The organism is Pseudomonas sp. NPDC087336 (assembly GCF_044744285.1).
In the GTDB taxonomy this organism is placed as follows: Bacteria; Pseudomonadota; Gammaproteobacteria; order Pseudomonadales; family Pseudomonadaceae; genus Aquipseudomonas.
Map to the genome: position 1 here is coordinate 1 of NZ_JBIUYA010000006.1, position 114161 is coordinate 114161.

General features: G+C 58.6%; 102 protein-coding genes and 2 pseudogenes. 51 read left to right on the top strand and 53 right to left on the bottom strand.

From position 1 onward, the window contains the following. The first annotated feature begins 337 nt into the window (after positions 1-337). Entirely contained in the window at positions 338-526 is a 189-nt protein-coding gene (locus tag ACIO0C_RS07520) for a BPSL0761 family protein (protein ID WP_401310311.1), read from the top strand. 257 nt (positions 527-783) lie between these two features. Here the strand turns inward: ACIO0C_RS07520 and ACIO0C_RS07525 are convergent, their stop codons facing one another. From ACIO0C_RS07525 to ACIO0C_RS07555, 7 genes are read right to left on the bottom strand one after another with little or no spacing between them, the layout of a single operon-like run. Next, a complete protein-coding gene (locus ACIO0C_RS07525; protein ID WP_401309787.1) occupies positions 784-2961 on the bottom strand; it encodes a malate synthase G in 2178 nt (725 codons plus the stop codon). An 11-nt stretch (positions 2962-2972) separates the two neighbouring features. Further along, on the bottom strand, positions 2973-3374 hold the full coding sequence (locus tag ACIO0C_RS07530) for a heme-binding protein (protein WP_401309790.1): 402 nt from the start codon (positions 3372-3374) through the stop codon (positions 2973-2975). After that, positions 3371-4603 carry a glycolate oxidase subunit GlcF gene (gene glcF, locus ACIO0C_RS07535; protein WP_401309792.1) on the bottom strand — a complete coding sequence of 411 codons (1233 nt, stop codon included), beginning with the start codon at positions 4601-4603 and terminating at the stop codon, positions 3371-3373. The genes ACIO0C_RS07530 and glcF overlap by 4 nt, the downstream gene beginning before the upstream one ends. A gap of 2 nt (positions 4604-4605) precedes the next feature. Further along, a complete protein-coding gene (gene glcE / locus ACIO0C_RS07540) occupies positions 4606-5664 on the bottom strand; it encodes a glycolate oxidase subunit GlcE (RefSeq protein WP_401309795.1) in 1059 nt (352 codons plus the stop codon). Next, positions 5664-7163 (bottom strand): glycolate oxidase subunit GlcD, encoded by a 1500-nt coding sequence (gene glcD, locus ACIO0C_RS07545; protein ID WP_401309798.1) that lies wholly within the window; start codon positions 7161-7163, stop codon positions 5664-5666. The genes glcE and glcD overlap by 1 nt, the downstream gene beginning before the upstream one ends. Further along, on the bottom strand, positions 7160-7612 hold the full coding sequence (locus ACIO0C_RS07550) for a MaoC/PaaZ C-terminal domain-containing protein (protein WP_401309801.1): 453 nt from the start codon (positions 7610-7612) through the stop codon (positions 7160-7162). The genes glcD and ACIO0C_RS07550 overlap by 4 nt, the downstream gene beginning before the upstream one ends. Positions 7613-7623: 11 nt before the next feature. Beyond that, complete coding sequence (locus ACIO0C_RS07555) at positions 7624-7923, bottom strand: hypothetical protein (RefSeq protein WP_096511950.1); 300 nt, start codon at positions 7921-7923, stop codon at positions 7624-7626. A 184-nt stretch (positions 7924-8107) separates the two neighbouring features. Between ACIO0C_RS07555 and ACIO0C_RS07560 the strand changes: the two genes are divergently transcribed. Genes ACIO0C_RS07560 through ACIO0C_RS07570 form a run of 3 tightly spaced genes read left to right on the top strand, consistent with a single transcriptional unit; the run spans position 8108 to position 10872 of the window. Beyond that, positions 8108-8857, top strand: coding sequence for an electron transfer flavoprotein subunit beta/FixA family protein (locus ACIO0C_RS07560; protein ID WP_401309804.1), 750 nt, complete (start codon positions 8108-8110; stop codon positions 8855-8857). Further along, complete coding sequence (locus ACIO0C_RS07565; RefSeq protein ID WP_401309807.1) at positions 8858-9787, top strand: electron transfer flavoprotein subunit alpha/FixB family protein; 930 nt, start codon at positions 8858-8860, stop codon at positions 9785-9787. It begins immediately after the preceding gene. A gap of 56 nt (positions 9788-9843) precedes the next feature. Continuing rightward, on the top strand, positions 9844-10872 hold the full coding sequence (locus tag ACIO0C_RS07570) for an aldo/keto reductase (protein WP_401309809.1): 1029 nt from the start codon (positions 9844-9846) through the stop codon (positions 10870-10872). Between the two features lie 41 nt (positions 10873-10913). Here ACIO0C_RS07570 and ACIO0C_RS07575 read toward each other — a convergent pair whose 3' ends face one another. Beyond that, positions 10914-12239 (bottom strand): amidohydrolase family protein, encoded by a 1326-nt coding sequence (locus ACIO0C_RS07575; protein WP_401309812.1) that lies wholly within the window; start codon positions 12237-12239, stop codon positions 10914-10916. Positions 12240-12499: 260 nt separating this feature from the next. On the opposite strand from ACIO0C_RS07575, the gene ACIO0C_RS07580 reads away from it, so the two are divergent. Beyond that, positions 12500-13354, top strand: a complete 855-nt coding sequence (locus tag ACIO0C_RS07580; RefSeq protein WP_401309814.1) for a cache domain-containing protein — start codon at positions 12500-12502, stop codon at positions 13352-13354. 50 nt (positions 13355-13404) lie between these two features. On the opposite strand, the gene ACIO0C_RS07585 is transcribed toward ACIO0C_RS07580, so the two are convergent. From ACIO0C_RS07585 to ACIO0C_RS07605, 5 genes are read right to left on the bottom strand one after another with little or no spacing between them, the layout of a single operon-like run. Continuing rightward, a complete protein-coding gene (locus tag ACIO0C_RS07585; RefSeq protein WP_401309817.1) occupies positions 13405-14667 on the bottom strand; it encodes an NAD(P)/FAD-dependent oxidoreductase in 1263 nt (420 codons plus the stop codon). 26 nt (positions 14668-14693) lie between these two features. Beyond that, the gene (locus ACIO0C_RS07590) at positions 14694-14861 is read right to left on the bottom strand and encodes a rubredoxin (RefSeq protein ID WP_401309820.1); all 168 of its coding nucleotides are present in this window, start codon (positions 14859-14861) and stop codon (positions 14694-14696) included. 52 nt (positions 14862-14913) lie between these two features. Then, positions 14914-15933, bottom strand: coding sequence for a zinc-binding dehydrogenase (locus ACIO0C_RS07595; RefSeq protein ID WP_401309822.1), 1020 nt, complete (start codon positions 15931-15933; stop codon positions 14914-14916). A 22-nt stretch (positions 15934-15955) separates the two neighbouring features. Then, complete coding sequence (locus ACIO0C_RS07600) at positions 15956-16432, bottom strand: MaoC family dehydratase (protein WP_401309825.1); 477 nt, start codon at positions 16430-16432, stop codon at positions 15956-15958. A gap of 41 nt (positions 16433-16473) precedes the next feature. After that, positions 16474-17376, bottom strand: a complete 903-nt coding sequence (locus tag ACIO0C_RS07605; protein WP_401309827.1) for an SDR family NAD(P)-dependent oxidoreductase — start codon at positions 17374-17376, stop codon at positions 16474-16476. A 318-nt stretch (positions 17377-17694) separates the two neighbouring features. Between ACIO0C_RS07605 and ACIO0C_RS07610 the strand changes: the two genes are divergently transcribed. Beyond that, on the top strand, positions 17695-18441 hold the full coding sequence (locus tag ACIO0C_RS07610) for a TetR/AcrR family transcriptional regulator (protein ID WP_401309830.1): 747 nt from the start codon (positions 17695-17697) through the stop codon (positions 18439-18441). Between the two features lie 2 nt (positions 18442-18443). Here ACIO0C_RS07610 and ACIO0C_RS07615 read toward each other — a convergent pair whose 3' ends face one another. The 3 genes from ACIO0C_RS07615 to ACIO0C_RS07625 are packed head-to-tail and all read right to left on the bottom strand — an operon-like array spanning position 18444 to position 21044. Beyond that, positions 18444-19295, bottom strand: coding sequence for a hypothetical protein (locus ACIO0C_RS07615; RefSeq protein ID WP_401309833.1), 852 nt, complete (start codon positions 19293-19295; stop codon positions 18444-18446). A 58-nt stretch (positions 19296-19353) separates the two neighbouring features. Further along, on the bottom strand, positions 19354-20154 hold the full coding sequence (locus tag ACIO0C_RS07620) for an enoyl-CoA hydratase (RefSeq protein ID WP_096511940.1): 801 nt from the start codon (positions 20152-20154) through the stop codon (positions 19354-19356). A gap of 20 nt (positions 20155-20174) precedes the next feature. Beyond that, on the bottom strand, positions 20175-21044 hold the full coding sequence (locus tag ACIO0C_RS07625; protein ID WP_401309836.1) for a MaoC/PaaZ C-terminal domain-containing protein: 870 nt from the start codon (positions 21042-21044) through the stop codon (positions 20175-20177). 193 nt (positions 21045-21237) lie between these two features. Between ACIO0C_RS07625 and ACIO0C_RS07630 the strand changes: the two genes are divergently transcribed. From ACIO0C_RS07630 to folE, 3 genes are all read left to right on the top strand, one after another. Next, positions 21238-22101: an SDR family NAD(P)-dependent oxidoreductase gene (locus ACIO0C_RS07630; RefSeq protein ID WP_401309838.1), complete on the top strand. Its 864-nt coding sequence runs from the start codon at positions 21238-21240 to the stop codon at positions 22099-22101. A gap of 51 nt (positions 22102-22152) precedes the next feature. Then, the gene (locus ACIO0C_RS07635) at positions 22153-23340 is read left to right on the top strand and encodes a thiolase C-terminal domain-containing protein (protein ID WP_401309841.1); all 1188 of its coding nucleotides are present in this window, start codon (positions 22153-22155) and stop codon (positions 23338-23340) included. A 113-nt stretch (positions 23341-23453) separates the two neighbouring features. Next, positions 23454-24014 (top strand): GTP cyclohydrolase I FolE, encoded by a 561-nt coding sequence (gene folE / locus ACIO0C_RS07640; protein ID WP_110963854.1) that lies wholly within the window; start codon positions 23454-23456, stop codon positions 24012-24014. A 56-nt stretch (positions 24015-24070) separates the two neighbouring features. On the opposite strand, the gene ACIO0C_RS07645 is transcribed toward folE, so the two are convergent. Genes ACIO0C_RS07645 through ACIO0C_RS07665 form a run of 5 tightly spaced genes read right to left on the bottom strand, consistent with a single transcriptional unit; the run spans position 24071 to position 28693 of the window. Further along, positions 24071-25120, bottom strand: a complete 1050-nt coding sequence (locus ACIO0C_RS07645; protein WP_401309845.1) for an acyl-CoA dehydrogenase family protein — start codon at positions 25118-25120, stop codon at positions 24071-24073. An 8-nt stretch (positions 25121-25128) separates the two neighbouring features. Next, positions 25129-26289 carry an acyl-CoA dehydrogenase family protein gene (locus ACIO0C_RS07650; protein WP_401309848.1) on the bottom strand — a complete coding sequence of 387 codons (1161 nt, stop codon included), beginning with the start codon at positions 26287-26289 and terminating at the stop codon, positions 25129-25131. Between the two features lie 10 nt (positions 26290-26299). Beyond that, positions 26300-27541, bottom strand: coding sequence for a CaiB/BaiF CoA-transferase family protein (locus ACIO0C_RS07655; RefSeq protein WP_090468958.1), 1242 nt, complete (start codon positions 27539-27541; stop codon positions 26300-26302). Beyond that, a complete protein-coding gene (locus tag ACIO0C_RS07660) occupies positions 27538-28311 on the bottom strand; it encodes an SDR family NAD(P)-dependent oxidoreductase (protein WP_401309852.1) in 774 nt (257 codons plus the stop codon). The genes ACIO0C_RS07655 and ACIO0C_RS07660 overlap by 4 nt, the downstream gene beginning before the upstream one ends. A 10-nt stretch (positions 28312-28321) precedes the next feature. After that, a complete protein-coding gene (locus ACIO0C_RS07665; protein WP_090468964.1) occupies positions 28322-28693 on the bottom strand; it encodes a Zn-ribbon domain-containing OB-fold protein in 372 nt (123 codons plus the stop codon). Between the two features lie 181 nt (positions 28694-28874). On the opposite strand from ACIO0C_RS07665, the gene ACIO0C_RS07670 reads away from it, so the two are divergent. The 3 genes and pseudogenes from ACIO0C_RS07670 to ACIO0C_RS07680 all read left to right on the top strand — a co-directional run bounded on the left by ACIO0C_RS07670 (position 28875) and on the right by ACIO0C_RS07680 (position 32503). After that, positions 28875-30458, top strand: coding sequence for an MFS transporter (locus ACIO0C_RS07670; protein WP_401309856.1), 1584 nt, complete (start codon positions 28875-28877; stop codon positions 30456-30458). 983 nt (positions 30459-31441) lie between these two features. Then, a pseudogene (locus ACIO0C_RS07675) lies at positions 31442-31645 on the top strand (HAMP domain-containing protein); the annotation flags it as partial. Positions 31646-31789: 144 nt separating this feature from the next. Further along, positions 31790-32503: a methyl-accepting chemotaxis protein gene (locus ACIO0C_RS07680; protein ID WP_401310314.1), complete on the top strand. Its 714-nt coding sequence runs from the start codon at positions 31790-31792 to the stop codon at positions 32501-32503. A gap of 350 nt (positions 32504-32853) precedes the next feature. Here ACIO0C_RS07680 and ACIO0C_RS07685 read toward each other — a convergent pair whose 3' ends face one another. The 3 genes from ACIO0C_RS07685 to ACIO0C_RS07695 form a co-directional block, all read right to left on the bottom strand. Then, positions 32854-34161, bottom strand: a complete 1308-nt coding sequence (locus tag ACIO0C_RS07685; RefSeq protein ID WP_401309859.1) for an MFS transporter — start codon at positions 34159-34161, stop codon at positions 32854-32856. A 75-nt stretch (positions 34162-34236) separates the two neighbouring features. Next, a complete protein-coding gene (locus tag ACIO0C_RS07690; protein ID WP_401309862.1) occupies positions 34237-35490 on the bottom strand; it encodes an enolase C-terminal domain-like protein in 1254 nt (417 codons plus the stop codon). Between the two features lie 34 nt (positions 35491-35524). After that, a complete protein-coding gene (locus tag ACIO0C_RS07695; RefSeq protein WP_401309865.1) occupies positions 35525-36226 on the bottom strand; it encodes a FadR/GntR family transcriptional regulator in 702 nt (233 codons plus the stop codon). Positions 36227-36484: 258 nt separating this feature from the next. Here ACIO0C_RS07695 and ACIO0C_RS07700 point away from each other — a divergent pair, with 258 nt between their 5' ends. The 4 genes from ACIO0C_RS07700 to ACIO0C_RS07715 are packed head-to-tail and all read left to right on the top strand — an operon-like array spanning position 36485 to position 40742. After that, on the top strand, positions 36485-37252 hold the full coding sequence (locus tag ACIO0C_RS07700) for an SDR family oxidoreductase (RefSeq protein WP_401309868.1): 768 nt from the start codon (positions 36485-36487) through the stop codon (positions 37250-37252). Between the two features lie 48 nt (positions 37253-37300). Next, complete coding sequence (locus ACIO0C_RS07705; protein ID WP_401309870.1) at positions 37301-38665, top strand: MFS transporter; 1365 nt, start codon at positions 37301-37303, stop codon at positions 38663-38665. 11 nt (positions 38666-38676) lie between these two features. Then, positions 38677-39729 carry an L-idonate 5-dehydrogenase gene (idnD, locus tag ACIO0C_RS07710; RefSeq protein ID WP_401309872.1) on the top strand — a complete coding sequence of 351 codons (1053 nt, stop codon included), beginning with the start codon at positions 38677-38679 and terminating at the stop codon, positions 39727-39729. Beyond that, complete coding sequence (locus tag ACIO0C_RS07715; RefSeq protein ID WP_401309875.1) at positions 39729-40742, top strand: sugar kinase; 1014 nt, start codon at positions 39729-39731, stop codon at positions 40740-40742. The genes idnD and ACIO0C_RS07715 overlap by 1 nt, the downstream gene beginning before the upstream one ends. Before the next feature lie 492 nt (positions 40743-41234). On the opposite strand, the gene ACIO0C_RS07720 is transcribed toward ACIO0C_RS07715, so the two are convergent. The 4 genes from ACIO0C_RS07720 to ACIO0C_RS07735 form a co-directional block, all read right to left on the bottom strand. Continuing rightward, positions 41235-42620 carry an IS1182 family transposase gene (locus ACIO0C_RS07720; protein WP_401309878.1) on the bottom strand — a complete coding sequence of 462 codons (1386 nt, stop codon included), beginning with the start codon at positions 42618-42620 and terminating at the stop codon, positions 41235-41237. 134 nt (positions 42621-42754) lie between these two features. Further along, entirely contained in the window at positions 42755-43087 is a 333-nt protein-coding gene (locus ACIO0C_RS07725) for a sensor histidine kinase (RefSeq protein WP_401309880.1), read from the bottom strand. A gap of 23 nt (positions 43088-43110) precedes the next feature. After that, positions 43111-43737 carry a histidine kinase dimerization/phospho-acceptor domain-containing protein gene (locus ACIO0C_RS07730; RefSeq protein WP_401309883.1) on the bottom strand — a complete coding sequence of 209 codons (627 nt, stop codon included), beginning with the start codon at positions 43735-43737 and terminating at the stop codon, positions 43111-43113. Positions 43738-44295: 558 nt separating this feature from the next. Next, positions 44296-45486 carry an amidohydrolase family protein gene (locus ACIO0C_RS07735; protein ID WP_110967892.1) on the bottom strand — a complete coding sequence of 397 codons (1191 nt, stop codon included), beginning with the start codon at positions 45484-45486 and terminating at the stop codon, positions 44296-44298. Between the two features lie 233 nt (positions 45487-45719). Here ACIO0C_RS07735 and ACIO0C_RS07740 point away from each other — a divergent pair, with 233 nt between their 5' ends. From ACIO0C_RS07740 to ACIO0C_RS07795, 12 genes are all read left to right on the top strand, one after another. After that, positions 45720-46454, top strand: a complete 735-nt coding sequence (locus ACIO0C_RS07740) for an SDR family NAD(P)-dependent oxidoreductase (RefSeq protein WP_401309886.1) — start codon at positions 45720-45722, stop codon at positions 46452-46454. A 155-nt stretch (positions 46455-46609) separates the two neighbouring features. Then, positions 46610-47131, top strand: coding sequence for a MarR family winged helix-turn-helix transcriptional regulator (locus ACIO0C_RS07745; RefSeq protein ID WP_401309889.1), 522 nt, complete (start codon positions 46610-46612; stop codon positions 47129-47131). 104 nt (positions 47132-47235) lie between these two features. Further along, positions 47236-48303 carry a phosphotransferase family protein gene (locus tag ACIO0C_RS07750; protein ID WP_401309891.1) on the top strand — a complete coding sequence of 356 codons (1068 nt, stop codon included), beginning with the start codon at positions 47236-47238 and terminating at the stop codon, positions 48301-48303. 33 nt (positions 48304-48336) lie between these two features. Next, entirely contained in the window at positions 48337-49635 is a 1299-nt protein-coding gene (locus ACIO0C_RS07755) for an acyl-CoA dehydrogenase family protein (RefSeq protein ID WP_096511925.1), read from the top strand. Between the two features lie 15 nt (positions 49636-49650). After that, a complete protein-coding gene (locus ACIO0C_RS07760) occupies positions 49651-50409 on the top strand; it encodes an SDR family NAD(P)-dependent oxidoreductase (RefSeq protein WP_401309895.1) in 759 nt (252 codons plus the stop codon). Between the two features lie 53 nt (positions 50410-50462). After that, the gene (locus ACIO0C_RS07765; RefSeq protein ID WP_401309898.1) at positions 50463-51236 is read left to right on the top strand and encodes an SDR family NAD(P)-dependent oxidoreductase; all 774 of its coding nucleotides are present in this window, start codon (positions 50463-50465) and stop codon (positions 51234-51236) included. Between the two features lie 28 nt (positions 51237-51264). Next, on the top strand, positions 51265-52104 hold the full coding sequence (locus ACIO0C_RS07770) for an SDR family NAD(P)-dependent oxidoreductase (protein WP_401309901.1): 840 nt from the start codon (positions 51265-51267) through the stop codon (positions 52102-52104). Then, a complete protein-coding gene (locus tag ACIO0C_RS07775) occupies positions 52101-53753 on the top strand; it encodes an AMP-binding protein (RefSeq protein WP_401309904.1) in 1653 nt (550 codons plus the stop codon). Before ACIO0C_RS07770 ends, ACIO0C_RS07775 begins: the two co-directional genes overlap by 4 nt. A 146-nt stretch (positions 53754-53899) precedes the next feature. Next, positions 53900-55237, top strand: a complete 1338-nt coding sequence (locus tag ACIO0C_RS07780) for an MFS transporter (protein WP_401309907.1) — start codon at positions 53900-53902, stop codon at positions 55235-55237. 16 nt (positions 55238-55253) lie between these two features. Beyond that, positions 55254-55691 (top strand): PaaI family thioesterase, encoded by a 438-nt coding sequence (locus ACIO0C_RS07785; RefSeq protein ID WP_096511919.1) that lies wholly within the window; start codon positions 55254-55256, stop codon positions 55689-55691. A 19-nt stretch (positions 55692-55710) separates the two neighbouring features. Beyond that, the gene (locus tag ACIO0C_RS07790) at positions 55711-56583 is read left to right on the top strand and encodes an acyl-CoA thioesterase (RefSeq protein WP_401309910.1); all 873 of its coding nucleotides are present in this window, start codon (positions 55711-55713) and stop codon (positions 56581-56583) included. Positions 56584-56643: 60 nt separating this feature from the next. Then, positions 56644-57693, top strand: coding sequence for a dihydrodipicolinate reductase (locus ACIO0C_RS07795; RefSeq protein ID WP_401309913.1), 1050 nt, complete (start codon positions 56644-56646; stop codon positions 57691-57693). A gap of 51 nt (positions 57694-57744) precedes the next feature. Here ACIO0C_RS07795 and ACIO0C_RS07800 read toward each other — a convergent pair whose 3' ends face one another. Continuing rightward, positions 57745-58596: an alpha/beta fold hydrolase gene (locus ACIO0C_RS07800; RefSeq protein WP_401309916.1), complete on the bottom strand. Its 852-nt coding sequence runs from the start codon at positions 58594-58596 to the stop codon at positions 57745-57747. A 24-nt stretch (positions 58597-58620) separates the two neighbouring features. Then, complete coding sequence (locus tag ACIO0C_RS07805; RefSeq protein ID WP_401309919.1) at positions 58621-60246, bottom strand: AMP-binding protein; 1626 nt, start codon at positions 60244-60246, stop codon at positions 58621-58623. Positions 60247-60500: 254 nt separating this feature from the next. On the opposite strand from ACIO0C_RS07805, the gene ACIO0C_RS07810 reads away from it, so the two are divergent. Beyond that, positions 60501-61682, top strand: coding sequence for a thiolase family protein (locus ACIO0C_RS07810; protein WP_401309922.1), 1182 nt, complete (start codon positions 60501-60503; stop codon positions 61680-61682). A 50-nt stretch (positions 61683-61732) separates the two neighbouring features. Here the strand turns inward: ACIO0C_RS07810 and ACIO0C_RS07815 are convergent, their stop codons facing one another. The 3 genes from ACIO0C_RS07815 to ACIO0C_RS07825 are packed head-to-tail and all read right to left on the bottom strand — an operon-like array spanning position 61733 to position 64365. Beyond that, the gene (locus tag ACIO0C_RS07815) at positions 61733-62557 is read right to left on the bottom strand and encodes an SDR family NAD(P)-dependent oxidoreductase (RefSeq protein ID WP_401309924.1); all 825 of its coding nucleotides are present in this window, start codon (positions 62555-62557) and stop codon (positions 61733-61735) included. A gap of 26 nt (positions 62558-62583) precedes the next feature. Beyond that, on the bottom strand, positions 62584-63444 hold the full coding sequence (locus ACIO0C_RS07820; RefSeq protein ID WP_401309927.1) for a MaoC/PaaZ C-terminal domain-containing protein: 861 nt from the start codon (positions 63442-63444) through the stop codon (positions 62584-62586). 33 nt (positions 63445-63477) lie between these two features. Further along, positions 63478-64365, bottom strand: coding sequence for an alpha/beta fold hydrolase (locus ACIO0C_RS07825; protein WP_401309930.1), 888 nt, complete (start codon positions 64363-64365; stop codon positions 63478-63480). A 162-nt stretch (positions 64366-64527) separates the two neighbouring features. Here ACIO0C_RS07825 and ACIO0C_RS07830 point away from each other — a divergent pair, with 162 nt between their 5' ends. From ACIO0C_RS07830 to ACIO0C_RS07845, 4 genes are all read left to right on the top strand, one after another. Continuing rightward, positions 64528-65679 (top strand): thiolase, encoded by a 1152-nt coding sequence (locus ACIO0C_RS07830; RefSeq protein WP_401309933.1) that lies wholly within the window; start codon positions 64528-64530, stop codon positions 65677-65679. Between the two features lie 20 nt (positions 65680-65699). Further along, positions 65700-66518: an enoyl-CoA hydratase-related protein gene (locus ACIO0C_RS07835; protein WP_401309935.1), complete on the top strand. Its 819-nt coding sequence runs from the start codon at positions 65700-65702 to the stop codon at positions 66516-66518. Between the two features lies 1 nt (position 66519). Then, on the top strand, positions 66520-67668 hold the full coding sequence (locus ACIO0C_RS07840) for an epoxide hydrolase family protein (protein ID WP_401309938.1): 1149 nt from the start codon (positions 66520-66522) through the stop codon (positions 67666-67668). Positions 67669-67803: 135 nt separating this feature from the next. Continuing rightward, entirely contained in the window at positions 67804-68610 is an 807-nt protein-coding gene (locus tag ACIO0C_RS07845; protein WP_401309941.1) for a metal-dependent hydrolase, read from the top strand. Positions 68611-68687: 77 nt separating this feature from the next. On the opposite strand, the gene ACIO0C_RS07850 is transcribed toward ACIO0C_RS07845, so the two are convergent. Beyond that, the gene (locus ACIO0C_RS07850) at positions 68688-69764 is read right to left on the bottom strand and encodes a glycerol dehydrogenase (RefSeq protein WP_401309943.1); all 1077 of its coding nucleotides are present in this window, start codon (positions 69762-69764) and stop codon (positions 68688-68690) included. A gap of 155 nt (positions 69765-69919) precedes the next feature. Here ACIO0C_RS07850 and ACIO0C_RS07855 point away from each other — a divergent pair, with 155 nt between their 5' ends. Genes ACIO0C_RS07855 through ACIO0C_RS07865 form a run of 3 tightly spaced genes read left to right on the top strand, consistent with a single transcriptional unit; the run spans position 69920 to position 72407 of the window. Next, the gene (locus ACIO0C_RS07855) at positions 69920-70714 is read left to right on the top strand and encodes an enoyl-CoA hydratase/isomerase family protein (RefSeq protein WP_090469057.1); all 795 of its coding nucleotides are present in this window, start codon (positions 69920-69922) and stop codon (positions 70712-70714) included. 6 nt (positions 70715-70720) lie between these two features. Then, the gene (locus tag ACIO0C_RS07860; protein ID WP_401309945.1) at positions 70721-71635 is read left to right on the top strand and encodes an alpha/beta fold hydrolase; all 915 of its coding nucleotides are present in this window, start codon (positions 70721-70723) and stop codon (positions 71633-71635) included. Beyond that, positions 71628-72407, top strand: coding sequence for an enoyl-CoA hydratase/isomerase family protein (locus tag ACIO0C_RS07865; RefSeq protein ID WP_401309948.1), 780 nt, complete (start codon positions 71628-71630; stop codon positions 72405-72407). Before ACIO0C_RS07860 ends, ACIO0C_RS07865 begins: the two co-directional genes overlap by 8 nt. 51 nt (positions 72408-72458) lie before the next feature. On the opposite strand, the gene ACIO0C_RS07870 is transcribed toward ACIO0C_RS07865, so the two are convergent. Genes ACIO0C_RS07870 through ACIO0C_RS07895 form a run of 6 tightly spaced genes read right to left on the bottom strand, consistent with a single transcriptional unit; the run spans position 72459 to position 81117 of the window. Continuing rightward, on the bottom strand, positions 72459-72905 hold the full coding sequence (locus tag ACIO0C_RS07870; RefSeq protein WP_090469064.1) for a thioesterase family protein: 447 nt from the start codon (positions 72903-72905) through the stop codon (positions 72459-72461). Between the two features lie 10 nt (positions 72906-72915). Continuing rightward, the gene (locus ACIO0C_RS07875) at positions 72916-75135 is read right to left on the bottom strand and encodes an acyl-CoA dehydrogenase (RefSeq protein WP_401309951.1); all 2220 of its coding nucleotides are present in this window, start codon (positions 75133-75135) and stop codon (positions 72916-72918) included. Positions 75136-75152: 17 nt separating this feature from the next. Then, on the bottom strand, positions 75153-76709 hold the full coding sequence (locus ACIO0C_RS07880) for a class I adenylate-forming enzyme family protein (protein ID WP_401309954.1): 1557 nt from the start codon (positions 76707-76709) through the stop codon (positions 75153-75155). Then, entirely contained in the window at positions 76702-77856 is a 1155-nt protein-coding gene (locus tag ACIO0C_RS07885; RefSeq protein ID WP_401309957.1) for an acyl-CoA dehydrogenase family protein, read from the bottom strand. The genes ACIO0C_RS07880 and ACIO0C_RS07885 overlap by 8 nt, the downstream gene beginning before the upstream one ends. A 2-nt stretch (positions 77857-77858) precedes the next feature. Next, on the bottom strand, positions 77859-79061 hold the full coding sequence (locus ACIO0C_RS07890; protein ID WP_401309959.1) for an acyl-CoA dehydrogenase family protein: 1203 nt from the start codon (positions 79059-79061) through the stop codon (positions 77859-77861). Between the two features lie 37 nt (positions 79062-79098). Continuing rightward, positions 79099-81117: an FAD-dependent oxidoreductase gene (locus tag ACIO0C_RS07895; RefSeq protein ID WP_401309962.1), complete on the bottom strand. Its 2019-nt coding sequence runs from the start codon at positions 81115-81117 to the stop codon at positions 79099-79101. A 561-nt stretch (positions 81118-81678) separates the two neighbouring features. Here ACIO0C_RS07895 and ACIO0C_RS07900 point away from each other — a divergent pair. The 6 genes from ACIO0C_RS07900 to ACIO0C_RS07925 all read left to right on the top strand — a co-directional run bounded on the left by ACIO0C_RS07900 (position 81679) and on the right by ACIO0C_RS07925 (position 90929). After that, on the top strand, positions 81679-83397 hold the full coding sequence (locus tag ACIO0C_RS07900; RefSeq protein WP_401309965.1) for a DUF1302 domain-containing protein: 1719 nt from the start codon (positions 81679-81681) through the stop codon (positions 83395-83397). Positions 83398-83435: 38 nt separating this feature from the next. Further along, a complete protein-coding gene (locus tag ACIO0C_RS07905; protein ID WP_401309967.1) occupies positions 83436-84815 on the top strand; it encodes a DUF1329 domain-containing protein in 1380 nt (459 codons plus the stop codon). A 73-nt stretch (positions 84816-84888) separates the two neighbouring features. Next, the gene (locus ACIO0C_RS07910; RefSeq protein ID WP_401309969.1) at positions 84889-85956 is read left to right on the top strand and encodes a WD40/YVTN/BNR-like repeat-containing protein; all 1068 of its coding nucleotides are present in this window, start codon (positions 84889-84891) and stop codon (positions 85954-85956) included. 33 nt (positions 85957-85989) lie between these two features. Then, entirely contained in the window at positions 85990-88494 is a 2505-nt protein-coding gene (locus ACIO0C_RS07915) for an RND family transporter (RefSeq protein ID WP_401309972.1), read from the top strand. An 84-nt stretch (positions 88495-88578) separates the two neighbouring features. After that, positions 88579-89373, top strand: a complete 795-nt coding sequence (locus ACIO0C_RS07920; protein ID WP_401309974.1) for an SDR family oxidoreductase — start codon at positions 88579-88581, stop codon at positions 89371-89373. Positions 89374-89393: 20 nt separating this feature from the next. Next, a complete protein-coding gene (locus tag ACIO0C_RS07925) occupies positions 89394-90929 on the top strand; it encodes a class I adenylate-forming enzyme family protein (RefSeq protein WP_401309977.1) in 1536 nt (511 codons plus the stop codon). Here ACIO0C_RS07925 and ACIO0C_RS07930 read toward each other — a convergent pair. Continuing rightward, positions 90895-91533: a cysteine hydrolase family protein gene (locus ACIO0C_RS07930; RefSeq protein ID WP_401309979.1), complete on the bottom strand. Its 639-nt coding sequence runs from the start codon at positions 91531-91533 to the stop codon at positions 90895-90897. The two genes, ACIO0C_RS07925 and ACIO0C_RS07930, sit on opposite strands and share 35 nt — an antisense overlap. A 121-nt stretch (positions 91534-91654) precedes the next feature. Here ACIO0C_RS07930 and ACIO0C_RS07935 point away from each other — a divergent pair, with 121 nt between their 5' ends. The 3 genes from ACIO0C_RS07935 to ACIO0C_RS07945 all read left to right on the top strand — a co-directional run bounded on the left by ACIO0C_RS07935 (position 91655) and on the right by ACIO0C_RS07945 (position 95782). After that, the gene (locus ACIO0C_RS07935) at positions 91655-93982 is read left to right on the top strand and encodes an acyl-CoA dehydrogenase (protein WP_401309981.1); all 2328 of its coding nucleotides are present in this window, start codon (positions 91655-91657) and stop codon (positions 93980-93982) included. Between the two features lie 33 nt (positions 93983-94015). Next, positions 94016-95203, top strand: a complete 1188-nt coding sequence (locus ACIO0C_RS07940; RefSeq protein WP_401309984.1) for an acetyl-CoA C-acyltransferase — start codon at positions 94016-94018, stop codon at positions 95201-95203. Between the two features lie 123 nt (positions 95204-95326). Then, positions 95327-95782, top strand: a complete 456-nt coding sequence (locus ACIO0C_RS07945; protein ID WP_401309986.1) for a hypothetical protein — start codon at positions 95327-95329, stop codon at positions 95780-95782. 35 nt (positions 95783-95817) lie between these two features. Here ACIO0C_RS07945 and ACIO0C_RS07950 read toward each other — a convergent pair whose 3' ends face one another. The 6 genes from ACIO0C_RS07950 to ACIO0C_RS07975 all read right to left on the bottom strand — a co-directional run bounded on the left by ACIO0C_RS07950 (position 95818) and on the right by ACIO0C_RS07975 (position 102101). Next, the gene (locus ACIO0C_RS07950) at positions 95818-96852 is read right to left on the bottom strand and encodes a Rieske 2Fe-2S domain-containing protein (protein ID WP_401309989.1); all 1035 of its coding nucleotides are present in this window, start codon (positions 96850-96852) and stop codon (positions 95818-95820) included. 136 nt (positions 96853-96988) lie between these two features. Continuing rightward, a complete protein-coding gene (locus tag ACIO0C_RS07955; RefSeq protein WP_401309992.1) occupies positions 96989-98125 on the bottom strand; it encodes an acyl-CoA dehydrogenase family protein in 1137 nt (378 codons plus the stop codon). A gap of 2 nt (positions 98126-98127) precedes the next feature. Next, a complete protein-coding gene (locus ACIO0C_RS07960) occupies positions 98128-99327 on the bottom strand; it encodes an acyl-CoA dehydrogenase family protein (RefSeq protein WP_401309995.1) in 1200 nt (399 codons plus the stop codon). Between the two features lie 45 nt (positions 99328-99372). Beyond that, entirely contained in the window at positions 99373-100572 is a 1200-nt protein-coding gene (locus tag ACIO0C_RS07965) for an acyl-CoA dehydrogenase family protein (protein ID WP_401309998.1), read from the bottom strand. 13 nt (positions 100573-100585) lie between these two features. Next, positions 100586-101683: an acyl-CoA dehydrogenase family protein gene (locus tag ACIO0C_RS07970; RefSeq protein WP_401310001.1), complete on the bottom strand. Its 1098-nt coding sequence runs from the start codon at positions 101681-101683 to the stop codon at positions 100586-100588. 10 nt (positions 101684-101693) lie between these two features. Continuing rightward, positions 101694-102101: a Zn-ribbon domain-containing OB-fold protein gene (locus ACIO0C_RS07975; RefSeq protein WP_401310004.1), complete on the bottom strand. Its 408-nt coding sequence runs from the start codon at positions 102099-102101 to the stop codon at positions 101694-101696. 253 nt (positions 102102-102354) lie between these two features. Here ACIO0C_RS07975 and ACIO0C_RS07980 point away from each other — a divergent pair, with 253 nt between their 5' ends. The 3 genes from ACIO0C_RS07980 to ACIO0C_RS07990 all read left to right on the top strand — a co-directional run bounded on the left by ACIO0C_RS07980 (position 102355) and on the right by ACIO0C_RS07990 (position 105033). Next, entirely contained in the window at positions 102355-103053 is a 699-nt protein-coding gene (locus tag ACIO0C_RS07980; RefSeq protein WP_401310007.1) for an SDR family oxidoreductase, read from the top strand. A 95-nt stretch (positions 103054-103148) separates the two neighbouring features. Next, positions 103149-103760 (top strand): TetR/AcrR family transcriptional regulator, encoded by a 612-nt coding sequence (locus tag ACIO0C_RS07985; protein ID WP_401310009.1) that lies wholly within the window; start codon positions 103149-103151, stop codon positions 103758-103760. 73 nt (positions 103761-103833) lie between these two features. After that, positions 103834-105033 (top strand): CaiB/BaiF CoA transferase family protein, encoded by a 1200-nt coding sequence (locus tag ACIO0C_RS07990; RefSeq protein ID WP_401310011.1) that lies wholly within the window; start codon positions 103834-103836, stop codon positions 105031-105033. A 63-nt stretch (positions 105034-105096) separates the two neighbouring features. Here the strand turns inward: ACIO0C_RS07990 and ACIO0C_RS07995 are convergent, their stop codons facing one another. The 4 genes from ACIO0C_RS07995 to ACIO0C_RS08010 form a co-directional block, all read right to left on the bottom strand. Next, positions 105097-106587, bottom strand: a complete 1491-nt coding sequence (locus ACIO0C_RS07995; protein WP_401310014.1) for an aldehyde dehydrogenase family protein — start codon at positions 106585-106587, stop codon at positions 105097-105099. A 45-nt stretch (positions 106588-106632) separates the two neighbouring features. Beyond that, the gene (locus tag ACIO0C_RS08000; protein WP_401310016.1) at positions 106633-108282 is read right to left on the bottom strand and encodes a GMC family oxidoreductase; all 1650 of its coding nucleotides are present in this window, start codon (positions 108280-108282) and stop codon (positions 106633-106635) included. Between the two features lie 112 nt (positions 108283-108394). Next, positions 108395-108568, bottom strand: coding sequence for a rubredoxin (locus ACIO0C_RS08005; protein ID WP_401310019.1), 174 nt, complete (start codon positions 108566-108568; stop codon positions 108395-108397). A 252-nt stretch (positions 108569-108820) separates the two neighbouring features. Beyond that, a complete protein-coding gene (locus ACIO0C_RS08010; protein WP_401310022.1) occupies positions 108821-109597 on the bottom strand; it encodes an enoyl-CoA hydratase-related protein in 777 nt (258 codons plus the stop codon). 85 nt (positions 109598-109682) lie between these two features. On the opposite strand from ACIO0C_RS08010, the gene ACIO0C_RS08015 reads away from it, so the two are divergent. Next, entirely contained in the window at positions 109683-110672 is a 990-nt protein-coding gene (locus ACIO0C_RS08015) for an NADPH:quinone oxidoreductase family protein (RefSeq protein ID WP_401310025.1), read from the top strand. Next, positions 110672-111529: a pantoate--beta-alanine ligase gene (panC, locus tag ACIO0C_RS08020; RefSeq protein ID WP_401310026.1), complete on the top strand. Its 858-nt coding sequence runs from the start codon at positions 110672-110674 to the stop codon at positions 111527-111529. Before ACIO0C_RS08015 ends, panC begins: the two co-directional genes overlap by 1 nt. A gap of 385 nt (positions 111530-111914) precedes the next feature. Here the strand turns inward: panC and ACIO0C_RS08025 are convergent. Next, positions 111915-112076: pseudogene (locus ACIO0C_RS08025) on the bottom strand (IS5/IS1182 family transposase); the annotation flags it as partial. Between ACIO0C_RS08025 and ACIO0C_RS08030 the strand changes: the two are divergent. After that, the gene (locus ACIO0C_RS08030; protein WP_401310325.1) at positions 112017-112436 is read left to right on the top strand and encodes a hypothetical protein; all 420 of its coding nucleotides are present in this window, start codon (positions 112017-112019) and stop codon (positions 112434-112436) included. The pseudogene ACIO0C_RS08025 and the gene ACIO0C_RS08030 overlap by 60 nt on opposite strands. A 156-nt stretch (positions 112437-112592) precedes the next feature. On the opposite strand, the gene ACIO0C_RS08035 is transcribed toward ACIO0C_RS08030, so the two are convergent. Beyond that, complete coding sequence (locus ACIO0C_RS08035; RefSeq protein WP_401310028.1) at positions 112593-113678, bottom strand: NAD(P)/FAD-dependent oxidoreductase; 1086 nt, start codon at positions 113676-113678, stop codon at positions 112593-112595. Between the last annotated feature and the right edge of the window lie 483 nt (positions 113679-114161).

Here is a 114161-nt window from a genome sequence, read left to right on the forward strand (position 1 = left end):
TACGGCCTACGTGATTACAGCTGTACAGCAGGCTTATTGACAGGTGGACAACTGCAAATCAACAGGTTTGAGAATATAAGATTCTCAAACCTCATAGCGTTTTTGGCGTGCGGAGGCGCAATTGGCGGTACGCCGGGGAGGAGAGTGGTGGTGATTCACGAAATAGCACTTGCCGATCCGGGCGATTGCGTCGATGTGCAATCTGGTTTTCGGTGTAGGCTTGAAGTGTCTTACAGGGCAGAAAACTTTCGAAAGCCCTCAAGTTCAGGGCGGCTGGACCGTGCACGGTTCGTGCGAGGAGCAGAATATGACCATGCCGAGCTAGCACACACGAGCGCTGATTCAGACGCGAGATCTCTTGGTCGAGCTGGCGCAAGATTCCGCGCTGTCTGAGTCCATTCGCCGTCAGGCCCGTCAGCTGTTACGCCATTATCCCCATGCAGACGAGATACTAAGGGCAGGGCAGCTCGAAGAGCGACGGGTCGACCGGCTGACCGAGCCCTTCCTGAGCTCCAGTATCGATTAACCGTCTTGGCTAACCATGATCGGCCAAAAGTCGCTGATCCCGAACCACTGATTGGTAAGGGTTAAGCAGTTCTCTCCGATGCTTCCTGCCAAACACGTTTAACCTAAGTCGTAGTGAAATATTAAAACGACGCTGGTAATGTTTTGGTTACGTTCGTCAAACCATTAAGGGATGGAGACGAAAATAGAAGTCCTGGAGCCGCGAACCTCCAGGGCTTTGTTTTTCTCTTAAACTAGGTAAGGGAATTCGATCAGCATTTATTTCTGTTGTTTAAATACGGCACGGAAGCGATGCAGTAGGGGCTCAGTGTAACCACTTGGTTGGTGCCCCCCTTCAAACACAAGAGCACAAGCCGCCTGGAATGCTACCGAGCCTTCGAAGTCGGAAGCCATCGGTCGATACAGAGGGTCACCAGCATTTTGCTGATCCACCACATGCGCCATACGCTGCAGAATTTTCAGCGTCTGCTGTTGGTCGATCACACCATGGCGAAGCCAGTTGGCGATGTGCTGACTGGAGATCCGCAATGTGGCGCGGTCTTCCATCAGGCCGACATCATGGATATCCGGCACTTTTGAGCAACCCACGCCTTGCTCGACCCAGCGTACGACGTAGCCAAGCAGTCCCTGAACGTTGTTTTCCACCTCTTCGCGGATTTGCTCTGCCGTCCATTTGGCGTCGACAGCAACTGGCACGGTCAGCAAGCCATCGAGCAGGTCGTCGCGAACTGCTGCCAGGTCAATTCCCTCGAGCTGTTGTTGAATCGCCGCTACGTCGACCTTGTGGTAATGCAAGGCGTGCAAAGTCGCAGCGGTAGGGGATGGCACCCAAGCGGTGTTGGCGCCTGCCTTCGGGTGCGCGATTTTCTGCTCAACCATGGCAGCCATCAAGTCGGGCATGGCCCACATGCCTTTGCCGATCTGTGCTCGGCCGCGTAATCCGCAGTTCAAGCCGACCAGTACATTGTTGCGCTCATAGGCTTGTATCCAGGCGGTGCTTTTCATGTCGCCTTTGCGAAGCATTGCGCCAGCTTCCATGGCTGTATGTATTTCGTCGCCAGTGCGATCTAGAAAGCCCGTATTGATAAAGGCGACACGTGACGCAGCTGCAGCAATGCAGGCCTTGAGGTTGACGCTGGTACGGCGCTCCTCGTCCATGATGCCCATCTTCAGTGTGTGGCGCTCAAGCTGCAGCACGTCTTCGATACAGCTGAACAAGCGCTCGGCGAAGGCGACTTCGGCTGGCCCGTGCATTTTCGGTTTGACGATGTAGACGCTGCCGGTGCGCGAGTTGCCTTGGCGCTTTAGATCGTGCAAGGCGATCAGGCTGGTGACCATGCCGTCGAGAATGCCTTCGGGAATTTCCCGGTTATTGCCATAGAGCACGGCCGGGTTGGTCATCAAGTGTCCGACGTTGCGAATGAGCAGCAGGGCGCGGCCGTGCAGTTTGAAGGCCGCGCCATCGATGCCGGTGTATTCGCGGTCCGTGTTGAGCCGACGGGTCACGGTTTTGCCGTTCTTCTCCAGCGTCTCCGACAGATCGCCCTTCATCAGCCCCAGCCAGTTGCGATATACCCGTACCTTGTCGTCCGCATCGACTGCAGCGACGGAGTCTTCGCAGTCGATGATGGTCGACAATGCAGATTCGATCAGCAGGTCTTTCACCGAAGCGGCGTCGCTGCGACCGATCTGACTGCCCGGATCGATCTGGATCTCGATATGCAAGCCATTGTTGCGCAGAACGATGGCCGTCGGTGCGGTGGCCGTACCTTGGTAACCCACCAATTTTTCGGGCTGACGTAGCGTGGTGTGCTGATCGCCTTTGAGTATGACAGCCAAAGCACCACCTAAGATGCGGTACGAAGTGGCGTCGGCGTGTGAACCTGATTGCAATGGCAAGGCTTCATCTAGGAAGGCTTTAGCAAAGGCCACCACTTTGGCGCCACGCACCGGGTTGTATTCCATGCCGGATTCGGCACCTTTGTCGCTGCTGATCACGTCACTGCCGTACAGGGCGTCATACAAGGAGCCCCAACGCGCATTGGCTGCGTTCAAGGCGTACCGTGCGTTGATGGCGGGCACGACCAGCTGCGGCCCTGCCTGTTGGCTGATTTCGCGATCAACTTTGGTGGTGCTGGCCTGTACTTGCGCAGGTTGTGGTTGCAGGTAGCCGATTGAGGACAGGAACGCGCGATACGCCGGCATATCGGTGATGGGGCCTGGATTGGCTTTATGCCAGATGTCCAATTCCAGCTGCAAACGTTCGCGGTCGGCCAACAAAGCCCGGTTGGTCGGCGCCAATTCCTGGACCAGATCGGAGAACCCGCTCCAGAAGGTTTGGACGTCAATGCCTGTGCCGGGCAGGACTTCTTCATCGATAAATGCCTGCAGGACAGGTGCGACTTGCAGGCCATGAAGTTTTGCGTAATCAGTCATCTATTCTTCTCTCAATTCAAGGCGCGGGCGCCGGCCGCGGCAATCTGTGCGTCCTGAACGGCCTTGACGCCGGAAACACCCACTGCGCCCACTACTTGACCTTCGATAACAATGGGTACGCCACCTTCGAGAGACGTCACCAAGGGCGCCGAGAGGAATGCACTGCGCCCCCCGTTGACCATCTCCTCGTAGCCTTTGGAATCGCGTCGGCCGAGGGCCGAAGTCCGGGCCTTTTCCGTGGCGATGTAGGCACCGATAGGCGCGCAACCGTCCAGGCGCTCAAGGGCCAACGGATGACCGCCATCATCCACTACGGCAATGCAGACATTCCATTGGTTGAGCTGGGCTTCGCTGCGCGCGGCAGCGAGGATCAGGCCGACTTCGTTCTGGCTCAATACGGCTTTGCTGTTCATGGGTTTTCCTGTGAGTGAATGGCATCTTCCACCACTTCGATCCAGTGCCGTACCGGGGTGCGGCCGGCACTGTCGAGGTGGGTTTGGCAACCGATGTTGGCGGTGGCAATGACGGCGGGTGAATCGCTTTCCAGCGCCTTGATCTTGTTGTCGCGCAGCTGACGCGAAAGCGCTGGTTGGGTGATTGAATAGGTGCCGGCAGAGCCACAGCAAAGATGGCTGTCAGGCACAGCGGTGAGATGAAATCCCAGGCGAGTCAGCACACTCTCGACCGCGCCGCCGAGCTTGAGGGCATGTTGCAGTGTGCACGGGCAATGGAAGGCCAGGCGTTGCTCGCTGCGAGCGCCAAGTTGTTCCAAAGGCTCCGCTTGCAGGACCTCGACCAGATCCTTGCTCATGGCACTGATCCGGGCAGCCTTCTGGGCATACGCCGGGTCATGTCTGAGCAGATGGCCATACTCCTTGACGAAAGCACCGCAGCCGCTGGCGGTTTGCACGATTGCTTCGGCCCCGCTCTCGATGGCCGGCCACCAGGCGTCGATATTGCGCCGGGCTCGCTCCAGCCCCGCTTGCTGGGCGTCGAGGTGGTAGTCAACCGCGCCGCAGCATCCAGCCTGGCTGATTGGCGTGATGCTGATGCCCACGCGATCCAGCACCCGCGCGGTGGCAGCATTGGTGTTCGGGGACAAGCTTGGCTGCACGCAGCCTTCGAGCATCAGCATTTTTCTTGCAAGCTTTCGCGTCGGCCTGGGCTTCGCTTGGGTAATGTGCCGCGGCAGTTTCAGTCTTACGGTTTGCGGCAGTATGGGGCGCAAGCTTTTGCCGATTTTCAGTAAGGGCTTGAACAGCAGTGGGTTGGGCAACAAAGCCCGCAAGCCCTGGCGCAACATGCGCTGACCCGTGCTGCGCGGAACTGCCTGATCGACCACGGCACGACCAATGTCCAGCAAGTTGTGATAGTTCACGCCGGATGGGCAGGTGGTTTCGCAGTTTCTGCATGACAGGCAACGGTCCAGATGTTGTTGCGTCTTGGCCGTGACTTCGTTACCTTCCAGCACTTGCTTGATCAGGTAGATGCGCCCGCGCGGGCCATCCAGTTCATCACCCAACAGTTGGTAGGTCGGGCAGGTGGCATTGCAGAAACCGCAATGTACGCAACTGCGCAAGATGCTTTCGGCTTCTTCGGCGCGCTCCAGGCGCTGGGCTTTTTCGCTCAAGGTGGTTTGCATGATCAGATCTCTGCGTACATTCGGCCTGGATTGAAAATCCCTTGTGGGTCCAGTTGTGACTTGAGCGATTGCTGGTAGCGCAGCAGCGGTGCCGCCAGTGGCTGGAAGGGCTGCTCGGCATTTGTATGGCAGGTGGCATGTCCTCCAGCTTGCCTGGCAATGGCGCGGATGGTCTCGGCTGCGGCGCTGGATTTCAGCCAGCGCTGGGCACCGCCCCAATCGATCAATTGCTCGCCTGGCATGCACAATGGGCCGATGTGGGTCGGCAGTGACAGGCGCCAAAGCGGGCGGTCATCGGCAAAAAATGCCAGGCGCTGGGCATTCAGTTCGCTCCAGTAACCGGCGTCGAGCAGTTCGCCGCCCAAACGATCATGCGCTGCCGTTACCGAGCCTTCGCCGCCCTCCAGACGCAGATTCAAACGTTGTCCGTCATGACTGGCCGCGCTGATGGGGATGGGTTGTTGCCCCCACTCCGCCAGTTTCAGCAGGGCCTGCTCGGTGCTCATTTCCAGGGTGATGCTGAGGCTATGTCGCGGCTTTGGCAGGACCTTGAGGGACACTTCGGTCAGCAGCCCCAGGCAGCCAAAACTGCCTGCCATCAAGCGGGACAAGTCGTAGCCCGCCACGTTCTTCATCACTTCGCCACCAAAGCGCAGATGCTTGCCATGACCGGTAATGACGCGGGTTCCCAGCACGTAGTCGCGAACCGAGCCGGCCCACGGTCTGCGCGGCCCCGACAGGCCGGCGGCAACCAGGCCACCCAGGGTGGCACCGTCATCGCTGTGGGGTGGTTCGCACGGCAGCATTTGCCCGGCGGCGTCCAGCGTTGCGTTCAATTCGGCCAACGGCGTGCCGGCGCGTGCCGTGATCACCAATTCCGTAGGGTCGTAGGTCACAATGCCGCGATGCGCACGGGTATCGAGCAGTTGACCGCGCACCTCGCGACCCAGATGAGCCTTGCTGTTACCGCCCTGAATGCGCAATGAAACATGGCTGCGCAGGGCATGCTCAACCTGTTGCAAGAGCTCTGCGCTAGCGTCGTTGGAATGTTGGCCAGGCATTAGAAGCGCTCCAGTTCAGGAAAGGGCAACCGCCCCATGTGCACATGCATGGCGCCGAACTCGGCGCATCGATGCAGGGTGGGAATGTTCTTGCCGGGGTTGAGCAGGCCGCTGGGGTCGAAGGCCGCCTTGACCGCGTGGAACAAAGTCAATTCGTCACTGCTGAACTGGGCGCACATCTGGTTGATTTTCTCCCGGCCCACACCGTGTTCGCCGGTGATGCTGCCACCGACCTTCACGCACAACTCGAGGATCTTGCCGCCCAGGGCTTCGGCGCGATCCAGTTCTCCAGGGGTATTGGCATCGAACAGAATCAGCGGATGCATGTTGCCGTCGCCGGCGTGGAACACGTTGGCGACGCGCAGGTTGTATTCGGCGGACAACTCGGCGATTGCTCGTAAAACACCGGGCAGTTCGCGGCGCGGGATGGTGCCATCCATGCAGTAGTAATCCGGCGAGAGGCGCCCGACAGCGGGAAAGGCATTCTTGCGTCCGGCCCAAAAGCGCACGCGTTCGGCTTCGTCTTTGGCCTGGCGCACTTCGGTGGCACCGGCTCGCTCCAGCACCTGTCGGACACGCTCGCAGTCGTCGTCGACATCGGCTTCGACGCCGTCAAGTTCGCACAGCAGGATGGCTTCGGCGTCGACTGGATAACCCGCGTGGATGAAGTCCTCGGCGGCGCGGATCGCCAGGTTATCCATCATCTCAAGGCCACCGGGGATGATGCCGGCGGCAATGATATCGCCGACGGCACGTCCGGCTTTTTCAACGGAGTCGAATGCCGCCAGCAGCACCTTGGCTGATTGTGGTTTGGGTAGCAGCTTGACGGTCACCTCGGTGATCACCCCGAGCATGCCTTCGGAGCCGGTGAACAGTGCCAGCAGATCAAAACCTGGCGAGTCGAGGGCATCGCAGCCCAGGGTCAGGCGTTCGCCGTCCACCGTGACCATTTCCACTTTCAGCAGGTTGTGCACGGTCAGGCCATATTTCAGGCAGTGCACACCGCCAGCGTTTTCCGCGACGTTGCCGCCAATGGAACAGGCAATTTGCGAGGAAGGGTCTGGGGCGTAATACAAACCATGCGGGGCGGCAGCTTGAGAGATCGCCAGGTTGCGCACTCCCGGTTGTACGCGGGCAAACCGCCCGGCAGGATCGATGTCGAGAATTTTGTTGAAGCGCGCCATCACTAAAAGCACGCCTTTTTCCAGTGGCAGTGCACCGCCCGACAGGCCTGTGCCGGCTCCGCGAGGTACCACCGGAACACGCTGCTGATGGCAGATCTTCAGCAGTTTTTCGACCTGCTCGATTTCGCGAGGCAACACCACTAGCATGGGTGTGGTGCGGTAGGCGGATAAACCGTCGCACTCGTATGGTTTGAGTTCTTCAAGGCTGTGAAGGATTTCCAGGTCGGGTATTTGCTCACGCAATGCCTGCAAAAGCGCGTGTTTATCGGTGGCGGGGAGAACCCCATCAACGCGTTCGTCGTAAAGGATATTCATATTGGGGCAGACAACCCTTTCTTATTGTTGTGACCGGCCAACGACGAAACAACCCCGCAGGCTTCGGCGTCCATTACTGTCATTCCCGCTTCGTTGGTCATCGTGATTTTGGCGATTGCACGGCCTTGATTGCCCAAAGTCTTGATGACCCAGTGGCAGGTGATCATGTCCCCGGTATAGGCCGGCTGCGTGAAGTGGAAGGTGATGCGGTCACCTACCCAGCCAATTTTCCTGCCGATTTCGGTGACCAGGCTGGCCGTCAACAACTCATGGGAAACACGTGCTTTAAAAACAGCGGCCTCGACACAACACGCATCGAAAAATGCAGGTTGATAGTCCCGAGAAATTCTCGTGAAAAGCTGGATGTCTTCAAGGTTAAAGCGGCGGGAAGCTGTGAAGCTGTCCCCAGCCTGAAGCTCCTCCGAGGCACGCTGTCTGAAGCGAGGCATTGGAAAATCCCTTACATGAGTTCGGCATCGTCCGGCGATTGCTCCAGCATCTCGCTGGCCCGTTGCTTTCCAATGATTGGGCAGTAGATTTCGCCAGAGATAATTGCCTGGAGATAACTCTTTTTCAGCTTCATGGCTTTCGTTTCACTCGAAACCTTATTGGCAAACAGGTCGACCAGCACAGCCTCTTCAAATGCTGGTGGGTTCTGAAGCAGCTCAATCAGGCCATTTGTTTGCTCTGCATTCAGGAATCTCGGTGCCATGCCTGCTTTTTCACAGGCCATCAAATATTGTTGATAGGCGTAAAGCATGGGGTGTACCTCCAGGATTCAGTCGAAGGGTGACGTTCATACTATAGCTGGCTTTTTATCAAAAAAATAACAAAAAGTCAGTTATTGGCGCCTTGGATGTTGACATTTTTTCAGGCGGGAACAAGAGTGGAGTGGCAGGTCATTTCGGCCTTTTTTTCCTGTTATCGCCAAATAGAGAATGCACATGAAAATCCTGGTCCCTCTCAAACGGGTGGTCGATTACAACGTCAAGGTTCGAGTCAAGGCGGACAATTCCGGCGTCGACCTCGCCAACGTCAAGATGTCGATGAACCCGTTCTGCGAAATCGCAGTGGAAGAAGCCGTACGCCTGAAAGAGAAGGGCGTCGCGACTGAAGTCGTCGTCGTTTCCGTAGGCCCGTCCACCGCTCAGGAGCAGCTGCGCACCGCGCTGGCTCTGGGTGCCGACCGCGCAATCCTCGTTGAATCCGCCGAAGACCTGACGTCCCTGGCCGTTGCGAAACTGTTGAAAGCCGTTGTCGACAAGGAACAGCCCCGGCTGGTGATCCTTGGCAAGCAGGCCATCGACAGCGACAACAATCAGACTGGCCAGATGCTTGCTGCATTGAGCGGCTACGGTCAGGGCACGTTCGCCTCGAAAGTCGAAATCAGCGGCGACAGCGTTGCCGTGACTCGCGAAATCGACGGCGGCGCGCAGACGGTTTCCCTGAAACTGCCGGCCATTGTCACCACCGACCTGCGTTTGAACGAGCCGCGTTATGCGTCCCTGCCAAACATCATGAAAGCCAAGAAGAAGCCTCTCGAGACGCTGACTCCGGACGCTTTGGGCGTTTCCACCGCCTCCACCAACAAGACCGTGAAAGTCGAAGCGCCTGCTGCACGCAGCGCGGGTATCAAGGTCAAGTCGGTGGCTGAACTGGTCGAGAAACTGAAAAACGAAGCGAAGGTAATCTAAATGACTATCTTGGTTATTGCTGAACACGACAACAAAGTGCTGGCCCCGGCCACGCTGAACACTGTGGCTGCTGCTGCCAAAATCGGCGGCGATATCCACGTTCTGGTTGCAGGCCAGGGCGCTGGCGCCGTGGCTGAAGCCGCGGCGAAAATCGCTGGCGTGAGCAAAGTCCTGAACGCTGATAACGCCGCTTACGCGCATCAGCTGCCGGAAAACGTTGCTCCACTGGTCGCCGAGCTTGGCAAGGGTTACAGCCACATCCTGGCTGCCGCCACTTCCAACGGCAAAAACATCCTGCCGCGCGTTGCCGCTGCACTGGACGTTGACCAGATCTCCGAGATCATCTCGGTAGAAAGCGCCGACACCTTCAAGCGTCCGATCTACGCCGGTAACGCCATCGCTACCGTTCAATCGAACGCTGCAGTGAAAGTGATCACCGTGCGTGCCACCGGTTTCGACCCGGTTGCCGCTGAAGGCGGTTCGGCTTCGGTTGAATCCGTTGCTGCTGCTCACGATGCTGCAATCTCCAGCTTCGTTGGCGAAGAACTGGCCAAGTCCGATCGTCCGGAACTGACCGCTGCCAAAATCGTCGTTTCCGGCGGCCGCGGCATGCAGAACGGCGACAACTTCAAACACCTGTACGCCCTGGCCGACAAGCTGGGCGCTGCCGTCGGTGCTTCCCGCGCCGCGGTCGACGCAGGTTTCGTACCCAACGACATGCAGGTCGGCCAGACCGGCAAGATCGTTGCGCCTCAGCTGTACATCGCCGTCGGTATCTCCGGCGCGATCCAGCACCTGGCCGGCATGAAAGACTCCAAAGTGATCGTTGCGATCAACAAGGACGAAGAAGCGCCGATCTTCCAGGTGGCCGATTACGGTCTGGTGGCGGATCTGTTCGAAGCTGTACCGGAATTTGAACAGCTGGTCTGATCCACTTGCAGCGAGGCGGGCGTCAGCTCGCCCTGCTGACCGTTGAAGGAGGCATCATGCGTTACAAGCTTTTGGGAAGATCCGGCCTGCGGGTATCGGAGCTGTGCCTGGGTACCATGACATTCGGCAACCAAGGATGGGGCACGGAGGAAGCCGAAGCGGCGAGGCTTTATTCGCACTATCGCGATCAAGGCGGCAACTTCCTTGATACCGCCAATGAAATCTATGCAGGCGGTGCCAGCGAAGAGATGCTGGGGCGATTGTTGCAGGGCCATCGCGATCAAATGGTGGTAACCACCAAATATTCCCTGGCACTTCCGGGTGGCCAGGACATCAACGCCGGCGGCAATCATCGTAAAAGCCTGAACCGCTCGGTCGAAGCAAGCTTGCGACGCCTGGGTACCGACTATATCGATTTGCTCTGGGTTCACGCTTGGGACGCATTGACGCCGATCGAGGAAATGCTGCGAGCTCTGGATGACCTGGTCAGACAGGGCAAGGTGCTTTACCTCGGCATTTCCAACACCCCCGCCTGGGTTGTGGCTAAATGCAATACATTGGCGCGTGCCAACGGCTGGACACCCTTTATCGCCATGCAGGCCGAGTACAACTTGCTCGAGCGTTCGATCGAACATGAAGTGTTGCCGATGTGCCGCAGCGAAGGGCTGAGTCTGGCTGCCTGGTCTCCACTGGCGAGCGGGATCCTGAGCGGCAAGTACAGCACCGAAGTAGCAGGGGGTGAGAGAAAGCGCCTGGATGTCGCGGCAATGAAATCACTGGACGAGCGGGGGCTGGTCATGGCTGACGCAGTAGGCAAAGTCGCCAAGCAAATTGGCAGGACTCCTGCGCAAGTTGCTTTGAACTGGTTGCGTGCGCAGGCAGGAGTCATACCGCTGCTGGGCGTGAGGACCCATGCTCAGTTAGTGGACAATATGGGGTGTCTTGAGTTTGATCTGGACTCGGCGTATCTGGCCGAACTGGGTGCGTCAGGCAAGCCGGCTGCCCATTACCCTTACGATTATTTGAACAAGTATCAGAACCTGATCAACGCAGGTTTTCATTCGCGGATCGATGTCGATCGTTAAGTTGGATGCCCCCTCACGGCTAAGCCGTGAGGGGGGTTGTTTTACGCTTCGATCTTGCCGTCTTCCTTGGATACCTGGGTGAACATCTTGATGATGTCGCCCGAGGTCACGCAGCGACGGGTTTCGCCTTCAGCCAGCGGCGCCGGGCCACCGAACGATTGCGGGCGGGTATCAATGTGGGTGGCCTGAGCGCGCAGCGCGCCTGCCGTGCAGTTTTTGCGGCCTCCCATCAGGCTGAACGCATCGAAGTTGTAGAGACGCATGGCGTTGCCATGGGTGATCTTGTCGATGGTGCTGGCCGGCAGGTGGGAGACTGTTTCGATCAGGCGATCGGGGCACTCCGGCCATACGGTATCGGAGTGCGGGTAATCGCACTCGTAGGCAACGTTGTCTTCGCCGATGTCTTCGAGGTTTTTCAGGCCGAACTTGTCATCGATAAAGCACGTGAGGAAATGCTCGCGGAACACATCGCTTGGCTTCTTGCCACCGAAATCGGCATAGGTCCAGGCGCGGTGGTGGTCGTGCACGAAGTCTGCGCGCTCCAGGAAATACGGAATCCAGCCAATGCCGCCTTCGGACAAGGCTATCTTCAGGTCTGGATAATGCTGCAAGGCCTTGAGGTGGAGCCAGTCGGCCGCCGAATTGACGATGGAAATCGGCATGGTGATGATCCATGCGTCGATCGGAGTGTTCATCGAGGCATGCGGTGCCTGGGCGCCGGAACCGATATGAATGTTGATGACGACCTTGTTTTCCGCACAGACCTTCCACAGCGGCTCCCAGTGGGCGTCGTGCAGGCTCGGCTGGCCTTTGAGGGACGGGTTGTCGGTGAAGCTGATGGCGTGGCAGCCCTTGGCAACCACACGCTTGATTTCCTCGACGGTAGCGTTGATGTCCCAGTACGGAACAATGGCATTGGGAATGTTGCGTCCCGGGAAGCTGCCGCACCATTCGTCGATATGCCAGTCGTTGTAGGCCTTGAGCAGGGTCAATGCGTTTTTCTTGTTATCGAACTGGTGGAACAGACTGCCATCGAAGGTCACGACGCTAGGGAAGTTCAACGAAGCCAGCAGGCCGTTGGCGTTCATGTCATCGATGCGCGCCTTGATATCCCATGCGCCTCTGCGCATTTGCTCGAATGAAATGGGCTCGCAGCCATATTCTTCGCGGTTGCGCCCGACCACGGCATTCAATCCGATATTGCCAGCGCGACGCCCTTCGAAGAGCCAGTAGTCCGCACCATTCTTGTCTTTGAGCACTTTGGGAGCGAAGGCTTTTTGCTCCACGGTCAGGTGCTGATCGAACATGGTGGGAGGCTCTACGATGTGGTCGTCAACGCTAATCAGGATCAAGTCATCGACTTTCATTGGCTGCTGTCTCCATTTCGTACGCTGCCGCTGGCTAGGCAGGGCCAGCATCACGGGCTGCTTCAGGTTTTTGTTTTTAGCTGGGAGAACATTAAGGCTTTTACCGTGTCTCGGCAAGTAATAACCGACACATTGTCAGTTAATGGGCTGATTGGTGACAGGCTGTACCACCTTGCGCCATGTAAATTGCATGGTAATTCAGAGCAAATGATACTATGTCAGTTAATTTGTAGCTTTATCTAACGGCGTAGGTGCAGTGCATGAAACGGTTTCAAGGGGCGGGCAGGCGGGTGGCGTGCTGGATATTTTTGCTGATCTCCGTTCAGGCCGGGGCCGCAGCGCCTCAGGACGATGGTCAGGGGGCAAGGGCTCTGCTTGAGCGTGCCGTTCTTTATTATCAGGAGCACCACGAAAGTGCCATGGCGGCTTTCAGTCGTCAGGGGGATTTTGTGGATAACAACTGTTATGTGTTGGTGCTCAATACCAGTGGCGTAATGCTGGCAAGTGGCGGTCCCTCCAGTTACCTGATCGGGAAGAACGTCGGTGAGGTCTTGCCAAAAGAATTGAAGACGGCTTTCTCCGAGGCCCTGAGGACCGAGTCAGACCAGGGCGTGCGCAAGGCCCAATACCACTGGAAAAGCTGGAGTGGCGATCGCGACGAGAACAAGGTCGTCTACTACCGTCGCGTCGATGACAAAATCTTCGCCGTGGGCTACTTCATTTCACGGGAGTCTGCGGAAAATGCCCGGTTGATGCTCGACAAGGTTGCCGATGCCATCGCATCCAACCCTGCTTCGACGCTGGATGCCATCAATCAAGCGAACCCGGCGTTTCGTCAGGATGATCTGTACCCTTACGTGATTGATCTGAACAGTCGGCGCTTTGTGGCTCATGGCCTCAACAAGCGGATGCTGGGCGTGGATTTCAGTACCCTCAAGGACTACCATGGCCAGCCACTAGGGGCGCCGATTCTGCGTATTTCCCAACGCAAGGGCACCGGAGAGTATCAATACCTCTGGATGAATCCGTTGACCAACCGGATCGAGATCAAGCATGCGTTTTTCCGCCGGGTAGGTGCTTACCTGGTCGCTGTCGGTTATTACCAGGACCAGTAGCAACACGTAGAAGGGCGGCGCCGGATACCCGGCGCTGCGGCCTGCATCAGTCAGGCGGGGGTAGTGGTTTGAGCGAGGATGTCCTTGAGTGACATTGAATCATCGACAAGGCTTTGGATGTCGGGTTTGTGTTGTCCTTGAACGAGCTTCTTGATCAAGGCAAATTCCAATTGGCGATTGATGCAGTCTGCAGCAATCACCATGCCCTCGCGCAGGTAGAACACGACAAACGAACGCAAAGCCGGCGAGCCGCGCAGGCAGGTCTGGTCGTGACCCTGTGACAAGCCGACAGTTTGCAGTTTCAGGTCGTACTGATCGGACCAGAACCAAGGTACGGAACGATAGGGCGAGGGCTTGGCGCAGATCGCCAGTGCCGCCGTCCGCGCCTGTTCTATGGCGTTGGGAATAGACTCCAGGCGCAGCCGGCGACCGTAGAGCTCGCTTGGATGACTGCAGCAATCACCAATGGCGTGAATGAATGGGTCGCTGGTGTGAGTGTTTTCATCGACCACAATGCCATTGTCGATTTCAAGTCCTGCTTGCTCGGCCAGCTCGGTATTGGCAATGGCACCGATACCGACCAATACCAGGTCGGCCGGGAACACACTGCCATCGCTGAGTTGAACCGATTCAACCCGTTCACCCGTAATATCGAGATTCAAACGATCGAGCTTGGCAATGAGATGCAGTTTTGCCCCTTCAGCCTGATGAACGTGCTGATAGAAGCTGGAGACATCCGGAGCTGTTACACGTGCCAGAAGCCGGTTCATGCTTTCTATCAAACTGACCTTGAGCCCTCGCTTGAGGGCCACGGCGGCGACTTCCAGGCCAATGTAACCTCCACCAATGATGACCAGGCGTTTACCTTCGAGCATTTGTTCGCGCATCTGCTGCGCATGAGCGAGGGTGCGCAAATAATGCAGGTTCGCCAGAGGGCGCTCCGGGGCCAGGTCGGCAAGATGTCTTGGCCGGCTACCGGTGGCGAGAATCAAATGGCTGTAGCCCAGGCTGCTGCCATCGGACAATTGAATGGTCTTTTGCGCAGCGTTCAGGCCCACCACCTGAACGCCGAGACGCGTCTCGATGTTGGCCTTTTCATACGCATCGGCGGGACGAATGAGCAAAGCCTGATCATCGACCGTACCCGCCAGGAAGCCTTTGGACAGGGGAGGGCGCTGATAAGGCAGGCTGACTTCATTGCCAATCAGTACGACGCGTCCGGTGTAACCGTTCTGGCGCAGCGAAAAGGCAGCTTCGCAGCCGGCATGGCCGCTGCCGACAATCAGTGTGCAGCTGGATTGAGGTTGGCTCATTTACAGTCTCCCGGCGACTGGCTGTTTCAGGCGATTTCCAGCATGGTGAAGTCTTCTTTAGTGGCGCCGCATTCCGGGCAAATCCACTCGTCGGAGACATCTTCCCAGCGCGTGCCGGCGGGAATGCCCTCGGCCGGCGAGCCGAGTGCTTCGTCGTAGATGTAACTGCAAAAAAAACACTGCCACTTTTTCATGATCGTCGTGCACCTTCTGAACGCGTGGAAATGGAGAGTCGTCGTTTAAGTGTCACGCCACCCTGACGACGACTTTGGCGGACAGTTCGGGGACCTGGGCCATGGCAAAGGCTTCGGCGAACTGAGCGAAATCGAACGAGTGGCTGAGCATTGGGGTGATATCGAGTTGTGAATCGCTGAGCATCTCGATGACTTCCGGAAATTCATCGGGATAGGAGAGGGAGCCGATCAGTACGAGCTCCTTGATCATCACCTGGATCATGTTCAGTTGAACCGGCTTCTTGTGCGTCGCCAGTACCACGATCCGTGATTTTTCCCCGGCCATGTCCACCATTTGCTCCAGCAGCGGGCCATGCCCGGCACAGTCGATGTACAACGAGGCGTCGACCACAGGTAGCCCGGTGAGCTTGGCGGTTCGCATACCCAGATATTCTTGGAGTGTTGACTGCAAATCCGCACGACCGGGGTTGATGACATGGTCCGCTCCCAGTTGACGGGCGCGCTCCAGTCGCTCGTCGGTCAAGTCCACGGCAACCACTTTGGACACTCCGCGGTACTTCAATGCGGCTATCACACCCAGGCCGATCGGGCCCGCACCAAAGACAACGGCACGGTCTTGAGTGTTAACGCCAGCCTGGTTCAGGCCATGCATACCCACGGCAATCGGCTCGGTCAGTACGGCGCGCTGGAAGTCCAGCGAGTCGGTCAAGGGAAACAGCGTTTCGCCCAGTCGTGCATTGCGCACCAGCAAGTACTCGGCAAAGCCGCCGTGGTCAGGGTCCCCGGTACCAATGCGGCTCGAGCCCTTCATGGGGTCTACCACCACTCGCAGGCCTGGCTGGATATCTTGTACATCACGGCCGACGGCGTGAATGGTGCCGACCAACTCATGCCCCAACGGTAGTGGCTGACCACCCGGTCGACCAATGTATCCGTCGCGGGCAAAGCCAAGGTCGCTGCCGCAGATGCCAAACATAGCGACCTTTACAATCACATCGAGCGGGCCGGCCTCAGGCATCGGCACGTCGACGATTCGCAGATCTTGAATGCCATACAAGCGTACTTGTTTCATCGGGTGGCCTCGTTGAGTGGGTTCAGCCGGCCAGATTGGCGCGACCCTTTACCAGGCGCAGCGGCGTATAGACCATCACTACAGTGCCGTCCTGTTTGACCACTTGATTGCGGGTGCGCACCAGCCCCATGCCAGGCTTGCCTTTGCTTGCCCTGGACTCAATGACTTCGACTTCAACGTGCAGAGTGTCGCCGGCAAAAGTCGGCCCTTTGATATCCAGCTCCGTGTGCAGAAAAGCCACGCCAACGCCTTGCAGGGCGGTCTGGAAGAGAAGCCCCTCCGCGAAGCAGAACACTTGCCCACCCGGTACCAGGCGGCCATTGAAGCCGGCCTCTTTGAGGAACTCGACGTTGGTGAACAACACTTCGAGCATCCCGGTCGCGGAAATAAAGTTGACAATGTCGGCCTCGGTCACGGTACGCCCGAGTGTTTTGAAAGTGCGCCCTACCGGGAGGTCTTCCCAGGGAAAGCCAATGCCAATGGTTTCGAGTTCGCTCATCTTGTTATCTCGTGTCTGATTGCAAAGTCGGGAACTAGGGATCAGATCGGATCCCAGGTCGTCAGCTCTGGTGATGGCGTGTTCGCATAAAAGGAGGTCTGCATGGCCGGTATCGCGTGTTCAGCGATGGTTTCTGCGGTCCAGCCCTCGCTGCGATGCACCGAGCGGATGACCCGCGATTGCGAGAACAGATAAATTTCGTTAGCGCGCACACCGAAGATCTGCCCGGAAACACCGGCCCCCGCGTCGCTCGCCAGGTACACGGCCAACGGGGCGATCTTGCGCGGCTCCATGAGTTTGAGTTTTTCCATGCGCGCAGCCGCTTCGGGGGTATCGGTCGGCACTGAAGCGGTCATGGCGGTCCAGGCCCAGGGGGCGATGCAGTTCGAGCGCACGTTGTAGCGCTTCATGTCCAGTGCGATGCTTTTGGAGAGCCCGACCACGGCCATTTTCGCTGCGGCGTAGTTGGCTTGTCCGGGGTTGCCGATCAGGCCACTGGTGGAGGTCATATGGATGTAGCTGCCGCTGGCCTGCTCCTTGAAATAGGGGGCGGCGGCACGGGCGACGTAGAACGAGCCATTGAGGTGCACGTCGACCACCGCTTGCCATTCCTCAAGGCTCATCTTGAAGAAGAAGCGGTCACGCACAATGCCGGCGTTGTTGATGACCGTATCGATTCGGCCGAACTGATCCAGCGCACATTCGACGATGCGGTGTGCGGAGTCCCACTCGGCTACGCTCTCAATGCTGGCCACGGCTTCACCACCCGCCTGGCGTATTTCATGGACGACGGCCTCGGCAGCGCTGCCGCCATCCGGGGTGCGACCCAGATCATTGACGACCACCCGCGCGCCCTCGGCGGCAAAAGCGAGGGCATATTCGCGGCCAATACCGCTACCGGCCCCGGTGATAACGACGACTTTGTCTTGAACCATGGATGACATGCCCGTCTCCTGCGTATTGAGTGCTGTTTCCGATAAGGTTTGCGTGTCTGTGTGGCATAGATATGTTATCACCAATAACTGGCATTATGTCAGTTATTGATTTCGCGCGGCAAGCGGTTGCTTCGCCCTTTATGCAGTGAATCGTTAGGGAAACAACTGTTGCGTGTGCGAGGTAGTTTCTATAGGTTTCACTAATAGCTGTTCGATTGTTGTTTTTTGAGTGCCAATTGGCGCTGACGAACCGGTTGATGCAGTATTTTTTGTTTCCGGGTTAGCGATACCCGCATTTTTTCGATTTGATGGAGCGAGACTCAACCCATGGCAAACGACGTCACGATGAACAAGCAAGGCCAGACGCTCGGACGCAAAGGCTTGGAAACCCGGCAGCGGCTGATGTCCGCCACCCGCCGATTGCTCTATACGCACCCGCTGCCGGATATCACCGCAGTGGCGATTGCCAAGGCGGCGAGTACGTCATCGGCAAGCTTTTATATGTATTTCGATGATGTGCAGGATGTGCTGTATGCGCTGAGTCTTGATGCAGGCGAGGAGATGGCTGAAGTCGCGCGCTTGCTTGAAAAGCCTTGGGACCCTGCGCGTTACGAGGAGGAAGCGCTGCGTATTATCGAATCATTGAACATGGTCTGGAGCCGTCACCGCGAAGTACTGCGTTATCGGAACCTGGAAGCCGACCGTGGCGACCCTCGTTTCGAAGAGCTGCGTATGAACACCTATATCCCGTTCATCGAACGCTTTGCCAAGCTGATCCTGGCGGTCAACCCACCTTTGGGCGGGCGCAAAAAAGGCGACGCGTATGCCGAGGCCACGGTATTGCATGCGGCAATGGAGCGCCTGGCAGCGCTGGATCCGGTGGTCATGGAACGAGGGCTTGGTGCCAAGCGTGTCAATGCGGCCATTGCTCGAATCGTCGTGCAGACCCTGATCGGCCAGCCTTCCGACAGCGCCAGCATGAAAGCGACAGCGCTGGCCAAGCCCAAGCGTGGTGCTTCCAAAGCCACAGCTGAAGACGCTGTAGCTCCGGAGGAGACTGAAGCCCAGCCTTGATTTCAGGTTGGGTGGAACTCGATGAAGCCGTGGCTCAGCACCGGCGCATCGCGTTCGCAGGCGTGCATCTTGAACAGCGCAAAACCCGGGCGCACATGCCACAAGTCGATGCGCATGGTTTCACTTGTCAGCATCGGCCCGGCATAGCGCACGCCAATGGCGCGCAGGCGATCGGGTTCATTGTCGCAGGCCATTAGCAAAGCACCTCGCCCGGCCAAACCAAAACAGCCCAATCCGCGCAGCATGTATTGCTGCGTGTCCGCTTGCGCCTGCGCGGCGACCGCAATGTCGGCCGATAACCGGAACAAGGTGTCGGCGCCCTCGGGGGTACGGATTTCCAGCGTGCAATCAGGACGGCGATCAGGAATCGCTTCCGGGCGCTGTGAGGGTTGCGGCTGGCCGCCAAAACCGCCGTTACCACGCAATACCGTGGTCACTTCGATGCTCACCAGCGGATGACCCTGCTCATCGCTGAGCAGTTGCTCCTGCACCATCAAGGCACCTTTGTCCCCTCGATCGAACACGTCTTTGATCTTCTGGGTCAGCACCACACTTCCTTCTACCGGCAGAGGGCGATGCACACGCAGGCTCTCCTGGGCATGCACCATCTGCTGCCAGACGATCCCGCTGCGCGGATCTTGCTGCCAGAACTCACCATCAGCCAAGGCTACTGCGCTCATTGGCAGGCCGGTCAATGCCGGGTTGTCATCGATAAAGCGGCTATCGATTTCCCGCCAGCTGGGGTCGACGCCTGCACCGAAACCTTTGGCGAAGCGAATGCTGTCCGCTCTGCTGTAGGTGCGAGTGGAGGCCGCAAACTGCCAGTTCATTAGCGTTTGATAATCAAGGGACACTACGGTTACTCCAGACGATGACGCGGTTGGGCAGGCCCGCAGGCCTGCCCGTCGGGGCTCAGGATTGGGCTTTCTTGGCGGCTTCCAGCGAGGCGCGCATGCCGGCGGCGGCTACGGCGTAGTGCTCGTTGGTCGAGGTGCTGAGGATATGGGTGTCGAAGTGCGCCATGATCGAATTTCGGAAACCCATGATGTCAGCCGAACGATTGATCGAACGCTTGAGCATGCGCAAGCCAATGGGCGGTGCCTTGGCGATGTGCTCGGCCATGTTCATGGTGTATTGCTCAAGTTCCGCGCGTGGCACCACATGGTTGACCATGCCCCATTCCTTGGCTTCGGTTGCGCTGATTCTCTGCCCGGTGAACAGAAACTCCTTGGCTTTGCGAATGCCCATCACCCAAGGATGGACCAGTGTTTCCACCGAGGCCGCAGCCAGGCTATGGGCGACCGGGTCGCTGAAGAAGGCGTCGTCGGCAGCGATCATGATGTCGCACATGTTGGCGACCATGAAACCACCGGCGATGCAGGCACCTTGCACCTGAGCGATCGTTGGTTTTGGAAAGTCCCAGATGCGCAGGGCGTTGCCCAGGTAGTGTTCGCTTTCCCACAGCCAGTGCTGCTCGGGCGAGAATTCGCCGCGTTTTTCCATGCCATCCATCAAGTCGTGCCCGGCCGAAAAGTGCTTGCCTATGGCGCCAATGATAAGCACGCGGACATTGTCGTCCTTTTTCGCCAAATCCAGTGCGTGGTCGAGTTCGGCGAGCAAGTTTTCCGATTCGGCGTTGGCGTTGCCGGGCCGGTTATGACTGATGCGGGCCACGTGGCCGATGATTTCGTAGCTGATGTCTTGGTATTCCATGATGGTTTTCCTGTTGTCAGTCATGCGTCGAACTCAACGTAACCGTTGTTGAGGATGGTGATGTCGCGTTGTGTAGCAATCACTCTGAAAGAGGCCTGGCCAGGGCCTTCGCGCCAGGCTTCGATACGCAACGTTTCACCGGGATACATAGGTGCGGCGAAGCGCAGGTTCAGCACCCGCAGTCGAGCGGGGTCGTTGCCGCAAAGCAGCTTGATCAGTGCCCTGCCAGCCATTCCATAGCTGCTCATGCCGTGCAGGATCGGCTTGTCGAAACCGGCGAGGGCGGAAAAGGCCGGGTCGATGTGCAAGGGATTCAAATCTCCTGACAGGCGATAAATCACGGCCTGCTCAGGACGGCTTTCCAGCTCGATGCTCAAATCGCAAGGCCGGTCCGTAGGGATTGGATGTGGTTTGGGCTGGCCTTCGGCCGAGCCACCGAAGCCGCCGTTGCCACGCATGAAGGTCGACCACTTCGAAGTCGCCAGCAGTGTTTCGGTGCGCGCGCAGTAGATGCGCCGCGACATGTACATCACCGCACCCTTGTCAGCACCCTTGTCGAAAATTTCGTCGACCTGGTCGCGGCCGATCACTTCACCGTGAGCGGGAAGGGGCTGATGCAGGGTCAGGAACTGTTCGCCATGCAGGACCTTGCTCAGGTCAATTCCGGTTTCCGGATCGGCCAGCCAGGATGCGCCTCCGGCCAGGATGCTGGCCATGGTCGGCAACGCCTTCAAGCCAGGCTCGTAGACGTACTGCAGGTCTTCGGCGGCGAGAGGGTTGCAGGTAGCGGCACCGACACCCAATGCATAAAGGATGGTGTCGCGTTCGCTGTAGGTTTGTCTGGCCTCTGGAATGGGCCAGTTTTTTATACGTTGGTAATCGAGAGACACGTTTTATTCCTCGGCCAGGGTGGTTGCTGAGCTATAGCATTGCCTCTAAGATTAAAACTGTCAAATAGTCAGTTATGCGGTGTAGTATTCATGTGAGGCCGCTAAAAACAGGCCATTCGGCATAAATTAGTGACTGAGGTTCAGTTGGATGTCCGAGGCCTCGCTCATAACAAGAACGTTTTGGAGACAGACAATGGCTTTATTGAGTGGGAAAGTCGCAATCATCACCGGTGCCGGGCGCGGGTTGGGTGCTGCCTATGCAACGTTGCTGGCCGCCGAGGGCGCGGCCATTGTGGTCAATGACCTGGGACGCGACGAAAACGGTGCCTATATTGCCGAGGCGGTGGCTCAGGGGATTCGCGACAGCGGTGGCCAGGCAGTCGCCCACACCCAGGACATCTCCACCGTCGAAGGTGGCCAGACCTTGTGCGCAACCGCGCTGGAGCATTTTGGACGCGCCGATATCCTGATCAACAACGCCGGGATCCTTCGCGACAAATCGTTCCTCAAGTTGAGCGAAGCGGATTGGGATGCAGTCATCGCGGTCAACCTCAAGAGCATGTACGCCGTCACTCAACCGGTATTTGGCTGGATGAAGGAGAACGGTGGCGGGGTCATCGTCAACACCTCTTCCACGTCCGGGCTGGTTGGCAATTTTGGCCAGGCCAACTACGCAGCGTCCAAATGTGGTGCCTGGGGTTTCTCCAATGTGCTGGCGATCGAGGCTGCCAAATTCGGCGTGCGGGTCTGGACGCTCGCACCGGCCGCGGTTTCCGCGCTGACCGCGCCATTGATGGACGAAATCAGCAAGGCTCAGTTGGCGCCCGAGCATGTGGCCCAGGTGGTGCTTTACATGGTCAGTGAGCTATCCGGCCAGCGCACCGGGCATTGCCTGTTTGCTTCTGGCCAGAGCGTGCGAGAACTGAAGCTGGTGTCGGCTGAAGGCATTCGTGGTGGTGGCGTCGATCCGCAGTTCAGTGCCCAGCGTCTGGCCGCTGAAGAGGGCAAGGTTTTCCGTACGGAAACTGCTCTGACAATCATGGATTTCGCTCGTTAAGTAAGCACCGATCAACTCATCTCGGACGCGCATCGTCCTGTGGAGAGCAGCATGAGCAATAAAGTTCTGGTCGCCGGTGTTGGCATGGTCAAGTTCACCAAGCCCGGCAAGAGTGAAATGTATGACATCATGGGCGCGCAGGCGATTGCCAGTGCCCTCAAGGATGCCGGTATTGAATATGGTCAGGTACAGCAGGCGTATGCCGGTTTCGTTTCCGGTGACACCTGTTCCGGTCAGACGGCGCTTTACCACGCAGGCTTGACACAGATTCCGGTGATCAACGTCAACAACGCCTGTGCGAGTGGGTCTTCGGCCTTGTTTCTGGCGCGTCAGGCGGTCATGAGTGGCGTTGTCGATGTAGCCTTGGCCGTTGGCTTCGAACAAATGAATCCCGGTGCCCTGGCGGGCAGTGATGCCGCTGCCCGCACGCCGATCACCGTGCGTATCGATGAGGCCACTCGACGCATCCGTGGCTGGGACGAGCTGGCGCCCACTGGGCCTCAGTACTTCGGTGGGGCGGGTGCCGAGTACATGGAAAAATACAACGTGAGTGCCGAGCTGTTCGGTCGCGTCTCGGTCAAGGCTCGCAGCCATGCCGGGCGCAACCCTTACGCACTGTTCACTGACCCGTTGACCTTGGAACAGGTCATGGGTTCGCCGGCCATTTTTGGTCCATTGACGCGCCTGATGTGCTGTCCGCCGACCTGCGGCGCCGCCGCGACAGTGGTGGTGTCCGAAGCCTATGCACGCAAACATGGCCTGGCCAATTGCGTAGAAATCGCAGGCATGAGCCTGACCACCGACGGACCGCAAAGCTACGAGTCCGGCAGCATGATTCAAGTGGTCGGTGCCGGCATGACCTCGCGGGCTGCTCAGCAAGCCTATGCGCAAGCGGGTGTCGGGCCGCAGGATCTGGATCTGGTCGAGCTGCATGACTGCTTCTCATCAAATGAGATCATCAGTTACGAGGCGCTGGGCTTGTGCGCCGAAGGTGGCAGCGAACGCTTCGTTCTCGATGGCGACAACACCTATGGCGGCAAGGTGGTCACCAATCCATCCGGTGGATTGTTGTCCAAGGGGCATCCATTGGGGGCGACGGGCCTGGCGCAGATCGCTGAAGTGTCCTGGCATTTGCGCGGGTTGGCGGGTGATCGCCAAGTACCTGACGCACGACTGGGGCTGCAGCATAACGTCGGGTTGGGCGGCGCCTGCGTCGTCACCATTCTGAAAAAGATCTGATCTGCAGCGCTCCAGGCCCAAGGGCTCGTTTGTTTTGCTAAACGAGCCCGCTTTCTTCCAGTCGATTGATTTGTCTGCGCAGGTGTTAGCCGGCGCGGTTTCGTGAGGGCGATATGAGCGAGCAGTTGTCGCAGCACTATCAGGCCATCCTTCAGGGGCTTGGTGAAAATGTCGAACGTGAAGGGTTGCTGGACACCCCCAAACGTGCGGCCAAGGCCATGCAGTATTTGTGTAATGGTTACCAGAAAACCGTCGAAGAACTCGTCAACGGTGCGCTGTTCGAGTCGGACAACGATGAAATGGTGATCGTCAAGGATATCGAGCTGTACTCGTTGTGCGAGCACCATTTACTGCCGTTCATTGGCAAGGCGCATGTGGCCTACATTCCGTCAGGCAAGGTACTGGGCTTGTCGAAGATTGCCCGCATCGTCGATATGTTTGCCCGCCGCCTGCAGATTCAGGAAAACCTGACTCGACAAATCGCCGAAGCAGTCCAGCAAGTCACCAATGCCGTCGGTGTCGCCGTGGTGATTGAAGCGAAGCACCTGTGCATGATGATGCGCGGTGTGGAGAAGCAGAATTCGATGATGACGACCTCGGTCATGCTCGGACAATTACGCGAATGCGCCAACACTCGCCAAGAGTTTTTGCAGTTGATCAGAAGCCAGAAGTGATTCGAAGAAACTGAGAGCGTGTCGGCCCTGCAAGCAAGGCCGACAGCATCTTGATGCTAGGCAGACTGTTCCATCGGTTGGGTCAGCCTGCTCCACAAGGCCGCGCCGTCGCGGGCCAAAATCTGTTGCCCCAGACATTCTGCCCAGTAGTGTTCGCTGCCGGCATCCGCACGCCATTGCCACAGGCGTCGGGTGTAGTAGTGCAGGCTGTGCTCGTCGGTCACGCCAATGGCACCAAACACCTGGTGGGCCATGGCGGCAGCGCGTCCCGCGGCCTTTCCAACCAGTGCCTTGGCAACGGCCGCCGCATGGAACGGATTGCCTGCATCGATCATGCGTGCCGCGTACGAACCGGCCACCTGAGCGGCGGCGGCCTGGGAGGCGAGCTCGGCAATCATGTGTTGAATGGCCTGGAACTTACCGATCGGTTTGCCGAACTGCACACGGGTGTTGGCATAGTCGACACAGAACTCCAGCACCTTGGCCAAGGCACCGGCCATCTGAATGCTTCTGAGCACAGCGATCAGCGGCTGCAGCGTGCTCGTTCCAAGCGCTGCCGGTGCGGTTGCAAACTGGTCGGGACGCGCGCCGCACAGGCTCCATTGTGCGCAGGGAAGGCGGTCGAGAGTTTCGACTATTTGCTGCTCACCTTCACGGGCGCGAACCAGGCAGAGGTACAAACCGCCATCGCGCTCGGCGAGCAATACGACATGCTCGACCTCCGGCAACCAGCTCAATTGCGGGTCACGACCCTGCAAGCGATCTTGCCCATCCAGTTGATACACGCTGGTCGATACCGCCATGGGGCCTTCTGGTACTTGCAGTCCGGCACAGGAAAGCGCCCAGGCTGCGATGGCCGTTTCCCCGACGGGCAACGGAACCGCATGGGTGCCACACAGGCGCAACATCGGTTCACTCTCGGTCCAGCTCAGGCCGGCGCCGCCATGCTGTTCCTGACACATGGCAAGGGGGATGCCCAACTGCTCGATCTCTGCCCAGAGGGCTGTCGCCGGGCGGCCGTCTTCAGCATCGACCCAGGTCTGGCGATCGATACGGTCAGTGAAGAGTCGGTTCACTTGTTCTGCGAGCATTTCGCTGATGTTCATGTCTTCGCTCATCGCAGTCCAAGCCCCTTGGCAATGATGCCGCGCAAAATTTCGCGTGTTCCGCCACGCAGGGAGAAGCTCGGCACGTTCTGTACGAGGAAACCCTGCAATTCACTCAACTTGTTTCCACTGACAAGGGTGGATGGCGTGTCGAGCAATTCGCGCACGAGCTCCGGGATTCGTTGTTCATGGGTATTGCCCAGGTCCTTGACCAGGGCGGCTTCCTTGGCAGGGGAGTGGCCATCCTGAAGTTGGCCTAGGATGGACAGCGACATCTCGCGCAACACCGTCAATTCCGCGTAGGCCTCTCCCAGTTTGCGTGCCGCCAGACGGTCGGCCTTGTGGTCGCCATGGAGGGCTTCGATGGTCAAGGGCAGCAGAGGAAAGCTGCTCATATAGCGATCCGGTTGGCTGCGCTCGAAAGCCAGCTCCGCCGTGGCCTGGCTCCAGCCATCGCCTTCCTGCCCCACCAGCATATCGTCGGGGACGAAGACATCATCGAAGACGACTTCATTGAAATGCGCTTCGCCGGTCAGATCGTGGATAGGGCGTACTTCGATGCCGGATGAGCGCATGTCGATCAGGAACTGCGAAAGGCCTTTGTGACGCTCCGAGTCAGCGCTGGCGCCGGTGCGGAACAGACCGATCATGAAGTCACACAGGTGTGCGTTGGTGGTCCAGACCTTGCGGCCATTGAGACGCCAGCCACCGTCGACACGGGTAGCACGCGAACGCAATGAAGCCAGGTCGGAGCCCGAGTCGGGTTCGCTCAGGCCAATGCAAAACGAGGCCTGGCCTTTGACGATGAGTGGAATGAAGCGGCGACGCTGTTCTTCACTGCCCAGGCGCAAGAGCAGGGGGCCGCTCTGTCGGTCGCCGAACCAGTGCGCACCCAGCGGTGCGCCGGCGGCGAGCATTTCCTCGACCACCACGTATCGCTCAAGGCCAGAGCGCTCGTGGCCGCCATAGGCTTTGGGCCAGGTCATGCCGATCCAGCCGCGGCGACCGACTTCAAGACTGAATTCGCGGTCGAAACCCGTCCAGGAGTGACCGATCTTCCAGCCTGACCATTGGCTGGCGCTGTCCTGCAGAAACGACCGGACTTCCTGGCGTAATGGCTCCAGGGTGGCAGGCAACTGCAAGGGTTTGAAACTGAAGGTTGAAGTCACGGCAGATCCCTCAGATGACGTTGCGTTGACGCAGTTCTGCGATGTGCGCCGGGTTCATCCCCAGCCAGTCACCGAGAATTTCACTGGTGTGTTCGCCAATGGTCGGTGGCGCCGACTTGTATTGAACCGGCGTCGAGGAAAACCGCATCGGGCTTGCCGCGGTACGAATCGTGCCATTGACCGGGTGTTCCAGCGGCACAATCATTTCGCGTTCGATGGCATGAGGGTCGCGCTCCAGATCGGCCATGCTGTTGATCGGGCCGCAGGACACGGTGGCGGCATTGAGGTGGGCGATCCACTCATCCTTGCCACGGCCACGCAACGCCTCGGTGAGCAGCGCCGACAGTTCCTGGCGATTGGCGACACGCGCACCGTTGCGGGCAAAGCGGGGGTCTTCGATCCACTCGGCGCGGTCTACGGCGGCGGCTAGCCGGGCGAATTCGCGGTCATTGAAGGTCGCGACCAGGATAAAGCCGTCATCCACCGCGTAAACACCATAAGGCGATGCGCTTGGGTGATCGTTACCCGTGCGGCCCAGCTCCTTGCCACCGTTGAACCAGGCAGAAAAGGTGTTGAGCAGTGCGGCGACCTGGGAGTCGAACAGCGACACATCGATGTGCTGGCCCTCACCGCTCTCATGGCGGTGATTGACTGCGGCGAGTACGCCGATGGCGGCGTAGAGGCCGGCGCAGATATCCGCCACGGGAACACCGACTCGCATGGGGCCGTCGCCAGCATGTTCGTCGCGGTGACCGGTCACCGACATCACCCCGGCCATGGCCTGGATCAGGTAGTCATAACCAGACCGGTTGGCGTAGGGGCCGGTCTGGCCAAAGCCGGTGATAGAGCAGTAGATCAGGCGCGGGTTGATCTCGCGTAGCTCTTCATAGCTCAGGCCGTATTTGGCCAGGGTGCCGGTACGGTAGTTCTCCAGCAGGATGTCCGATTTGGCCGCAAGCTGGCGCAATAGCTCGGCGCCTTCACGCTCAGCGAAATTGACGCTGATCGAGCGCTTGTTGCGGTTGACCGACTGGCTGTAGGTGGACTCCTGGTGGGGTTCGTTCTCGGTGCCTTTGATCCATGGCGGGCCGATGCGACGGATATCGTCGCCTTCGCCCTGGCGTTCGACCTTGAGGACGTCGGCGCCGAGGTCGGCGAGTATCTGTCCGGCATACGGGCCGGCAATGACCCGGGTCATGTCGAGAACGCGCAGGCCTGCAAGTGCTTCTTTGGCAATATTGTGCATAGTCATACCGCTATGGTGTACCCGCCATTGACCGAAAGGACCTGGCCGGTGATATAGGAAGCCGCTTCGGACAGCAGGAAGCAGACAGGAACTGAAACTTCTTCAGGAGAGGCGAAGCGGCCCAGTGCAATCTGCGCCAGGTACGTTTCGAGAAACTTGGGATCGGTACGCACCTTCTCGGTCATGGCGGTTTCCACCATGCCGAAACACACGGCGTTTGCGCGGATGCCGTGTTTTGCCCATTCCCGCGCAGCCGTCATGGCCATACCGAACATGCCGGACTTGGCCGCCGAATAGTTGATCTGGCCGAGGCTGCCACGGCGACCGGCATCGGACGAGATAAACACGATCGAGCCCGGCGTGCTGTCGCCTGCCCGAGCGCGTTGCAATAGATGCTGGCCGACCGCCTGGGTGAAGAAAAACGAGCCTGTCAGGTGTACATCGATGACCTGTTGCCATTGTTCCAGCGTCATCTTTTCGATCATGGCCGGCCGGCCAATGCCGGCGTTGTTGACCAGACCGTGGACGGCCCCGAAGTGACTGACGGCTTGTTCCACGGCTGACTGTACAAAGGCCTGATCACTGACACTGCCAGCCAGTGGCAGATAGTGCTCGCCCAGCTCATGGGCGGCGCTGTGCAGGGCATCGGCATTGAGGTCGACAGCCGCGACGTTGGCACCCAATTCGATGGCCAGGCGGGCAATGCCCAGGCCGATTCCCTGACCGGCACCGGTCACGACAATTGTGCGACCGGCAAGTGACATCGGATTTTTCATGATCTATCGCCTAGTGGTGGTGTGGGTCGAAAACGACAAAAAACTGGTCAACTTCCTCGACGATGCGCGCCTTGACACGCAGGCCGATCGTGACCTGTTCGGCGGGCATGCCTTCAATGCGCGTCATCATTCGTGGACCTTCATCAAGGTCGACCAGGGACACGTTGTAGGGCTGTGCGGGAGGCTTGGGGCGGATGACCGTCGCCGAGTAGACCGTGCCAAGCCCACTGGCTTGCACCCATTCCAGGTCGGTATTGCCGGTTCGCGGCTCTAGCACCCGAGGATAAAAAAAGCAGCGTTGGCTCGAGCGGCTGCGCTGGAGCATGAATTGGCCTTGCTTCAGAAATTCCTGAAAGTCGGCGTCGGGGCGAATAGTCGTCATCGAAAGCCTGCTCCATGATCACTAAACTGCCACAGTGTCAGTAATTGACGGTGTATGGCACTGGATTGTCGATTCTTGTTGTCCTATCTGATATAAAACTGTCAAACAGTTAGTTTTAAATATGCGGTCATTCCTTTCGTCCGTCAAGCGCGGGGACTGCATCAGAGAAGGCGAGGCTTCGATGACAGACAGTTCGAATTCGTTATGGGCGCCGCTGCGATTTGCCTCCTTCCGCGCCTTGTGGCTGGGCGCGTTGGCAATGAACCTGGCGATCTGGATGCAGAACGTAGGCGCTGCCTGGCTGATGGTGTCGCTGACCAGCTCACCGATGCTGGTGGCGCTGGTGCAGACGGCAATCAGCCTGCCGGCGTTTTTCTTCGGGCTGCCAGGCGGTGTGTTCGCCGATATTTTCAATCGACGCCGTTACCTTTTGGTCACCCAGATAGGGATGTTTTGCACCGCCGCTACCCTGATCACCTGCAGCGCACTGGGCCTGGTCACGCCCTGGCTGCTGCTGGGGCTGACGTTTTGCTTCGGTATCGGTTTTGCCCTGCAAGGGCCGGCTTGGTACACCACACAAGCCGAGTCCGTGCCACGACCCTTCATGGCCTCGGCGTTGGCGCTTTCGTCGTTGTCATACAGTTCAGCGCGTGCGGTTGGCCCAGCGTTGGCCGGCAGCGTGGTCGCCATGTCGAATGTGGTCAGCGTGTTTGCCATTTGCGGGCTGCTGTTGCTGGGGTCGTTGCTGGTGGTGATCCGCATGAAGGTGCCGGCCCGTGATACCAGCCTGCCACCCGAAACGCTGTGGGCCGGATTGCGCGGCACGTTGCGCTACGTGCGCCATTCGGCAGTCATGCGCGAGCAATGCTTGCGCACCTTTGCCTTTGTCGGTGCAGCCAGTGGCCTGTGGGCGTTGTTGCCAGTGGTCGCCAGCGAGTCGGGTGGCGCCGGGAACTATGGCGTGCTGTTGGGCAGTCTCGGCGTGGGCACCATGGTGGGAGCGTTTCTGATGCCCATGGTCCGCGCCCGGATGTCGCTTAACCTGATGCTGGCGCTGGCGGCATTGCTGTATGCGCTCAATTGTCTGTTGGTGGCGCTGGCCTCCAGCACGGCAGTGCAGTGTGTGGCGCTGTTTTTCGCCGGCATCGGCTGGCTCGCTGTCGGTACCAGCAACCTGGTCGCCATCCAGTCTTCAGTTGCACCGTGGATTCGCGCTCGCGCAGTGGCGATCTACATGCTGGTGTTTCAGGGCTCCCTGGCCATCGGCGGCGCGCTGTGGGGGGCTGCGGCCAGTCACTTCGACAGTCACACAGCGTTGATGCTCGCAGCCGGGGCGGTGGCACTGTCGATGCTGGTGATGTGGCGCTACCCGGCATGGCTCGGTAATGACGACGAAGTCACCCCGTCGAGCGCAGAGCTGCCGGCTTTCACTTTTGCCGGTCTCGAGCCAGGCGAGGGACCGGTCGCGGTGCAGATCGCCTATCAGGTCAGTGCGCAGAGTCGCGAAGAATTCCTCCGCCAGATCCACCGTATCGGTGCCCAGCGTCGCCGGGATGGCGCCAGCTTTTGGCGGATCTACCGGGAACTGGACCATCCCGATCACTACCTCGAGCGGTTCATTGTCGATTCATGGTCGGACTATCTGCGTCAACAAACCCGAACCACCCTTGCCGACCAGCAGGCTGAAGCGAAGGTCAGAGCCTTTCACTGTGGCGATGGCCCACCGAAGGTTTCGCATTTCATCGGTGAGCACCTGGTGCGTTGAACTCATAAAAACAATAAGGGAAGGAGTGCAGCATGAAGGCTTTGTTCTATCCGGGAATTTGGCTGATGAACCGTCTGGGGTTCGCCATGAAATTCAGCCTGATCAGTGTTTTATTCTTCGTGCCTTTGTTGGGGGCCAATACGTACCTGGTCGGCATTGCCTATCACCAGTGGCGGGTCAGTGCCGCTGTACTGGGCAGCCTGGCGGCGGTGCGGGAGACCGTGCAGTTGCAGCAACAGCTTGACCTGCTCAAGGATCTGGCCCTGATCCGGCAGCGGGTGAGCCAGGTGGAAAAGAAAAGCGATATCACCCAGCGGATCGAACGGGCTGAAGAGGCTGCCGTCTCCACGATCAGCCGGCTGGACATTTCTGGCCTTGATTCGCAGTCGATTGAGCGCCAACTCACAGCGTTGGTCCAGGGGCTGCAAACCTTGCGCAAAACCGAAGGCGCAGCCCCCCGGTCGGAGTTGAGCGGTCAGTTGGCGACGCAAGGTGCGCTTCTGCTGGAAAGTATTGTCGAGCAGGCGGGGCTGAGCCAGAACGATGAGCCGCGCGTGCGTCAGCTCAGTACCCTGATCGCGGTTCAAGTGCCACGGCTATCGGCGCTGCTGAACAATGCCCGAACGCTGGGCTCGATTACATTGGGCCAAGGCTACCCGAGTGCCGCCGATAGCGTTGCCCTGGAGCAATTGATGGTGGGGATGGATCGAGTCGGCGCTGACAGTGCGCAGAAATTCCAGGTTTTTGACGCGCACATTGCACGTTCGCTTGCACCCGCGCTGCAGGTCGGGTTGCAAAGCATCGAAAGAGGCAAGCAACTACTCGATGAGCAAATCCTCAATGCGGCGGAGCCAATGCAGCAGTGGCCTGCCTATTTCCATCAGATGACCGGCTTGAGTGACAAGGTTCAAGGGCTGAACGAAGCAGCGCTGGCTTCGCTCACCCAGTCATTGCAACAGCGACTTGGGCAGGCCCGCGGCGAGATGATCCTGTTGTCCGTCGCGTCACTCGCCATTTTGTTGTTGATCACCTACTTGTACGGTGCTTTTTATTTGGCGACTCGTGGAATCCTGGATGACTTGAGTCGAGTGATGGGCAAGGTTGCCAAAGGCGACATGACCGTGAGTTTCGAGGTGCTGGGCAAGGATGAATTGGCGGCGCTCGGTACAGTGTTCAACGGCACGGTCGGACAGATCCAGCACCTGATCAGGCAAGTCGATGGCGTGGTCTTGCAGGTCGGCCAACAGAGCGATCTGGTGCAATCGGTTGCCCGTTCCAGCGCCCGTGAGGTAACCGGGCAACGTGAGCAACTGGAGGTCGTTGCCACAGCCATGAACCAGCTTGCGGTGACTGCACGTCAAGTTGCACGCAATGCGGAGAGTGCGGTCAGTAGCGCCCGAGAGGTAAACCGGGAAACCGAGCAGGGTCGTCTCAGGGTGCGAGAGCAGGTCGGTGCAATTCAGCGATTGGCGGGGGAAATTGACGGGTCGATGCACTTGATTCATCAGTTGGCGGCCGACAGCGAGGCGATAGGCCAGGTCCTGGAGGTGATCCGCAATATCGCTGAACAAACCAATCTGCTCGCACTCAACGCGGCCATTGAAGCCGCCCGCGCCGGCGAGCAGGGCCGGGGATTTGCTGTGGTCGCCGACGAAGTGCGCACGCTTGCGCGGCGCACCCAGCAATCGACACTGGAGATCGAACAGATGATCGGCAACTTGCACAGCCGGGTAGCCGAGACAGTCAAAGCCATGAGCAACAGCCACAAGACCGCCGGAACCACAGTCACCCAAGCCGATGAAGTGCAACAGACACTCGAGAATATCGTCCGGGCTACAGGGCTGATTGTTGAGCAGAGCCAGCTGATAGCCGTGGCGGCGGAGCAACAGACCCAGGTGTCGATGGAGATCGACAAGAGCCTTGTCGACATCAGTCAGGTGGGCGAGCAGACCTCCAAAGGCGTCATCCGGGCGGAGCAGGCAAGTCAGGATTTACATGGGTTGGTGAATGCTTTGCGTAAGGAGATTGGTGCGTTTCGGATATGAGAGGCCACCGTGAGTAGTGGGGCTATCGGATAAGGCTCAAGTTCAGGACTAATTGTCTGTGTCCGCTCCAGCTGCGTGTGCTGAAGGGGCCCCATCGGCGCGTTACTGCTACGTGTTGTCATGAGCATCCATGGCAATACAGGGCGTGCACAGACCTCTGGACTTTCAGCTGACATCTCTCTGTGTAGCCGTGATTGCGGCAATCGCCTTGCTGGAGAATTTGCGATTACCGCCAAATGCGGGGGAGTCGATGCTCCAGCGGTCATAGGTAACCCACCGATGCTCCAGTCCCTGGCAGCGCGGTTCAATAACCGAAGACGATATTCAATGCCTCCCAGTGAGATGGAGGTCTACTCATACATGGGCTGGTCCGCCACACACTCCAATGGTAGGCGAGAATTTGTCACGACAACCAACCCCATGAGCAACGCCGCAGCCATCATGCCCGCCGTCATGAAAATGTACGCGGCCCCTGGATTACCGGTCAGACCGATCAGGTAGCCAACGATCCACGATCCGAGAAACGCCCCCAGTGCGCCGCAGGCATTGATCAGGCCGATGGCACCGCCAAACACGTTGGCCGGCAGCAGTTCCGGAATCAGGGCAAAGAACGGGCCGTAAGGCGCGTACATCGCAGCGGCAGCTATGGTCAGTAAGCTGAAGGACAACCAAAAGTGCGATGAGCCCAGCAAATAGGATCCTAAGAAGGCGAGGGCGCCGAGTGCAAGCAATGGCCAGACGAACAGCTTACGCTGGCCGGTCTTGTCTGAAACCCATGACACGCCAACCATTGCAATCACTGCGGCCATGTAAGGTACCGAACTCAACCAGCCTGTGGTGACGATGTCGCTGGCCGAGGCCTGCTTGATGATTGACGGCAGCCACATGATGAAGCCGTACACACCAATGCTCCACAGTGCGTGTACCAGGCACAGCTTGATCACCAGGGGTGAAGTAAATGCCTGGCGGTAATTGCGCACCATTTTCAACCCTTTCTGTTCCGCGGCCAGGGTGGCAGCGAGCTGATCTTTCTCTTCGCGGGTCAGCCAAGTCGCCTGCTCGGGCTTGTCCCGCGCCAGGTGCCACCAGACGAAAGCCCAGAGTACTGCGGGTGCACCTTCGATCATGAACATTTCGCGCCAGCCCCATGCCTGGATCAGATAGCCGGACACCACCGACATCCATAGCACGGTGATTGGGTTGCCGAGGATCAGAAAGGTATTGGCTCGCGAGCGCTCCTTGCCGGTGAACCAGTTGCTGATGAAGATCAGCATGGCCGGCATCACTGCCGCTTCGACCACGCCGAGGGTAAAGCGAATGATCATCAGCATCGGAATGTTGGTGACCAGGCCCGTAGCCATGGCGCACAGGCCCCACAGGATCAGGCTGGCGAATACCAGTTTGCGCACGCTGTAGCGCTGTGCGTAGAGGGCGCCCGGAACCTGGAAGAAGAAGTAGCCGAGGAAAAATAGCGCACCGATCAGGGACGAAGTGCCTTTACTGATGCCTAGGTTCTGTTCGATACCCGCGGCGCTGGCAAAGCCGTAGTTTGCGCGGTCCAGGTAGGCCAGGCTGTAGGTGATAAAGATCAGTGGAATCAGGTAAAACCAGCGCTTGCTGGCGAGGTGCGTGGGGAGTGCTTCGCGAGTGGTGTTCATGTAGGGTCCCTTGATTGTTTTTGTATAAGGGCAGGGCATCCCGGCGCAGTGCGCCGGAAGTGCATGAAGCTGTGCTTATGGGCGTGCGGCGGTGCCGTCGGGCAGCCGCGCGTTAGTCCAGTCCGGCAAGCCTCCCTGGCAGGGGAAGCGTTTGGCCTGTTCTTCGTCGATGTCCACACCGATGCCGGGGCGATCGCTGAGGTAGGCGTAACCGCGGTAGATTTCCGGGCAGCCGGGGAACACCTCCAGCAGGTTGTCATTGAGTGGGGTCCACTCCTGGATACCGAAATTGGTGGTGCTAAGGTCCAGGTGCAGGTTGGCTGCCACGCCCACCGGCGAGATGTCTCCGGGGCCATGCCAGGCGGTGCGCACGCCGTGGAATTCGGCGAAGGTGGCGATCTTCTTAGCCGGGGTGATGCCACCCACTGTGCTGACGTGGCATCGAATGAAGTCGATCAGGTTGTTCTGAATCAGCGGCTTGAATTCATTGACGTTGGTGAACAGCTCGCCCATGGAAATGGGTGTTGAGCTCTGCGCGCGCAGGGTTTTCAACCATTCGAGGTGTTCCGGAGCGACCGGGTCCTCGAGGAAAAACAGCTGATATTGCTCAAGGTTCTTCGCCAGTTGCACAGCAGAGATAGGCGACACGCGCTCATGTACGTCGTGGATGAACTCGACACCGAAACCGAGCTTGTCTCGCAGGTGATCGAACAATTTCGGCACGGCGCGCAGGTAGGCGTCCGGATCGAAGTAGATACCGTGAGTCTTGTTGCGCGGGGATACTTTGGGTTGAATGTTTTTGGCTCTGGCCAGCTTGCCAGCGATCAACTTGAGATCCTCGGTGCCTGAACCTCCGTACATGCCCATCTGGCAGCGAACGTGTTGATAGCCTTCCTCCAAGGCCGCGCGAATGCTGTCTTCGACGGCGATTTCGTCTTCACCATCGCAGTGCCGGTACAACGGCACGCCATCTCGGCAACGGCCACCAAGCATTTGATAGACCGGCAACCCTGCAACCTTGCCCTTGATGTCCCACAGGGCCATGTCGATTCCGGACAGTGCATTGTTCATGATCGGACCACTGCGCCAGTAGCCGCTGACCGCCGCCGACTGCCAGATGTCCTCCGTGCGCAGAGCGTCCTTGCCGATCAGGAAGGGTTTCATGTACTGCTCGATGGCCGCTTCCACGGCAAAGATGCGCTGGGTGAAGGTCGCACAACCCAGGCCGTATAGACCTGGTTGATTGGTTTCCACCTTCACCACCACCAGGTCAATGCCGCCAGGGGCGGTCAGAATCGTTTTTACATTTGTGATTGTTATTGATTCCATCTGGATCTCCCGGTTGCTCAGCAGAGTATTGAGTTCATTCGGTGTGTCGGGCGTCTTTCATGGCGTCGACATTACTGGCCATTGCTTCGTTGAGCGTTTTGGCAGCGGCCGCAGCGTCGTGGTTCTTGATCGCCATGTAGACGTTGATGTGGGCATTGACGCTTTCCAGGGTGATGCCCAGGACGCGGTTCAATTCTTCGAGGTAGTAGAGGTAGATGTGCCGGATCGAGTCCATCGCGTGGATGAAGATCTTGTTGTGCGAGGCCTTGACGATGGCGTAGTGGAAGTCGAAATCGGCTTGGGAATAGCGCTTGTAGTCGTCGCGGTTGACCAGCATGCGGTTCAGCGCAGCTTCAATCAGCGCGATGTCGTCGACGGTGGCGTTCTGCACGGCCAGGTCCATGCAGCGAAACTCCACGGTCTGGCGGAACACGCGCATGTCTTCGAACTCGGCCTGGGACAAGTGCATGATCGGCTGGTTGTCATTGAAGCCGTGCTCATCCAGATCCTCTATTACGAAGGTGCCTTTCCCTTGGTGGGTTGCCACGATGCCAAGCCCACGCAAACGCTGCACGGCACTGCGCACGCTAACGCGGCTGACGTCGAAACTGGCGATCAGCTCTGACTCGGAAGGCAGCTTGCTGCCCGGTGGCCATACGCCGTCCTGAATGTTGCGCTTCATCTGTTCGTAAACGTCGTTGACGATGCTCTGCGATTTCACAGTCGTGTCACTCATATTTTTTTGTTTTTAACTTGTCACATAAGTTGAAGCAATTCTGACGTGTGCTGCAAGCAGTTTTCATCACTTTCTGGAAAAAAAATCTAGCCATCTAAAAAATATCCCTTGATCATTGACTGAAACCGAGTTCAGGATAATGGAAAGGCTGAACGTCAACCTGTCATACATCGATTAAACCTATGTGATAGGTTGGTTGATGAGTGGTTGATCAGGGCCGTAAATCAAAAAACAAGAACACACAAAAAGAGGCATTCCATGTCTGCATTGTTTGATTTGACTGGCCGTACCGCCCTGATCACTGGCTCGACTCGCGGGCTGGGATTCTCCTACGCCCAAGGGCTGGCGGAGGCGGGCGCTGCGGTGATCCTCAACGGCACCAATCCCGCTCGTCTTGAAGAGGCCATTGGCCAACTCAGCGCTTCAGGCTACAACGCCTCGGGTTTTGTCTTTGATGTCGCCGATGAAGCTTCGGTTGAAGCCATGTTCGCCACGCTCGACAGCCAGGGTGTGCAAGTGGACATCGTCATCAACAACGCCGGTATCCAGCACCGCCAGCCCATGCTGGAGCTGCCCTTGGCCGATTGGCAACGGGTACTCGACGTCAACCTCACCAGTGCATTCATTGTCGGTCGCGCCGCTGCCAGACGCATGGTTGCCCGCGGCTCCGGCGGCAAGATCATCAACATCGGTTCGCTCACCAGCGAGGCTGCCCGCGCCACGGTCGCGCCATACACCGCAGCCAAGGGTGGGGTGAAAATGCTGACCAAGGCCATGGCCGCCGAATGGGCCGAATACGGTATCCAGTGCAACGCCATCGGCCCTGGCTACATCCACACCGAGATGAACGCCGCTCTGGTCAATAATCCCGATTTCGACCGTTGGGTCAAAGCGAGTAACCCGACCCGACGCTGGGGCAAGCCCGATGAACTCATCGGGACGGCGGTGTACCTGTCGTCCCAGGCTTCGAACTACGTCAGCGGCCAGATCATCTATGTCGATGGTGGTTGGCTGGCCACGCTATAGACCCCGCGAATCACGCTTCTTACCTGATAAAAACAAAAAGGAAGAATCATGAAACCGACACGAGCGAGATTGTCGATCCTGGCCATGCTATTCATCGTCACTGCGATCAACTACATGGACCGCGCCAACCTTTCAGTGGCTGGCAGCGCCATCCAGGGTCAGTTTGCGTTGACGCCCACTCAGTTGGGACTGCTGTTTTCCATGTTCACCTGGTTCTACGCTATGAGCCAGATTCCAGTTGGTTACCTGCTCGATCGCGTGGGCCCACGCAAGTTGTACGGCAGTGCGATCATCCTGTGGAGCATGTTTACTTTCCTGATGGGTTTTGCCTCCCACCCGCTTTTCGCCACCGCGTCGGGTTCATTCGTGATGCTGCTGATCTGCCGCGCGTTGATTGGCGTGGCGGAAGCGCCATCGTTTCCGTCCAACACCAAGATCATCGCCACCTGGTTTCCCGATCACGAGCGGGCGCGGGCCACGGCCACCTATTCCAGCGCCCAGTACATCGGCCTGGCAGTGCTGACCCCGGTGCTATCGTGGATCGTTGCGACCTGGGGCTGGGAAGCGTCGTTTTACATCTCCGGCGGCGTTGGTATCGCCTTCGGAGTGTATTGGCTGATGGCCTATCGCGACCCCGCGCAGAGCACCAAGGTCAATGAAGCGGAACTTGAAATGATCCGTCAGGGCGGCGGCTACGGCTCGGACAACCAACGCGGCAATCGCACCACGGTCAACTGGGCAGACGTACGCTATGTACTGCGGCAGCGCACCGTGTGGGGTTTGTTTATTGCGCAGTTCGCCGCGTCTTCCACGCTGTATTTCTTCCTGACCTGGTTCGTGGTGTACCTGGAGAAGGGCCTTGGCCTGTCCATCGCCAAAGCCGGTATCGGCGCCATGTTTCCTTACCTGATGGCCATGTGCGGCGTGCTTTGCGGCGGTGTGCTCAGCGACCTGCTACTCAAGCGAGGCCGCTCACGCACATTGGCTCGCAAGCTACCCATGATGCTCGGGCTGAGCGTGACCACCAGCATCTGCCTGGTGAACTATTTCGAGGATCGGCCGGTGATCGCCATCGCGATCCTGTCGGTGGCGTTTTTTGCCAATGCGTTCTCCAACTTGGGTTGGGTGGTGTGCAGCGACGTGATTCCACGGCACCTGATCGGCACCCTGGGCGGTTTTCTGAATATTTTCGGCAATCTGTCCGGCATCGTCAGCCCGATCGTGATCGGGGTGATCCTGGAGCGCACCCACAGCTTCCAGTACGCCATGTTCTATATCGCTGCGGTGGCGCTGTGCGGCTTGCTGGCCTACGTGTTTCTGGTCGGTCGTATCGAAGTCATCGCGCTGCCGCGTAATGAATCAACGCCAACTCCCGCACTTGATCGCCCGCTGGGCCAACAACCCGAGGCATAAGGACAATAACAATGACCATCCGGACTATCGAAAATCGTTCCTGCGTCGCCTTTGGTATCAAGGACGTGCGCCATGTCGACCAACCCCTGGCCTATTCGCCTGAAGACCAGGTACTGGTGCGCGTCTCGCGTGGCGGTATCTGTGGCTCCGACATCCACTACTACCAGCATGCCCGTGCGGGCATGTCGATCCTAAAGAACCCGCTTGTTCTAGGCCATGAGTTTATCGGAGTGATCGAAGCCGTGCCCCAAGGCAGTCAATTGAAGATTGGCCAACGTGTGGCGGTCAATCCGTCGCAGCCGTGCAACCGTTGTGCGCTGTGTCTTGAGGGTAAGCAGAACGTCTGCCGCAGCATGAAGTTCATGGGTAGCGCGCAGTTCAATCCTCACGTAAATGGCGGTTTCTGCGAGCATGTGGCCGTGACCGAGCAGCAGTGCGTGCCCTATGGCGACCACGCCAAGGACAGCGTCATGGTGTTCGCCGAGCCGTTGGCCGTGGCGATTCACGCAGTGCACCAGGCAGGTGTGCTGGTTGGCAAGAAGGTATTGGTCACCGGCTCGGGTCCCATCGGTTGCCTGGTGATGGCCGCCGCACGCAACGCCGGTGCGACAGAAGTGGTGGCCACGGACATGAGCCCGCGGTGCCGCGAACTGGCGGTGGAAATGGGTGCTGATTACGCAATCGATCCAACCGACGAAGTCGCTACCACCTTGTGGGGTGAAAATGGCGGCTACTTCGACGTCTGTTTCGAGGCCTCCGGTGCACCTGCGGCAATTGCCTCGACGGCAACTTTCACCCGGCCCAAAGGCACCGTGGTGCAATTGGGTATGGGACACGCCACCGTGGAAATGCCCTTGGGCCTGTTGTTGGTCAAGGAAGTCAAACTGGTGGGTTCGTTCCGCTTCGTTGATGAGTTCGCCACGTCTGTGCGCTGGTTGGAAAGCGGTCGTGTCAATCCACTGCCACTGTTGTCGGCCGAGTTTCGTCATGACCAAGTGGTGGAGGCTTTGGAGATGGCTGGCGACAAAAGCCGGGCCGCGAAGGTTCAGTTGGTGTTCGCTTGATGCCCGCGCGAATAGCTTTGATCGGTGAGTGCATGATCGAATTGCAGCAGCACGCAGATGGCACATTGGTCCAGGGCTTCGGTGGCGACACCTTGAACACCGCCGTGTACCTGCGCCGCTTGTTACCTAGCGATTGGCAGGTGTCTTACGTTACCGCGTTGGGCGACGATAGCTTCAGCGATGCCATGTGCAAAGCTTGGGAGGCGGAGGGCATCGATTTGTCACTGGTACAGCGTTTGCCAGGTCGGCTGCCCGGTATGTATTGCATTCAGACCGACGCCCAGGGCGAACGGAGCTTCCTTTATTGGCGCAACGAAGCGGCTGTGCGCGACTGTTTCAATCAGCAGGGAGCCATAGAGGTTCTGGGTCGATTGCAGGACTACTCAGTGATTTACTTGAGTGGTATCACCTTGGCCGTGCTCGGCGACGAGGGGATGGACAACTTGCTGCCCCAGTTGATCGAGGCGAGAAAGCATGGCGCCTTGCTGGTGTTCGACAACAATTATCGGCCACGATTGTGGCGCGATCGTCAGCATGCGCAGGACACCTACGCTCGCTTGCTCCCTTTTGTTGATATCGCCTTGATTACGCTGGAGGACGAGCACGCGTTGTTTCAGGAGGCCGATGCGGAAAGCACCTTTCAACGCTATGCCCAGGCCGGCACCTTGCACGTGGTGCTCAAGCGTGGTGCAAACAGTTGTCTGATCGAAAACTCGTTTAAGTGTTATGAGGTAGCCGCCGAGGTCGTGGACAATGTGGTCGATACAACGGCGGCGGGCGACTCCTTCAGTGCCGGTTATCTTGCCGCTTCGCTACAAGGCCTTTCACCTGATCACGCTGCCGTAAAGGCACATTCCTTGGCAGCGCGGGTGATCCAGTGCCCAGGGGCATTGATCCCTTTGGCGGCCATGCCGGGAGCATTCCGGGCAGGTAATGAAGACGATGATTTATCTGTCGATACCGACTCATCTGAGCTAGGGTGTTCAGAGCAAGACTGCGCCGGCGATTACTGAACCGATGGAAGCTCATCTTTCCGTATCCCGAACTCTCGAACTTCTGGCGGCCGACATCAACACGTTCCCGAAGCGAATGCTGCCTGTGGATTCGCGTCTATTCGACCCTGTTGCCGCTGACCGAAAACTGACCCAGTAAAGGCTGTTGGGTCAGTTTTCAATCAGTGCCAACACCCGGAACCCTCTGCACAAAGTATAGATTTCAATCTCAAGCGCTTACTTTTCTGCCGTGGAAACCATGGCCGACTGTTTTCAACAGAATCGACCCAGGCTGTGTGAAAACACGCTGGATTCATTGAAAACCGGGATTTGCTTGGATTGCCTGCGAAACCAGCAGACGGAAGCGCGAATTGCCCCAGTAAGCTACATAGGTGTTCGTAATGCTGTTTGGGCCGCGCCAGCGGCCCAAACAGCCGCTCACGGACGATCAAACGGCGGGATTCACGCCCTGATCGCCTCAAGCAGTCCTGCGATGCCGAAGATGCTCATCATTCATTTGAGGTTGTAGGCCAGCACATGAAGGCTCATCTCAGTGCTTACCCGCGGAAGGGTTTTGGTCAGGAAGTGGGTACTTCCCATCCAGTATTTGAGCGTTCCAAAAGGATGTTCAACGGTCTGTCGGCGACGCCTCATCATCGTTGGATCATTTTCCAGCCGTACCTGCATCGCATCGACTACGGCTTCATGTTCCCAGCGCTTTATCCGGCGCTCCTTACCCGTCGTACACTGCTTCTGCATTGCGCAGGACTGGCAACCCGAGAACCAATAACAGTGCAGTAGCATGCCGTCTTCCATCGAAGAATGCCGCCGGGTCAGTAACTGTCCCGCGGGGCATCGATACTCGTCCGATGCAGTAACGTAGATGAAGTCCTGCTTACCAAATCGGCCTTCGGCTTTGCTGCCGGAAGTCAGGGGTTTCGGTACGAAGGTGGTGATGCCCGCCTGCTCGCAGGCAAGGATTTCCAAGCCTTTGTAATAGCCTCGGTCGGCCACCACCGTCAGCGACTCAGCGCCGATCTCTTCACGCGCTTGGTTCGCCATATTGCTGAGTTGCGCCCGGTCATTACCAACGTTGGTCACCTCATGGGCGATGATCAGATGGTGTTTGTCGTCGACAGCTGTTTGTACGTTGTAGCCAACCGTTCCGGTGCCTCGGCCGCTTGTGGCCATTGAGCGTGCATCTGGGTCTGTGAGGGAGATCTGCTGGTCTGGACTTTCGTGGAGCTGCACCTCGATGTCCTTGAGTTTCTGCATCTGCTTTTTCAGTGTTTCTATCTTTTCTTTAAGCCGCTCGGTTTTGGCCTCGGCCACTTCGGGCATTGCCCGATCCGCCGAATCCATCGCCGCCAGATATCGATCAATGCTCTGCTCGATCTGCTGCATGCGTGCCTTCACTTTGCCCTGGGTGAAGTTACGGTCGCGGTTGTTCACGGCTTTGAATTTGCTGCCGTCGATGGCGATGATCGATTGGGAGAAGAGATTGAGATTGCGGCAAAGCACTACGAATTGTCGGCAGACGCTGCGAATGGCTTTGCCGTTGTCTTTGCGAAAGTCGGCAATGGTTTTGAAGTCCGGAGCCAAACGCCCCGTCAGCCACATCAACTCGACGTTGCGCTCGGCCTCACGCTCCAGCCGGCGGCTGGACTGAATCCGATTGAGATAGCCGTAGATATAGATCTTCAACAAGATCGCTGGATGATAGGCCGGACGACCCGTTGCAGCAGGATCGACGCCCTCAAACCCAAGTGCGCCCAGATCGAGTTCATCGACGAAAACGTCGACCACACGGACTGGATTTTCTTGGGTTACGTAATCGTCCAGGCACTCCGGCAGCAGCGTCACTTGCGTCCGGGCCTCGCCTTCAATGAATCGCTTCATGATCGTCCCCGCTACGATCTCGACGATCAGAAGATTAGACAATTGCAGGTGTTTTCACACAGCCTGGACCCATAACAGCCATTCACCATAAGCGCTACAGATTTGGCGGTACTTGAACGTCCGAACCATAGATATTAGCGAATGGGCAAATTCACACGGAAAATTGTGTCCTTTTCCAGCCTCGACTCGACCTCTATCTTCCCTCCATGCCCCTCGACAATCTGAGCCGTTATAAATAATCCCAGCCCGAGGCCAGATGATGCTCCTTGCTCTCCCTCAGAGTACTTGGAGAAACGCCTGTTCGGATCAAAGAGAGAGATGAGTGCGTTAGGAGGAATAGGCTCTCCGTAATTCTGCATGCTAAAGCAGGCGGTGGTGCCATTCCCGCTCAGGGTGACTTTAATTGGAAGCTGCACTTTGCCGTGTCGCACGGCGTTGCCAATGAGATTCGAGAAAACCTGTGCCATACGTGATGGGTCGTACTGGCCGGTCACCGTCCCCGAGCCGGTGAATATGATGTGTGCTTTTGGGTGCGCGGTGGTGAGTTCATCCACGACTGATTGGCAAACAGACGACAGGTCAGTTTTTCAGGTCGTACCGGAATTCCAGTACCCAGGTTCCAGCGTGCAAGGTCAAGCAGGTCATTCACCATCTGGTTTGCGGTTTGAGCACTTGTAGTAATTTGTGCAATTATTCTTTGTCCACGAACGCCCAGCTCTTCCGTCAGCCTCAGCAGATCGGCACCTAGCGTCACGGCACCCAATGGTGTGCGAAGGTCGTGTCCTAGTACTCCCAGTACTGTTTTTCGAGTCGTCTCCACCGCTAGTCCATACGCTGCTATGGACTCGACAAGCGCCTGATCGACTGCCTCGTTGAATCGAATCATGTCCACAATTTGATGGCCTTCCCCTGAATATCCGTTGGTCAGCCAGAGTCTGAGTACGCTCGACCTGAGGGTGAGATATTCTGAAACCATTTGATCTAGGGTGAACCCCGCCATGAGGCGCGTAATGGCATGACTTTGAGCAGCCGATTCATCCTCCGTTACAGGCCCGCGCCAATGGGGTTTGTCGATCTGTTCCTGAGTGGTTTGAGAGGTGCACATATCGAGTGCCACGCTCCTCAAAATGTACTCGGCATGGTCTCTGAGAACTGAGACCTAGCGGCCCTATGAGCTGAAAGCCGTTTCCCGCGAAAGACGAAACAGCTCAGAACAAGCTGTACGTCGCCATCACGCGCGCGCGATACAGTCTCGGATTCATCGTGCCAGACAAGAAGGCCGCTGGCTTACGGTTCCCGATCTGGGCAAATGCTCCTGCTTGAAGGAAGTTAATGACTCCACGCAGTGATGACTTCAACTGGATAGCGCCTGATTAATGCCTCAATTTTGGGTAAGGCTCACGCACTATCTGAGGAATGGGGGCATCACATCTGCACTTTCCCCAAGCATCCGCGAACGTTTGGCCGCCCGCTCTTGGACGATTGCTACCTGTCGCCAGCGACAACAATAGGCCGCTTTTGCCGATCATGGTGATGACGCGTTCTGGAAAACACCGATACAACCGGTGGGGCTTTAGATTGCGGCAAAGCTAAAGGGAAGGTCGCCATGGCTTCCTCTGGTCAATAAAAAAGGCATGAGGGATGCTCATGCCTTTTATCGTTTCCGCATCCAGTATCAGTCCCGAACACCCTCAAGCAGGCCCTTGAGGTTGGTGCTCATGACGCGTTGGGTCTGTGCTTCATCAAGCATGTCGATGTCTTTGAAGAAGTCCCGCGGGTGGGTGAGGCCTTCCGGGTGCGGCCAGTCGCTGCCGAACAGTACGCGTTCGACGCCGATCAAATCGATGAGCTTGTCCACTGGATCTTCATAGAACGGTGAAACGAACACATGACGGCGGAAGGTTTCCACTGGATCGCGTTTGAACGACTTCGGCATCTTCTTGTAGATGTGTGCCAGGCGTCCCAGCAGTGGCTCCAGCCAGGAGGTGCCGTTTTCCAGCGACGCCACGCGCACATCAGGGAAGCGATCGAAAACGCCATGGCAGATCAATGCCGCCAAGGTGTCGGAGATGGCACGACCCATCCAGTCCAGCACTTCGCCGAATGGCTCTTTCTCGAACGGCCTGAATTCACCCTTGCCACCTGCCGTCCACCAGCTATTGATCTTGTCGTAGCCGGAGTCGGAAACGTGCAGCATGACGAAAATTTTCGCTTCGTTGACGCGAGCCCAGAACGGGTCGAACTCGGTGAAGCCCATCGACCGGCCACCGGTCAAACCTGCCACGGGTGCCGGACGAACGCCGACTACCCGTGCCCCGGCAGCAAGGACGAATTCCAGTTCCTGTACGGCTTTATCGACATCGATGAGGTTGATCATCGGTACCGGAAACAGGCGGTTCTCACGGGCAAAACCGCATTCCTCGGCCAACCATTGGTTGGACGAATGGAACAGGGCGGCAATGGCGTCCGGTTTGTGTGACAGGCGTTCTTCAATGACCGAACCGAGTGTCGGAATAAACAAGCCGGCATGAATACCCTGCTCATCCATGACCTTCAGATGCGCTTCACCGTTGAAGAAGGCGGGATGGGAAGGTACTGGGTCGCCACCGAACTCACGCAGTGACAGACCTTCCGGGTTTTCACCGCGATACCACATTTCATGGGAGCCGGGTGCGGCGACCACATCGAAAGTCGGGTTAGGGATGTAGTCGCTCAATACACCGCCAACCGCCAGTTTGGTGCGGCCATTGATCTGCACGTACTGGAATTCTTTGCGGAACTGCTTGGGCAGATGGCGCAGGAATGCTTCCGGTGGCTCGTAAAAGTGACGGTCTACGTCGTAGATCGGGTAGTTGACGGTTGGCATGCTGACCTCGGGTTGCAGGCGTGTTGTTTTGGTAAAGATGACCATATGTCAGTTATTTTTCTGCGTCAAGCTTCCTTCTGAAAAGCCCCGATATCTGGGTTAATCCTAGAGTTTTGCTTGGTTTTGTCGGTGTCGTTCGAATGCCAGGGATATAGCGCTATAAACTGACTCTATGTCATCTTGTTGTTGTCGGGTGTCATAGGGATGCCCAAGGGACTTGAGTAGGAGCGGTTATGGCGACTGATTTGCACAATAAAACGGCCCTGGTAGTCGGCGGTACCAGTGGTATTGGCATAGCGACTGTTCGCAGGTTGCTGGAAGCCGGGTGTGCGGTTAAGGCGACCGGTGTGTCTCTGGCCGAAGTCCAGTCCTGCCAGGATGACAGCGGGCTGGCCGCTGTTGATTTCTCGGTGCTCGATGTCGCTGACTCCGCTGCTGTCACAGCGTATTTTTCCGGGCTTTCCCGGCTCGACATTCTGATCAACTCCGCAGGCATCGGGCGTGGTGCAAGTGAGTTCACCGAAGAAGGTTTCCTGCGCACCCTGGAGATCAACCTGTTCGGCACCATGCGTTGCTGTTACGCCGCACGGGATCTGCTGGCGGCCAGTGCCGGTTGCATCGTCAATCTGGGGTCAGTGATGAGCTCCTTCGGTAGTCCGACAGCACCTGCCTATGCCTCGAGCAAAGGCGGTGTCGTGCAGTTGAGCAAGAGCCTGGCTGTGGCGTGGGGCAAGGAAGGCATTCGCGTCAATGCGGTAGCGCCAGGCTGGACCGACACGCCGATGACCCGTGGCATGTCGGCTGATGTCGAGCGAAATACCCGGGTGCTGGGGCGCACACCCTTGGGGCGCTGGGGGCAACCGGAGGAAATTGCGCAGGGCATTGTGTTCCTCTGTTCACCGGCGGCCTCGTTCATTACCGGGGCACTCCTGCCGATTGATGGGGGCTATACGGCCTGCGGAGTTTGAGTTTTCAACATGATTGACCCAGGGGGAGCTTGCTCCCCCTTGTTGTGTCTGTAGAGTCGTGCGCTGACGATGAGGCTCATACGCGATGCTGTAGTTTGGTAAATCGCATAAATTAAAACGACAACATGTTGTCAGTTTGGAAATGGAGTGTCAGTATGGTTAACAAGAAAGCCGAGGAAAGGCCGGTGCCGACCTTCGATCATTCGGTTCATAGCGAGGTCGGTGGTCGTCTCGGAGAATTGGTGGATGAGGTCTTGCGTCTGCATGGTCGAGTAATGAGCGTTAAGCGGCCATCAGTATTGGGCGGCCCAGGCCAGACCTTCGTGCTGGCTTCGGTGGTGTTGGCGGTCGAGCCACCCACCGTTGCACGGATTGCCCGCAGTCTGGGCTATACGCGCCAGGCCATTCAGCGATTGGCTGATGTGCTGGCCGCAGAAGGGTATGTGAGTTACGAGGAAAATCCGCATCACAAAACGTCCAAGCAGTTGGTTGCCACCCCACTGGGTCGTCAGGTGTATGCGCAGGTGAACCAGGAAAGTGCCGAGTGGACCGAGCGTATTTCCCAGGGCCTGGATGTTGCGGCTCTGGATCAGACGCTGGAAGTGTTGAGACAAGTGCGCCGAAACCTTGAGCAGGACAAGAACGCTGCTGCGCAAGGAGTGACCGAACAACAATAACGATGGGGAAAGCGGATGATGGAGACTTCGTTACGCATGCAGGGCCGATATGATCGGCGCTTGCCAGGGGCTGAACCGAACCGCAGCGGGGGAGGTCGCCTCGTATGAAGCCGACACTTCCCGATTTCGACGGTTTGCTCGATTGGTCCGTGTTGCAGCCGTGGCTTGACGACGCAGGCCTGCCCGGCGATGGCCCGATCACCGAAGTCCGCCAGCTGACCGGTGGCTCGCAGAACAATCTGTTCATGCTCAACCGCGGCACCCGGCAAATGGTGCTGCGCCGTCCACCTCGACATCTGCGTGCCAACAGCAATGAAACCATGTTGCGTGAAGCTCGGGTGCTCAAGGCGCTGGCGGGCAGCGACGTCCCTCATCCGGCGCTCTTGGCTGTCTGTACCGACAGCTCGATGATGGGCGTGAATTTCTTCCTCATGGAGCCGCTTGAAGGCTTCTCTCCGGCCGGTCAATTGCAAGGCCGTTATGCCACCGATGCGAGTTGGCGCTATCAGATGGGTGAAGCCTTCGTTCGTGCGGCGGCGTCGCTGAGTCAGGTGGACTATCAGCAGGCCGGGCTCGCGGACTTCGGCCGTCCCGAGAACTGGCATGGTCGCCAGGTCGATCGCTGGCGCTCGCAGTTGGATGGTTATCGCGATACCCCCGGCTATCAGCAAAGTGGCTTGCCCAGCGTCGATGAAGTGGGTCGCTGGCTCGCTGATAACGTCCCGCAAGATGGCCGCATCGGCATCATCCACGGCGACTATCAGTGGCCCAACGTGATGTTTTCTCTGAAGTCACCGCGCATCAGCGGCCTGATCGACTGGGAACTGTCGACCCTTGGCGACCCGCTGCTGGATCTTGCCTGGGTGTTGACATCCTGGCGTGAACCGGGCGACCCACAGATTCCGGGCGCTGGCAGCAAGCCGGTGGTTGAGCCTTGGGACGGGTTCATGTCCCGCAGTGAACTGATTGCACTGTATGGCGAACTGACCGGTCGCGATCTGTCCAGCCTGCCGTGGTTCTTCGTGTTGGCCTGCTACAAGCTCGCCTGCCTGCTCGAAGGCACCTACGCGCGCTCCCTGGTCGGCAAGGCGCCGAAGGAAATGGGCGACTACCTGCACATCTATGCCACCTGGCTGATGGCCAAGGCTCGGCAACTCATCTCTGCCGCCTGAGCGGTCCATTGCAACGCTGTCTGGGGAAATACCATGTGGGATTTTTCGACCGACCCTGAGTTCCAAAAAAAGCTGGATTGGATTGATCGTTTTCTGGTTGAGGAAGTGGAACCGCTGGACGTGCTGTTTCCATCGGTGAGTGTGGTTTACAACACTCGCCATGAAGCCTCACGGGCCATTCTCAAACCGCTGCAGGACGAGGTTAAACGCCAGAAACTTTGGGCCTGTCACCTCGGTGAGGAGTTGGGTGGAGAAGGTTATGGCCAGGTCGCTCTGGCCTTGATGAATGAACGTCTGGGTCGCTCCTTGTGGGCGCCAACAGTGTTCGGCACCGCCGCACCGGACACCGGCAACGCTGAAATTCTTGCCATGTTCGGCACCCCGCAGCAAAAGGAACGCTACCTGCAGCCGCTGCTCGATGGCGATATCGTTTCCTGCTTTTCCATGACCGAGCCGCAAGGTGGTGCAGACCCACGGGTGTTCACCACCACGGCTGTGCGTGAGGGTGGCCATTGGGTCATCAACGGTGAGAAATGGTTCTCCTCCAACGCACGATATGCCGAATTCGTGTTGGTGCTGGCGGTGACCGACCCCGAGGCCCCTATCCAGAAGCGCATGTCGATGTTCATCGTGCCTCGGGAGACCGAAGGCCTGGAAATCATCCGTAATGCGCCGTACATGGGCGAGCGCCTGGAAATGGACGAGGCGACTGAGGGCTATCTGCACTACAACAACGTGCGTGTCCCGCTCGATCACATGCTGGGTGAGCAGGGCGGTGGGTTTGCAGTGGCCCAGGCGCGCCTCGGCGGTGGCCGGGTGCATCACGCCATGCGGATCGTCGGGCAGTGCCAGCGGGCCTTGGACATGATGTGTGAACGGGCGCTCAGTCGGCGTACCCAAGGCACGCTGCTGGCCGATATGGGGACCGTGCAGACGATGATTGCCGACAGCCAGATCGAGCTTGAGCAATTTCGCCTGCTGGTCATGAAGACTGCCTGGATCATCGATCGCAGCCATGGCGATCCGCGTCAGGCTCGCGCTCACATCGCCATGGTCAAGGTCGGCATGGCCAAGATCTATCACGATATCGTGCAGCGCGCGCTGCACCTGCATGGCTCATTGGGGGCGACCTTCGAAACACCTCTGGCCTACATGTGGATGAATGTGCCGACCTTCGGCCTGGCTGACGGCCCCACCGAGGTCCACCGGGTGACCGTGGCCCGCGAGCTGCTGCGTCGCTACAAACCCGCTGAAGGCATGTTCCCCAGTGAACACCTGCCGCCGAAGATCGCGGCAGCGCGGGCCCGGTACGCGCACATCCTGAACAATTAAGACGGTGAATTTGCAATGACCGATTCAACTAACCACGAGTCGTTGTTCGACCTGACCGGCAAGGTCGTGCTGGTCACGGGCGGTAGCCGAGGCCTGGGTTACCAGATGGTTCTGGCCTTCGCCAAGGCGGGCGCCGATGTGATCATTGCCAGTCGCAAGTTGGAGGCCTGTGAGGCCGTTGCCGAGCAAGTGCGGGCGCTGGGCCGGCGCGCGCTGGCGGTGGCTTGTCATGTTGGCAAATGGCAGGAAGTCGAGCGCCTGGTCGACGTGGCCTACGCCGAATTCGGTTACCTCGACGTGCTGGTCAACAATGCCGGCATGTCGCCGGCCGTGCCTTCACATGAGGTCACCGAAGAGCTGTTCGACAAGGTCGTCAGCCTGAACTTCAAGGGCCCCTTCCGCCTTGGTGCATTGGTTGCTCAGCGTATGGCCGCAGGCAAGGGCGGTTCGATCATTAACGTCAGCAGCACCGGTGGCCTGCGTCCATCACCACAGATCGTGCCCTATGCGGGGGCCAAGGCTGCGTTGAACGCCATGACCGTAGGGCTGGCGCAGGAATATGGTCCCAAGGTTCGGGTCAACACCATTTCGGCGGGACCGTTCCTCACTGACATTTCCAAGGCCTGGACTGAAGAGATGCGCGAAACCTGCGCCAATGCCCTTGGCCGGCCGGGCAAACCGGAAGAAATCATCACCACGGCGCTTTACCTGGCAAGCCCTTACTCCAGTTATACGACAGGCTCTTTGATCAAGGTGGACGGCGGACTGCCATAGGCGGTCCGCTGGCAACTGCGCATAACACCTGAATAACAACAAGAGGCAGAAACATGCAGCTCCAAGGTAAGAAAATCATCGTCACCGGTGGCGCGCGGGGCATTGCTGCCAGCGTCGTGCGCGCCTATGCCGCGCAAGGTGCAAAGGTCGCGTCCCTGGATATACTGGACGCCGAAGGCGAGCAAGCCGCCGCTGAGGTCAATGCGCAATTTCCGGGCGCCGTCACCTTTTATCATTGCGACATCGCCAATCGCTGCGAGGTCGCCGCGGTATTCGAGGCTGCCGTTGGCCTCATGGGTGGGCTCGATGCCATGGCCAACATTGCCGGTGTCGAACGCACTGCACCGGCCGAGGATATCGCCCAGGAACATTGGGACCTGATCTTCGACGTCAATGTGCGCGGTACCCTCCACACCAACCAGTCAGCCTTCGAGCATATGCGCGAGCGTGGCGGGCGCATCATCAACTTTGGTTCGGCCGCCGGCCTGACCGGGATGCCCGGGGCGGCTCACTATGCGGCCTCCAAAGGCGCAGTACTCGCCTGGACCCGCACTGTGGCGCAGGAGTGGGCGCGTTACGGGATCACGGTAAATGCTGTGGCGCCGATGATCTGGACGCCGATGTACGACGCCCATCGCGCCAAGATGACGCCCGAAGAGCTGGTCAGCCATGACCGGCATCTGGCGTCGATCATTCCGCTGGGCGGCAAGCTGGGAAATGCAGATCGCGATCTGGCACCTGTCATGGTTTTTCTCGCCAGTGACGGCGCCCGGTTCATCACGGGGCAAACCCTGAGTGTGGACGGCGGAACGGTGCCCGTACGCTGAGAACTGGCTCGAATATGGAGTGAGCTTCATGTTGGAACTTGCTAACAAAAGGGCCGTAGTGACGGGCGCTGCCAGTGGCCTGGGTTTGGCCATGGCGCGGTTGTTTGTGGCCGAAGGCATGCATGTTGTACTCGCGGATTTACCGGGAGAGAGGCTCGATGCTGCCGTTCAAAACTTCGATGCAGGGCAGGTAACGGCAGTGCCCACCGATGTCAGCGATCCGGGTTCGATGGCTCAGCTGGCTGAGCGGGTCGGGGCTGAAGGTGGCGTTGATCTGCTGTGCAATAACGCAGGTATAACCGGGGACTTGCCTCGCTGCAGTTGGGAGCATGACCTGGCGAACTGGCGGCGGGTACTGGACGTCAATCTGCTTGGGGTGGTCAACGGATTGCACAGTTTTGTGCCGATGATGCTCGAGCAGGGCAGGGAGGGGCATATCGTCAACACCGCTTCCATGGGTGGCTTGATGGCCTTGCCTTTCATCAGTCCCTACGCAGCAGCCAAGGCGGCGCTTGTCGCACTCTCGGAGTCCCTGGATCTGGAACTCAAGAGTTTGGGTGCCGATATCGCCGTTTCAGTGCTGTGCCCAGGGCTGGTGCCCACGGGGTTGACCGGGCCAGGGAGTGACCATGTCGAATCCCGGGCAGCGCCTCCCGGCGCAACAGCGAAAGCCTTTCATGAACACGCGCAGAAAGCCTTGCACAGCGCATCAGTGACGGCCGAACAAGTGGCGATGCAGTTGTTGATCGCCATTCATGAAAAGCGCTTTTACGTGCTGACCCACGAAAACTCTCTCGAACTTGCCGGCCAACGCTTGCAGCGGCTGACACGCGATTGCTCACCCCATTACCGGAGCTCACAAGCATGACCCTTTCGCCTTCAATCCAGAATCCGCAAGCACTGCCAGGGTGGTCTGCGGGCGAGTCCGATACGGTCAACGATGTGGTCCGTCGTGCGGCCCGTGAATTCGGTGACAAGCCGTTCCTTGATGTTCTGGGACAGGTGCTGACCTTCAACGACATCCAGCGTGAGGCCTGTCGTCTCGCCAATGGCCTGGCTACGCTGGGTGTGGTCAAGGGCCAGACAGTCGTGACGATTCTCGACAACAACTGCGATGCGGTGTTGATGTGGTTCGCCCTGAACAAACTGGGTGCCATCAGCGTGCCGGTGAACACCGCGTTCAAAGGTGAATTTCTTCGTCATCAGATTGCCGACGCCAATGCAGCGGTGGTCATCGCCGAAACCGTTTATGCCGAACGTGTCGGCCTGATTGCCGATCAGTTGCCGGACTTGCGCGTCCTTGTCCATCGCGGTGAAGCGCCTGCTGAATGCCTAGGTGACAAGCAGATCGTCGCCCTGGAAAGTCTGCGCAGCGACGATATCCGTGATCCTGACGTCAAGGTCGCACCGGGCGATCTGACCATGCTGATCTACACAGGCGGTACCACCGGGCCGTCCAAGGGCTGCATGATCAGCCACAACTACGCCTGTAACGAAGCGCGGCAGATGATCATCTGCTTGGGTCGCACGTCAGAGTCGATTACCTGGACGCCGTTACCGCTGTTTCACCTCAATGCCACGGTGACCACGGTGTTGTGCAACTTGATGATTGGCGCGCGCGCGGTGGTCTATCCACGTTTCTCGGTGTCGGGCTTCTGGCCGGACATCGAGCGCAGCGGCGCCAATGAGGCGAACCTGCTGGCTTCAATGGTTCCGCTGCTGGCGGGTGCGCCTGACAACGACGCGATGAAGCGTTGCTACGGGCAACTGGACAAGGTCTACGGCGCGCCATTTCCACCCGAGTTGCAGCAACGCTGGCGTGAACGCTTCGGCGTGCGGCATGCCGTAGGTGGGGCAGGTTTTGGCCTGACCGAGTGCGCCATCGTGACCATGTTGCCGTTCGGTGATCCTTACAAGCCCAACTGTGCCGGCAAGCGTTGCGACTCCTTCGATATTCGCGTGGTCGATGACAACGATGTCGAGTTGCCCTATGGCACCCCGGGCGAGCTGATTGTGCGTCCACTCAAGCCACACGTGATGTTTGAGGGCTATTGGAATCGTCCCGCCGACACACTCAAAGTCATGCGCAACATGTGGTTCCACACGGGCGACATCGGCATGATCGACGAAGAAGGCTTCTTCTTTTTCCTCGACCGCAAGAAGGATTACATGCGCCGTGGCGGGGAAAACATCTCCAGTTATGAGATGGAAAAAACCTTCGCGGCGCATCCGCAGATCGAGGATGTCGCGGTCCATGCCGTGTTTTCCGAGTTGTCCGAGGATGAAGTCAAGGTCACCGCGGTACTGCGTCCGGGCAGTAGCGTAACTGAGGAGCAGCTGTGTCGCTGGGCCATCGACCGGGTGCCCTACTATGCGGTGCCGCGCTACATCGAGTTTCGCACTGAAGTGCCGCGCAGCCCGGTCGGGCGGATTCTGAAGTATGAATTGCGTGATGAAGGGGTGACTGCTGCTACCTGGGATCGGGTCAAGGCCAACGTGACGTTTGACAAGCGTTGAAGGCAAGGTGATGATCGGTAAAAATAACAATAAGTCAGTTATTGGGTTCTGAGCGGTGAAGTGTGCAGCGCGATATTCGCTTAATACTTCTCGATCCTTGAGCGCTTGCTAGCTGAAAAACTGAAAAAAGCTGATGGAGTGTCTGCATGTCTCGCTCATCTGAAAAGCCTGGAACGTCCCTGGCCATCAATTTTGCCGAGTTTCGCTTGGGGTGGAGGGTGCTCATCCTTGCCCTGATCGGCATTGGCACTTCCGTCAGCGTCGCGCCGCTGTATGCCTTCGGTTCCATGATCGTGCCCTTGCAAGAAGCCTTTGGCTGGACTCGAGGTGAAATACAGCCGGCCATTTCCTTTTTGTTCGCAAGCTCGGTGATCTCCATCCAGATCACCGGCTGGTTGTTCAAACGCTACGGAATTCGCCCGGTGACATTGTGCTCGCTGGTGGCCTTGGCGCTGGGCTATGCGCTGATGACCTTCAACACTGGCTCCATCTGGCAGCTGTACGGCGGTTACGCGCTGCTGGCATTTGCGGGGCTTGGGACCATGCAGGTGACCTGGACGCAATTGGTTAACCTGTGGTTTGACCTTAACCGGGGCCTGGCCTTGGCGATCATTCTCTCCGGCACCGGGCTCGCTGCATTGGTACTGCCGCCGTTGTTGAGCTGGGCGATCGGGCAATGGGGCTGGCGCGCAGGCTATTGGGTGCTGGGTCTGTTGCCGTTGTTGGTGACGTTGCCGCTGTCGCTGTGCTGGCTGTCCACCGCGGCGCCGCTGGTCAAGCAAATGGCCGTGGCTGTCGGCGCTGATGTCGAAGCGGTCAAGTTGCCGGGCATGGAGTTGCGTCAAGCCGCGCGGTCACGGCGCTTTTGGGTCTGTAACTTTGCGCTGCTGCTGGCGGTTACGGCGATGATCGGCATGGTGATCAATACCGTGCCCATGCTGCGCGATAAAGGACTGTCGGCGGCGGATGCGGCCAGCGTATTCAGCATTTATGGCGTTTCCCTGGTACTCGGCCGGGTCGTGGTCGGTTACTTGATCGATCGGTTATGGGCACCGGGCGTGGCCTTTGTGGTGTTGCTGACCCCGGCCTTTGGCTGCCTGATTTTCATGACCCAGAGCGACATGCACATTTTGATGCTCGGCTCGATTCTGGTGGGGCTCGGTGCCGGTGCGGAAATGGACATCGCGGCTTTCCTGATGGCGCGTTATTTCGGCATGCGCGACTACGCCAGGGTCTACAGCCTGCACATGGGCGTTATTGGCCTGGGCAGCACCCTCGCACCCTTTGGCTTTGCGATTCTGTTTTCCCGCACCGGCACCTACGACTCGATGCTGACCTATTGCGTGCTGGCTTTCCCGTTGTGTTCGGTGTTGTTGCTGACGCTGGGCCGCTATCCGCGCTTCGACGGCACGGCGACGCCTGAGCGTTCACCCGCAGGCGAGCCATTGGCCATGGGCCAGCCCGTTTCTCGAACCTCGCTTTGAAGGACAGGATAAACCTATGGCAGACGGTGCAGCTTTCCTGGCCAATCTCATGGCGGACCAGGGTATTGATCCCTTGATGCAGCACCTGGAAATTCTCGGGGCGCCGCAGATGTACGAGGAGGGGGCGCGACTTCAGGTCCGGCTCAAGGGTTTCCACATGAACGGCGGTGGCAGCGCCCATGGTGGGCTGATAATGACCCTGATGGATGTGGTCATGGCCTGCAGCACCTTCGCTTCCGGGCGCGACCAGCATTGCGTCACCGTGGAGATGAAGAGCAGCTTCATGCGCCCCGGCGGGGTGGCGGGTGACGTTCTGAATGCGCAGGGTTTCCTGCGTTCGAGCAGCCGTTCACTGGCGTTCTGCGACGCTGAGGTGCGCAATGAAGCGGGTGAGTTGCTCGCTACCGCCTCCGGTACGTTCAAATACATCAAGCGACCGGTTTCCGTTCTCTGACAACCTGCCGGGAAATCCGATGAACCTGTCTGATGTTGCGCAAGCCCGGCTCTGGAATCAGCAGGTATTGGCGGACCTGCTGTGTCTCACTGAACAAGGTCCACTGGTTTTTACCGGTGACGTTCACGATGCCAACCTCAATGGCCGCGTTTTTGGTGGGCAACTGTTGGCGCAGGCTTTTCTGGCGGCCCGGCACTGTTGCCCGGACAAGCAGCCAGCGACGCTGCATTGCCTGTTTTTGCAAGGTGCGCTGCCGACGCTGCCGATTACCTATCAGGTGACGCCGCTGCAGGAGGGCAAGCGCTTTGCCAGCTATCATGTCAGTGGGATGCAACAGGCGCGGCGCGTGATCGATGTCCAGGTCAGCTTTCAGGTTCCCATTGAAGGCTTCTTTCATGTTGAAGCGCCGCCGCAAGTGCCGGACCCTGAAGAACTGCCCATGATGACTCAGTTGCGTCATGGCGACCGGGCGGACTGGGGGCGGTTTGAAAAAAGCTGCGCGCAGTTGCGCATCGTCGAACCGCAGCGCTACCTGTGCCAGCCTTCCAGTGCGCCTAACCTGGTGTTTTGGGTAAAGCTGCACGAACGCTTGCCTGAAGATGACGCAGTGCAGGCGGCTGGCCTGGCCTATCTCAGTGATTTTTGGGTCAATAGCGCAGCGATTCTGCACCATGTCGCCCTGGTCGAGGCGCGTGACCGTCTGTTTATCGCCAGCCTTAATCATTCCCTCTGGTTTCATCGCCCTTGCCGCGCCGATCAGTGGCTGCTGTTCGTCTGTGACAGCCCCAGCCTGCAAGCGGGGCGTGCCTTGTCCAATGTGCGGATCTATGACCGGCAGCGACAATTAGTGGCGTCGATTGCACAGGATTGCCTGATGGGCGAGCGCGATTGAATCAGGTTGTTCGTCCCCTTGCCATGTCACTTGCGCCTGAGGGCTCTGGAGCGTATCGCGGTGAAAAAATTTCGGGTTATCGTCTGTTATACCGGCGGCGTCGGCCGTCAAATCATCCGCCTTCTCAATGGTCACCCCGGAATGGAGCTTGTCGGTATGCTCGTCCATGACGAAAAGAAGAACGGCGTCGATGCAGGCCTCCTGAGCGGCATCGCGGCCATGGGCATTACGGCGACATGCAATCTGGAAAAGCTGCTCGCCGTGCCGGCCGATTGCGCGTTATGGCACGGTAAATCGTGGAGCCCCGATATTGTGGAGCGTTTCCTGCGCCGCGGTATCAATGTGTATTCCGGTATTGGCGGTTGGTACCTGCAAGGAGAACCGGAACTCGCGGCACTGGAAGACGCTTGCCAGGCGGGCAATACCACGTTGGTTGCCGGAGGCAATATCCCCGGTTTGATCAGTGATGTACTGCCCTTGTTCGTTTCTGGATACGCCGGCCGGGTCACGTCGATCCGGGCCTGGCAGTGCGGCTATAACGCCCACTATCCGTCCGCCGCGCAATTGAGTCAGGGTCGCGGATTCGGCATTCCAGTGCAGCAGCAAACGAGCGGCGCCATGGTGGACAACCTGTGGCTTTGGGGCATGCGTCAATCCGCTCGCATGGTGGCCGACGGCCTGGGGCTGGTATTGGATGATGTGAAAATCACCAACAAGGAATACGCGCTGGCCCCGGAAGATATGGTGCTCCAGGCCAGTGGACTGCACATTCCTGCTGGAACCCCGGCCGGGGTGAGATGGACCTTCACCGCCTATTCCGATGGTCGTCCTTTCCTTGAAATCGTGAACGAGCAGGTTGCCCGTCTGGCGCTCGGCCCGGGCTGGCTGCAGCGGGCGGACGAACCCAACTGGCGGGTCAAGATTGAGGGGTCACCCCGCATCTGCTGTGAGCTCTCGGCTCAGGCGGGTGAAGATGGGACGGATCACGCTGCAGCGCTGAACGCCGCGCGGGCGGTCAATTTCGTGCCGGGGGTCGTGGCAGCGGCACCCGGCTGTCGCTCCATCCTCGATCTGCCGGCGCCACACGCCACGCATTTTGCGTTTTGCTGATCAAAAAAAAGGGCCCGCGACGGCCCTTGAAGTGATGCGCGTTGCCCTCTTCTAGTGTGCCGGGTAGTGGCGTTGGAGGAACTCGATAATGGCGGCATTGAACAGGTCGTTCTTGTCGCCAGCAACCATATGACCTGCGCCTTCCACGTCGACGAAGGTCATATGAGGAATCATCGCCTGCAATTCTTGTGCGCCCTGAGGGCTGACCACGTCGCTTTGTTGTCCGCGCACCAGCAGGGTTGGAATATTGATCTTGCCAGCGGCGTCCTGCATCCGTTGTGCTATGCGGGCAACCTTCTGACGATGATCTCCGGCCATGAAACGCGGGTCCCAGTGCCAGTACCAACGCCCGTCCTCACGCAGCCTGAGATTCTTCTCCAGCCCGCGGGTATCGCTCGTTTGCTTGCGATGAGGGTTGTAGGCGCTGACGACCTGAGCCGCCTCTGTCAGCGAGCTGAATCCATCGGCATTGCCGGTCATGAACTGGAAGATATGTTCAATTCCTTCAAGTTCCAGGCGCGGGGTGACATCGACCAGAATCAGACACGAAGCCAGCCTCGGGTCCGATGCACAGGCCAGCAATGAGTTGACCCCGCCCATCGACGCACCCACCAGCGCAGGCGCCGCTCCCAAGGTGTCGATGACCGAAAGCAGATCGTCGACTTGGGATTGCGGGCCGTAATCGCCGTTTTCGATCCAGTCCGATTGCCCGTGCCCTCGGGCATCCAGGGAGATTACCCGGTACCCCGCGCCGGCCAAGGTCCGATGTGCCCGTGACCAGGAGTGGCGGGTCTGGCCACCACCGTGCAACAGCAAGATCGGTGGGCCGTCCTCCGGTCCGGAAACATCGGCGGCCAGGCGATTGCCGGTACCGCCGGTGAACCAGACAGGTGTAGGTTGCATGGCAAACTCCTTGGCCGCCGTCATTTAGCGTTTGGCCAGTTTCAGGCCGGACTTTTCCCGGTCCCACGTGGTGGCGGTCACGCCTTCATCGCGCAGCTGGAACTTGTAGATGCGTCCCAGCGGGCTTTTCGGTAGCGCCGAGCGATACTCGATGTAGCGAGGTACCGCGTAGTAGGGCATCTGGTCGGCAGCCCAGCGGCACAGATCTTCCTCGCTGAGGGCGTTGCCTGGCTTGAGGGTAATGGTGACCTTCAGTTCATCCTCGCCCAGGTCTGAGAGCACGGCGTGAGCGGCCACCTCGTCGACCGTTTCGTGCTGAAGGAATGCACTTTCCACTTCGAAGCTGGAGATGTTCTCGCCGCGACGCCGCAGATAGTCTTTCTTGCGATCGACGAAATAGAAGAAGTCATCCTCGTCGAATTTGCCGATATCGCCGGTGTGGAACCACATGTTACGCATGACTTTGAGCGTGTCTTCCGGACGCTTCCAGTAGCCATCGAACATGACGTTGGGTTTGCGTGGGCGAACAATGATTTCACCGGGTGTGTTAGGCGGCAGCTCGACATCGTTGTCGTCGACGATGCGCACGTCGAAGTCTTCGGTGTTGCGCAGGCCGGAACTGCCCGGCTTGCCAACCGTACCGAAAGGCAGAATGCTCGGCAGCGAGCACTCAGTGAGCCCAAAGCCGCCGCAGACGGTGTGAGTGACACCGAATCGTTCCTTCCACTGGCGCTGCACGGCCTCGGGGAACGGCGCCCCCCAGACGGCCTTGACCTGGCCGCGGCAGCGCAGGCTGGATTCGTTGTCCGGCGCGCCTGCCAGCATGGGCATCATCGCGGCGAGCAATTGCACATCGTTGGCGCCGGTACGTTCGATCTGCGGCCAGAAATTGGACACCGAGAAGCGCGGGTAAATGGCGATCCGGGCACCGACCATCATGTTGGCAACGACCGTGGTGGCCACCGCATTGAGGTGGAACAGTGGTAGCGGCGACCAGGTAATGGTGTCTTCCTGGCGATTGGTAATCACCAGCATTTGCCGCGCCAGGCTGCACGTATAGTTGTGGCTGACCATGCAGCCCTTGGAAGGGCCGGTGGTGCCGCCGGTGTAGATCAGCATGGCGAGGTCATGGGGCATGACTTGCACGTCCGGCTCGCTGGCGTCGTCGCTTAGCAGGTCATTCCAGGCCAGCAGTGTCTGCTTGATGCTTACGGTCGGTACGGCACCGCGGTGAACCAGGGTGGTGAGCTCAGGCAGCCTGTCAGCAATGGCCGCGACCCGATCGGCGTAATCGCTTTCGGCGATGACCACGTTGGCGGCGGCGTCGCCCACTTGATGACGCAGAAACTCACCCTTGAGTGCCGTGTTGACCGGCACACTGACGGCACCGAGTTTATTGATGGCAAACCAGATAAAGACAGCGTCGGCGGAGTTATCCAGCAGCGTTACCACGGTCTGGCCTTTCTTGACCCCAAGTTTGCTCAAGCCATTGGCCAGGCGACAGGCGGTCTGGTTGATATCGGCAAAGCTGTAGGTGTCGCCCAGAAAATCCATGAACTGGCGGTCACCATATTTCTCGGTAGCGCGCTGCAAGACGGCGTTGATGGTGTCTAGCTGGTCAGTGCTCCAGCCGGGTTCACGTGCTGCCATGGATCTTCACCTCGAATATTGTTTTTGTAGGTGCCTCTCCACGCTCGGGACGAGAGCAGAGATTTCCCGCTATCTTAGCGCCAGTTCCAGACCTGCGTAACACCCGCAATCCCCAATAACTGACTGTTTGACATTTTTTAGAGTCTGCCGCAGTGTTGCAGGTGGGTCAATACTCAAGACCCTGACAATTGCATATCGCCAAATCCGAAACGGAGAGCGGCGGTGACTCGAGATCAAAAACTAGAGGAATTTTCATGACCACGGCTCCAGAGCGCCAAGCGATCATCTCCGGCATCGGGCAATCGGCAGTGGGTCGCAGGCTGGGACGTAGTGGCCTGGACCTGACACTGGAAGCCATATTGGCGGCCCTTGAGGATGCCGGCCTGGACCGCAAGGACATCGACGGTGTTGCCAGCTGGCCAGGCTACCGTGCCGATATGCCGGCGTTTTCCCCTGTGTCCATTGGTCAGGTTAAGGAATCGCTGGGGCTGGAGCTGGGTTGGTACAGTGCCGGTAACGAAGCGACGCAGATGAGCGCCTTGATCAATGCTTGTATGGCAGTCGCTTCGGGTCAGGCCAGGCACGTCATCTGTTTTCGCACCGTCACCGAATCCAGCGCGTTGGCCACGGGCGTGCGCTCAAGCTCCGTAGGAGGAGAAGGGCGTGTATCGGGCTTTGGCGAATTCCAGGTGCCGTTTCAGGCGGCCTCGGCCGCCAACTGGGTGGGGCTGGTTGCCAGCCGTTACTTCCACGAGTTTGGCGCAACCCGCGAGCAGCTGGCGGCGGTGGCGCTCAATGCCCGGCGCAATGCGGCGCTCAACCCCAAGGCGGTCTATCGCGAGCCGCTGAGCATGGAGCAGTACCTGGCATCGCGGATGGTGTCGACGCCGCTTTGCCTGTACGACTGCGACGTGCCGGTGGATGGTTCGACGGTGCTGATCGTTTCTCACCGTGATACGGCGCCGGACTTGCGCTCGCGGCCGGTCAATATCGAATCAATCTGCGGCCCGTTCACCGGCCGCGACGCTTGGGATCAGATGGGCGATCTGACGCGCTATTGCGCCGAAGAGGCGGGTCGGCGGCTTTGGCAGCGTACCGACTACAAGCCTGCCGATGTGAAGGTTGCCGCGCTGTATGACGGCTTCAGTTTTCTCAGTCTGCTGTGGCTGGAAGGGCTGGGCTTCTGTGGGCGCGGTGAGGCCGCGGCGTTCGTCGAAGGTGGTCAGCGTATTGCCTTGGACGGCCAGTTGCCAATGGCCACCCACGGCGGCCAACTGTCGGCCGGACGTCTTCATGGGCTCGGCCATGTGCATGAGGCGGTGGTCCAGTTGCGTGGCGAAGGCGGGGCCCGGCAAGTACCGGGTCAACCGCGCCTGGCGGTGGCGAGTAATGGCGGTGGCCCATTGGCCGGGGCCGTGCTGCTGTCCAGCGAGTAACTGGCGCCCGAAGGCTTGCGGATTGCTTACCGCAAGCCTTCGGATGCTGCTCAAGCGTGGTAGAGGTTCCATTCTCCGGTGGTGGGCGACCGGGTCCAGCCACTGGAGGCGATGGCACCGCCGTCCACCGGCACGGTCAAGCCGGTGACATAGGACGCCATGTTCGACACCAGAAACACCACAACGCCCGCCAACTCATCGGTCGATCCGGTGCGCCCAAGCGGGATGTAACGATCGCGGGCGGCTTTGCCCGCTTCGCCGCCGGCTTCCATATAGGGCCTCAAGCCGTCGGTCATGATCATGTCCGGCGCCAGTGCATGCACGCGAATGCCATGCCCGGAAAGCTCCAGCGCCATTGAACGGCTGAAACTGATCATGCCGGCCTTGCAAGCGGCATACACGGCAAAGCCCGGCGCCGCGCGCAAGCCTTCGCTGCTGGCGATATTGATGATGGTGCCGCCCTGGCCGGCTTCCACCATCACCTTCGCGGCTGCCTGGGTGGCGGTCAGCATGCTGATGAAATTGAAGTCGATATGACGCCGCCAGCTGCGCTCGCTTTGCTCCAGAAAACTGCTATTGCGCACGCCACCGGCGTTATTGACCAGAATGTCGAGGCGGCCGAAATGCTCGGCTGTCCGTGCCACGGCGGCAGTGATTTGCTCCGTGTGGTTGACGTCGGTTTCCAGGAACAGCGCCTGGCCGCCTTCTTTCTCGATGTTTTGCACCAACTGCTCGCCGCTCGCCCGGTCGATATCGGCGATGGCCACGCGGGCGCCGAAGCGGGCCAGGTTCAGGGCAATGCCGGCGCCGATGCCATTGGCGCCAGCGGTAATCAGGGCGACTTTGCCGTCCAGACGAATGTCATTGGGTGTCATGAAGTGCTCCTTTGTTGTGAGTGGCCTCAGCCTCTGAGTTCGGCTCGACCGTTATTGATGACCACTACATCGCGTTCAACACTGCGAACCCGGAAAGAGATGACCGGGCCATCGACCCAGATCTCCGTGCGGAAGGTTTCACCGGGATAGGCCGGGGCGGTGAAGCGCCCGAAGATGGACGCAATCTGACGTCCATCGAATGCACACACCGCTTGCATGATCGCACGCCCCGCCAGACCCCAGGTCGCCAATCCGTGCAAGATCGGCCTTTGAAAACCGGCTTTGGCGGCCACCTGCGGATCGGCGTGCAAAGGGTTCCAGTCGCCATTCAAGCGATAGAGCAGCGCCATGTTTTCGGCAGTCACCAGATCGATGATGTGTTCGGGGGCACGCTCAGGCACGGCGTGGGGCGCCGGGGCACTGCGTTGCGGACCGCCGAAGCCGCCGTCGCCGCGCGCCAGCATGGTCTGGCTGATGGTGCACACCGGCTCGCCACTGTCAGCCTCCAGAATGCGTCGCTCATAGGTGATCAGTGCGCCTTTGTCCGCACCCTTGTCGATGATATCAACGACCCGGGATTTGCCGATAACCCGGGCTTCTGCGGGTAATGGTTTGTGCAAGACCAGGCCTTGCTCGGCATGCACGATGCGCACCCAATCAAGCCCTGTGTCGAGGGTGCGCGGCCAATAGCCGGGGTGAGCGAGCACCACGCCCATTGTGGGTACTGCTCGCAACTCGGCCTCATACACCAGGAGCAGCTGATCGGCGTCCAGCGGATCGCTGCCGTAACCCAGGCTCAGGGCGTAAAGAATGCTGTCCTTGTGGGTGTAACTCTGCTGTGTATCGGGGATCTGCAGATCCAGCAGCTTGTGGTAATCGATGGCCATGGTTCGGGTCCTCTGGCTGACAAAAAGCAAGGGTTAGGCAAGCAGCGCGCGCAGTGTGCTGATCAATGCGATGGGCTGGTCGAACATCAAGTGGTGGTGCCCGTCGGGTATGGCGATGGGGCCGCGGGCATCCGTAAGGTGGTTGACGATGCGGTGAGCCATGGCTGGGGAAACGACGACACTGCGTTCACCGAACACGTACGCGACGGGACGCTTGATCCTGGACAAGAGCTGCTCGCCGTCGGCTTCGCGTGCGCCACCGGGTGGCAGATTGGCGTCGAACTTCCAGCGCACGCCGGTGGCCGTCGCGCGCACTGAATGCCTGGCCACATGTTCGACCAGGCAGGGCATTGCGTCGGGCTGCTGCGGTAGCAGCCGGAAACGTGCAACGGCGCTTTCAATGTCCGGGTATTCACGGTCACCGCGAATTTTCGCAGGCTCCTTGACCGCTTCCTGATCGGAAAACACCACGTAGCTGTCAATGATGATCAGCCGCTCGAACAGCTCCGGACGATCGGCACAGGCACGTAGCACGCGGGAGCCTCCGTAGCTGTGGCCGATGGCAATCAAGCGCGGAGTGTCCAGCCACTCGGCGACGGCAATGACATCTTCGGCCAAGGTATGTGGGCCGTAGCTGACGCGGTGGGCGCTGTCGCCCATCCCTGACAGGTCCAGGGCGATGACCCGGTAGCGTTCGGCGAAGAACGGTGCGATGAAATCCCACCAATGGGCATGTCCGCGAAAGCCGTGGACGAACAGCAGAACGGGCTTGTCGAGCGCTTCGAAGTTCCAGGACAGCAGGTGCAGGCGGCTCCCGTTGGCTTCTATGACATGTGAGCGCCCCGGATTGTCCAACGCCCACTCAAACCAGGCGGGGCGCCCCGTGGATTCATTGGTTTGATGCTGTGGGGTTTCGCTCATGGGTAGCGGTCCTTTCAATGGGCGGTTTTCGGAATATTCCGAGCGCTATTGCAGCGCTCTGCAGCTTAGGCTAATTTGTCTTCATAGCTGATACTATGTTAGTTATTAATTCGAAGTCCAGACCAATCGCCGGTAACGACCGGACCGAAACGGAGTGCATCAATGGAGCGTTTTCCTCGAGGGCAGGTGGCAATCGTCGGCGCTGCCACCTACGGCATGGGCGATTCTCCGGGCATGCGATCGCTGGACCTGGCAGCCAAGGCCGCCGTCCTGGCACTCAAGGATGCCAACGTCAGCCTGCAGGAGGTCGATGCACTGTTCGTCTGCACACCAGATGACGCATTGTCAGGTTTGAGCGCAGCGGAATACCTCGGCATTCAGCCACGCTTTACAGAAAACAACCGCACCGGGGGCTCGGCCTTTCATTCCCATGTGATCGCGGCCACCCTGATGCTCGAAAGCGGTTATTGCGACACGGCATTGATCATCTATGGCAGTAACCAACGCACGGCATCCGGCGGGCTGGTTTCAATGCGCTTGCCGTCGCCTTACGAGAAGCCGTACAAGCCGCTGACGCCGCTTTCGTCCTATGCACTGGCTGCTGCGCGCCACATGCACCAGTACGGCACGACCCGTGAGCATCTGGCCGAGGTCGCCGTGGCGGCGCGCAAGTGGGCCCAGCTCAACCCGGAGGCGTTTGTCAGGGATGGATTGACCATCGAAGACTGCTTGAAAGCGCGGATGGTTTCCGATCCGTTGAGCGTGCGTGACTGCTGCCTGGTCACCGACGGTGCAGCGGCGATTGTGCTGACCCGCTCCGACCGCGCCCGTGACTTGCAGGCGCGTCCGGTATACCTGCTCGGTGGTGCCGCGGCGACCTGGTATTCGGGTGTCGACCAGTCGCAGGACCTTACCGTGACCGCTGCGCGTGAATCGGGCCAGCGTGCCTTCGCACTGGCCGGTGTCACCCCGGCGGATATCGACGTGGTGCAACTGTATGACGCCTTCACCATCAACACCCTGCTGTTTCTCGAAGACCTCGGCTTTTGCCCGAAAGGCGAGGGCGGTCACTTCGTGTCGGGCGGCAACATCGCCCCGGGTGGTTCATTGCCGGTCAACACCAATGGCGGTGGTTTGTCGTGCTGCCATCCCGGCATGTACGGGCTGTTCACCATCGTCGAATCCTGCATGCAGCTACGGGGTGAGGCTGGCCAGCGTCAGGTCACCAATGCGCGGTTGGCGCTGGCACACGCCAACGGCGGCACGCTTTCCAGCCAGGCCACGTTGATCCTCGGCACAGCTGAAACTCTTTGATCCACTGGAGATAGCCCTTCATGAGTACGACTGTCACAGGCACGCCAATGCAGCATGTGCACACCGAAATCCGCGATCGGGTCGCTGTCGTGACCCTTGACCGTGCGCCGGTCAATGCGCTCGATTCGGTAGCCATCCGTGAGCTGACCGCCACTTTCAATGCCTTGGCACGGTCCACCGAAGCCAGTGTGATTGTGTTGACTGCACCCGGCGACCGGTTGTTTTGTGCCGGGATCGACCTCAATGACTCAGCGCGCCGGCATGCCCGTACACCCGCCGAAGGCGACACCACGATCGATCTGCTCGATCCGGGGGCGGTCGTGCGCGAATGCTTCTGGTCCATTCTCGATTGTCCGCTGCCGGTCATCGCGGCGGTCAATGGCAAGGCCATCGGTGCCGGGCTGGTGCTGGTGGCGTGCTGCGATCTGATTATCGCGTCAGAGAACGCCACCTTCTCCGTTCCGGAAATCAAGGTCGGCGTGCTCGGTGGTGCACGGCACCTCCAACGGCTGGTCGGGCCGTTCAAGACGCGCAAGATGTTTTTCACGGGCGAGGCGGTTCCAGCACAAGAGTTCTATCGATTGGGTGCTGTCGAGGAGGTCGTCGCACCGGAGAAATTGATGGACGCAGCCCTGGGCCTGGCCGCCAGTATCGCTCGCAACAGTCCAATCGGCTTGCGTCTGGGCAAGGAATCGCTGACACGGGTCGAGGACCTGGGGCTCAAGGAAGGTTATCGTATCGAGCAGGATTACACCGGCCGGGTGACGCGCTACAACGATTCCACCGAAGCGCGCCGTGCCCAAATGGAAAAGCGCGATCCCAACTGGACCTGGAGCTGATATGAAAGCCTTCGAAGTGCAATGGACCGATGCCGACATCGCGCGGGTGATGCGCAAGGTCGAGGATTGCCGGTTACCCCCGGCTCCTGCCGGCACTGGTTGGACATTGGGCTGTGACAGCGAGTTTTTGCATCGATTGCAACGCCACTGGCTTGAGTCGTTCGATTGGCAGGCCTGCCAGGACCGGCTCAATCGTTACCCGCAATTCATCGCCGAGATCGACGGCCTGGAGGTGCATTTCGTCCATGTCAAAGGCGAAGCCGAAGGGCGTCGGCCATTGCTGTTGACCCATGGCTGGCCGGGCTCGCACCTGGAATTCTGGGACGTCATTGAGCCGCTGGCGTTCCCGTCACGCCATGGCGGCACTGCCGACCAGGCATTCGACTTGGTTATCCCAAGCCTGCCGGGCTTCGGTTTCAGCGGCAAACCATCGGGAGTCTTCAGCCAGCGTCAAACGGCGAACCTGTGGAACAAGCTGATGACTGAGGTACTTGGCTACCCGCGCTATAGGGCTCAGGGCGGCGATTGGGGCTCCATCGTCACGTCCTGGCTTGGCCTGGACCATGGCAAGCATGTCGAAGCGATTCATTTGAACATGCTGGGCTTTCGCTCGCTGACACCACCGCGAGACGACGCTGAGCTCAATTGGCAGCGCCAGGCCGAAGCCGCCCAGCGGACCTACAGCGGTTATGCAGCGGTACAGATGAGCAAGCCACAGTCGATTGCCTGGGCTGCAGCGGATAACCCCATGGGCCAGGCAGCATGGATACTGGAGCGCTTTCATGACTGGGCGGATTTGCGCCAGCGCAGCTTCGAACAGGTCTTCGACCTGGACACTCTGCTGAGCAACATCGTGCTGTATGTGATGACCGGCAGCTTCACCAGTGCGCTCTGGTATTACCCCGGCGTGGTCAAGGATGGTTTTACGCTACTGCCTGCCGGTGTTCGTTGTGAAACCCCGACGACGTTCGCCGAGTACTCGGGTGATGCGCTTACGCCTGTGGCTCCACGCAGCCGGATCGAGTTGGTCTACAACCTGGCTGACATGACGTCATTGCCTGAAGGCGGGCATTTTGCGGCGATGGAGGTGCCAGAGCATTTCGTTAATGACATCCGCCGCTGGGGCGCATCCGTGGTGACCCGCCGTTAGTCCGAGGGGCTCCGTGGCGATTGACGCGGAGCCTGGATCGGAATACAACTGACAAACAGTCATTTATTATTCTTGCAGTCGGGTACCTGCGGCCCGACTTGAGCACCATCAATAACAATAAGAGGATCCGTGGCGATGAAAGTCCGTCTACCCAACTTCGATTTTTCCAGTATTCGACCCCATTGGGCACCGGTCCATGAATTTGCCCAGAGCTACAATGCGTTTTCCACGGTACCTGCGCATATCGAGCCGTTTCTGGTCAAAGTCATGATGCGTGTCAAGGAGGCCCTGGGCGAAAGCCATCCGAAGTTGCGCGAGAGCATCGAGATTTTCAACAAGCAGGAAGTGCAGCACTGCAAGCAGCACGTGGCTTTCAACAAGATGCTGTACAAGTCTGGTTATGAAGGCATGCAGGCCCTGGAGAAACCTTACAAGGAGGATTACCAGCGTTTCCTCGACACAAAATCGCTGCGCTTCAATGTCGCCTATTGCGAAGGTTTCGAGGCCATGGGTTCGTCGGCCGGACAGGTCTTTTTCGAGGAACTTGGCGAGTACCTCGAAGGCGCCGACCAAGAAGCGGTGGACTTGTGGAAGTGGCACTTGGCAGAAGAGTTCGAACACCGGGAAGTGTGCTTCCAGGCCTATAAGGCGCTGTATGGCAACGGCCTGTTCGCCTGGTTGTATCGGGTCTGGGCCTTCGGCTATGCGGTCAAGCACATCGGTTCGCACACGGCGCGGGTGGCGGCTTACTTGACTGACAAAGATCGCGAAAGCATGACCGAGGAACAACGCTCGGCATCCATCGAGCGCCAGAAGCTGCTGAAGGCAAAAATTTCCAAGGCCAGCAAGAAGCGCTTGGTCAAGGTACTGTCGCCGTTCTACAACCCGGCAAAAATGATTCCATCCCCGGGCATGGCTGAATTGCTCGCGCGTTTTTCCTGAGTTCCAGGCAGCAAAAATTTCCAGGCAGCAAAAAGGGGAGCCCAGGCTCCCCTTTTTGCTGCCTGGAATTCAGGAAATTATCCGCCCAGTTGTTCTACGCGCTTGATAGCCGCCTCCAATTGATGGGCATCGACTGGGGGGGCGAATCGCGCAGCACTTGGGCTGACCATGGACTTCTCGGCCAGCTCGCGAATCTCTTTCTCGCTCGGCCGTAGCAGGTCAAAGTCTTGCAACAGCGTCGGCAGCCCGATCTCATGATAGAAGCCGATCAGCTCTTCTATGAACGCCAGTGGGCGATTTTCCAGCACCAATTGAACGAGCAAGCCGTAGGCAACGTGATCGCCATGCAGTGTGCCCTTGGCTCGCTGCAAATAAGAGAAGCCGCGAGCAATGGCGTGGGAAACCGACAAGCCACCGTTCTCGAAACTGATCGTGCTGAGCAGCACCGTGGCTTCCACCAGCGCCTCCAGGTCATCGTTGACCTGCTTGGCTTCGACGGCGCGCAACGCCGCGGCGGCATGTTTGCGAATGATGCTGTAGCAGGCATCGGCGGCCATCAGGCCCGTAAGGGATGCCGGGGTGCCCAGCAGCGTATGGGCGCCGGCGGAGGCGCAAGCTTGAGCTTCGAATTTCTTTGAGATGGCATCGCCAATTCCGGCGCGCAGAAAACGTGCCGGGGCATTGGCAATGACGCCAGTGTCGACCAGCACCAAGTCCGGGTTGCGTGGCAAATGGAGGATGTCCTGCATGATGTGTTCATCGTCGTACACGGCAATGGCGGCACTGGCAGGGCCATCGTTCGATGCGATGGTCGGCACACTGATGCTGCGCAAGCCCAGCTTCAAGGCGACCCCCTTGGCGGTGTCCAGAGCCTTACCGCCACCCAGACCCACCACCATGTCGGCACCGAACCGCAAACTGTCCTGAGCCAGAGCGGTAATGGCGGCATGGGTGATTTCCCCCGGAAAGACTTCAAGTGCACAGGCAACGTCGGCTGCCTTGAAGCTCGCCAGCACGCGGTCGCCCAGCAACCGGGCCATGTCGGCGTCGGTGATCACGAGGGCGCTCCTGCCCAGCACCTTGCAATGGCGGCCCAGTTCATCGAGTGCCGCATCGCCCTGAACATAGCGCGAGGTCGCCGCAAATATCCGCATGGGAAGCTCCTAAAAATGAATGTCAGTTGGTTATTGTATTTTTCTTGGCTTTTTTGGGCTTGCTTCGCTGTTTGTGGTGCTATACATTCTACATATAACTGACCAAATGTCAGCTTTATATGAGTTTAACAACAAAAGGCCCTTGGAGGATGATGATGAATTTCGCTGACTATAAGACGATTGCTTTCGAACGTCGTGGCCGTGTTCTGAACGTGACTTTCAACCAGCCAGAGAAGCTCAACAGCTTCGCCGGCGTGTCGCACACCGAGCTGTCCTGGTTGTTCTACGACTTGGTTGAAGATACTGAAAGCGACATCATTGTTGTCTCCGGCGCGGGCCGTGCCTTCAGTGCCGGCGGCGATATCGAGTACATGCAGTGGCTGCATGACAACCCGACCGAGTTCTATCGTTGCGTTCGCGAAGCCAAGCGCATTGTCAACGGCATGCTTGAGTGCGATAAGCCGATCATCGCCAAGGTCAACGGCGATGCAATTGGCCTGGGCGCCACCGTCGCGGTGTTCTGCGATGTGGTCTTCGCCGCCGAGACCGCACGCTTTGGCGATCCGCACAACAACGTCGGACTGATCAGCGGCGACGGTGGGCAGATCATGTGGCCGTACCTGATGGGCTATGCCCGCGCCAAACATTACCTGTTCACGGGTGAGAAGTTCACCGCTAAACAAGGCGTCGAGTTTGGTATGGTCAACGCCGCCATGCCAGCTGCCGAACTGGATGCCTACGTCGATGCCTACGCCGATAAACTCGCAGCCATGCCGGTACAGTCTCTGCGCTGGAGCAAATCGACCATCAACGTACCGCTGCGTCAGATGGCGGCGAGCATGATGGATGTGGGTATGGCTTACGAAAACGTTTCCTCGGCGAGCAAGGATCATGTCGAGGCCATTGCGGCCTTCCGTGAGAAGCGTACACCTAAATTCAATCAGCGTTGATCGATCATGCTGAGCGCCTCTTTCGCCCAGGCTGCCTTAGGTCGCCGCGCCCAGGAGGTGCCCAGCTGGTTTAGCCGGGCTATCGCCCAGGCGGGACAATCACATCGCGTCAGCGCCGAGGGTATCTCGCTTCATTACCTGAGCTGGTCGCCACTCAATTCTGACAAGCCGGTGTTGCTGTTTGTGCATGGCCTGCGTGCGCATGCCCATTGGTGGGACTGCATAGCGCCGTTCTTCGCCGAACACTACCGGGTTGTCGCCCTCGATCTGTCCGGGATGGGGGACAGCGGTCATCGTTCGGATTACCCGTTTCAGATCGCGGCGGCCGATATCGTCGACTTTATCGAACAGGCTGGCCTGGGGCCGGTCATTGCCGTAGGTCACAGCTACGGGGGAGCGCGGGTGCTGCGTGCCTGTGCAGATCGCCCTGATTTTTTCCAGCGGCTGATCATTCTCGATGCTCTGGTGGTTTATCCCGAGGACATCCCACCTTTCGATCCAGTCAAGCCTGCACCACGACGTTTTTACCCGGACCAGGCGACGGCGCTGGGGCGTTATCGCCTGTTGCCGGAACAGCCTGCCGCCTTGCCATTTATCGTCGATCACATCGCCCGGCATTCATTGGTTGAACATGAACAAGGCCTGTGCTGGAAGTTCGACCCGATGATGCCCTCCGGAGTCGCGCAGGAGGAGTTGGCAGCGAGCCTGCTGCCCAGGGTCAACCGGCCAGTGGACTTCGTCTATGGCGAGCACAGCGCAATCGTTTCCAAGGCCATGGCCGAGCGCATCGTGGAGGACCTTCCCAAGGGGCGCGGTCCGTTCGGTATGCCCGGTGCCCACCATCACATGATGATCGACCAACCTCTCGCGCTGATCGCGCTTCTGCGCGGCCTTCTTGCCAATGGAGCCAAATATGAATGACCTGGTTTTGCTGGAACGCCACGGTGCCGTGGCGGTTGTGACGTTGAACAATGCCAAGACTCGAAACGCTTTGTCCCGTGATTTACTCACCGTTCTCGCAGATTGTCTCGAGGCACTGAACGACGATGTGGAGTGCCGGGCCATTGTGCTCAATGGTGCCAATGGGCATTTTTGTTCCGGTGGCGATGTTTCTGGCATGTCGGCCGAGCGTCCACTACCCGTCGGTCGTGGACGGATGGTACTCGGCCATCGGGTGGTCAAGGCGATGGTTTCTGGCAACAAACCGGTGATCGCCGCGGTGCAAGGTTATGCCGCGGGCGCCGGGTTTTCATTGGCCGCCGCAGCCGACTATGTCGTGGCAGCGCCAAGCGCCAAGTTCGTTTCATCCTTTGCCAAGGTAGGGTTGGTTCCGGACCTTGGATTGCTCTGGAGTCTTCCACAGCGCATTGGTGTGGCGCAGGCGCGACGGTTGTTCTATAGCGCAGCGGTGGTCGAAGCCGAGGAAGGGTTGAAGCTAGGGATAATCGATACTCTGGTGTCCGAAGACGACGATTTGTTGCCTACGGCAGTCAGCCTGGCGCAAAGCTTTACTGCTCACGCGCCGCTTTCTGTGGCGCTGGTACGCTCTGCATTGTCTCGTGGAATGGGCACTCTTGATGAGGCGCTGGGCTACGAGATGGATAACCAGGCGGCGTTGTACCTGACCCAGGACCATCGCGAAGCAGTCGATGCGTTCATGAGCAAGCGCCCACCCAATTTCAGAGGGGTTTGAAAATGGCGAGGTCGCAGGCTGCACAGACCTGCGACCTCGCTGTAGTAGGGGTCAATGTTGTAAGTGAGTACTGAAGCGCTCCTTGAACTCAGTAGGTACTTCCACGACTTTCGAAGCGACAAAATCGAAGAAAACGAAGCCATTCTTTGCCAGTGCAATCACGCGCGCGTCGTGCTTGCGTGTAATGCGATAAATAAAATCCCCTCCATAGGTGTTCAGGTCCGTCACCCCCACTTCTATAAGCAATTGATCATTGAAATAAGCGGGCGCCTTATAAATGGTTGCCAGATCGGTGATCAGCGTACCGTGGCGACTGTTAGCGACATCCTCGGGTGGCATGCCGTAGTGGCACAGGAAAAGCGTACGCGCATCCGAAATCAAGGAAATCAGCCTGTCGTTGCCCAGGTGATTTCCAGCATTGATTTCGCTCATGCGCACCCTGAACGTTGTGCTGAAGCAGAAAGATTCTTCCGGAAGCTCAAGTTGCAAGCGCGGCATCTGTGGATCCTCAGGTCCTGGAGCGCGGCATGCCGAGTGCCTGTTCGGCAATCAGGCTGCGATGGATCTCGCTGGTACCGCCATAGATGGTCATGCCGATCGACTGCCGATAGCCCAGCTCCACATGCCCCAGCCCGGTGTTTGATTGCAGCAAGGTGTCGGGTGCGCAGAGGTCCATCAAATCGAGCGCATCACGCTGGTACTGTTCAGTGGAAAACAGTTTCGACATCGGCCCGAAGGCGGCGCGGCCAGGCACTTGCTCCTGTACGCCCCAAATGGTCCGGTAGCACAAGTCGCGGGCAATGGTCGTGTGTACCGCTACACGTGCCAGTCGCCGTTGTACATCGGCATTTGCCAACATGGGGTGGCCATCGCGCCGAGTGGATTGCGCCCATTGCAGCGCATGCTTGTACATGTTTTCGAAACTGATGCGGTATTGATCACCGCCGTGCTCCAGCTCCAGGGTCGCGGCCATGACTGCGGTGCCACCGTCAATTTCACCGACGCGATAGCGATCATCGACGACAACTTCGCTCAAGTAGGTGATGTTGGTCCGCTCATCCTGCAGGGTATGCACCGGATGGACTTCGATGCCCGGTAAGTCCATTGGCACCAGGAACAGCGTCAGGCCTGCGTGCTTGGGCACATCGGGGTTGGTTCGTACCAACAGGAAGACATAGTCCGCAAGGTTGGCGGCGGTAGTGAACATCTTCTGCCCGTTGATGACCCAGTTGCCGTCAAGGGTGCGTGTGGCACGCGTCTTCGCGGCAAAAACGTCGGAGCCGCACGACGGCTCGCTGAAGCCCAGGCAAGCCAACGCTTCGCCACTGGCAAAGCGGGGCAGGGCTTCTGCTTTGACGTCGTCGCTGGCGAAGCGCATGACGATCTGCGCTACCTGGTTGGTGATCGGGGTGGTGATGCGCTGCCAATTGTGCGCTTCGAACACTTCCTGCAAGGCGGCCATGTCAAAAGCGTTTTTGCCTCGGCCACCGAATTCGGCAGGCCAATGAGGAAACAGCAGGCCTGCATCGGCCAGCATGCGGTTAAAGCCGGCATGGTAGCCATCGACCGAATGATGGGCGTGAGCTTTCAATTCTTCGGTCAGATGTGTGCGGAAAAACGCTCGAACCTCTTCGGCGAACAGGGCAGCCTGCGGCCCGTGGCCGAATTCCAGATTGACCTCACCGACGTCTGGCAGGGCGACGGTGTGACCGTCACTCCACAAGCGTGCGGCGACCCTGTCCAGCTCAAGCTGCGGGTCGCCATTGAGCATCCCCCAGGCTTTCGCCCGGCGGTAATACAGTTGCACGTCGTATTCCAGCGAAACGCCGTAGCCACCGAAAGTATGCAGCGCACAGGCCACCGCACGCCCGGCAGATTGCGTTGACCACCACCAGGCCATCGAGACCAATGCAGCCGCGTCGGGTTGCTGCCGCGCGATGCTCCAGACCGCATGTCGTACCAGCAGTTGGCCGCCCTCGATTTCGGTCAGGGCATCGGCCAGTGGATGGGCGATACCCTGAAAACCACCGATAGCCCGACCGAACTGCTGGCGATCGCATGAATAAGCAGCGGCCAACTTCAATGCCTGGTGAGCAAGGCCCATCAGCATGGCTGCCTTGAGCAGTTTCCATTCTTCCACGGCTTGCTCGAAAGCGCGGCAGGACTCGGCACCGCTGGCGATTATGTGGCTCTCGACCGTGTGGTCATCGACAGCCAGTATCTGCAGGTTATCGGCGCCAAGATTGGCGCTTGGCGTTTTTGCCGCCAGACCCGTCAGCGCCAGAATGGCATCGCCCCGACGAACAAGCACGGCAATCGCGGCATTGGCACCCGGCAGGGCAATGGATCGCCCCGCGCCGTAGGGCTGCGGGGCGAGCGTGATCAGCTCTCCCTGTTTGGCCTGATCGAGCAGCGCTGTTGCGGCCGGGCTGTCGAGCTGTGCCAGCAGGCGCGCCGCTGGCAGCGATTCGGCCAGAGGCACCGAGACCAGATGGCGCCCGGCCTCTTCGGCAACCAGCAGTGCCTCCAGCAGTCCCATGTCTGAACCACCGGCGGACGGCGGAATGCGCATGGTGGTGATACCGGCATCCACCAGTTGCCGCCACAGGTCAACGTCGAACCCGCTGTCTTCTGCCGCGCGCACCCGTGCAGGGCTGGACTCAACGCTGAAAAGGCGGGTGACGGAGTTGAGCAACATTTGCTGCTCTTCGGATACGTTCAAGTTCATGGCAACCTCGCCTTGTTTCAGTTCGGTTGTGCGTAGAGCTTGCGCAGTTCGATCTTGTTGACCTTGCCGGTGACCAGCTTGGGCAGCGCATCGACCACGATGATTTTCTTCGGTTTCTTGTAACTGGCGATCAGTGCTCGCGTGTGTTCGATAAGGGCGTCTTCGCTGGTGCTCTCTCCCTGTTTGAAGGTGATGACCGCACAGACGCTTTCACCCCATTTGGCATCGGGAATGCCAATCACGGCACATTCGGATACCGCGGCGTGTTGCAGCAGGGCCTCTTCGACTTCCCGTGAATAAACGTTTTCGCCACCGGTAATGATCATGTCTTTCTTGCGATCGACCAGGTAAAGGAAACCATCCTCATCGAAGCGCCCCATATCACCGGTATGGCACCAGCCATCACGCAAGGTTTGCAGGGTGGCGGCGTTGTTGTTCCAGTAACCGCGGAACATCGCGCTACTCTTGGCGAGGATTTCCCCCGGCTGGTTCGGCAGGCACTCGTTACCGTCCTCATCGACCACCTTGGCCAGCAGGTTGGGGTAGGGCTTGCCCACCGAACCCAGGCGCTTGCGCTCCTGCTCAGTGCCGTCGGGTCGATGTTGGGCCGACGACAGCGAGAACATGCAGATTTCACTCTGGCCGAACAGGTTGACGAAGTTGCAGCCGTTGAACACATCGATGGCTTTTTTCAGCACCGGCACCGGCATGGGGGCCGCGGAGTAAATAATGGTGCGTACGCTGGAGAGGTCGGCCTGGCTTACGTACGGATGCTCGAGCACCATCTGCACCATGGTCGGTGCCAGCAGCAGGATGCTCAAGCGCTCCTTCTCGATGGCCTTGAGCACATCCAGCGGCTCGAACTGACGTTGAAGAAAGGCTGCGCCGCCACGTACGTGCTGCGACAGACTGATGACCATGCCGCCCAAATGGAACATGGGCATGACGATCAAGGTGACGTCCGGTTGCTGCATGTCGATCAACCAGGTATCGACCTGGACCAACTGCCGATACTCACGGTGGCCCCAGATAACGCCTTTGGGTTTTCCGGTGGTACCGCTGGTGTAGATCAGGCAGCAGATGTCTTCTTCGGTGGCGCGGATCGGAGGGCCGAGCGGATCGCCCGTGGCGATGAAGTCTTCATAACCGATTGCCCAGTCGCTTTCGCCATCGATGCAGACAAAGGTTTCCACCGACGGCATTTCATGGCGCAACTGCTCCATGATCGGCAGGTACTGTGCTTCGAAAAAGAACAGGCGAGGCGAGCCATCACGGACAATGCTGGCGATCTCGGCCGGGGCCAAGCGGAAATTGACGGGTGCGAGGATATAGCCGGCCCACTGGGTGGCAGCCATGATTTCGCCGAATTCAATTGAGTTCATCGAAAGGATCCCGACTCGATCCTGATGCTGCAACCCGGCGTTGTGCAAAGCCGAGCCGATCAGTTTCGCGCTGGACAGCAGCTCGCCGTGGCTGATGCGTTTCTCGTCCAGAATATAAGCCGGGTCATTGCGATAAAAGCGAGCGCGTTGTTCCAGGTCATCGGCGAAAGATAGTGGCAGATAATCACGCATACAAAGCGCCTCCGATGGGTTGTTGCAGGTTGCCGGCAGCGCGGGTCAGGTGGAAATCGCTGTCGCCAAAACGCTTTTCAAAAAGCACGGCAGCCTTGTAATGGTGGCCGACCGCATATTCGTCGGTGGTGCCGATGCCGCCATGTAACTGAATGCCTTGGCTGGCAACGAAATAGTGGGCTCGGGCGATAAAAACCTTGGCGCCGGACAGTGCCTGACGCCGGGTCTCGACTTCCCCTGAGTCAAACGCATTGATCGCGCTGAACAACATGGACCTGGCCTGGTCGGTTTCCACGAACATCTCCGCCATGCGATGTTGCAGGGCCTGGAATTGCGCAAGAGGCTTGCCGTATTGCACGCGTGTCTTGAGGTAGTCAGCGGTCATGGCCATGACTGCTTCCATGGAGCCAACGCTGGCAGCACACAGCGCCAGAATGGCGCGGTCGAGCCCGGCTTCAATGGCGTGCTGCACGGCCTCACCGCGCAATAACAGGTTTGCGTCGGTGACCTGTACGTCTTGCAAATGCAGATCCGCGGCGCGACTGCCGTCGATTAGCTCGTAGGTGTTGGCCGCCATCCCGACAGCCGTACGGTCGACCACAAACAGAGCCGCTTCGTTGCTGTCTTCAAGGACGGCGCTGACCAGAAAGCTGTCCGCTACGCCGCCATGGAATACGCGGTGCTTTTGGCCATTCAAGGCCCAGCCATCGGCGACACGTCGGGCGCTACTTCGCAGTTGCACCTGGTATTCATTGCGAGCGTCTTGTTCCTGATGGGCGAGGGCCATCACGGTTTCGCCGGTGGCAATCGATTCAAGCAGGCGCTGGCGTTCGCCGGTATTGTCACTTGTGCCCAGAATGCCTGAGCAGAGCACGGCGGTGTCGACCACAGGCTCGAGCAGCAGGCCATGCCCCAGGGGCTCCATCAACTGCGTCAGCTCGAAACTGCTGGCGCCCACGCCACCGTCCGCTTCGGCGATATCCAGCGCCAGCCAGCCCATTTCGGCGAAGTGCTGCCAGTGTTTGCGCGAGAAATGGGCGCCGCTGTTAACGGTGTGGCGACGCTCTTCGAATACATAACGTTCGCGCATGTAGCGCTCGGCACTTTCGGCCAGCAGCTTGTGTTCATCAGTGAGTTCGAAATTCATGGTCAAAACCCGAAAGCCAGTTTGGCAATGATGTTCTTTTGTACTTCCATGGCGCCGCCAAAAATGGTGCAGGCACGCAAGTACATGAGGTCTGCGGTGACGCCGGGAACATGGCCTGGCCACAGCGGATCGCCCGTCGGCTCGGCAAACGCCTCATCTCGGCTGTAGACCCGCAGGCTGCGCTGACCCAACGCGTCGCTCATCAGCTCGGTGAGTTTCTGTTGCAGGGATGAACCGCGCACTTTCAGTACCGACGCGCAGGCGGCAATGGGGTGGTGGCTGGGGGCTTCATGCAGCACGCGCAGCACTGACCATTCCAGCGCTTCAACTTCCAGGCGAACACCGGTGAAACGCCTTACGAATTCGGGATCCTGAAGCAGCGGCAAGCCATTCTTGTGCTCAGCACCGGCAATCAGGCGGATGCGCTCAAGGTCTGCGCGGGCCTTATAGATGTCGGCGCTGGAGGTGCGCTCGTTGGACAGCAGGAACTTGGCCTGGGACCAGGCCTGGTTGACCTCACCGATAATGTTTTCCCGCGGGACCCGTACGTTGTCGAGGAACACTTCGCAGGTCGAGCCTTCACCGTTGATCATCGGAATCTTCCGCACCGTGACGCCAGGTGACTTCATGTCGATGATCATCATCGAGATGCCCTTTTGCGGGCGGTCACTGTTTTCCGTACGTACAAGAAAGAAGCCTTGCTCGCAGTACTGACCTTCGGTGGTCCAGAGCTTTTGGCCGTTGACCACGTAGTGATCGCCGTCGAGCACACCTTTGGTCTTGAGTGCGGCGAGGTCGGAGCCCGCACCGGGCTCGGAGAAGCCCTGCGCCCACATTTCATCACCATTGCGGATCGGTGGCAGGTAGCGCGCCTTTTGTTGCTCGCTGCCATAGGTGTAGAGCACCGGGGCGAGCAGGCGCAGGCCTTGCCAGCGCAGCTCCGGGGCGCCGGCCAGTTTGCATTCGTACTCGAAGATGTGCGTCTGCAGATGGCTCCAGCCGGTTCCACCGTATTCGACCGGCCAATGTGGTGCGGCCCAGCCTTGCTCGTTGAGCACCCGGTTCCACCAGCGTCGGTCATCTTCGTTTGGCGGATGCATACCGGTGCGGCTGCGACGAATCACGTCATCGGTCAGTTTGTCTTTGAGAAAGGCCCGCACTGACTCGCGAAAGGCCAGGTCCTCGGGTGAGAGCGTCAGTTGCATGATGGTTTCCTTGGGCAAGATCCAGTTCGGTTGGGCATCAGCACGCCAGCGGGCGCATCGGCGCATCGCTGGCGCACAGGCCGAGTACGGTCTGATAGGCGTCGTGGACGGCATCGCCGATTCGTCCGCCCTTGCGCGCATCACCAATGGTCGCTACGGCGAGACCCGCCTCGAGCAAGTTATTGAGCAAGGTGTCATCGGGTCGGCGTCCCTGGGCGATCAGGACGCCGAGGGTCTGCAGTTCACTGTGTTCGCCGTCGTTGTGTTGCAATTGCACGCGGCCGTCTTCGGCAATGGCGACAATGCTGCTGTTATCGATGATGCGGATACGTGGGTTGCTGGCCAGACGCGTATTGAGCACGCCGCGATAGATCACCTCGGCCGAACGTGCGAGTTGTTTGGCCGGCGAACGGCTGACCAGTACCACGGCATAGCCTTTTTCACTGAGTAGCTCGGCAGTTTCACAACCCGTCTCGCCGCCGCCATAGACCAGCAAGGGCAACGTTTCGTCGACAGGAGGGAAGTTTTGCGTGTGCCCCATCAGCAATTCATAGGCATCGCGTACATGACTTGAGTCGATGCCTTTGATCGGCAGGCGCAGGGCTCTACCGCCGATTGCCAGCAACACGATGGCTGGGGCGCTCGGTCCGGATAGGGTGCTGGCATCGACATGACTGTTCAGGTGAACCTTCACGGCGCTTTTATCGAGCTGGCGAATCAGGTAATTCAAGTACCAGGTCAGCTTGTCCTTGAACGGCGGTGCGGCCGAGGCGATCAGGCCGCCGCCGAGGTCCTCGCGGCTCTCATGGAGTTCGGTGGCGAAACCGGCCTGCTGCAGCATCAATGCCGCAGCCATGCCACCAGGACCACCGCCGACGACAACTGCACGCTGGCCGCGAAGGCTGCCAGCGTCAGGCAATAGGTCGAGTTCATGACCGCTGCGCGGGTTCTCGGCGCAGCCAATGGTGCCGTGGGCGCCGGAGCTGATGGCGACGCAATAGTTGCACGAGGTGCAAGGACGTATATCCAAGGCGGCATCACGCCGCGCTTTGTTGGCCCACTCGGGATCGGCCAGCAGCGGGCGGCCCAGGGCGATCATGTCGGCATCACCGTCGCGGATGGCGTTTTCCGCCGTTTGCGGCCAGCGAATCTGCCCGACGCTGATGACCGGTACATTGACCGCTTCGCGGATGCGCCGCGAATAGGGCAGACGCCAGCCTTCGGGGGTCGACATGGGTTCGATGACCTTGTCAAAACTGGTCCAGCCCAATCCCATGGACACATGCAGTGCATCAACGCCGGCAGCCACCAGCTTTGGCGTGATGCGCACCATGTCATCGATATTGAGACCCTTTGGAGTGAATTCGTCTGCCGACAGTCGATAAATCAACGGACGGTCACCGATGCTCTGGCGTACTCGCTCGATTATCCGGCGTGGGAAGTTCAGGCGGCGCTCTTCATCGCCACCCCAGGCGTCATCACGGTGGTTGCTGTAAGGCGAGAGAAACGAAGTCAGCAAATAGCCATGGGCGCCGTGCAGTTCAAAGGCTTGATAGCCTGCCAGTACGCCCAGTTCCGCACTGCGGCCGAAGCGTTCGATCAGGTGTTCGATTTGCTCTTCGGTCATGCCGCGTGCGACCAGGCGTGAAGGGTCGGATCGCGAGGCGATATCGCTGGGTGCCCAAGGCATGCCATCCGTCACCAGCTCGCGTTTGGCACCCTGGCCGCCATGCTGCAATTGCAGGCACGCCACCGAACCGGCGCCGGTGATGGCTTCCACCAGTCGCTGATGACCGGCAACAAACGCCGGTGTTTCCAGCGTCAGCTGGCGGTGCTCGGAGCGGCCACTGGCAGCATCCACACAGCAGAACTCCACCACGATCATGCCCGTGCCGCCTTCGGCGCGCTCGCGATAGAAGGCGATCTGTTGTGGCGTTACCTGACCGTCATGCCCGGCCAGATTGGTCGACATCGGCGCCATCACCGTGCGGTTGGGAATGTCCAGGTTACGCAAGCGTATGGGTTGGAAAAGGTGTGGGTAAGGCACGGTGGACATCAGCTGACTCCTGGCTTTTTTGCTTGCCGCACACCTGCCCGGAGGGGCTTGGCGTGGTCGCATGAAAAAGCGGCTGGTTTATTGTTATGCAGTAAAGCTGACGATATATCAGTTATTTTTCGAATGCCAGTGGTTATTGTGTTGCATCTGACCGCTGGGGGAGGAGGGCGCGTGAATCCGGGAAAAACCAGTAGTCCATCTGGACTATTTCGTCGCGGTTCACTCACAGGACAGGCGGTGCTGTACGGGTATTTAACTGTCACTCAGTAATGAATTGGTTCTTGAGTGGAGGTCTTTTGTTATGATTAACAGATTGAAAAATAAGTAAAAAGGTAAAAAAACAAAAAAAATCAGGAGAAAACGTCTTGTCAATAGCTGACGATCTGTTAGCTTGTGTCTTAGCGGTTCTGAAGGATCGTCATTGACAGTGTCAAGGCCAAATGCTCTATTTGCGCTCGTCCTTGCTGCAGTCATTTGGTCTTCGTGCCCAGTGTCTAGGCCCTCGGTTGCAGAGGGTCATAGCCGAAAATAAGAAACCGATTCGAATCGGAGAGGCAGGCAGTGAAAACAACCACAAAACGCAGCGTTAGCGGTCGAAGTGTCAGTTCCATTAAACCGGTCTATGTGTCTTGTTCAATTGCGTTGCTGCTGGGGGCGGCTGTTGGCAACGAAGCGTTGGCGTTTGAAGTCGAAACGGGCAACCCTGATGTTAGCGTCCGTTGGGACAATACCGTTCGCTACAATGCCGGCTGGCGGATGGAAGGGCGCAACGACGATTTTGATAACTCGCCGTTCTACGACGATACGGAACACAAGTTCGATAAAGGCGACATGGTCACCAATCGTGTTGACCTCATCACCGAACTGGATGTCGCGTGGAAGCAGAAGCATGGTTTCCGCATCAGTGCTGCTGGCTGGTATGACGATGCTTATCAGGACAGTGCAGAGCCCAATCCGAACCTGGTAGGCAGTGGCAACTACACCAACAATCACTACAACGGCTATGCCAATCGCTACATCGCCGGGCCATCCGGTGAATTTCTTGATGCCTTTGCGTTCACTGGGTTTCAACTCGGCAGCGTAGGCGTCAACCTGAAGGCCGGTCAGCACAACGTCTACTGGGGTGAATCGCTGTTTACCCTCGGTAACTCTATCGCTTACTCCCAAGGTCCGGTTGATACCATCAAGGCTGCTACCAGCCCTGGTGCGGAAGCCAAAGAGTTGTTCCTGCCGCTCAAGCAAATATCCACGGATGTCCAGCTGACTGACGAACTTTCGTTTGGTGCGCAATACCTGCTGGATTGGAAGCCGTTTCGCCTGGTGCCAGGTGGTACCTACTTCTCGAATGCTGACGGAGCTCGCTCCGATTTTGGTTCGCCAGCTGCGATCTTCCGAATTCCGAATGGCGACGACATCGAGCCGGACAGCCACGGTGACTTCGGCGTGAACCTGCGCTGGAGCCCCTACTGGCTGGAAGGTACGGCCGGGGTCTACTACCGCAAGTTCGGTGAGAAACTGCCTTGGAGTTTTACCCAGGTCGGTATCGTACAAGTGGCGCCTGGCCGCTTCGCCGGTGTGCCCAACGCCATTCGCTATAACTATGCTCGTGACACCGAGCTGTACGGCCTGAGTCTCACCAAAAACCTCGGTACGGTTAGCGTTGCGGGTGAAGTTTCTTACCGTAAGAACACAGCGTTGAACTCGGTGGCGGGTTACACCGTGATTTCCACGGGGGACGCCAGCTACTCCCAGGCCGAGGGTGCACGCGGCGACAGTTACCATGCATTGATTAACGGTATTTATCTGCTACCTCGCACCGCCCTTTGGGAGGGAGGCACTCTTCAAGCTGAGTTGACCTATAACAAGCTGGACAAGATTACTGAAAATGAGGCGCGTTATAACGGGCGTGGCAATGGCTGCGTGACGGCTTACAGCAAGAACTGCGCAGATGACCACTCGGTCGGTACGCAAGTTGGCTTCACTCCTGAGTGGCCGCAATTGTTCCCGGGCTGGGACGTGTCGATGCCGGTGACCTGGGCCTACGGCATTGACGGCAATAGCCCGACGCTGGGTGGTACTAGCGAAGGTGCCTACAACTACTCTGTGGGTATCAGTGGCAAGTGGATGAACTTGCACAACTTCACCCTCAAATGGATAGACTCGCATGCCGATTACAAAAACAATCCGGCTCGCGGCTACGTCACCAGTGACTACACGAACGGCGCGGCGGTGCAGAACGACCATGGCTGGCTGTCGTTCACTTATAAGACGACCTTTTGATTGGCTTCCCTTTACCTGCCTGATGTGAGGGTTCATCAATGAATTACAAGAATATGATGGTATGGGGGGCGGCAAGCCTTCTGTTTGCAGGCCAGGTTCTGGCCGCACCCACCGATGAAGAGATCAAACAACTGGGGACCAGCCTTACGCCGCTGGGCGCAGTCAAGGCCGGCAATGCCAATGGCACCATTCCCTCCTGGGAAGGTGGCTTGTGCACGGCCCCCGCCGGCTACAAGCCGATCATGGGTGACAAGGGCGGCTCGCCGTATATCGACCCGTTCGCCAATGAAAAGCCGGTGTTGAGCATCACTGCTGCCAACATGGCGCAATACAAAGACAAACTCGACGTGGGTACACAAGAGCTGTTCAAGCGCTATCCAGACAGCTACCGCCTGGATATTTACCCGACTCATCGAACGGCCTGTTATCCGAAGTGGGTCTACGACAACACCATTTCGCGGGTGAAGAATCCGCAACTGGCCGGTTCCGCACCTGGCCTGATCAACGCCCATGCCCAGTATCCGTTCCCGATTCCCAAGAACGGTTACGAGGCCATGTGGAACGCCAGCGTCAAGTTTGAACTGCCCTATTCCGAAGGTACCCAGGCGGCTTACCTGATCGATAACAACGGTGGCGTGACCTTGACCAACGTTCAGAAGATCGAGAACCGTAACCTGTTCTGGGATAACACCATCGACAAGGTTCCGGACAATCAGCCGTTCTGGGCATTGATCGCCAGTACCATGTCACCGGCCGCATCTGCGGGCGTCAAGCAGATGCGTCATGCCTTCCTGAACACTTCCGAACGGGACAACATGGCATGGAGCTATGTGCCTGGGCAGCGTCGTGTACGCCTGGCGCCTGAGTTCAAGTACGACACGGTCAGTACTTCCAGCGGCGGCGTGCTGTTGTTCGATGAGATCAACGGCTTCGACGGCAAGATGGACAAGTTCGACTTCAAACTGGTGGGCCGGCGCGAGATGTACGTACCGTACAACGCCTACAGGACCTGGGCGGCCGATCCTGTAGCGATCAACACGCCCAAGCACTTGAACCCGGACTACCTGCGCTGGGAGCTGCACCGTGTGTGGGAAGTGGAGGCAACGCTCAAACCTGGCGAGCGCCATGTACAGAAGGTCAAGCGTTTCTATCTGGACGAAGACAGCTGGAGCATCCTGACTTACGTCGCTGAGGATCAGGCCGGCAAAGTTCACCACTTGATGTACCAGCCTGCGGTTCAACAGTACGAGAAACCTGGTTATCGCAATGGTCAGTACGTGCTCTATGACATGACCAAGAACGTGTACTCCAACGGCTCGCTGATGGGTGCACCGAAGATGACCGGTTTCTATAAGGTAGATCCTTACCCAGCCAACTACTTCTCATCGGGGGCATTGTCCGGCTCCGGCGTACGCTGAAACCCGGGAAGAGTTGAGCACCTGGTGCTCGGCTCTTCGAACCCACCTGGCTCAGTCGTGCTGTGAGGATGAAATGGCAACTGTGCGTTATATGTTCGTGCTGGCGGCAGCCCTGGTCACAGGGTTGTCGAACCCGGTGAATGCCAAAACCGACTTCACCGATCCACTGGATCGCCCTGCGTCGACTGTCGGCAATCTGATCGGTGCCCATCTAAATAGTGTGACCACCGCGGGCGAGCGATTGATCGCGGTGGGAGCGCGGGGCCTGATCATCGTTTCCGACGATGCCGGCGCCACATGGACCCAGGCCTCATCACCCGTTTCAAGCGATCTATTGGGCGTTCATTTCCCAACGGCAAAGCAAGGTTGGGCGGTCGGCCATGATGGTGTGATCCTGCACAGCAGTGATGGCGGAAGTCATTGGGTCAAGCAATTCGATGGCGTGGCGGCGAGCAAGATGTTGACCGAACACTTTGACAAATTGGCGGCTACCGGTGACGAGTCAGCTGTCAGCTTTCAGGAAGGGGTCAAGCTCAATTATCAGGACGGTCCGGAACAGGCGCTGATGGGCGTCTGGTTCTCCGACGAGAACAACGGCTTAGCCGTAGGGACCTTTGGCACCCTGCTCGCCACCCACGATGGAGGCAAAACGTGGGAGTCCTGGATGGAGCATTCCGACAACCCCGAGTTCCTGCATTACATGGCGATTTCTGGCAGCGGTGAGCAGATGTATATCGCCTCTGAGCGCGGTGTTGTCTTTAGGCTGGATCCTCGGGCGCAACGCTTCGAGCGTTTGGAAACGGGCTACACGGGCAGTTTTTTCAGCATCAAGGTGACACCGACAACGCTCATTGCCGCAGGCCTGCGGGGCACGGCATTCAAATCCATGGATGGCGGCACCACGTGGCAACCCTTGCCCACTGGAATCAATGTGGCGCTCAGCGATGTGCAGAGTCTGCCTGATGGCCGTTTTCTGCTAGCCGGGGTCGATGGCAAAGTCGTTATCAGTGATGGCGCAGTGAGCAGCTTCAGACCCTTGACGGTGTCGCGTCCCGGACGGTTTACCAGCCTGACCGGGCTAAAGAATGGCAAAGCCGTTAGCGTTGGTTTTTCCGGGGTACGGGAAGTCACTGTGCAATAGGTGGCGACGACTCCAGTCTTTTCAGAGGCAAATATGGTTGATTTGAAAGCGCTGCAAATGCCCGTCATCGCGGACCCTGCCGACTTCGACAAGAACAGCGGCAATTGGCTCGAACGGCTGGTATTCAATCATCGCATCAGCGTGATCCTGTTTTGCGCAGTGCTGACGCTGTTCTTTGGCTGGAGTGCGCTCAAGCTTCCGGTCAACACCAGTTTCGAAAAAATGATTCCGCAGTCCCACCCCTATATCCAGAACTATCTGGAGCACAGGGATGCACTGCGCGGCATGGGCAATGCGACCCGTATCGTGGTCGAGAACACTCAGGGCGACATCTTCGACAAGGATTACCTGCTCGCCTTGCAGAAGGTCAACGACGCCGTCTACCTGATGTCGGGTGTTGACCAGGGCTGGATGCGCAGCTTGTGGACCAGCAGCCTGCGCTGGACTGAAGTCACCGAGGAGGGCTATCGCGGCGGCCCGGTCATTCCCGACCGCTGGGACGGCAGTCCGCCATCGATGGACCGCTTGCGTGAAAACATTAACCGCGCGGGTATTGTCGGCAGCTATGTGGCAAACAACCTCAAGTCGTCGATGATTTTTGTGCCCTTGCTCGACATCAATCCGGAAAGCGGCAAGCCACTCGATTACGCGCAGTTATCCCGGCAACTGGAAGCGCAGGTGCGCTCCCTGGAAACCGATACGATCAAGGTGCACATCATCGGTTTCGCCAAGATCGTCGGCGACTTGATCGACGGCTTGTATTCGGTCATGGCGTATTTCGGTTTCTCGGTATTGATTGCCACCGCTCTGGTGCTCATCTATACCCGATGCCTGCGCAGCACTCTGCTGCTTGTGTTTTGCGCCTTGCTTGGCGTGGTTTGGCTTTTGGGGCTGCTCAGCGTGCTGGGCTATGTGCTGGACCCTTATTCGATCCTGGTACCGTTCCTGATTTTCGCCATCGGCCTGTCCCATGGTGCGCAGAAGATGAACGGCATCATGCAGGATGTGGGGCGCGGGACTCACAAGTACGTGGCTGCCCGCTATACATTCCGTCGGCTGTTCATGGCGGGCCTGACAGCTTTGCTGGTCAATATCGTCGGCTTTGCCGTATTGATCATCATCGACATTCCTGTGATCCGTGACATGGCCCTGACCACCAGTCTGGGCGTGGCGATCCTGATTTTCACCAAGCTGTTTCTGATCCCTGTGCTGCTGTCGTATTTCGGCGTCAGCGATCAGGCCGCCAAACGCAGCATTCAGACCTCTGAACAGGTGGAGTCAGGCCATAGCCCGATGCAACGGATACGTGCGGGGCTGATCCGTTTGACGGAGCGCCGTCCCGCCATGTTCGCTGTTGCAGGGGCGGTCGTGTTGGCGGGGGGAGGCCTGATGATCGGGCACCATGTGCAGTTTGGTGATCTCAACCCGGGTGCACCGGAGCTGCGTCCCGAGTCGCGCTACAACCGCGATGTGGCTTTCGTGACGCAGAACTACGGCCTGTCCACCGACCAATTCGTGGTTATGCTGAAAACCCCGGCAAATGGTTGCACCGAGTTCGCCTCGCTCACTGAGGCTGATCGATTGAGCGCCCGCTTGCGCGAGTTGCCTGGTGTGCAGACCACGTTTTCGCCGGCCGATGGTATTCGCCTGACAACCTCCGGGCTGTTCGAGGGCAACCCCAAATGGCAGACCATCCCACGTAACGCCAGTAACCGCACACAGGCGTTCAACATGTTTGCCACCGACCGCCCGGAGTTGGTCGATCGCTTCTGCGTGATCACGCCAGTGATTGCCTACCTGTCAGACCACAAGGCGGCGACGCTGGAGCGTGTGGTCAAGGAAGTGGAAGCCTACAGCGCCCAGTACAGCACCGAGTCGCGCACGTTTCTGCTGGCAGCGGGTAGCGCAGGCATCGAGGCGACAACCAACATTGTGGTCAAGCGCAGTTTCTGGACCTTGCACCTGGTGCTGTACGGTGCCGTGGCATTACTGTGTTTCATCACTTTCCGCAACTGGCGAGCGGTCGTTGTGGCACTGATCCCGTTGATCATCACCTCTATCCTCTGTGAGGCGCTGATGGTGATGCTGAACATCGGCATCAAGGTGGCGACCTTGCCGGTTATCGCGGTTGGGGTGGGCGTCGGTGTCGACTACGCGTTGTACCTGCTCAGCGTACAACTGGGCTTGCAGCGGCACGGCATGACACTGGCGCGCTCGTATGAGGGATCGCTGGATTTCGTCGGGCGGATCGTGGGCCTGGTCGGCCTGACAATGGCCGCCGGGGTGATTCCGTGGATCTGGTCTCCGATCAAGTTCCAGGCCGACATGGGGATTCTGCTCAGCTTCATGTTCCTCTGGAACATGGTCGGAGCATTGGTCCTGATCCCGGCACTGTCCTACTTCCTGTTGCGTACACCGGCGGACGATGCCGACCGGGAAAAAGTAGAAGAACGCGCAAAGATCGATGACCCGATGGCGGTTCTGGAATCGTCGGACAGCGCAGACAAACTCGCCATCAAACTCCGCACCACAGCCTGAAACCTGATTATGCACGGGGCAGATTTATCTGCTCCGTGCTCGCGTGCACCTTTTGACAATCTGCGGATGAGCTGGAGTCTACTGATGAATTTGGGTCTGGAAGGAAAAGTCGCGTTTGTTTCCGGAGGCAGTAAAGGCATCGGACGCGCCTGCTCTGAACTGCTTGCCGCTGAAGGGTGCAAGGTCATGGTTGCCGCACGCAACAGTGATGCCATCGAACAAACGGTGGCAGCGTTGCGTGATGCCGGCGGCATTGCCAGTGGCGTGGTTGCTGACCTGACCCGGCCTGGTGATGTGCAACGAGCAGTGGCAGCAGCACGGCAGGCCTTTGGCTCGCCAGACATCGTCATCACCAATGTGCACGGGGGAGAGCCGAGCGATTTTCTTGATGGGGATGCCGATGCGTTTCTCAATGCTTTTCAGAACCTGGTGATGAGTGTCGTGCACCTGGCGCGAGCAACCCTGCCGCATATGCGCGAGCAGCGCTGGGGGCGTTTGTTGACCATCGGTACCGCCGCGGCCAAGGAGCCGGCGCCAGGCTTGAACCTGATGGCTGCAACCACCGCACGCGCGGCGGTCGTCACCTTGAACAAATCCCTGGCCGATGAGTTCGCCGTCGATGGCGTCACCGTCAACACGCTCGCCACGGGTTGGATCGCAACGACCACCATGCTCGAAGAAGTGGGGCGCATGGCCAAGGAGCGCGGTATGGCCACCGAGGCGCTGCTTCAGCGCTTGACCAAGAGTATTCCCGTTGGCCGCGCGGGCGATCCTCAAGAGATCGCCTCGCTGGCGGTGTACTTGTGCTCCGCTCGGGCGGGTTACATCAATGGTTGCCTTATCCCTGTCGATGGCGGCAGCCATCGCAGTGCCTGGTAGTTAGCTGGAGTTGAATGCCCATGACCCTGTTGCACGCCCCGACCCTGTGGCAATTGCTGGAACGGCGCGCGGAACTGACGCCGCAAGCCCCCATGCTGATCGATGGCCGCAAACACTTGCATATGACCTTTGCCCAGGCACTGGATATTGCCGAGCGCTTGGCCGCGGGCTTTTACGAGCTCGGTATCAGTGCCGGCAGTCGGGTCACCTGGATGTTGCCCACAGGCTTGCCGGCCGTTATGACCGCCTTGGCCCTGGCGCGCCTGGGTGCTCTGCAGAACCCGATTATCTCGCTGTACGGTGAACGCGAGGTTCACGGTGTTCTTGAGGGAAATCGTTCGGAGTTCTTGCTGGTGCCCGATGACGGGGAGCGTGATTTTCCGGCGATGGCCGAACGCCTTTGCCAGCAGCTCGAGCGGCCGCCGCAGGTGATTGTCATGGGCAATCACCTGCCACGTGGGCGGGCGTCAAGTTTGCCGCCACCCCCCAGCGACGGTCAGGCCGTGCGCTGGGTCTATTACACCTCGGGCACTACCTCGCAACCCAAGGGCGCTTGTCACACGGACGACAGCTTGATGATCGGCGGGCGGAACCTGGCCAGATCAATGAGCGTCAGTGCCGCCGATGTCGGCAGCGTCGCTTTTCCGTACGCCCACATTGGCGGTGCGATGTACACCACCATGCTGCTGGCTTCGGGCATGAGCGCTGTATTGCTCGACCGCTTTCAGGCCGAGGAAGCTGCTGAAATCTATCGCCGATATGCCGTGACACTCGCTGGCGGCAGCACAGCCCATTACCAGCTATTGCTTGCTGAACAAAGGCGCAATGCTCAAACACCTTTATTTCCCGGGATGCGCGTGCTCTGCGGTGGGGGCGCTCCCAAACCGCCAGAACTCTATTACCAGGTCCGCGATGAGATAGGGTGCGGTCTGATTCATAACTACGGTATGACCGAAGTCCCGTTGATTTGCGCAGGCTTTGAGACCGATACGGACGAGCAGTTGGCCAATGCCGACGGCATACCCATGCAGGACATCGAATTACGGATTATCCGCTCTGACGGCAGCCTGGCAGGGGAGGGTGAATCGGGGGAAGTCCGGGTGCGCGGTAAGGCGGTGTTCAAAGGTTATACCGACCCTGCATTGAACGTGGTGTCATTCGATGACGACGGTTTTTTCCGAACCGGCGATCTGGGCATGCGCCGCCCCGATGGTCGTATCGTTCTGACCGGGCGGCTCAAGGATGTGATTATCCGCAAGGGTGAGAACATTTCGGCCAAAGAAATCGAAGACCTGTTGTTCACCCATCCCAAAGTAGCAGCGGTAGCGGTCATCGGCCTGCCGGATGAACTGCGGGGTGAGCGTGTCTGCGCCGTCGTCGAACTGAAGCCGGGTGCTGCGGCATTGCAGTTCGAGGAGATGGTCGAATTCTTCATGCAGGCCAAGGTGATGCGGCAGAAGATTCCCGAGCAACTGGAAATCGTTGAGCAACTGCCGCGCAATCAAACCTTGAACAAAATTCTCAAGCACGTCCTGCGTGGACAATACGCTCACTGAGCGCCGCAATGACCGACTCGCTGTCGCTCAAAGTGCTGTAGAGCGGCAGCAGGTTGCTGACGATAAAGTCGTGGCTTTGCGGTGTGGCGCCGGCGATGCAGTCCTCGGGTACCACGACCTGATAGCCCAGGTCTGATCCGCACAACGACAGGCCCGAAATGGCCACGTTGGTCGAAACACCGACCGGCACAATAGTCGTCACCCCCATGTTGCGCAGGATCGAATCCAGGTCGGTACCGTGGAAACCCACCAGGCTGAAGCTGCGTGCATGCACGATGTCCGACTCGTGGGGTGCCACTTCCGGCACTGACTTTACATCCTCTGAACCAACAATCATTCGGTTTTGCTTGGTCGAGCGGGCAATGATCACGCTGGTGCGCGGCAGGTCGACATAACCCGGACGATGCGCTACGTGAAGGTGCAATACCGGCAGTCCGGCGGCCCTGAACGCTTCCGCCAGGCGAGCGATGCGCGGCAGCACGCCGCGTTGCTGAACCTGCTCTGCAAGCCCCGGAAAATCAGACAGTTCCGGGTCGACGACACCCCGTTGGCATTCGCTGATGAGCAGTGCAGGGCGTTTTCCAGCTTCAAATCCTCTAGGCATGAATTCCTCTCTGACAGATTGGCCACGACGGGCAGGTTGAAATAGTGGTTGACACCGGCTGAGTATAGAATGAAAACTGACATAACGTTAGTTAATTGATTTAAACGTTCAGGAGTCTCTGATGGGAGTAATTGCAGATCAATCGCTGTCAGCCATGCTGCGCCAATCGGCCGATGACTTCTTGACAGGATCGCACAGCCCATCGCGCTTGCGGGGCTGGATAGGCCGGGCGCGACCGGTGGAATCATCGCTATGGCACGACATCGCAGCGTTAGGCTGGACTGGGTTGCTGCTTCCGGAAGCATTGGGTGGCAGCGGCTTGGGCTTGCGTGAGGCGACAGTCCTATGCGAGGTGATGGGGGAGCGTTTGTTCGCCGAACCCTTTGTGGGATGTTGCGTGATGCCGTCACTGTTGCTCACGCAGGCGGAAAATGGCCCCGCCACCGAGCAATTGGCCGCGTGGCAGGTCAGTGGCGAACGCCTGCTGGCCTTGGCTTGGCAAGAACAGGCCGGGCAGATGGATCCGGACGTGATTGAGTGCCGGGTCGATCAAGGCCTACTCAGCGGGCGCAAGGTCTTTGTGCTGGGGGCCGAACAGCAGTCAGTCTTGCTGGTGTCTGCCCTCGAACACGGCCAACCGGTGGTCGTCGCCGTTGCTGTGAATGCCCCTGGCGTTCGTGTTGAAGCCTTCGCGGCAGGCATCGGCGCTCAGTACCATGTCGACTTCGATCAGGCGCCCGTGCTCTTTGAGCAGACACTCCTCAGGGGCCAGCCGGCGCTCGATGCCTTGCAACTCAGTCTGGCAGGCGGGCGTATTGCCTTGTCGGCGGAATTGGCGGGGCAGGCAGCGGGTTGCTTGCAACAGACTCTGGATTTCGTCAGCCAACGGGTGCAGTTCGAACGCCCGCTGGGCTCCTTCCAGAGCGTTCAACATCGCTGCGTCGACCTGAGCATCGAACAGACGCTGGCGAAGGCCAGTTTGCAGCATGCGCTGACCAGTCATGAGCAGGCACCTCTGACGCGGGCCAGTCAGGCCGCGATCAGTGCCGCCAAGGCGCGATGTGCTCAAGCCGCCCTCCTGATCGGCAAGCAAGCTGTGCAACTGCATGGCGCAATGGGCTTTGCCGAGGAAGTGGACATCGGTCTGTATTTGCGGGCGGCGATGTTCGGATCGGCCTGGTTGGGGTCGGTCTGGGATCACCGCCGTCAATTTGCAAAGCTCACGGGCGAAAACCCGATTGAAGCGGCGCTGGCGCCCTTCGAAGCGTCGAACTCCAGTGACCCTCGGGAGTGGAGCGATGAGGAGTTTCGGGCGCGCCTGCGTGTCTGGCTGACGGAGTTTTACCCCGAGCATTTGCGCCAGAACGATCGCCGGCCATTCCTGCGCCTGCGCGGCGACGACCTGACCGGCTGGCTGCGCTTGCTCAACGATCACGGCTGGCGTGCGCCTGCCTGGCCTCGTGAATACGGTGGCATGGGCATTTCCTTTCGCAAGCAACTGATTTACCAGGAGGAGATGGAACGTGCTGGCGTCGGGCGGATTATCGACAACGGTGAAACCCAACTCGGCCCGACCATCATCAAAGGTGGCACCGAGGAGCAACGTGCACGCATCCTGCCCAGGATCCTGGCCTGCGACGATATGTGGTGCCAGGGCTATTCCGAACCAGGTGCGGGTTCCGACCTGGCCAGCCTGCGTACCCGCGCAGATCTTGACGGCGATGAGTTCGTCGTCAATGGACAGAAAATCTGGACCACTCACGCCGCTGAGTGCAGCCATATCTATGCGTTGGTGCGTACCGGCAAGTTTGAGAAAAAACAGCAGGGCATCAGTTTTCTGTTGATCGACCTGAGTGCTCCGGGCGTCAGCGTCCGGCCGATCGCCAACATTGCAGGCGAAGACGAGTTCTGCGAAGTGTTCTTTGACAACGTTCGCGTTCCTGCCAGCAACCTGTTGGGTGAACTGCATCAGGGTTGGAGCCTGGCCAAAGCATTGTTGGGCCATGAACGGATCTGGCTGGGCAGCGCGGCGATGGCTGGCAGTGCGCTGGTACTGGCTGAGCGGCTTGTGACGGAACTGGGCTTGGCCAATGACCGTGGCGTGCTCGATCGACTGGCTTGTCTGCAAGCAGACTTGCATGACTACCGACTGTTCTACGCGCAAATCTGCGATCGCATCGCCGAAGCCGATGAACAACCGGGGCCGGAGGTTTCGATGCTCAAGGTGTACATCTCGGAGCTGTTGCAACGCATCACCGAATTTTGCGCGGAAATCGCCGGTGATTTTGGCGGCATCGTTGGCGACGTACAGATCGGCTCGCTGCTGACCGACTTGCACTGGCCGTTGATGATGGCGCGGCCCGTATCGATCTATGCCGGCGCCAATGAGGTCCAGCGCGACATTCTGGCCAAGGCTGTCCTGAAACTGCCCAGTGCCCCTCGCACCTGAGGCCCGAGCCACCGTGAACAACCGGATAACATCATGAGAGAAGCGGTCATTGTTTCCACTGCACGCACCCCGATCGGCAAGGCCCATCGAGGTGCTCTGAATGACATCAAGTCGCCAAGCCTGACAGCGCACGCATTGCTGCACAGCACCTTGCGTGCCGCTGTTGATCCTTCTGAAGTCGAGGATGTGATCATTGGCGCAGCCATGGGGGCCGGTACCGCAGGGCGCAACCTGGCTCGCGCAGCGGCGTTGCGGGCCGGCTTTGGCGTCGGTGTCGCCGGCGCCACCGTCGATCGACAGTGTGCCTCGGGATTGATGGCGATCGGCATGGCCGCCAAGCAGATCATCGTCGATGGCATGGACATCGTCATTGGTGGTGGCTCGGAGAATGTCAGCGCATTGACGCCCAGCTACCTCGAGTGGGCCATACGCGACAAGGATCTTGATCTGGTGGAGCGGGTATCTTCCGCCTACATGCCAATGATCGAGACCGCCGAATATGTCGCTCGGCAGTACGGTATTTCCCGTCAGGCCCAAGATGAGTTTTCCCTGCAGGCCATGCAGCGCGCCGTTGCGGCCCAGGCCAGGGGCGCCTTCGCCGAAGAAATCGCACCCCTACAGGTCTCGCAAAAGCTGGTCGACAAACAGAGCGGGGAGATCAGTTACAAGCGTTTCCTGTTCAGCGAAGACGAGTGCCTGCGTGCGAACACAACCGCCGAAGGTCTGGCGGCACTCAAGCCAGTCATGGAGGGTGGCAGTATTACTGCTGGCAACGCCAGTCAGCTGTCTGACGGTGCCTCGGCCTGCCTGCTGATGGACGCGCGTGTTGCTGAACAACGCGGTTTGAATCCGCTGGGTGCCTATCGGGGATTGATCGTCACGGGCTGTGCACCGGAAGAAATGGGCATTGGTCCGGTAACCGCGATTCCGAAGTTGCTGGGTAAACATGGCCTGACCATCGGCGATGTCGGTCTTTGGGAGTTGAATGAGGCATTTGCCTGCCAGGCCTTGTACTGCCGTGACCACTTGGGCATCGATCCGGAAATATTCAACGTCAATGGCGGTGGCATCGGCCTTGGTCATCCGTTTGGCATGACCGGTTCGCGCCTGGTGGGCAGTGCCTTGCTGGAAGGGCGTCGACGCGGCGTACGCTTCGTCGTGGTGAGTATGTGCGTGGGGGGCGGTATGGGCGCGGCAGGGTTGTTTGAGGTCTACCCTTGATCCCTAACGCGACTTGAAAGGAAAGCCTGGAATCCGTGCTGGATTCTAGGCTTTTGCGTCCTGCCCAGGCTCAAAGGCGACCATTGGCCAGCGGCACCATTGATAGGGTCGACGGAGTGAATGATGAACGTCACAAACCCCTTGGCAGTCTTCATGATCGCCGCCTCCCTCTGTGCTTGCACCACATCAACCGAGCAAGTGATGACCGTTCCTTTACCGGCCACTCAACGCAACGCCGGTCAGATTGCCAATGTGACACTGGTAAGCCGCGGTACTCAAACGGGATTGAGCTTTATCATCAGTGGCATTCCAGGTGGCGTTTCTCTGCCCTTGCGTCTCTACACCTTTATCTATAAAGGCAGCTGCCAGCAGCCGGGGCCAATCGCATTCTCGGTGAATGATCAGGTCAATACCGAGCGTGCAGCAGTACGCGGCTGGACCTACTCAAGAAGCGTGCCTGTCGCCCTGTCAGAACTACTGTCAGGCGAATACTCGATCGTCGTGAGAACCGCGCCGTCTGATGGCAACGTCGATATTTTCTGCGGGGAAATCCCGCAAGGTGTCCGGCGAAACAATTGATTTCGCCAGAACTGGGAGCAGCGCCTTGCACGGTGTCACAGCAGATTGCAGTTGACCGGTTCGCCCGTGTCTTCCAGGACTTTTAGCGGTCCCTGGTTACTGCCTGTCGCTTCATAGAACTGCTCGCACCAGGTGCGCAGCGCGGTATAACCGGCGACGTCCTGTCTGGCATAGATCGGCCTTTGCACAAATTTCTGGTGTCTCCAGATCACGGCGTCCTCTTCGAAAAGAACGCGGGTATGCCGTGCCATTTGTCGAACGGATTCAGGCATGTGCTCAGGAGACTTTGGATCGCGCCGGAAGTAGTAGCTCACGCGCAGGTCTGATTTTTCATCGTCGATGGGCGTGCAGGACAGCACCAGTCGGCGCGCCAGTACCGGATGATCGAATATCGAGAAGTTCAGACCGACCCCGGCATTGCGCGCATGCAGCAGCATCGCGACTTCCTTGGTGACCTTCGAGCGAAAGCCCATTGTCGACTTCCAGATCGCCGTGCTGGTATCGAAGGCCAACAGGAGCGGATCTTCCGGGGCATTGTGAGCAAAGCGGAAGTGCATGGTATCGGCAGCGTTTTCTGTAATCAGTTGCGGATGGATGGGTTCCTCCGGCGCGAAGACCACAGCATGGGGATAGCACGGGTAATAATCGGCGGGATCTGCCGGGTGTTCGGGGTGACTGAATACGTCGGGCAACCAGCCATCGCGGGGTGGGTCACCGGCCGGATCGTGCCATAGGAACATGATGCCGTGCTGCTCGACCACGTCCCACTTGCGCAGCTTCTTGCGAATGGGATGGTCCTGATAGGGAATCAAGGCGTTCTCACCCCGGGTGTTCCACTGCCAGCCATGGTAAGGGCAGGCGATGCAGTCGCCTTTGACTTTGCCGCCATAACCCAAATGGGCACCCATGTGGTGGCAGTGGGCATCGAGTACGGCAAGCTCGCCTGCTTCGCTACGGAATGCCACCAGGTCATGCCCAAGGTATTTCATCGGCTTGACCGCGCCTGGAGCCAGTTCATCGCTCCAGCCGATCTGGAACCAACCGGTCGGTTTCATGGAAAGATTCAACATCACACGGTCCTCTTGGTTTTTGTTATAGCGGTGTGTTTGTTGTCACGGGTGCCCCGCGGGGCGTGTGAAGCCGCGTTGAAAAATCCGGAGCCTTATGCAGAGTCCGGATTTTTAAACGGGGAAGGGCGAGAACCCCTCAGGCCGCGCGCTCTGCTTCCGCCAGCAACTCGTAGTGATGCATGCTGGTGCCGAGCGCTGCGTTGATCAGTGTCATGCGTTTGAAGTAGTGACCGATGACGTACTCCTCGGTCACGCCAATGCCGCCATGCAACTGAATGGCCTGGCCGCAAACGAATTGACCGCTTTTACCGATGTGCGCCTTGACTGCCGAGAGTGCCCGGTCGCGCTGGGCGGTATCGAGATCGAGGCTGGCCAATGCCAGGTGCAGCATGCTGCGCGAGAGTTCCAGCTCGATGAGCATTTCGCTCATGCGGTGCTGCAGGCTTTGGAAGTTCGAGAGTGTCTGCCCGAACTGTTTGCGAATCTTCAGGTAGTCGCGGGTGATCCACAGCGACTGTTCCATGACACCCACGGCTTCGGCGAACAGTCCCACCATGGCGTGGGCGTTGGCGTGGCTCAGCGCTGCATAGCCGTCGCCGACCTTGCCCAGAACCTGGGCCTCAGTGACCTCGACGTTAGTGAACACCAAGTGGCTGGCCCAACGATTATCGATCAGGCGGACATTGCGCTTGTCGATGCCGACCGTTTTGGCGTCGAGCAAGAACAGTGTGATGCCGTCGCGGTCCCCGGCCGCCCCTGAGGTACGTACTGAAACGATGAACAGCTCGGCAATATTGCCACCGACCACGGCGACTTTTTCCCCATTCAAGCGCCAGCGACCCTGCGCTGTCTCGAAGGCGCGGGTCTGGACGAATGCCAACTCTCCACGCGCCGGGGCTTCTTCATGGGCCAGCACGGGCAGAGCCATACCTTCACCCATGGCCTGCAGCACCGCACGAGCTTTGGGGTCGTTGCTGGCCAGCAAGGTTTGCGCCGCCTGGATGGCCACGGCCCAATAGGGTTCGACGCACAGCACACGGCCGAACTCTTCCATCACCAAGGCACTTTCGATGGCTGAGCAGTTCATGCCACCCAGATCTTCCGGCAGGCCCAGGGCCAGGAGCCCGAGTTCGGCCATCTGAAGCCAATGACCGCCATCGAAGGCGCCGTTATCGACGGTTGCACCGCGCTGTTCGAAGGAGCAATTGTCCTCCATGAACCGGCGAACGCTGTCTTTGAGCATATTTTGCTCTTCATTGAGTTGAAAATCCATGCTCAGAGCTCCAGGAACGAACGGGCGATAATCGTGCGTTGAACTTCATTTGCACCACCGTAAATAGTGGTGGCGCGACGGTAGAAATAATCCGCCATGATGCCGGGCGCCGTGTTGGGGCCAGGTGGCCAGGTTCGCTGGCGCTGGGCGTCGCCCAATGGGTCGGGGTAGACATAGCTGGCGTGGCTGCCGAGGGCTTCGACTTGCAGCTCGCCGATTTTTTGCAGGAGTTCCGAACCGCGGATTTTCAGCAGCGAGCCCACCGGCAAACGGACATGGCCCCCTGCTTTTTCGTGCAGGGCGCGCAGGCTCAGCCAGCGCAGTGCCAGCAAGTCAGTATTTAGTTGTGCCAGACGACTGGCAAAGCCAGGCCGGTCGATCAATCGCCGACCATCGTGCTGCGGTGTGTTGAGCAAAGTCCGTAGGCGGGCCAGGTGGGCATTGTTGCGTGGCCATTCGGCACTGAACGCGCGCTCGTTTTCCAGCAGGAACTTGGCGTAGGTCCATCCCATGCCTTCCTCACCGACCAGATTGCTGACTGGTACCCGCACATCATCGAAGAAGACTTCGTTGAGGCTGTGACTTTCACCGATGTCATAAATCGGGCGGATGGTCACGCCCGGCGCCTGGCGGTCGACAAGAATCATCGAAATACCACGCTGACGTGCCTGCGGATCGGTCTTGGCGAGGATGAAAATCATGTCCGCGGTTTCAACGAACGAGGTCCAGATTTTCTGCCCGTTGATGACATATTCATCGCCGTCGCGTTCGGCACGGGTCGTCAGTGAGCCCAAGTCCGATCCAGCATTGGGTTCGGAAAAACCCTGGCCCCAAAAGACGTCGCCACTGAGGATGCGTGGGCCGTACTGTGACTTCATGGTGTCGTTGGCGAAGGTCATGATCACCGGGCCGATCATCTTGAATCCTGCGGTATCGACCGCCGGCGCACCGGCCAGGATGCTTTCCTCTTCGAAGATGAACTGACGCACGGGCGACCAACCGGTACCGCCCCAGGATGTCGGCCAATTGGCGCCGGACCAGCCCTGGGCGTGAAGGATCTTGGTCCACTGGCGGGTGTCTTCACGCAAGGGGTGGTAACCCCGGCGATTGCGTTCAGCCAGATCCTGGGGCAGCTTGGCCTTGAGGAAGGCACGGACTTCCTGACGGAAGCGCTCGTCTTCCTGATCGAGGGTGAAATGCATGAGCGAGATCCTTCGGTGGCGGGCGGCCAGGGCCGCCCGGGTCGTTTATTTGGAGGCGTTAAATGGCTGGCCCTTGTCTGGCCGTGAATCCTGCGGCAGGCCAAGTACGCGCTCGGCCAAGGTGTTGAGCAGTAACTCGTCGGTACCGCCGGCAATACGCAAACTGGGGTCGAGCCAGGCGCTGGTGAAGTGGGTCTTCGCCTGAGCGTCTTCATTCAGGATCAGGCTGTTCGGGCCCTGGATGTTCATCGCCAACCGACTCAAAGACTGGCGGGTGCGCCCCAATAATAATTTGCGCATGGCGCCTTCAGGGCCCGGAGCCTGGCCCTTGGCAAACGCCTCCAGGGCTTGGCGATGGATGGCGCGCAGGCCTTGGCGCTGGACGAATACATCGGCGATGCTGGCGCGGATCTCAGCGTCATCAAGCGCGCGCTTGCCATTGATGTTCGACTGTCGGGCCAATGCGATGAATTTCTCCAAGCTGGGGGCGTAGCCGGATTCGTCTGTCACCGAATAGCGTTCGATCATCAGCGTTTCGACGGCGACCTTGAAACCACCATTGATCTCACCCAAACGTTGATCGTCGGGGACGAATACATCATCGAAGAACACTTCGTTGAGGTCGCTTTCCTCGCCCAGACGGCGGATTGGCACGACACTCACGCCAGGGGATTTCATATCGACAAAGAAGTAGGTCAGCCCGGCGTGCTTGGGCAGGCTCGGATCGGTGCGGGCGACGATCACCCCCCAATCGGCGATTTGTGCCCAGCTGGTCCAGACTTTTTGCCCGCTCAGGCGCCAGCCACCTTCCACTGCGACAGCCTTCAAACGTAGTGACGCCAGGTCCGAGCCCGCCGAAGGCTCGGAAAACAGCTGGCACCAGATCAACTCGCCACGGACCGTGGGCCTGGCCAGGCGCTCGGTCCAATAGGACGGGGCGTAGCGCAGGAAAATCGGCAGTGGGTTGTTCAGGCTGATGCTGAAGTAGACCAGTGGCAAGTCATAACGCATCTCTTCTTCGCTGAAGACGACTTTTTCCAGTTCACTGCCACCCGCACCACCAAACTCCGTTGGCAGGGTGATGCAGGCGTAGCCGTGGTCGGCCTTGAGAGCTTGCCAGGCGCGAGCCAGGTCCAGGTCCTCTTTGAAACTCAGCCCGCGCCGTGCTTGACCCGCATAAAGAGGGGCGTGCTCTGCCAGCCAGGATCTGGCGCGTTCGCGATAGCGTTCGAGTGTATTGCTCATGATGGGTCCGCCGTTATCCATGATTCGCCATTTCCAGCCCGATTTCGTTCAGCAGGCATTCACGCCAGTAGTGGATGCTGCCCAGCTCCAGGGCGAGCGTGCGTGAGCGACGGTAGTGGTGATGAGGCATGGCCTCCCATGTCATCCCCATGCCGCCGTGGGCATGAAGTCCTTCCTGGGCGATGTAGTCGTAGGCTTTGGTCGCTGCGATGCGCGCGGCTGCGCTCAATTGTCGACTCTCTTGCGCACCGTTTTCCCAGGCATCGAGTGCGTCATGGGTGCAACCCTTGGCGATTTCCAGCAAGCAGTAAGCTTCGGCGAGCTTGTGCTTGATCCCCTGGAAGCTACCGATCTGTTGGCCGAAGGCACGGCGCTCGCGGGCATATTCACAGGCCAGATCCAGGCTGGCCTGGGCGCCGCCGATCTGCTCGCTGGTGCAGGCGAGGGCCGCCAGGCTGGTGATATCCACAATGAGGTCGAGACCGCCCAGTCGTGTGGCCGGGACCTGCTTGAACTGCAGGACAGCCGCGGCACGGGCGTTGTCGAGGGTATTGAATGTTTGGCGGGTGACACCGGGATGTGCAAGATCGACCAGATAGAGTGCATTGCCCTGTTCGCCTTGCGCCTGCACCAGTGCAATATCGGCAACGCTGGCAAAGGCAGCCAAGGCCTTTTCACCCTGCAATACGCCGTTGTTTGCTAACAGTGAAGGACTTGTCGCCAAGCCGCTGTCTTCCGGGTCCGACAAGGCCAGGCAGGCGATCTTGCCACCGTTGGCCAGTGCTTCGATCAAGGCGCTCCAGTTGCCTTTGGCACACTGCAGGGCATGGGCAGCCACGGCGTTGCCAATCAGCGGCAATGACGCAGTCAGGCGCCCGGTTTCTTCGCAAAGCACGCCAAGGCCGCTCCAGCCCAGTCCCAAACCACCCGATTGCTCGGTTACCGCGACACTCGGCCAGCCCTGATCGACGGCATGGCCCCACAAGTGTCGATCGAAACTGGCGGGGGTATCCAGCAGCGACTTCAAGTGTTCCGGGGTGGCTTGATCCACTAACAGGCGCCTGGCCTGTTCGCGGATCGAGGCGAGACTTTCGGCGTGTTCTTCTTGCATGCGGGCTCTCTCAGACAGGCGTGAACAGAGGTAAATGAACATCCTCGATCGCTTCGAAGACCACACGTACCCGCTGACCGATGAAGGCCGACTCGGGCGCACAACCGACGATGTTGGTGGTCAGTTGCAGGCTTTTGTGGTCGTCGAGTGAAACGATGGCGACGGCATAAGGCACAGGCTGGTCAGGCGACCACGGCTGATGATTGATCGTCAGCGCTTCGATAGTGCCCAGGCCCGAAACCACCTGCGGCGCGAGGTTTCGGCTCAGGCACTGCGGGCAGATGATTCCCGGCGGATGCAGCCAATGGTCGCAGTCGTTGCAGCGCAGAAAGCGCAATTGGCCGTCGGCTCCACTGGTCCAGAAAAACCGGTTGAGATCATCCAGCTGTGGCAATACGCGTTTGTAGGCAGTGCTCATCAGAATCTCCAGCGTTGACGGGGTGGAAGTGAACATCATGCTTGAGCTCGCACAGTGCTTCCACCGCTCGTCGTGCTTCGCTTAAAACTAACATACTGTTATTTTTAGAGCATCTCAAACAAAGATGCAATAGGCCGCCTACAAGATGTTTGCTAGTCGTCGATCTGTGGCCTAAGGATGTTGCCGAACACGCTTTTTTTATTGTATAAGCTGATACATGGTCAGTTATTAACAAAAAAAGAGGAGAATCCAAATGTCGGACGCATTAGTAGTGGTCACTGGGGCTGCGGGTGCACTGGGCCGTGTTGTCGCGCAAACCTTTCTGGCGCAGGGCCGTCCGGTTGTGTTGGTCGATTGCAGTGAGCAAGCACTGCAATCGGTTTATGAGGGTATCGCTGGCGACAAGCATTTCGTGGTCGTCGACCTGACCGACACCGCAGCGACCCAGGCAGCATTGGGCAAGGTATTGCAGGCGAAAGGGCCGGCGGGCGTGCTTTGCAACATTGCCGGTGGCTTTGCCATGGGGAGCGACGTGCATGACGCTGACGCTTCTATCTGGCAGCAAATGATGGATCTGAACGTTGCGACCGTGCTCAACACTTGTCGCGCGACTGTGCCTGGGATGCTGGCAGCCGGCGCGGGCAAGATCATCAACGTATCGGCCGCTTCGGCCATCACGGGCAAGGGGTCGATGGGCGCCTACTGCGCCGCCAAGAGCAGCGTGGCGCGGATCACCGAATCCATGGCCCAGGAGCTGCGTGGCCATGGCATTAACGTCAATGCCGTCGCCCCGAGCATCATCGACAGCGCTGCGAACCGTGCCGCGATGCCTGATGTTGATCCGGCCCTGTGGGTTTCGCCGCAGCAGTTGGCATCGGTTTTCGAGTTCCTGGCCAGCGATGCTTCCAGCGCGCTCAATGGCGCCGTCATTCCAGTGGTAGGCCTGTCCTGATACAACCGACTGTTATGTTAAGTTTCCTTGCGCCGTAGAACGGCCTGTCTGGTACTGATCGGGCAGGCGAACAACTAAATGGTGGAAGGACTTTCATGTCAGTAAAACCCAAGGGGAGGCCTCGTCGTGAATTGGACGAGGCGCTGCTCCAGGCAGCCGCCAACGAATTTCTGGAGTTCGGCTACACCGATGCCAATCTCGGTCGTATCGTCGAGGCGGGGAAGACAACAAAGCCGGCACTGTATAGGCGTTTCCCCAGCAAGGAATTGTTGTTTGAGGCTGTGCTCGAGCACATCTCCAAGGATTTCGAACTCGATTTAAGTTTTTTGCGGGTGGATCGGCCAGTCGCACAATTGCTCTACGAGTTGGCCCAGCTGTTTCACGACAAACTCGGTACCCCGCGTGTCATGGCCATGTCTCGGTTAGGTGCGCATGAGAGCGTCAGGTTTCCTCAGCTGATCATCAATTTCCGTGAAGAGGTCATGAACGGTTTCATGGCGCAGCTGACAGGCTGGCTCGACCAACTCAACGCAAAAGGGGTGGTGCAAATACCGAACACACTCGACGCCGCGATTATCTTTTTGACCCTTGCGGGCCGCACCCATGAACGACTAATGGGCGTGCAGCTGGCGCAAGAACAGGTGGAGCCTCACTTGAGAGAAATCGTGCGCTTTTTTCTTGCGGGCTACGCACCGCGTCCGCAGTAAGCAGCCACCGCGTCTTGGCACTGCGTGGGGGAGCATAGGTGAACATGAGTGCCAGTGACCAACGGGAGAGGCTATGTACGATGTCATGAGCGGTGTACGTGTAATCGAAGTGGCGGAACACACCTATGTGCCAGCCGCCGCGATGGTGCTGGCGGACTGGGGCGCGGATGTCATCAAGGTTGAGCGCGCGCAAGGTGGAGACGCCTCGCGGCATATGCGTCTGCCGGGCGCGGACGGGCGGGTCAATCCATTCTTTGAAACGGGCAACCGCGGTAAACGCGGCATCGCCCTGGACCTGACCCAGGAGGCGGGTCGAGAGCAGTTGTATCGATTGATCGAAGGTGCCGACGTGTTCCTCACCAACTTGCGTGCCGATGCGCGGGCAAAGCTGGGGATCGAGCCGCAGGACTTGCTCAAGCGCAATCCGCGTTTGATCTACGCCCGCGGTACTGGCTACGGTTTGCACGGTGCCATGGCCAACGACGGCGGGTTCGACTACCCCACGGCTTGGTGCCGCGCCGGTGCGGCGTTCAATCAGACGCTGCCGGATGAACCACCACCCAAACAACCCGGCTCCATCGGCGACTTGACCGGGGGCGTCACGCTGGCGGGGGCGATTGCCGCGGCCCTGTTTCGCCGCGAGCGTACCGGCAAGGGCGCGGTGGTCGACAACGCGCTGTACATGGTGGGTACGTATTTGATGTCACAGTCTCTGCTGGCCACCAGCATTGGCGTACCGACGATTCCCATCGAGAGGCAGAAAGACAGTTCGTTTGCCTTGGCCAACAATTACCGCACACGGGACGGCCGCTGGTTGACCATCTGTCTGTTGATGGAGAAGTGGTGGCCTGACTTCGTCGCTCATATTGAGCGTCCAGCACTGCTCAGCGACCCGCGTTTCAAGGATGCGGCCTCACGGCATGCCAATTCCCGCGCGCTGGTGGGCGAACTCAACGAAGTGTTCGCCACCCGTAATTACGCAGAGTGGTGCGAACGCTTCAAGACGCTGGAAGGTGTCTGGTCCCCGATCCAGAGCCCCGCTGAAGTACTGGCCGATCCACAGGCGTTGGAAAATGGCTTCATCAGTTCGGTAGATATCGACGAACACAACCAGTACCAGGTGGGCGTATCGCCGGCACAATTCGACGAGCAACCGATCGGAAGACTCATGGCTGGCCCTGGATTCGGCGAACACACCGATGAAGTGCTACGCGAGATCGGTTTGACCGATGCCCAGTTGAGGGCTCTGCGCGATTCAGGCGCCATTCGCTAGCGAACAATGTGAATGCCCCGCATCGACGCGCTAAGCGTGGTGCGGGGGTAGGAATTCAGGCTATTAACCGATCGGATAGGTAATAGCCTTTTCCAGCAGATACTCTTTGAGCCAGTGCGGGCCGAATTCCCGTCCGATACCGGAGTGTTTGTAGCCACCAAAGGGGGCCTTGACGTAAAGGTCTCCGGTACCACCGTTGATGGCAACTCCGCCTGATCTTAGTTTTTGCGCAATGCGAAAGGCAGCAGAACGATCAGCTGACATCACGGCACCACTGAGACCAAATTTTGAATCGTTAGCTATGTGTATCGCCTGTTCATCGGTGTCGAAACCGATGATCACGCCGATTGGCCCGAAGACTTCCTCTTGCGCCAGTCGAGATGCATTGTCCACGTTGTCAAAAACGGTCGGCTCGTAGAAAAAGCCTTTATCAATATGGGCTGGTCGCTTGCCACCGGCGATCAGGGTTGCACCGCTCTCCAACCCCAGTTGTACATAGTATTCGGTCTTGGCGCGGGCACTTTCGCGAATGAGTGGACCGACGATCACGCTGGGGTCTTGTGGATCACCGATCTTCAACTGGGCCAGAACTGCTTTCATGGTTTCGGCGAATACCGGTCGAATGGAGTTGTGCACCAGAAAGCGGGTGAGCAGGGCGCAACCCTGGCCGGCGTGTAGCGAAATACTGAAGGCTGCCAGGCTCGCGGCTTTGACCACATCGGCGTCATGTCTGACGATCATTGCCGATTTACCGCCCAGCTCCAGGTGAACCTTCTTCAAGGTGCTGGCCGACTGACGCAAAATGGCCGAGCCGACGGCATCGGAGCCGGTAAAGCTGATGAGGTCAATGCGCGGATCTTCGGTCAGCATCGCCCCGACTTCCGGGCCGCCGGTAACAACACTCAGTACGCCGCTGGGCAGTTGCGCTTCGATGATGATTTCGGCCAGCAGCAAGCCAGAGAAGGGCGTGAATTGCGAGGGTTTGATCACCACCGTGTTGCCGGTAAGCAACGCCGGTACGGCTTTGACGATGTTGAGCAAAAATGGGTAGTTGTACGGGGTGATACCGACCACCACACCGTAGGGCTCGAACAGGGTGACGCCAGCCCCCAGCAGATCGGGTGCCGAAGGGTCGAAGGGGTTAGGTTTTGATTCTATGGCTATCGGTTCCGGCTCGATCTTTTGCGCCAGTGAGATCGCGTAGTCGATGGCTTCTATAGCGCCGTTGAACTGAGCACTGTTCATCAGCATGTGCACGGCGCCGACTTCTTCGATCAATAACTGTTTGATCAGGTCCTGACGGCTGATTATGGCCGCGCGAAAACGTTTGATGGCCTCGATGCGCTCGGCCATCTGCAGGGTTGGCCAGGGCCCGTTATCGAAAGCATTGCGGGCAGCAGCAATGGCAAGGTCGACTTCGGGTTTACCACCCACCGGGGCCTGGCCAATGATTTCTTCGGTCGCTGGATTGCAAATGGTTTCGTACCCCTCGGAAGGGGATACCCATTGGCCGTCGATGTAAAACTTTTTTATGTCGGTGAAGGGCGTCGGCATTGCAGTCATCCTTTCTATTTGTTGTGCAATGGAAGGCGGCTGTATTTAGTTTGCGACCCCGGTAAGGTGCCCCGATGGCGCGGTTTGCGGATTGGCAAGCTCCGCGGCGATGATTTCGGCAGCGCGCAAAGCGATCGCCATGGCAGGTGCGTTGGTATTGCCTGAGATCAAAGACGGCATGATCGATGTGTCCACCACCCTGAGCCCCGACACCCCGCGAACCTTCAGGCTGGGGTCCAATACCGATTCGGCATCACTGCCCATGCGGCAGGTGCCAGACACATGGAAGGCGGTGCCTCCCCACTGTTTGAAGGCTTCCAGGATTTCTTCATCGCTTTGGGCATCGGCACTCGGTGTGGTCGCGCCGACGATGAAGGGGGTCAAGGCCGGTTGTGAGGCAAGCTGGCGGATCCAGCGGTACATGGAAATGGCAGCCGCACGATCGGTTACCGAATCCAGATAGTTGGCGCAGATGTAGGGCGGCACATCGGGGTTGGCAGAGCGAATCGACACCTCACCCTGGCTTTGCGGGCGCATGAAATAGCCGCCCAAGGTCAGACCGGGTTGCTTTTCGGGGACGACTTCATCTTCTCCGTAAGTCAGCGAGTACAGGCTGATACCGATTTGTGCGTCGGGACGGTCAAGTCCGGGGCGGGTTTTGACGAAACCGCCAATTTCATGTGCGCTATGGGTCAGCGGACCTTTTCTGCCGGTGTAGTACTGCCACACGGAGCGCAGCAGGCCCAAGCCAAAAAAACGATGATTCAGGCTGTGGCTTTTCACGCGGTACTGCATGGCAAGGAAGAAATGCTCGCGCAAGTTACGACCCACTTGGGGAGCATCCTTGACCACGGCAATGCCATGGGACTCGAGCAGCGCGGCAGGTCCTACGCCAGAGAGCTGCAGCAATTTGGGTGACTGAATGGCACCGGCGCAGACGATGATCTCCTTACCCGCGTCTATCGCGCGTTCACCCCTGCTGTCGCGCACAGTCACACTGGTTGCTCGCTTGTCTACAAAGTTGATCCACAGGACATCGGTCAGTGTCAGGACTTCCAGATTCGGGCGGTTGCGCACTGGATCAAGAAAGGCTTTCGCGGCACTGTATCGCTGGCCATGCCAGATGTTCTGGGTTTGGTAACCCAGCCCGCCAGACCCGGCGGTGTTGGCCAGGTTGATATCATCCACCCGAGGTGTTCCCGCTTGCACGCCCGCAGTCAGCACGGCTTCGCAGAGTGGGTCGCCTGAAGATTGAACTGAAATCTTGAGCGGCCCTCCGATACCTCGCTCTGGTGCGGCCCCCAGTGCATGGTCCTCAAGCTCGACGAAATGCCGTCCCATATTGTCCCAGCCCCAACCGGTGCAACCGGCGGCTTCCCACGCGTCATAGTCCTCGGGTGCACCACGCACATAGACCATGCCATTGATCGAGCTGGACCCACCGATGGCGCGACCTTTGAGCCAAATGTCTTCAGCTTGTTGGGGGCCTCTCGAAACCTTGTAATCCCAGACATGCGGGTTACCCGGAGTCAGCAATTTGCCTATGCCGCGGGGCATGGCAATCAATGCGTTGCTGTCATCCGGGCCGCTTTCAATCAGCAGCACGGACACGGAGTGCCGGGACGAGAGGCGATTCGCCAAGACGCAGCCTGCGGAACCGGCCCCCACAATGATGTAGTCGTATCGCTTATTCATTTTGCTGTCCCAGGGGTAGTTTTATTTTTTTTGCTGTTTGGGAGCTGGCGCACCAACGGGGTCAGGTGCAGGGGTCGATAATCGGTGGGGGTTATGGCTGACATGAGCCGTTTCAGCTTGTTTCGATCATCGCGAAGTCTTGCTTGGCTGCCCCGCACTCCGGGCAGATCCATGTCTCGGGGATGTCGTCCCACAACGTCCCGGGCAAGATGCCTTCCTCAGGTAAGCCCAGATTTTCGTCGTAGGTAAAGCCACAGAAGAAGCACTGCCATTTCTTCATTTCCATCAGCCTCTTGTTATGTTTTGGGCGTGGCGGAACAAGGGTTATTGACTGTTAGTCAGTTTTTGACCTTGAGTGAAGGGTGGGATGATGCTCATACGTTACTTTTGAGTAATATAACCTCGGGTTTCATGAACTGCCAATGACGCCAATGCTTTTTTCCGGGGTAATCCGGGGGGGGGGGGCGGGGCTTCTGACTAACTATCATGTGGTCAGTTATCACGTGGTGGCAGCCCTGTGCCGCTGTGCCAGCGATGATTATCTGCCTTTCCATTCGGGCGTACGTTTTTCCTGAAATGCACGTACACCGATCTGCACGTCCTCAGATGCCTGTAACCGCAAACCCGCGGCTTCGACGTCAAGGCGTAGTTGCGACTCTCCGAGCGCCAGAGCCTGGCGGGCTACCATCAGAGTCTCCTGAACGGCCAGTGGTGCATTGGCTGCGATTTGTCGAGCCAGTTGAAGGGCAGTCTCCAGCACGTGTTCATCGTCGACTGACTGATTAATCAGGCCGAGTGCTTTTGCGCGGTCGGCTTCAAGTCGATTGCCGGTCAGCAGCAACTCCATCGCAACGGCCGGTGCAATGCGTCGGATCAGTCGATAGATACCACCTGCGCCAGCGATCAATCCACGCTTGACCTCGGGCAAGGTGAAGCTGGCATTGTTGCCCGCAATGATCAGGTCACAGGCCAGCGCCAGCTCAGTGCCGCCGCCAAGCGCCGCGCCGCGAACGGCAGCAATCCAGGGTTTGCGTCGCTCGGCATGAATCAGGCCACACATGCCGGATTGGTTGACGGCGATCTGTTCGCCGATACCGGCAGCGATGTCGTCGAGGTCGGCACCTGCGCAAAACGCCAGAGGCCCGGTCCCTGTCAAGACCACGACCCGAATGTCAGGGTTGGCTTCAGTTTTTTCGACCAGGCGGGCGAGGGTGCGTGAAGCGCTGACGTTGATTGCATTGCGCTTATTCGGGCGATTGAGAGTGATCAGCGCAATACCGTTCTGCAGGTCCTGATAGATGACTTCTTCGGTCATGTTTGCGTCCAGTGTCGGAGGTGAGTATAACTGATGGTATGACAGCTATTGCCAGACTGGTACCCACTACTGACGCGGAATACTTATGAAAGCGCTGCTGTGCAAAGCATTCGGTACCGCCGATAGCCTGGTTCTGGAAGATATCCCGAGCCCTGTGCCCGGGAGCGACGAAGTCCTTATCGATGTGCATATGGCCGGCGTTAACTTTCCCGATACCTTGCTGATCGAAGGCAAGTACCAGATCAAGCCGGCATTTCCATTTGCGCCAGGAGGCGAGGCGGCCGGGATAGTGGCTGCGGTGGGGGCGGGGGTCAGTCATTTGCAGCCGGGTGACAAAGTCATGGCATTGACCGGCTGGGGCAGTTTCGCCGAGCAGGTAGTGGTACGGGCAAGCCAGGTCACGTTGATGCCGACCCGCATGGATTTTGCTGGCGCAGCAGCTTTCGGTATGACCTATGGCACGTCGATGCATGCTTTGTGTCAGCGTGCCAGGCTGCAAAAGGGCGAAACCTTGTTGGTACTGGGCGCTTCTGGTGGGGTGGGCCTCGCTGCCGTTGAGATCGGCAGGGCGATGGGGGCACACGTCATTGCGGCCGCCAGCAGCAAGCAGAAGCTGGAAGTGGCCCGGGCAGCAGGTGCCCACGAGCTGATTTGCTATGGCAACGGCAGTCTCAAGGAGCAGGTCAATGCGCTGACCGAAGGCCGTGGTGCCGATGTGATCTTCGATCCGGTGGGGGGCGATTTATTCGATCAGGCGATTCGGGCTATTGCCTGGAATGGCCGCTTGTTGGTGATCGGTTTTGCCAGCGGGCGCATTCCACAATTGCCGGTCAACCTCACTCTGCTCAAGGGCGCGGCGGTCCTGGGCGTGTTCTGGGGGGCTTTCACCCAGCACCAGCCGCAAGAAAACCAGGCCAACTACCAGCAGCTGTTTGCTTGGCACGCGGAAGGCAAGTTGCGTCCATTGATTTCACAGCAATATGCGTTGGCTCGCGCAGGAGATGCGCTCGAAGCACTTCGCCTGCGCAAGGCGGTGGGCAAACTCGTGGTCGAAATACGAAAGGGGAGTAGCTGATGGTTATAGTGGAAACGGTTCTCGCGCTTCGCAAAATTGTGGGCCGCGCACGGAGCGAAAACAAGAAAGTCGCGCTCGTCGCTACGATGGGCAATTTGCATGAGGGTCACATCGCATTGATAGATGTAGCTAAACAACACGCTGATTTCGTGGTGGCGACTATCTTTGTAAATCCTCTTCAATTCGGACCTTCAGAGGATTTGGAAAAGTATCCTCGGACGCCAGAGGCCGACCAGGCCAAGTTAATGGACGCTGGCTGTGATTTGCTGTTTTTACCCAATGTGGCTGAGATGTATCCCGAGGGGTTTGAGGCCCAACCAATTGTCAGTGTTCCGAGAGTATCAGACGGTCTTTGTGGTGCGGCTCGGCCGGGACATTTCAATGGAATGGCGACGATCGTCAATAAGATGTTCAACGTGGTTCAGCCAGATATAGCTGTATTTGGGGAGAAGGATTATCAGCAGTTGGCCGTCTTAAGGTCGATGGTCAGAAACCTGAACATCCCGATCGAAATCTTCGGTGCGCCGACCGTCCGGGCCCCTGATGGCTTGGCACTCTCGTCCCGCAATGGCTACCTCAATGACCAAGAGCGCGCCGCTGCTCCGATCCTTTATCAGTGCCTCAAGGACGTTGCCCTGTCTTTACAGCGCGGAAGTCTGGACGTTGAACAACTGCTAGATGAGCAATGTAAGCGCATAACCTCCTCTGGGTTCCAGTTGGAATATCTGGAAATAAGGAACGCGCACGATTTAAGCCTTACGTCGGAAACGTCCGGCAATCTGGTTATTCTCGTCGCGGCGCGTCTAGGGAAGACGCGGCTTATTGATAATGTTGTAGTCAGCGCTGGTGAGTTGTAACGGACAGCCGCGCAAACGCCCCCTAAACTTGAACATCAACGGTGGAGCCAAGAGGCTCGCTAAGCTGGAGGTGCACCTCGCAGTGCGGCTGTTCAATGCCGCACCGCAGAAAGCCTTCTTGCGCTGGCCCGACATCTCGACTTCCACCCCTTCACACACGGCGCGTATCCAGGCCATTTGATCTTTTGTGGCGGATTCGAACTGTAGCGATGATCCGCAATCGGTCGATTCTGTTGAAAAAGTCGGATTTTCAGTTCACATGAACTCAGGCACGGCTACCACCGGAGAACCTCCTCACCAAGTTGAGTGGTTTCTCGGCCCTTCGTTGACCATTGTTGCTTTGTTATTGGGTTAATTTGAGGTTTTTAGCTGCTTGCAGGCGCACCTATCCCAGGGTATGCGGCGCTTGAGATGTAAGTTTGACCAGACGCCGCAGGTTCTGTACCGAAGCCGCCAGTGTGACCTCATCGGTTGCGCCACTCATGCCATGCAGTCGCAGGCGATCCAGTTTCCGGATGCGCTTGAGGTGGGCAGCCAAGGCATCAATGCCAACGTTATTCGTAAGTTGCTGCCGATTTACCGCGACAAGGCTGTCGCGCCACTTCCGGCGTTCGTACCGCTGCAACCGATACGTAAACGGCACGCTGACAAAGCGGTGGTTATCGCTCTGCCGCTGGGCGACAAATCATCACGGTCAATGGCCCATCTGCGACCCGGACGCCTGCGCACATTTCATCCGCAGCCTCTCACAATGATCCGTATCGACGCCATCTGGTTCGCCACCGAGCCGATGGACATGCGCGCAGGCGAAACGGCGTTGGCCCGCGTGGTCGCAGTGTTCGGTGCGGCGAAACCGCACTGTCTTAACTGTTCGCCAACCGCCGGACGTAGTAACACGAACGATTGACATCAAAGTCTGGGTAACTGCTTGCATTCGGCCTGATCAGTCATTTGCATCGTATTTGACCGCCACGTTTCACGGACACGACCGGCAGAGAACGACCCGAAGCGGACGGTGACGACCGGCAGAAATCGGCCAGAAGCGGCCTTACAATCGCCCCCACTACATTTGAAGGAATCGATCGGGCCGGCATGAACAAAGGGCGCTGGCTACCTTGTCGTTAATGATTTCCTCGCTGGCAAGAAGCCCCACTATCGCCGCCAAAGTGACTCCAGGATGCATTACACAGACATAGACACCGGCCACGTTTGGTAGATAACCGATGATGGGGAGGCCATCCGCAGGTATGGGCCTGAGACCGACACAAGCCAATTGCACATTGATGGAACCCGTCCCATGGAGTTGGTTCTGGATTGTCCCGGCCGTTCGAAGCGCTATCGCTGCGGGCTGACTCTCAATGGTGTCATCCAGGTAGTCTTCTGCTGCCAGCAACGTACCATCCGAGCTTTGTCTCACTTCCATCTCAGGGCTGGAAATGAGGGTGTGCACGAGGTTGGGTTGTGATTTGTAACGAATGAAAATGGCAGGCGAAGCCTCTACCGGAAGAGACACCTCGAGCATATCTGTCAGTTTCGTGATGCCTGTCCCGGCTGCAAGTACGACAACATCAGCATCGATGATGCCCATTGTCGTATCAACGCCCGTCACCTTCGCGCCTTGGGTTACAAAGCCCAGAACACGCGTCTGGGTGAGAATCTTCGCCCCATATGCCTGGGCACCTGCAATCAACGCATGGGTGGCTGCCACTGCGTCCAGCGCCCCTTCATCAGCCGCATACAAAGCAGATTGAGGAGGATGCTTGAGATTGGGTTCAAGGCCGAGAATCTGCGATCGGGATACCCGATTTACCGGAGCCTGTTTACCTGAAACTGGCAGCGCTTCATTTGTCTTCGCGTTGAAAGACAAAGCACCTGTCCAGCGTATATTCAGGTCAGGCAACCGGGATTCGAGTCGACGATATGCCTTGATTGCAGCGCCGCGCAGTTCTGCAATGGGGTCAGGTCCTGCGTATCGGGTGTTGATCCAGGCGAATGAACGTCCAGTCACTCCCGACGCGATCCCTTCGGCCTCTACCAAGGTGACATTCGCGCCTTTATCAGCCAGGTGATACGCCAGCGAAGCGCCCACGATACCTGCACCAACGATAACGACTCGTTTGCCCTGAGCATTTGCCATATCAACCTCCATTCTGTCGACCTGCCCATGGTACGACGGCTGGAGGAATTCACCACATGGAAACCTGATCGTTCATGTCACTATTTCAGTGTGTGCTCCTGGCCGTTTATTACCTGTCGAAAGGGAGGGTGCGGCCCATAATCGGCGTTCAGCCCGCTATTGCCGTACGCGGGCAGATACCCCTTGAGGATTTGTACGTGCTCTTCTCCAGGCGTCTTCGTTTGCTCTTTTTGGCTCATTTCAAAGGATAAGCGCGCTTCGCGCTCCTTCTGACAGTGCCTCCGTCAATTTCTCCAAGACGTTGGGAAAGCCCAACGCTTCTTGGAATTGAAGTGACGTGTTCTCAGTAGCCCCACTCGGGACTAATCAATCGAATGCCGTTGTCGCCCCATTGTTGATGATCGTTTTTTTCATCGCCGCGAGGAGACCACTCGTTAGCTTATGTCAACTGCTGTTGATATTGTTGGTGGGTGGACGTAGTCTCGTGAAGACCCC

Bases quoted from the DNA above. Each gene is read 5' to 3' on its own strand.
- ACIO0C_RS07695 (WP_401309865.1), bottom strand. From the start codon at position 36,226: ATGAGTGACACGACTGTGAAATCGCAGAGCATCGTCAACGACGTTTAC.
- ACIO0C_RS07960 (WP_401309995.1), bottom strand. From the start codon at position 99,327: ATGCATTTCACCCTCGATCAGGAAGACGAGCGCTTCCGTCAGGAAGTC.
- ACIO0C_RS07985 (WP_401310009.1), top strand. From the start codon at position 103,149: ATGTCAGTAAAACCCAAGGGGAGGCCTCGTCGTGAATTGGACGAGGCG.
- ACIO0C_RS07645 (WP_401309845.1), bottom strand. From the start codon at position 25,120: ATGAACATCAGCGAAATGCTCGCAGAACAAGTGAACCGACTCTTCACT.
- ACIO0C_RS07955 (WP_401309992.1), bottom strand. From the start codon at position 98,125: ATGGATTTTCAACTCAATGAAGAGCAAAATATGCTCAAAGACAGCGTT.
- ACIO0C_RS07690 (WP_401309862.1), bottom strand. From the start codon at position 35,490: ATGGAATCAATAACAATCACAAATGTAAAAACGATTCTGACCGCCCCT.
- ACIO0C_RS07575 (WP_401309812.1), bottom strand. From the start codon at position 12,239: ATGAAAGTCGATGACTTGATCCTGATTAGCGTTGACGACCACATCGTA.
- ACIO0C_RS07560 (WP_401309804.1), top strand. From the start codon at position 8,108: ATGAAAATCCTGGTCCCTCTCAAACGGGTGGTCGATTACAACGTCAAG.
- ACIO0C_RS07715 (WP_401309875.1), top strand. From the start codon at position 39,729: ATGCCCGCGCGAATAGCTTTGATCGGTGAGTGCATGATCGAATTGCAG.
- ACIO0C_RS07945 (WP_401309986.1), top strand. From the start codon at position 95,327: ATGAACGTCACAAACCCCTTGGCAGTCTTCATGATCGCCGCCTCCCTC.
- ACIO0C_RS08005 (WP_401310019.1), bottom strand. From the start codon at position 108,568: ATGGAAATGAAGAAATGGCAGTGCTTCTTCTGTGGCTTTACCTACGAC.
- ACIO0C_RS07705 (WP_401309870.1), top strand. From the start codon at position 37,301: ATGAAACCGACACGAGCGAGATTGTCGATCCTGGCCATGCTATTCATC.
- ACIO0C_RS07565 (WP_401309807.1), top strand. From the start codon at position 8,858: ATGACTATCTTGGTTATTGCTGAACACGACAACAAAGTGCTGGCCCCG.
- ACIO0C_RS07875 (WP_401309951.1), bottom strand. From the start codon at position 75,135: ATGAACTTGAACGTATCCGAAGAGCAGCAAATGTTGCTCAACTCCGTC.
- ACIO0C_RS07750 (WP_401309891.1), top strand. From the start codon at position 47,236: ATGAAGCCGACACTTCCCGATTTCGACGGTTTGCTCGATTGGTCCGTG.
- ACIO0C_RS07965 (WP_401309998.1), bottom strand. From the start codon at position 100,572: ATGAGCAATACACTCGAACGCTATCGCGAACGCGCCAGATCCTGGCTG.
- ACIO0C_RS07860 (WP_401309945.1), top strand. From the start codon at position 70,721: ATGCTGAGCGCCTCTTTCGCCCAGGCTGCCTTAGGTCGCCGCGCCCAG.
- ACIO0C_RS07600 (WP_401309825.1), bottom strand. From the start codon at position 16,432: ATGAGCGAACTCGAAACCATTGGCATTGGCTTTCCCTGGGAAGACCTC.
- ACIO0C_RS07780 (WP_401309907.1), top strand. From the start codon at position 53,900: ATGTCTCGCTCATCTGAAAAGCCTGGAACGTCCCTGGCCATCAATTTT.
- ACIO0C_RS07970 (WP_401310001.1), bottom strand. From the start codon at position 101,683: ATGCAAGAAGAACACGCCGAAAGTCTCGCCTCGATCCGCGAACAGGCC.
- ACIO0C_RS07835 (WP_401309935.1), top strand. From the start codon at position 65,700: ATGAGTACGACTGTCACAGGCACGCCAATGCAGCATGTGCACACCGAA.
- glcE (WP_401309795.1), bottom strand. From the start codon at position 5,664: ATGCCTGGCCAACATTCCAACGACGCTAGCGCAGAGCTCTTGCAACAG.
- idnD (WP_401309872.1), top strand. From the start codon at position 38,677: ATGACCATCCGGACTATCGAAAATCGTTCCTGCGTCGCCTTTGGTATC.
- ACIO0C_RS07735 (WP_110967892.1), bottom strand. From the start codon at position 45,486: ATGCCAACCGTCAACTACCCGATCTACGACGTAGACCGTCACTTTTAC.
- ACIO0C_RS08030 (WP_401310325.1), top strand. From the start codon at position 112,017: ATGCAGTCGCAGGCGATCCAGTTTCCGGATGCGCTTGAGGTGGGCAGC.
- ACIO0C_RS07620 (WP_096511940.1), bottom strand. From the start codon at position 20,154: ATGGAATACCAAGACATCAGCTACGAAATCATCGGCCACGTGGCCCGC.
- ACIO0C_RS07680 (WP_401310314.1), top strand. From the start codon at position 31,790: ATGAACCAGCTTGCGGTGACTGCACGTCAAGTTGCACGCAATGCGGAG.
- ACIO0C_RS07880 (WP_401309954.1), bottom strand. From the start codon at position 76,709: ATGCGTGATTATCTGCCACTATCTTTCGCCGATGACCTGGAACAACGC.
- ACIO0C_RS07570 (WP_401309809.1), top strand. From the start codon at position 9,844: ATGCGTTACAAGCTTTTGGGAAGATCCGGCCTGCGGGTATCGGAGCTG.
- ACIO0C_RS07585 (WP_401309817.1), bottom strand. From the start codon at position 14,667: ATGAGCCAACCTCAATCCAGCTGCACACTGATTGTCGGCAGCGGCCAT.
- ACIO0C_RS07665 (WP_090468964.1), bottom strand. From the start codon at position 28,693: ATGACGACTATTCGCCCCGACGCCGACTTTCAGGAATTTCTGAAGCAA.
- ACIO0C_RS07930 (WP_401309979.1), bottom strand. From the start codon at position 91,533: ATGCCTAGAGGATTTGAAGCTGGAAAACGCCCTGCACTGCTCATCAGC.
- ACIO0C_RS07635 (WP_401309841.1), top strand. From the start codon at position 22,153: ATGAGCAATAAAGTTCTGGTCGCCGGTGTTGGCATGGTCAAGTTCACC.
- ACIO0C_RS07980 (WP_401310007.1), top strand. From the start codon at position 102,355: ATGTCGGACGCATTAGTAGTGGTCACTGGGGCTGCGGGTGCACTGGGC.
- ACIO0C_RS07890 (WP_401309959.1), bottom strand. From the start codon at position 79,061: ATGCAACTGACGCTCTCACCCGAGGACCTGGCCTTTCGCGAGTCAGTG.
- ACIO0C_RS07610 (WP_401309830.1), top strand. From the start codon at position 17,695: ATGGCAAACGACGTCACGATGAACAAGCAAGGCCAGACGCTCGGACGC.
- ACIO0C_RS07740 (WP_401309886.1), top strand. From the start codon at position 45,720: ATGGCGACTGATTTGCACAATAAAACGGCCCTGGTAGTCGGCGGTACC.
- ACIO0C_RS07805 (WP_401309919.1), bottom strand. From the start codon at position 60,246: ATGGCAGCACGTGAACCCGGCTGGAGCACTGACCAGCTAGACACCATC.
- ACIO0C_RS07915 (WP_401309972.1), top strand. From the start codon at position 85,990: ATGGTTGATTTGAAAGCGCTGCAAATGCCCGTCATCGCGGACCCTGCC.
- ACIO0C_RS07745 (WP_401309889.1), top strand. From the start codon at position 46,610: ATGGTTAACAAGAAAGCCGAGGAAAGGCCGGTGCCGACCTTCGATCAT.
- ACIO0C_RS08000 (WP_401310016.1), bottom strand. From the start codon at position 108,282: ATGAATAAGCGATACGACTACATCATTGTGGGGGCCGGTTCCGCAGGC.
- ACIO0C_RS07825 (WP_401309930.1), bottom strand. From the start codon at position 64,365: ATGAGCGAAACCCCACAGCATCAAACCAATGAATCCACGGGGCGCCCC.
- ACIO0C_RS07870 (WP_090469064.1), bottom strand. From the start codon at position 72,905: ATGCCGCGCTTGCAACTTGAGCTTCCGGAAGAATCTTTCTGCTTCAGC.
- folE (WP_110963854.1), top strand. From the start codon at position 23,454: ATGAGCGAGCAGTTGTCGCAGCACTATCAGGCCATCCTTCAGGGGCTT.
- ACIO0C_RS07885 (WP_401309957.1), bottom strand. From the start codon at position 77,856: ATGAATTTCGAACTCACTGATGAACACAAGCTGCTGGCCGAAAGTGCC.
- ACIO0C_RS07840 (WP_401309938.1), top strand. From the start codon at position 66,520: ATGAAAGCCTTCGAAGTGCAATGGACCGATGCCGACATCGCGCGGGTG.
- ACIO0C_RS07905 (WP_401309967.1), top strand. From the start codon at position 83,436: ATGAATTACAAGAATATGATGGTATGGGGGGCGGCAAGCCTTCTGTTT.
- ACIO0C_RS07655 (WP_090468958.1), bottom strand. From the start codon at position 27,541: ATGACTATGCACAATATTGCCAAAGAAGCACTTGCAGGCCTGCGCGTT.
- ACIO0C_RS07935 (WP_401309981.1), top strand. From the start codon at position 91,655: ATGGGAGTAATTGCAGATCAATCGCTGTCAGCCATGCTGCGCCAATCG.
- ACIO0C_RS07725 (WP_401309880.1), bottom strand. From the start codon at position 43,087: ATGGCACAGGTTTTCTCGAATCTCATTGGCAACGCCGTGCGACACGGC.
- ACIO0C_RS07525 (WP_401309787.1), bottom strand. From the start codon at position 2,961: ATGACTGATTACGCAAAACTTCATGGCCTGCAAGTCGCACCTGTCCTG.
- ACIO0C_RS07975 (WP_401310004.1), bottom strand. From the start codon at position 102,101: ATGAGCACTGCCTACAAACGCGTATTGCCACAGCTGGATGATCTCAAC.
- ACIO0C_RS07755 (WP_096511925.1), top strand. From the start codon at position 48,337: ATGTGGGATTTTTCGACCGACCCTGAGTTCCAAAAAAAGCTGGATTGG.
- ACIO0C_RS07845 (WP_401309941.1), top strand. From the start codon at position 67,804: ATGAAAGTCCGTCTACCCAACTTCGATTTTTCCAGTATTCGACCCCAT.
- ACIO0C_RS07810 (WP_401309922.1), top strand. From the start codon at position 60,501: ATGACCACGGCTCCAGAGCGCCAAGCGATCATCTCCGGCATCGGGCAA.
- ACIO0C_RS07765 (WP_401309898.1), top strand. From the start codon at position 50,463: ATGCAGCTCCAAGGTAAGAAAATCATCGTCACCGGTGGCGCGCGGGGC.
- ACIO0C_RS07670 (WP_401309856.1), top strand. From the start codon at position 28,875: ATGACAGACAGTTCGAATTCGTTATGGGCGCCGCTGCGATTTGCCTCC.
- ACIO0C_RS07605 (WP_401309827.1), bottom strand. From the start codon at position 17,376: ATGTCATCCATGGTTCAAGACAAAGTCGTCGTTATCACCGGGGCCGGT.
- ACIO0C_RS07595 (WP_401309822.1), bottom strand. From the start codon at position 15,933: ATGAAACAAGTACGCTTGTATGGCATTCAAGATCTGCGAATCGTCGAC.
- ACIO0C_RS07800 (WP_401309916.1), bottom strand. From the start codon at position 58,596: ATGCAACCTACACCTGTCTGGTTCACCGGCGGTACCGGCAATCGCCTG.
- ACIO0C_RS07990 (WP_401310011.1), top strand. From the start codon at position 103,834: ATGTACGATGTCATGAGCGGTGTACGTGTAATCGAAGTGGCGGAACAC.
- ACIO0C_RS08035 (WP_401310028.1), bottom strand. From the start codon at position 113,678: ATGGAGGTTGATATGGCAAATGCTCAGGGCAAACGAGTCGTTATCGTT.
- ACIO0C_RS07660 (WP_401309852.1), bottom strand. From the start codon at position 28,311: ATGAAAAATCCGATGTCACTTGCCGGTCGCACAATTGTCGTGACCGGT.
- ACIO0C_RS07895 (WP_401309962.1), bottom strand. From the start codon at position 81,117: ATGTCCACCGTGCCTTACCCACACCTTTTCCAACCCATACGCTTGCGT.
- ACIO0C_RS07865 (WP_401309948.1), top strand. From the start codon at position 71,628: ATGAATGACCTGGTTTTGCTGGAACGCCACGGTGCCGTGGCGGTTGTG.
- ACIO0C_RS07790 (WP_401309910.1), top strand. From the start codon at position 55,711: ATGAACCTGTCTGATGTTGCGCAAGCCCGGCTCTGGAATCAGCAGGTA.
- ACIO0C_RS07590 (WP_401309820.1), bottom strand. From the start codon at position 14,861: ATGAAAAAGTGGCAGTGTTTTTTTTGCAGTTACATCTACGACGAAGCA.
- ACIO0C_RS07685 (WP_401309859.1), bottom strand. From the start codon at position 34,161: ATGAACACCACTCGCGAAGCACTCCCCACGCACCTCGCCAGCAAGCGC.
- ACIO0C_RS07925 (WP_401309977.1), top strand. From the start codon at position 89,394: ATGACCCTGTTGCACGCCCCGACCCTGTGGCAATTGCTGGAACGGCGC.
- ACIO0C_RS08015 (WP_401310025.1), top strand. From the start codon at position 109,683: ATGAAAGCGCTGCTGTGCAAAGCATTCGGTACCGCCGATAGCCTGGTT.
- ACIO0C_RS07720 (WP_401309878.1), bottom strand. From the start codon at position 42,620: ATGAAGCGATTCATTGAAGGCGAGGCCCGGACGCAAGTGACGCTGCTG.
- ACIO0C_RS07830 (WP_401309933.1), top strand. From the start codon at position 64,528: ATGGAGCGTTTTCCTCGAGGGCAGGTGGCAATCGTCGGCGCTGCCACC.
- ACIO0C_RS07815 (WP_401309924.1), bottom strand. From the start codon at position 62,557: ATGACACCCAATGACATTCGTCTGGACGGCAAAGTCGCCCTGATTACC.
- ACIO0C_RS07530 (WP_401309790.1), bottom strand. From the start codon at position 3,374: ATGAACAGCAAAGCCGTATTGAGCCAGAACGAAGTCGGCCTGATCCTC.
- ACIO0C_RS07850 (WP_401309943.1), bottom strand. From the start codon at position 69,764: ATGCGGATATTTGCGGCGACCTCGCGCTATGTTCAGGGCGATGCGGCA.
- ACIO0C_RS07940 (WP_401309984.1), top strand. From the start codon at position 94,016: ATGAGAGAAGCGGTCATTGTTTCCACTGCACGCACCCCGATCGGCAAG.
- ACIO0C_RS07950 (WP_401309989.1), bottom strand. From the start codon at position 96,852: ATGTTGAATCTTTCCATGAAACCGACCGGTTGGTTCCAGATCGGCTGG.
- ACIO0C_RS07820 (WP_401309927.1), bottom strand. From the start codon at position 63,444: ATGGCCATCGATTACCACAAGCTGCTGGATCTGCAGATCCCCGATACA.
- ACIO0C_RS08010 (WP_401310022.1), bottom strand. From the start codon at position 109,597: ATGACCGAAGAAGTCATCTATCAGGACCTGCAGAACGGTATTGCGCTG.
- ACIO0C_RS07630 (WP_401309838.1), top strand. From the start codon at position 21,238: ATGGCTTTATTGAGTGGGAAAGTCGCAATCATCACCGGTGCCGGGCGC.
- ACIO0C_RS07775 (WP_401309904.1), top strand. From the start codon at position 52,101: ATGACCCTTTCGCCTTCAATCCAGAATCCGCAAGCACTGCCAGGGTGG.
- ACIO0C_RS07855 (WP_090469057.1), top strand. From the start codon at position 69,920: ATGAATTTCGCTGACTATAAGACGATTGCTTTCGAACGTCGTGGCCGT.
- ACIO0C_RS07550 (WP_401309801.1), bottom strand. From the start codon at position 7,612: ATGCCTCGCTTCAGACAGCGTGCCTCGGAGGAGCTTCAGGCTGGGGAC.
- ACIO0C_RS07995 (WP_401310014.1), bottom strand. From the start codon at position 106,587: ATGCCGACGCCCTTCACCGACATAAAAAAGTTTTACATCGACGGCCAA.
- ACIO0C_RS07760 (WP_401309895.1), top strand. From the start codon at position 49,651: ATGACCGATTCAACTAACCACGAGTCGTTGTTCGACCTGACCGGCAAG.
- ACIO0C_RS07580 (WP_401309814.1), top strand. From the start codon at position 12,500: ATGAAACGGTTTCAAGGGGCGGGCAGGCGGGTGGCGTGCTGGATATTT.
- ACIO0C_RS07920 (WP_401309974.1), top strand. From the start codon at position 88,579: ATGAATTTGGGTCTGGAAGGAAAAGTCGCGTTTGTTTCCGGAGGCAGT.
- ACIO0C_RS07770 (WP_401309901.1), top strand. From the start codon at position 51,265: ATGTTGGAACTTGCTAACAAAAGGGCCGTAGTGACGGGCGCTGCCAGT.
- ACIO0C_RS07785 (WP_096511919.1), top strand. From the start codon at position 55,254: ATGGCAGACGGTGCAGCTTTCCTGGCCAATCTCATGGCGGACCAGGGT.
- ACIO0C_RS07910 (WP_401309969.1), top strand. From the start codon at position 84,889: ATGGCAACTGTGCGTTATATGTTCGTGCTGGCGGCAGCCCTGGTCACA.
- glcF (WP_401309792.1), bottom strand. From the start codon at position 4,603: ATGCAAACCACCTTGAGCGAAAAAGCCCAGCGCCTGGAGCGCGCCGAA.
- ACIO0C_RS07555 (WP_096511950.1), bottom strand. From the start codon at position 7,923: ATGCTTTACGCCTATCAACAATATTTGATGGCCTGTGAAAAAGCAGGC.
- glcD (WP_401309798.1), bottom strand. From the start codon at position 7,163: ATGAATATCCTTTACGACGAACGCGTTGATGGGGTTCTCCCCGCCACC.
- ACIO0C_RS07700 (WP_401309868.1), top strand. From the start codon at position 36,485: ATGTCTGCATTGTTTGATTTGACTGGCCGTACCGCCCTGATCACTGGC.
- panC (WP_401310026.1), top strand. From the start codon at position 110,672: ATGGTTATAGTGGAAACGGTTCTCGCGCTTCGCAAAATTGTGGGCCGC.